Origin of the sequence: Paraburkholderia terricola, from assembly GCF_900142195.1 — a bacterium.
Lineage (GTDB): Bacteria > Pseudomonadota > Gammaproteobacteria > Burkholderiales > Burkholderiaceae > Paraburkholderia > Paraburkholderia terricola.
In genome coordinates this window covers 55,498-167,084 of record NZ_FRAB01000014.1, presented here as the reverse complement: position 1 = coordinate 167,084, position 111,587 = coordinate 55,498, and the positions used below count along the sequence as shown (strand labels likewise).

Here is a 111,587-nt window from a genome sequence, read left to right as displayed (position 1 = left end):
AGGCGCACCACCTCCTGCTCCATCTCAACCGTGGTCTTCGAGGGACTGCTGGCAGGGCGCCGCGACTGATCCGCCAGCGCGTCCTCGCCACGTCTGAGCCATTTGTAGCCGGTCTGCCGGCTGATGTTAAAGCGCTCGCACAGTTCGGTGACCGTGAGCGTGCGCTGACTGGCCAGATGAACAAATTCCTGTCTGAGGCTCATGGTGTCTCTTGCGTTCCAGGGCATGGTCGGGACCGGGCGTTTTCGTACCCGGAAGTGTCAACCATGTCCTCGCACACCTGTCAGCTATGTCTCCGGTCTGTACACCGGCCGCAAAGAGAAGTAGGCAAGAGAAAGCGGCTCAAACCGCTAATTCTTTAGCGGGTCTCCTGGCTTGGAGGGGCTAGTGGTCCATCTGGAATCCGTGTCCTCGCGCACTCCGCGCTCGTGACAAGGCAGTCATTCTTCCGGCGGCGCTGCGCGCGCCGTCGCGGTACTTCATCGAACCGCAGGGCGCTTCTGCGGAATCCGTGTTCTCGCGCATTCCGCGTTCGTGACAAGGCAGTCATTCTTCCGGTAGCGCTGCACGCGCCGTCGCGGTACTTCATCGAACCGCAGGGCGCTTCTGCGTCAGCAGTAGTTCTCCAAACTGCAAGCCACTTCTGCGGTCAGCAGGGGACTTGAAACCGGTAGTGCTGCGTGCGCCAAGCGACTGCACCGAATGCTGACGACTCGCCAGGCGCATCGGTGCGCGGCCAGACTATCCGCGCCTACGTCCAAGGGCCAGGGGTCAGCCGCATGTCTGAAATACCCGCCTGATTTCGGCGCCTCGCCGAGGCGAAGCCGATGGCCCCCGCCGCGCCCAAGCGAAGCCGCTGGTGTGCCGACGGCCCCTTCCGGCGAGCACGCAGTGCGAGGCGGGAAGTATGACTGCCTTGTCACGGGCGCGGAGTGCGCGAGGACACCGATTCCAGATGCACCACTACGCCCTCCAAGCCAGGAGACCCACTTCAAGGCTGACGGTTTGAGCCGCTTTCTTTGCCTACTTTCTTTGCGGCGGCAAAGAAAGTAGGTGCCGCCCCGCACAGGGGCAACACTAATAGACCACTAAGACCACAAGAAAAGGCCAACAAACCAGGCCCACAACCCAAACCGCCGCAGGCAAAAAAAACCCCCAAAAAAACCTAACCCGCGACAAACTCCCCCACAGCCCCCTCAACCGCCCTCTGCCGCCCGGCAAAAGCAGCCGAAGCACCACCCCCAGCACCACGACCGCCCCCCGTCTGAAACACGGCCACGGCAGCCGTCAACCGCCTCGCCTGCTCTTCCAGCGAACTGGCCGCCGCCGCAGCCTGCTCGACCAGCGCGGCATTCTGCTGAGTCACCTCGTCCATCTGAGCGACAGCGAGATTGACCTGATCGATACCGGTACTCTGCTCGATCGCGGCCGCCGCGATCTCGCCCATGATCGAACTGACGCGCGAAATCGCGTTGACGATCTCCGTCATCGTCGAGCCCGATCGCTCGACCAGTTCCGAGCCGGCCTCCACCCGCGCCGTGGACGCGTCGATCAAACCCTTGATCTCCTTCGCCGCCGCCGCGCTTCGTTGCGCCAACGACCGCACCTCGCTCGCCACCACCGCAAAGCCGCGTCCCTGCTCGCCCGCGCGCGCCGCTTCCACGGCGGCGTTCAGCGCGAGGATATTGGTCTGAAAAGCAATCCCTTCGATCACGCCGACAATGTCGGCAATCCGCCGCGAGTCGTCGACGATGCCATGCATCGTGCCCACCACCTGCTCGGTGAGGTTGCCGCCCTGCGCGGCCAGCGTCGACGCGCCCTGGGCCAGCGAACTCGCCTGCTTCGCGTTGTCCGCGGTCTGCTTGACCGTCGAGGTGAGCTGTTCGATGCTCGCCGCCGTTTCCTCGAGCGACGCGGCCTGCTCCTCGGTGCGCTGCGACAGATCGGTATTGCCCGCGGCGATCTCGCTCACGCCGGTGTCGATCGATTCGGTGCCCTGGCGCACCGAGTTCACCGTCGCGATCAGCGAGTCCTGCATCTTGCGCAACGCGGCGGCGAGGCGGCCCATTTCGTTGTCGCTGCTCACGACGATCTGGCCGGTCAAGTCGCCGCCGGCGATGCGCTGGAATTGCGCGATGGTGGCATCGACCGGACTGACGATTGCGCGCACCAGCACCGCGCGGCCGATCCACGAGGCCAGCAGCGACGCCGCCATGCCGATCGCCACCGCAATGCAGATCGCGTAGAACAGGTCCTGCGCATCCTGATAGCGCTGCGCGGCGCGATCGAGTTGCAATTTTTCGAGCGCGAGCATCGCCTTTTCGTACGCGCTGTAGAGCGACGGCAGCTTGCGCGCCTGCAATTGCTGGAATGCCGTCTTGTCGCCCGATTTAAGCGCGGCCATTGACGGATCGACGCCCTCGCGCAGGAAAATGTCGCGCTTGTCCTGCATCTCCTTGATCAGGCGCTGTTCGTCGGCATCCGTGCTCGCGCGGCTCAGATAGTGGGCAAGACGCTCGTTGGATACTTTCTGGTATTGATCGAACCGCTTCAGCACGGCATCCGCGCCGTCCTGATCGTTCAGATCGACGAGCGATGCGTACGTCGCGAGCGCCAGGCGTAAACGCAGCAACTGGCCGGCGCTGCCTTCGAGGTCGGCGACCGCGGGCGTATCCACCGTGTACATCTGCTGCAGCGACGCATTGCTCGCGCGCAGCGACAGCAGACCGGCGGCGGCGCCGAGCAGCAGCACCACGCCGAAGAACGCGATCATCAGGGTAAGACAGGTGCGAATCGACAGATTTTTCAGCATTGGCTCTCTCCAAAGGGGGCTGCCTGACCGAATTGTTCAGTGATTAGCCTCGGCCACGCCTGCTGCGCCTAAGCCCCTTCGGCCAGGTCCGCAACTTTTTATTCGAATTCGTGCGACTGCGACACATAAAGGGACTACGGCTGAATCGCGCAAAACTTTATGGCTGGTAGCGCGTGGGCTTGCGATCCATCAAGATACGAGCGAAAGCGGGAAGCCGTTGCCCGGAGACCCTTTTGCGGGACTATCCGGGTTTCCGGTCGGCGGCGGTTGATGGAAAGTGACGAGGCACGCGTCTTCGGAGCATTTCTATGTCGGAAATAGCCACGGCTCTGCTGGTCTTCGTTTTGTTGCTCGCCGCAACCGGACTCGGCGTGTGGGTGCGCCCGCTTTTGCCCGAGGAGCACAAGGCGCACGAAACGGTGCAACTCGTCCAGTTGGTGATCGGCATGCTGGTGACGTTTGCCGCGCTGGTGCTGGGCTTGATGACGGCGTCGGCGAAATCCAGCTTCGATACGGCGTCGAATGATTTGCGCACCTTTGCCGCCGATCTGATCGAATTCGATACGACGCTGCGGCAATACGGCGACGAAACCGCCGAGCCGCGCCGCCTGTTGCGGGCTTATACCGCGGCGGCGATTGCGTCGACGTGGCCCGGCGAGGCCGCGCCCGCCGGTGATTATCCGAAGAACATCGGCACGCGACCCGGCTCGACGAAGCTGGAAAACGTGCGCCTCGGCGAATTGTTGAACACGGTGGGCCAGCGGCTGCGGCAATTGCAAGCGCGCGACGCCTTGCAGCAGCGCGCGCTCGATGATGGTTTGACGCAGTTCCGGCGCGTCGTGGATGCGCGGTGGAAACTCATCGAGGAGGCGCACAGCTCGATCTCGCAGCCTTTCTTCAAGACGCTGACTTTCTGGTTGTGCGTGATTTTTCTCAGCTTCGGGTTGATCGCGCCTCGCAACGCGCTGGCGCTCGTCACGATTTCGCTGGGGGCTGTTTCGATCGCTTCCGCTATCTATGTCATCGTGGATCTGGATTCGCCGTTTTCAGGGCCGATCGTTATTTCCAGTTCGCCGATGAGAGATGCGTTGGAGCATCTGCTCGCGGCGCCCCCTGTCTTGCCGGGCGATGCGTGACACCGCGGCGCCGTCCTTAATGCTCCGTCTCAACGAGCGACCGAAAGGTAATCCGCCAGGCGAGCCAGCATGGCGTCGCAAGCGCGCAATTGCTCGACGGTGACGAATTCATCGGGCTTGTGTCCCTGGTCCATGCTGCCGGGTCCGCAGACCACCGTGGGAATGCCCGCCTGCTCGAAGAGCCCGCCCTCCGTGCCGAACGCCACCGTGCCGAACTCCTCGGAGCCGCTGAGCAACGCCAAAAGACGCGCCGCTTCGCTATCGGGCGACGTCGCCAATGCCGGATAAGCGGAGAGCGACTGAAAGCGGATGTCGGCTTCGGACTTCACCGCGCGCATTTTCGGCAGCAACTCGGCTTCGGCGTAGGTCTGCAATGCGTCGGCGACACGATGCGCCTCGAAACCCGGCAGCGCGCGCACTTCGAAGTCGAATTCACATTCCGCCGGCACGATGTTCAGCGCACGGCCGCCTTTGATCACGCCCGTCTGCACGGTCGAGAACGGCGGATCGAAACGCTCGTCGTGATGTTCCGGCTGGGCCAGTTGCTCGCCGATCTGTTCGAGACGGCCGATCATCCGCGCCGCGTACTGAATGGCGTTGACGCCATACGGCGCATAGGCCGAATGGCAAGGCGCGCCTTTCACGTGACAGCGCATCGCCAGCTTGCCCTTGTGCCCCAGCACCGGCTTGAGTTCAGTCGGTTCGCCGATCAGACACAGAACCGGCTTATGCGCGCGCCGCTCCAGTTCCGCCAGCATCGGCCGCACGCCGAGGCAGCCGACTTCCTCGTCGTAGGAAAAGGCGAGATGCACCGGCAGCTTCAACGCCCGCTCGACAAAGCCGGGCACCGCCGCCAGCACCGATGCGATGAAACCCTTCATGTCGGCCGTGCCGCGGCCATACAGCCGCCCATCGCGTTCCGTGAGACGGAATGCATCGACGGTCCACGCCTGGCCTTCGACCGGCACCACGTCGGTATGGCCGGACAGCACGATGCCGCCGCGCTCGCGCGGACCGATGGTCGCAAACAGATTCGCCTTGGTGCGTTCGGCGTTGTAGAACAGTTCGCTCTCGACACCGAGTTCGTCGAGGTAGCGCCGAATGAACGCGATCATGTCCAGATTCGAATCGCGGCTGACCGTCGGAAAGCCGATCAGGCTTGCGAGCAGCGCGCGGCTGGATCTGTCATTCATTGCCCGGCACTCCGTAGCTGGGCGCGGCGGTCGGATTCAACGCGCGGGTCAGGTAGTCCTGCATCTGCGGCCGATACGCGTGCCACAAACCGTCGAGTTGACCGATGGGATCGTCGTCCGCCCAATCGACCCGCAAATCGACCATCGGCCAGCTCACGTCGCCGACGATCTTGAGCGCCGCCGAATGCACCGGCCCCGCCTCGCCGCCCGCGGCCATCGCCGCATGCATCGCCGCGAGCAGCCGATCCGCCAGCGCGCCGGATGCCTGCTCGAACGCCGCAGCCATCGCCTCGATCACTTCGATGCCCGCGAGCATGTTGCCCGCGGCCACGCATTGCTTGCCGGCGACGGCGTGATAGGTGCCCAACGCTTCCTTGCCGCTGAAGAACGCCGTGCGGCCCAGGCTATCGACCACCGTCACCTGCCGATATTCGCTCCACTCGCTTGCGCCGAGCGCGCGGTCCAATGCCGCGGCAGGATCGATTTTCCCGCTCTCCAGAAGGTCAAGAACTCGCGGGCCCAGCGCGGGCAGCGTGACGTTCTGGGTCGCCACCGCGCCGACGCCTGTCCGCACCCACGGGCAGCGAGCGCCGACCGCGATGCTGGAAGAACTGATCGCGATACCGAGTTGCCCCGATCGCGCACAACGTCCGACGATAGAGAATGTCATGTCGTGCTCCTCAGGCTGTCGGCCGCGTCCAGCCATCGGGAATCACGGCGATGACGTCGATCTCCATCAGCCATTGCGGCTGACCCAACGCGACCACCACCAGGCCGGTGGAAATCGGAAATACGCCTTTCAACCACTTTCCGACTTCCTGATAGACCGGCTCGCGATAACGGATATCGGTGAGGTAGGTCGTCGTCTTGACGACGTGAGACAAATCGCTGCCGGCCTCCTCCAGCAACTGCTTGAGGTTTTTCATCGCCTGCTCGGCCTGGGCGCGCGGATCACCGAGGCCGACCAGACGGCCTTCGAAATCCGTCCCCACCTGGCCGCGTACATAGACCGTGTTGCCGGCGCGCACGGCCTGACAAAGATCGTTGTCGAGCGTCTGGTTCGGATACGTATCCTTCGTGTTGAACATGCGGATACGGGTATGCGTGGGTTGGCTCATCGATGCACCTCAATGCGGGGAAGAAATAGATCGCGGATCAAAGCGGCGTGGCGTTCAATTCACGCCCATTTCGCTAACTTTGTGGACGCGTGAACCGGCGGACGCACCCTCGGCGCTTTCCGCGCTTTCCTCGTTGCGGCCTCGCGCATGGCGCTGCGATTCGTCGTAATACGCCAGATATTTGCGCTGCGTGACGATGTGATCGGCGATGTGCTTCGCGTCGTGCCACACGCCCCAGATGAATGCCGAACCGCGACGCGACAACCACGGCAAGCCGAGAAAATAGATGCCCGGCTCCTTCGACACACCGCGCTGATGCACCGGCTTACCCTTTTCATCGAAGGCGTCGACCTTCAGCCAGTTGAAATCGACCGCGTAGCCGGTCGCCCAGACAATCGACGTCACGCCGGCTGTCGCCAGATCGAGATCGCGCAACGGATGCGTGACGCACTCGGGGTCGGCGGGAATGACACGCGCTTCGGGCTCTGGCGGAAGATCGAGGCCGTTGCGCTCGGCATACGCGTCGGCCGCGTCCAGCAGCGACAGATAGTTTTCGTCACCGCGCGCGAGGTTCGTCGCGAGATCGGCTTCGAAGGTTGCCACGCCCTTATCGAAAGACTTCGTGAGACCGACGAGCGTCACGCCCTGCTGCGCGAGACGCCGGAAGTCCACCGTATGACCGCCGCGCGAGCCGCTCACGGCAATCGTGACGTGCTCCCTGCCGGGCTTCATGACCTCCGCGTCCCATTCGCCGAGCACGCCCAGCCACCAGCAGAAATCGCGGCCGCGATAGGCGCGCGGCGGACGATCATGCGCGCCGATCGACAGATAGACGCGCTTGCCCGCACGTTGCAGCTCGTCCGCGATCTGCACGCCGGACGATCCCGCGCCGACCACGAGCACGCCCCCTTCGGGCAATTGCCCCGGATTGCGATAGTCGGCGGAATGAATTTGCGTGAGAGTCGAATCTCGCGGCGCGATCGGCGGAATCACGGGGCGCTGGAAAGGCCCGGTCGCGACGACCACGCGATTGGCCTCCACCACGCCCTCCGACGTTTCGATGGTGAAGCCCGGCCGCCCGGCATTGCGCACGACCTGCCGAACTTCCACGCCGGTGCGGATCGGCGCCTCGAACTTCCTTGCATACGCGACGAAATAATCCGCCACCTGCTCTTTTGAAGCGAAGGCGTCCGGGTCGACATCCGCGAACTCGAGATTGGGGAAACGATCGTGCCACGCGGGACCGTTGGCCACCAGCGAATCCCAGCGTGCCGTGCGCCAGCGCTCGGCGATACGGGCGCGCTCCAGCACGAGATGCGGCACGCCGAGCTTGCTCAGATGTTCACTCATGGCGACGCCGGCCTGACCGGCGCCGACCACCAGCGTATCGATTGACGTTCTTTCCACTGTCATGACTGTGTCCTTCCGAAGAGGCGGTGGTTTGCGATGGCGTGTGCCGCCTGGGCCATTCGTCTGCGTGAAAATCTACCCGCCCGTTCCGAATCCGAAAAACACATTTAAAAAATGCATAGCATTGGGTTTACCTATGCAGCGCTTTTTGACCGCTTCACAATGCGGCGCATTGAAGACCTTGAAGAGGGAGCGTCGTCGATGGAAAGCCACCCGTTGCGCTACTCGTTGCGCCAGTTGCGCTATTTCGTGGTCACCGCCGAAGCGTTGTCGTTCACCGCCGCCGCGAAGCGTCTGCACATCTCGCAACCGTCCATCTCGACGGCGCTCGCGGATCTGGAAGTGTCGTTCGGCGTGCAACTCTTCATACGGCATCACGCGAGCGGTCTGTCGCTCACGCAAGCGGGACGCGATCTGCTCGGGCAAGCGCGCAATCTCCTGAAGATCGCGGAGGAATTGCAGACCACCGCCAAGGAAATGGACGGCGGCATGACGGGCGCCATCGCGCTCGGCTGTCTCGTCTCGCTTGCGCCGCCGCTCATGCCGGGGCTGATCAGCCGTTTCACGGGCGAGCACGCGGGCATTTCGTTTCGCACCGTCGAGGCGCATCAGGATGGCCTCTTGCGAGGCCTGCACGACGGCTCGCTCGATCTCGCCCTCACCTACAGTCTCGACCTGACGGAAGACATCGCCTTCACGCCGCTGCTCTCGCTGCCGCCTTACGTGATCCTGCCGAAGACGCATCGCCTCGCACGCGCGCGCAAGGTGTCGCTCGCGGACCTCTTGCACGAGCCCTATGTGATGCTCGATCTGCCGCACAGCCGCGAGTATTTCGCGGCGCTCTTCGACGCGGTGGGCAGCCGCCCGGTGCCTGCGTTCCGTTCATCGCAGCCGGAGGTCGTGCGCGGCATGGTGGCCAACGGTCTCGGCTATAGCCTGCTCAACTTTCCGCTCAAGTCGAATCGCACCGTGGACGGCGAAGAGTTCGCGATCAAGCGCTTCAAGGACAACGTCAACGCAACGATGCTCGGCATCGCGCAATCACGCACGATGAAGCCCCGCCAGGTCGTGCAGCGCTTCGCGTCGTTCTGCGAGCACTATATTCGGCGACTGCATATCGACGCATGACGCGCAGCGCTCAATCGGCTGCTTCGCGCGTTCGCGCGCTGCATAGGCAAAAGCTCTGCTTTGTATCTGAAAACAATATTTTGCCTTGCAAATTGGCTTGATAGATTGATGTCCATGTTGAGCGCCGCCACGCAAAGCCTCGCGACTGCGCGCTCTTAACGTGACGACTCGAGGGGGACATCATGACCAGCCCGGCAAGGACGATCGCAGTGCAAGCGCTTGTCGACGACCTGCGCACGGGTTGCGAACGGCCCTTCAGCGACGCGCATGCGATGCCGCCCGGCGTGTACACGTCGCCCGAATTTCTCTCGCTGGAAGAGCACGCGATCTTCGAGCGGGAATGGCAATGCGTCGGCCGCGCCAGCGCGCTCAAGGCGCCGGGCGATTACATGACCGCGCGCATCGGAGCGCAACCGGTGGTCGTCTTGCGCGACGAACAGATGCAGTTCAAGGCGATGTCGAACGTGTGCCTGCATCGCATGTCGGTGCTGCTCGAAGGACGCGGCAATGTACGTCGCATCGTCTGCCCCTATCACGCGTGGAACTATTCGCTGGACGGCGCGCTGCAAGGCGCGCCGCTCATGGATCGGCAGGCGGGCTTCTGCAAGGAAAGCTACAGGCTGCCCGCCGTGCGTTGCGAGGAATGGCAAGGCTGGCTCTACGTCACGCTCGACGAAAACGCGCCGCCCGTGCATACGCAGCTTGCCGGTTTGAGCGAACTCATCGGCGCATACGGCATGTCGGACTACATCGAGACCTTCCATGAAGAGCACGTGTGGGACACGAACTGGAAGATCCTCGCGGAAAACTTCATGGAGAGCTATCACCTGCCGATGCTGCATCGCGCAACGGTAGGACCGCATTCGCGGCTCGATGAAATGGAATGCCCGCCGGGCTATCCCGCGTTCAACTATCACTGGATCACGAAGGAAGCGTCCTTGCCCATCGGCAACGCGCATCCGGACAACACGCGTCTCACGGGACACTGGCGCAAGACTACCGCGCTGCTCGCCATCTACCCGACGCATCTCGTCACGCTCACGCCGGGCTACTTCTGGTATCTCGTGCTGCAACCTCAAGGCGTGGAGCGCGTGCATATCCGTTTCGGCGGCGGGCTTGCGCCGGAGTTCATCGCGGACCCCGAGGCCGGCGCGCACATGGCCACGTTGAAGAAACTGCTCGACGAGGTGAATGCGGAAGACCGGCGCGGCGTGGAAGCGGTGTTTCGCGGCGTGCACGCGCCGCTCGCGAAGCCCGGCCATCTGAGCCATCTCGAACGCCCCAACCATGACTTCGCGCGCTACGTCGCCGGCAAGATCGCCGCGACGAAGCCCGGCACGCACTGATTACGACGCACCATCGAGAGGAACGCGATCACATGTCGAACCCTGCCTTCATTTCGCTCTCGCGCGTGAGCAAATCGTATGACGGCGCCCAGTACGTCGTCGATGATCTGAATCTCGACGTGAGCAAGGGAGAATTCCTGTCGCTGCTCGGCCCCTCGGGCTCGGGCAAGACGACCACGCTGATGATGCTCGCGGGTTTCGAAACGCCCACTCACGGCGAGATTCGCCTCGACGGCCGGCGGCTCGACGACAAGCCGCCGCATCAACGCGACATCGGCATGGTGTTTCAGAACTACGCGCTGTTTCCGCATCTGACGATCGCGGAGAACGTTGCGTTTCCGCTCTCCGTGCGGCACGTGAGCCGCGCCGAACAGAAGGCGCGTGTGAAGCGCGCGCTCGATATGATCGAGCTGCCGCATCTGGCGAACCGGCGTCCCGCGCAGTTATCCGGCGGACAGCAGCAGCGCGTGGCGCTCGCACGCGCGCTCGTGTTCGAGCCGAGCGTCGTGCTGATGGATGAGCCGCTCGGCGCGCTCGACAAGCGCCTGCGCGAAACGATGCAATACGAAATCATGCGCCTGCATCGCGAGTTGTCGCTCACGATCGTCTATGTGACGCACGACCAGGCCGAAGCGCTGACGATGTCCGACCGCGTCGCCGTGTTCTCCGACGGCCGTATCCAGCAGGCCGCCACACCGAGCGAACTGTACGAGAACGCGCAGAACGCGTTCGTCGCTAATTTCGTCGGCGAGAACAACGGGTTGACCGGGCGCGTCGTCACCGCGGGCGAAGGCTGGGCGACGCTGGCGCTCTCGGACGGCAGCGTGATTCGCGGCCGTTGCGAACACGGCCTGCGGGCAGGCGACGACGCGATGCTCGCGTTGCGCCCCGAACGCGCGCATATCCCGAGCGCGGAAGGCACGCAGGCAAGCACGCGCGCCGACGAACACAACAACGTGGTGCGCGCTCGCGTCGAGGAACGGGTGTATTGCGGCGATCATCATCGCGTGCACCTGAAGCTCGGCTCGCGCGATTCGATCGTCGTGAAAGTGCCGAATACGCAGCGCCACGCGCTGCCTTCGCCCGGCAGCACGATCGAGATCGCGTGGCGCCACGACGACTGCAAGATTCTCGCGATGACCGCGCCGCGAAGCGCGCCCGCGATGCCCGTATCCGCACCGCCTTCACCTTCCATCATCACGACCGCACCAGCAGGAGCCAACTGACATGCGCACCCTCATCCAAGCACAATGCGCCGCACTCGCCGTACTCGCATTCGCCACCGTGGCCGCCCAGGCGGCGGAGACGCTCTCCGTCGTGACCTTCGGCGGCGCATACGAAGCAGCGGCCAAAAAAGCGTATTTCGAGCCGTTCACGCAAGCCACGGGAATCGGCTTCTCCACCGAATCGTATGACGGCGGCCTCGCGAAGCTCTCCGCGATGGAGCAGGCGAAGAACACCACGTGGGACCTGATCGACCTCGAAACCAACGATGCGATCACCGCTTGCGACGAAGGCCTCCTGCAGAAGTTCGACAGGAAGACGATCGGCAAGACGAGCGACTTCATCCCCGGCTCGATCAGCGATTGCGCGGTCGCCAGCATGGTCTGGTCCACCGTCTACGCGTACGACGCGAGCAAACTCAAGACCGCCCCGACCACCGTCAACGACTTCTTCGACCTGCAGAAATTCCCGGGCAAGCGCGGCTTGCGCAAGTCGCCGAAGGTATCGATGGAATGGGCGTTGATTGCGGACGGCGTCGACCCGAAGGATGTCTACAAGGTGCTCGCCACGCCCGCCGGCGTGGATCGCGCGTTCAGGAAGCTCGACACGATCAAGAAGAGCATCGTGTGGTGGGAGTCGGGAGCGCAGGCGCCGCAGTTGCTGGCGGACGGCGCGGTCGTGATGACACAGGCCTACAACGGCCGCATTTCCGATGCCGCGAAGAAGGACAACAAGCCGTTCAAGGCCGTCTGGGACGCGCAAGTCTACGACTTCGACTGGTGGGGTGTGCCGACGGGCGCGAAACACGCCGACGCTGCCGCGAAGTTCATCGTCACCGCTTCGCAGCCGAAGGCCTATGCGGAGTTGTCGAAGTACATCGCCTACGCGCCGCCGCGCAAGGACGCGATCGCGCTGGTCGACAAGCAGCGCCTCGCCGATCTGCCGACCGCACCCGAGAACTTCAAGCGCGCGCTGCAGATCAACGCGAACTTCTGGGCCGACAACGCGGACCAGATCAACAAGCGGTTCCAGGTGTGGCTGACGCAGTAACACCATCGTCCGACGAGAGCCCAACTTGACTACCAGCATGCCCGCTTCCGCCCAAGGCCCGGTGCCGGGCTCACCGACGAGAGCCGACGGCCGCGCGTCGTTTCAAAAGACGCGCCGCCGCGCATCGATGCAAGCGCTGTTGCTCGCGCTGCCGTTGCTCGTGTTTCTGCTGTCGACCTTCATTGCGCCGATCATGCTGTTGCTCGCGCGCAGCGTGCAGAACCGCGAAGTGCCCGACAGCATGCCCGCGCTCGCGCGCGCGCTCGATGCGTGGGACGGTGGCGGCGTGCCGGACGAACACACGTTCGCCCTGCTCGCGGCGGGGCTCAAGGAGGCGCAGCAGAGCGGGCAGCTCGGCACCGTGGCGCGACGGCTGAACTTCGCAGAGCCCGAGTTTCGCAGCCTGTTGATGCGCACCGCGCGCCAACTGCCCGCCGATGCGCCGCCCGCGTGGAAAACGACGCTCGCCGGACTCGACGACCGCTGGAACTCGCCGGAGACCTGGCGGTTGCTCAAGCGCGCCGCCGCGTCGCCGACGCCGGACTATCTGCTCGCCGCGGTCGATGCGCAAGTCACGCCGCAGGGCGCGGTCGGGTTCGTCCCGGACAACGCTTCCGTCTATCGGCAGGCGTTCGCGCGCACGATCTCGATCAGCGCCGCCGTCACGCTGCTGTGCCTCGTACTCGGTTATCCCGTCGCCTGGCTGCTCGCGAACTTGCCCGCGAAAAGCGGCAACCGGCTGATGCTTCTCGTGATCGTGCCGTTCTGGACCTCGCTGCTCGTGCGCACGACCGCGTGGTACGTGCTGCTGCAACCGGGCGGCGTCATCAATAGCCTGCTGATGGGTCTCGGTCTCGCCACGCATCCGCTGCCGCTGATCTTCAACCGCGCGGGCGTGCTGATCGGCATGACGCACGTGCTCCTGCCTTACATGATTCTCGCGATCTATTCGGTGATGAAGAGCGTGTCGCCCGTTTACATGCGCGCCGCGCAATCGCTCGGCGCGCATCCGTTCACCGCGTTCGTGCGGATCTACGTGCCGCAGACGCTGCCGGGCGTGGGCGCCGGCTGCTTCCTGGTATTCGTGCTCGCGCTCGGCTACTACATCACGCCTGCGCTGCTCGGCGGCGCCGGCGACGAGATGATCAGCCAGCTCATCGCGATGCAAACCAACACGCAGCTCAACTGGGGCCTCGCCGGCGCGCTGTCGGCCTATCTCGTGATTTTCACGGCGATCTTTTATTTCCTGTTCAACCGCATTGTCGGCATCGACCGCTTGCGTTTCGGTTGAACCGGGTCGAAACACGCACACGACGAAGGAACGACATGCAGGATCAACGCAACAAGGTGCTGACGGAGCGCATCGCCGCCCGCGGGGTGCGGCTGCATAGCGCGCTCGTGCTGTTCTTTCTGATTGCGCCGATTCTCGCGATCATCCCGCTCTCGTTCAATGCCGGCTCGTACTTCTCGTATCCGATGCAGGGCTTTTCGCTGCGCTGGTACGAGCAGGCGCTCACGAGCGCGGACTGGCAACGCGCGCTGCCGAACAGCGTCGGCATCGGCGCGGCTTCGACGCTGATCGCCACCTGTCTCGGCACGCTCGCCGCGCTGGGCCTCTCGCGCGCGCAGTTTCCGCTGCGCGGTCTGATCATGCCGCTCATCATCTCGCCGATGATCGTGCCGATCGTCGTCGTTGCCGCGGGCTTCTACTTGATCTTCGCGCCGCTCGGCCTCGTGAACTCGTATCCCGGCGTCGTGCTGGCGCACGCGGCGCTCGGCACGCCGTTCGTCGTGATCACCGTGACGGCGTCATTGCTTTCCTTCGATCACAGTCTGTTGCGGGCCGCTTCCGGACTCGGCGCGCCGCCTTGGGTCGCATTCAGGCGCGTGACGTTGCCGCTCATCACGCCGGCGGTGGCGACCGGCAGCGTGTTCGCTTTCGCGACCTCGTTCGACGAAGTGATCGTCATTCTGTTCATCGGCGGGCCGGATCAAACCACCGTGCCGCGGCAGATGTGGAGCGGTATTCGCGATTCGATCGACCCGTCGATCCTCGCCGTGGCCACGATGTTGATCGTGTTTGCGGTGCTGCTGTTCGCGAGCATCAACTGGCTGCGCGGACGGGCGGCTGCAGCCAGCAACGCTGTTATCTGACGCACCGGGGCGCGTCGCTTCGTGGTCGCGCTGAAGCAGGGATTCGCCGGCTCAACAGCGGGCCATGAATAGGCGGGCAAACAAAAAGCCCGTCTCCACAAAGAGGACGGGCTTGTACCTGCAAAACTGTTTTAGTCGGGTTTAGAACGGAATGTCGTCGTCCATTTCATCGAAGCCGCCGCCGGCCGGGGCGCTCGGACGGCTAGAACCGCCGCTGGCGCCGCCACCCGCGCCGCCGCCGCTGCCGCCACGCGAACCGCCGCCCGACATCGCACGGCCACCACCGCCACCGCCGCTGCGCTCCGACGGCTCACCGCGGCTATAACCGCCTTCGTCGCCACCGCCACCCATCGAGCCGCCGCGGCCGCCCAGCATTTGCATCTGCTCGGCGACGATTTCGGTCGAGTAACGGTCGGTGCCGTCTTGCGCCTGCCATTTACGGGTGCGAATGCGCCCTTCCAGGTACACCGACGAGCCTTTCTTCAGATATTCCGACACGATTTCAGCGAGCCGGCCGAAGAACGACACACGGTGCCATTCGGTGGCTTCCTTGAATTCGCCGGACGCCTTGTCCTTGTACCGATCCGTCGTTGCAAGGCGGATGTTCGCCACTGCGTCGCCGCTCGGAAGATAACGGACTTCCGGATCGGCTCCGAGATTGCCGACGAGAATGACCTTGTTCACGGATGCCATGAGTTTCTCCTGTTGATTCCATTTCGGGCGGCGCGGCGGTGCACGGTTCGCGTCTCATGGGCCGGCGGGCCCGAGACCGGAAGTGCGCCTCATCCCGCCGCCGGGTGAGTTCTGGTGTTTTTGGGGCGAATCCCCGAGTGCGGTCTTCGGGATGCGCCCTTCGGGGTCGCCGTATTACGCCTTGCGCGGCGGCTGTTTCATCTTTGCGGCGATTATAAGCCAGCAAAACACGAGGCCAGAGCACGCGAAGAAAACGGCGCTCTGACCGTCCACCTTCAGCAGCCAGCCACCCATCATCCCGCCCAGCGCAAGACCGATCGACTGCGTGGTGTTGTACACGCCGGCAGCCGCGCCCTTGCGGGTGCCCGGCGCCAGTTTCGACACCAGCGACGGCTGCGAGGCCTCCAGAATATTGAAGCCCAGAAAGTACACAAAAAGGATCGCCGCCACACTCAGAATCGTATGCGGAGCGACGCCCAATAACAACTGTCCGATCAGGATAAGACCGATCGCCGACAACAGCACGGTTTTCATTTGCCCGCGTTTTTCAGCGGCGATGATCGCCGGCACCATCATCACGAACGAGAGGCCCATCACCGGCAAATAGATTTTCCAGTGCGAGGCGACCGGCAAGCCGCCCGCTTCGAGAATGCGCGGCACGACGAGGAACAGCGCGGTTTGCGTCGCGTGCAGCACCAGCACGCCGAAATTCAGGCGCAGCAGTTCGACGTTATGCAGCACTTCGGCGAACGGCGCGCGCACGTGCACCGGCTTGGGCGCGTCGGGCACGACCCACAGCACCACGCCCACCGCGAGAATCGAGAAAATGCCGACCAGCGTGAACAATCCGCTCATGCCGACCCAGTGGAACACGATCGGCGCGCCGACGATCGCCACCGCGAAGGAGACGCCGATACTGCCGCCCACCATCGCCATCGCCTTGGTGCGATGCTCCTCGGCGGTGAGGTCGGCGATAAACGCGATCACCGCGGACGACACCGCGCCCATGCCCTGGATCACCCGGCCGACGATGATCCACGTCATGTCGTGCGCGCCCGCCGCGACGAAGCTGCCGAGCGCGAAAATCAGCAGGCCGGTGGCGATCACGGGCTTGCGTCCGACCTTGTCGGAGACCCAGCCGTAGAAGATGTACAGCATCGACTGCGTCACGCCGTATGCGCCGAGCGCGATGCCCACCAGCAGCACGTTGTCGCCGCCGGGGATGGTTTTCGCATAGATCGAGAACACCGGCATGATCATGAAGAGACCGAGCATGCGCAGCGCGAAGATGGCGGCGAGCGACACGGTCGCGCGCAGTTCGGGCGCGCTCATGCGTGAGGGTGTGGCGGACGGATTGGACATCGGGAGCGTTCTTCGAATGAGCTGGGCGGCGCACCGCGGGCGGCCGGCCCAGACGGGGCGGCCACGACCAGCCGGCTTACCACGGGACTGCGGGACACAGACAGTATGCGGCGCGGCATTCGAGCCGGCGGCTTCGCGCACTCCCCGCTCGCGCCGCCCCGCTGTTGCCTCGCGGCTAGCTTGTACTCGCGGAAAACGGCCCCAGTTAAGCCTGTTCCCGCGACGCTGGACCGCTGCCTTACAGCTTGCCCTGGCGCCCGTTCGGGCGGTCAGGAAGCCGTAACGGCGGTCTTGAAAAGTCGTTATAGTAGCAGGTTTAGCCTCTTCCTCTTTCCGCAGTTCATGGAATAAATCCGTGGAACAAATCCGTATTCGTGGGGCTCGCACCCACAACTTGAAGAACGTCAATCTCGACCTTCCACGTCACAAGCTCGTCGTTATCACGGGCCTTTCCGGCTCAGGCAAATCGTCGCTCGCGTTCGACACGCTCTATGCGGAAGGACAGCGGCGCTACGTCGAAAGTCTCTCCGCCTACGCGCGCCAGTTCCTGCAATTGATGGAGAAACCGGACGTCGATCTGATCGAGGGCCTCTCGCCGGCGATCTCTATCGAACAGAAGGCGACGTCGCACAATCCGCGCTCCACGGTCGGCACCGTCACCGAAATTCACGACTATTTGCGGCTGCTGTTCGCGCGGGTCGGCACGCCTTACTGCCCGGATCACGAGATTCCGCTGCAAGCGCAAAGCGTCTCGCAGATGGTCGACGCGGCGCTCGCGTTGCCGGAAGAGACCAAGCTGATGATCCTCGCGCCCGTGGTGGCGAACCGCAAAGGCGAGCATGTCGAACTGTTCGAGGAAATGCAGGCGCAGGGCTTTATCCGCTTCCGGGTGCGCTCGGGCGGCGGCACCGCGAATGAAGGCGTCGCGAGGATTTATGAGGTGGACTCGCTGCCCAAGCTGAAAAAGAACGACAAGCACACGATCGACGTGGTGGTGGACCGTCTGAAAGTGCGCGGCGATATGAAGCAGCGCCTCGCCGAATCGTTCGAAACGGCGCTGCGTCTTGCCGACGGCCGCGCGATCGCGCTCGAAATGGATACGGATAAAGAGCATCTGTTCAGCTCCAAGTTCGCCTGCCCGATCTGTTCGTATTCGCTGCAGGAACTGGAGCCGCGCCTCTTCTCGTTCAACAATCCGATGGGCGCGTGCCCGGAATGCGACGGCCTCGGCCAGATCACCTTCTTCGATCCGAAGCGGGTGGTCGCGCATCCGTCGCTCTCGCTCGCGGCGGGCGCGGTGAAGGGCTGGGACCGGCGCAACCAGTTTTACTTCCAGATGCTGCAAAGCCTCGCGGCGTTCTACGAATTCGACATCGACACCGCCGTCGAGGATCTGCCGGAAAAAGTTCGCAAGATTCTGCTGTACGGTTCGGGCAAGCAGGAGATTCCGTTCTCGTACATCAACGAGCGGGGCCGCACGTCGGTTCGCGAGCATGTGTTCGAAGGGATCATCCCGAACCTGGAGCGGCGTTATCGCGAGACCGACTCGGCCGCCGTGCGCGAGGAACTCGCCAAGTACCAGAACAATCAGCCGTGCCCCGCTTGCGCCGGCACGCGGCTGCGCCGCGAAGCGCGCTTCGTGCGGATCGGCGCGGACGGCGACGCCCGCGGCATCTTCGAAATCAGCGGCTGGCCGTTGCGCGATGCGCTCGGCTATTTCCAGACGCTGCGGCTGGAAGGCTCGAAACGCGAGATCGCCGACAAGGTCGTCAAGGAAATCGTCGCGCGGCTCATGTTTTTGAATAACGTCGGGCTCGACTATCTGTCGCTCGAACGCAGCGCGGAAACGCTCTCGGGCGGCGAGGCGCAGCGCATTCGCCTCGCCTCGCAAATCGGCTCGGGTCTGACCGGCGTGATGTATGTGCTGGACGAGCCGTCGATCGGCCTGCATCAGCGCGACAACGACCGATTGATCGCCACGCTCAAGCATCTGCGCGATCTCGGCAATTCGGTGATCGTCGTGGAGCACGACGAGGACATGATCCGCATGGCCGACTACGTGGTCGACATGGGCCCCGGCGCGGGCGAGCACGGCGGCATGGTGATCGCCGAAGGCACGCCCAGGCAAGTGCAGGCCAACGCGGCTTCGATGACCGGTCAGTACATGTCCGGCGCGCGCAACATCGAATTTCCCGACGAGCGAAAAGATCCGGACGAGCGCCGCCTCCGCATCGTGGAGGCGCACGGCAACAATCTGAAGCACGTCACGCTCGATCTGCCGGTGGGCCTGCTGACCTGCGTGACCGGCGTATCGGGTTCAGGCAAGTCGACGCTGATCAACGACACGCTGTATCACGCGGTGGCGCATCACCTGTACGGCTCGGCCACGGAGCCCGCGCCGTACGAATCGATCGAGGGTCTCGAGCACTTCGACAAGGTCATCAACGTCGACCAGTCGCCGATCGGCCGCACGCCGCGCTCGAATCCGGCCACCTACACGGGCCTCTTCACGCCGATCCGCGAACTGTTCGCGGGCGTGCCGGCGGCCAAGGAACGCGGCTACGATCCGGGCCGTTTCTCGTTCAACGTGAAGGGCGGCCGCTGCGAATCCTGCCAGGGCGACGGCGTGCTGAAGGTGGAAATGCACTTTCTGCCCGACGTCTATGTGCCTTGCGATGTCTGCCACGGCAAGCGCTACAACCGCGAAACGCTCGACGTGCAGTACAAAGGCAAGAACATCAGCGAAGTGCTCGACATGACGGTGGAAAACGCCTACGAGTTCTTCAAGCCGGTGCCGGTCGTCGCGCGTAAGCTGAAGACCTTGCTGGACGTCGGCCTGGGCTATATCCGGCTGGGTCAGTCGGCCACTACCTTGTCGGGCGGCGAGGCGCAGCGCGTCAAGCTATCGTTGGAACTGAGCAAGCGCGACACGGGTCGCACGCTATACATTCTCGACGAGCCGACCACCGGTTTGCACTTCCACGACATTGCCCTTCTGCTGGAAGTTATTCATCGATTGCGAGATCAGGGTAATACCGTCGTTATCATCGAGCATAATCTCGATGTGATAAAAACTGCCGACTGGGTGATCGATCTCGGTCCGGAAGGCGGCGCGGGCGGCGGGCAGATCATCGCCCAAGGCACGCCGGAGCAGGTTGCGAAGTCGAAGGCAAGTTTTACCGGCAGGTATCTGGCGCCGTTGCTGAAACGCGCCGCCAGCAGAAAGTAACGGTGCACAACACGGGTGGAACGGGAAAAGCCATGGCCAAGCGGAATCAGGCACGCGACGACGGGCAAGTGCAGGACCTACGCCCACGCCCGGTCAGGCTGACTAGCGACATGAGCCTGCCGAAGCTGTCGGCGGTCGAAATCGGCAGTTACGTGGTGATGTTGATCGGCATGTGGGCGGTCATTCAACTCAGGCTGCTCGGCGCGCTGCTGGCCGGGATGCTCGTGTTCCAACTGGTTCACACCATCGCGCCGCGCATCGAGCGTCATATGTCGAGCCAGCGCGCGCGCTGGCTCGCGGTGGTGCTGCTCTCGGTGGTGATCGTGGGTTCGCTCACCGGCATCACGCTCGGCCTCATCGAGCATTTCGAGAACGACGTGCCGAGCGTGCAGAAGCTGCTCGATCAGGCGATGCAGTTGATCGATCAGGCGCGGGGGCGGATTCCGCAATTCATTGCCAGTTATCTGCCGGTCGACACCGAGCAGATGAAAGCCAAGGCCGCCGAACTGATGCAGACGCACGCCAACATGCTGCAGCAAAGCGGCAAGACGGCGGCGCGCGCTTTCACTCACATTCTGATCGGCATGATCATCGGCGCGATCATCGCGGTGGGCGCGCAGAAGCATATGCATCGGCTGCCGCTTTCCACGGCCTTCGTCACGCGCGTGACACGTTTCTCCGAAGCGTTCCGCCGCATCGTGTTCGCGCAGGTGAAGATTTCCGCGATCAATGCGGTGTTCACCGGCATCTTCCTGCTGGTCGTACTGCCGATGTTCCACGATCAGTTGCCGCTCTCCAAGACGCTGGTCATGGTGACGTTCATCGTCGGCTTGCTGCCGGTGATCGGCAATCTGATCTCGAACACGATCATCGTCGCAGTGGCGCTCTCGGTGAGCTTCCCGGCTGCGGTCATGTCGCTCGCGTTCCTGATCCTGATTCACAAGCTCGAATACTTCCTGAACGCGCGCATCGTCGGCGGGCAGATCGAGGCGCGCGCCTGGGAACTGCTGGTCGCGATGCTCGTGATGGAAGCCGCGTTCGGCCTGCCGGGCGTGGTCGCGGCGCCGATCTTCTATGCGTATATCAAGCGCGAACTGATTTATCTGCGGCTGGTTTGAACTGCCGCGCGCGGCGGCGCGCACAACGGCAAGGCGAAAAAAAAAACGGCACCGCGGTGCCGTTTTTTTATGCATGCATCAGAAGTCGATGCGCGCATTCAGCGACAAGGTGCGCGGATCGCCCGGCGTCACGTAATCCGCGTACTGATACTCCCAGTAGCGGCGATTGAGCAGGTTGTCGATGGCCGCGCGAAACGTCACGTCATAGCCGCCGATGCGCGTGGCATAGCTCGCGCCCAGATTGACCAGCATATAGCCCGGCGCGTTCAGATTGCCGGCCGGCCGCACGTTCGTATTGCCCGTGAACTTGGCGTCGGCGCCGATGCGCAGACCCGGCACGTAGGGCACCGAGTACGTCGCATGACCCGCCACCACGAACTGAGGCGCGCCGGCCACGCGGTTGCCGTTGTTGGCCGCGCCCTTTTCATACTTCGTGTTGATCCACATGAGATCGCCGCCGACATTCCAGCTCGAACCCAGACGCACGTCGCCACCAAACTCCACGCCCTGGAAGATCGACTCGCCGTCCTGCGTATAGACGTTCGCGCTGTTCGCGTAAGCCGCGCCGCGCTCGATGCGGAACAGCGCGGCCGTCGCGCTCCAGCGCGCATGCTCGGTCTTGATGCCCACTTCATACTGCTTGCTGCGCAACGACTTGAGCAATTCGCCCCGGTTCGCGTAGGTGTCGCCCACCACGGTGCCCGCTTCCAGCGACTCGACGTAGCTCGTGTAAAGCGTCGTGGTCGGCGCCAGCTTGAACATCAGCGCGACGGTCGGCGTGACGACGCCGTTCTGGCTGTAGGTCGACGTGGTCGCGCCGGTGGTCGAGTAGCCGTGCTGCTCGTAGTTGGTGTAACGCACGCCGCCGAGCACCGACCAGCGCTGGGTCAACTGGATCGTATCGCTCGCGAACAGCGCTTTTTGCGTGATGTCGCTGTCGCGATAGGTGTAGTAGTTCGACGCGCCGCCGAAGGTGTTGGTGTTCGGCTGGTAGAGGTTGCCGGTGCCGATCTGGCCGAAGAAACTGTTCGCGCCGTAATCGTTCGTTTGACGCTGATACGCCGCGCCGATCACGAGCTGGTGCTGCAACGGTCCGGTCTTCACGCTGCCTTCCGCCGACACTTGCCACAAACTCAGCTGATGCCCTTCCTTGCCGGCGAAACGGCTGTCCGTGTAATCGCCCGCGCCATTGAGCAGGTAGTATGTGCTCTCGTTGCGGTCGCGCGAGCTTTTGCTATAGCTGTAGCTCGCATTGAGCGTCCAGTCCGGGCTCAGGTTGTATTGAACGCCCGCGGTGTAAAGCTGCAGGTTCGTGTTCAGGTGCTGATCGGGACCAGAGAGGTCGCCCGTGCCGCCGCTCATCGTGTGCGGCAGGCCCGTGCCGGAAAACAGCGCCGTCGAAATCGCGCCCGTGATGCCGGTCGAATGACGCTCCTGGTAGAGCGCGCCGAAGGTCGCCTTCAGGTCGCGGTTAATGCGCGCGTCGAGCGCGACGGAAACTGAATCGCGCCGCACGTTGCCGTTGTTGTAGGTCTTGCCTTCTTCATGCGTCGCGTTCAGGCGATAGCCGAACATGCCGTCAGGGCCGACGCGGCCGCCGAGATCGGCGTGCTCGGTCCACACGCCGTCGGTGTAATAGCCGATGTCGATGCTGCGCACCGGCGTGCCGGACAGCGGCGGCTTCTTCGTCACGTAGTTCACGACGCCGCCCGGCGCGCCGAAGCCGTACATGAAACCGGTCAGCCCCTTGAGCAATTCCACTTTTTCGAGCTGCTCGTACGGCATCGTGATGCCGTAGCTGTTGAACGGCATGCCGTCGATTTTGAAGCCGCTCTGCCAGTCCAGTTGCATGCCGCGCACCGTCAGATACGTGGCCCATGCGTTGTAGGCGTTGCCGTTGTCGGAGACGGAGGCGTCGGTGGCGAACACGTCGCCGAGTTTGGACGGCTGGCGGTCCTGCAATTGTTCGCTCGTGACGACGGTGGTCGAGAACGGCGTGTCGAGTTGTGAACGCGTGCCGAGCGCGCCACTGCTCAGTTCTTCCTTCAGATGCTGCTCGGTGTCTTGCGCCGCTGTGATCTTGACTGCTGGCAACGCTGTTTCGCCCGCTTCGGGCGTCTCCGATGCCGGCGCCTGCTGCGCGAAGGCAGCGTGGCTCGCCGCAAACGCTAGGCAGGCGGCCCAATGCAGCGGCCGCATCGTTAGCCGTTTATGCGGCAGCGGTTCTATTCCGTTTCTTACCCCGTCTCTTACGCTCATCGCTGACCCTGTTTTTCTGGATATCCCGAACAAATGAGAATCATTCCCAATTCGTACAGGCCGCGATGATGCCGAAAAAGCTATGCGAATTGTAAGCTTCGAGATGCGGCATTTTGCCGCATGCGCATAACCGATGCGAGCTGGAGGCCATGCCAGATGGGGCGTCGCGCAATGCTCGAACGTCACTCCGTCGGCTCAACCGTGTTGCGCTTACGGAAAACTTGCAACCGATGGCACGATTCCCTAAGATGCGAACAATTCCCATTTACGCAGAACCGGTGCCGTGACAGCTCATCCGAACTTCCGCTTTACCCCTCCGGCTCGCGTATGAGGCAGCAACTCATCCGTCTGCACCGCTGGTTCGGTGTCGCCACGGCGCTGTTTCTGTTCGTCGCGGGCCTCACCGGCGCGATCATCGCGTGGGATCATGAACTCGATGCGGCGCTGAACCCATCGTTCTTCAAGGCCCGTACCGCTGGCCCCGCGCTCTCCGGACTTGAACTGGCACGTCGCGTGGAAGCCGCCGATCCGCGTCTCCAGGTGACGTATCTGCCGCTTGCCGCCGAACCCGGCCGCACGTTGCAGATGATGGTGCTGCCGCGCACCAATCCCGCGACCAAACAGCCTTACACACTCGACTTCAACCAGATCGCGGTCGATCCCGCCACCGGCGAGATTCAGGGACGTCGCGAATGGGGTGCGGTATCGCTCGCGCGGCTCAATCTGATTCCCTTCATCTACAAACTGCATTACACGCTGCACTTGCCGTTTACCGGCGGCGTCGATATCGGCGTCTGGCTGATGGGCATTGTCGGGATCGTGTGGCTGTTCGATAGCGTGATCGCGCTATGGCTGTCGTTCCCTAGTCTGAAGGCGTGGCGCAAGTCGTTCGCCTTTCGCTTCGGACGCGGCGGCTATGCGCTCACCTTCGATTTGCATCGCTCCGGCGGCGTCTGGATCTGGGGCTTGCTGGTGATCGTCGCGCTGACGTCGGTGTCGATGAATCTCGCGGCGCCTGTCGTGCGGCCAATCGTGTCGCTGTTCTCGACGCTGACGCCGGACCCGATCAACAATCCGGAAATCCTGCGCGCCCCGCAGCCTGGGGACCAAGTGCTGAGCCGCGAGCGCATCGTGCAACTGGCCGAGGCAGCCGGCAAGGCGCGTAATCTCAACGCACCGCCTGGCGGCCTCTACTACGCGGAGTTCCTCCACGCCTATGGCGTGGGCTTCTACGCGACCGGCAACGATCACGGCGATATCGGCCTGGGTAATCCCTGGATGTATTGGGACGCCGCCACCGGCAAGCCGCTCGGCGCGCAGATTCCCGGCAAGGGCACGGCCGGCGACATCTTCATGCAGGTGCAGTACCCGCTGCATTCGGGGCGCATTCTGGGTATCGGCGGGCGGATTCTGATTAGCGCGGTCGGCATCGCGGTCGCCGTGCTGAGCGCGACGGGACTGCTGATCTGGCTGAAGAAGCTGAACGCGCGCCGCCGTTCGGCGCAAAACGCAAGTCGCATGCGGGACGGCGGCAGGTCCGTGGCGTAGTTCTCGGGGAAAGGTCGCTTCCGGCGCACACGCTTGCAGCATTGGGGGAAAGTCGGGCCCCCGCCACCGCAAGCGCGTCGGCTGCTTTTAGCGGAACACCACCGTCTTGCTGCCGTTCAATACGACGCGATGCTCGACGTGCCACTTCACCGCACGTGCGAGCGTCACGCATTCGACGTCGCGGCCGATCGCCGTCAGTTGCTCCGGCGTCATGCTGTGATCGACCCGCTCCACTTCCTGCTCGATGATCGGACCTTCGTCGAGATCCGTCGTCACGTAGTGGGCCGTTGCGCCGATCAGCTTCACGCCGCGGTCGAATGCCTGGTAATACGGCTTCGCGCCCTTGAAGCTCGGCAGGAACGAATGGTGAATGTTGATCGCGCGGCCCGCGAGCGCTTCGCACAGTTTCGGCGACAGAATCTGCATATAGCGCGCGAGCACGACCAGATCGGCTTGGTGCTCGTCGATCACTTCGAGCACGCGCGCTTCCTGCGCGACCTTCGCCTCGGGCGTGCCGCCCAGCAGCGGGAAGTGATGGAACGGAATGTCGTAGCTGGCGGCGAGTTGATAGAACTCTTTGTGATTCGAGATGATCGCTGGAATCTCGATGCCGAGTTGACCGGTGCGATAGCGGAACAGCAAGTCGTTCAGGCAATGGCCGATTTTCGACACCATGATCACCACACGCGGCTTCACCGACGCATCGTGCAACTCCCAGCGCATGCCGAACTGTTCAGCGAGCGCGGCGAACGACGCGCGCAGCGCCTCCAGCCCCGGATCGCCGCCCACCTGCTGAAAATGAACGCGCATGAAGAATTCGCCGGTGCGGCTGTCGCCGAATTGCGCCGAGTCGAGAATATTGCTGCCACGCTCGAACAGAAAGCCGGAAACCGCGTGGACGATGCCGGGCCGGTCGGCGCACGACAGTTTGAGGATAAAGCTGTGATCGGTCGACATGACCTGGGTGACTCCCTTCTTCAATGCGTGGTTCGTTCGGTGTGTGCTGCCCGATAGCGCGATTCAGATCCAACGGTGCAGTGGTACTTCAGCGCGCGGGTCGCTCGCGCGGGCGCTTATGCGAACGTCGCGGTGCGAACAACGTGTCGATGCCCGGACACGCGTCTGCATCGATCCAACCGCGGCGCAGCAGACAATCCAGCGTGGCGAGACTCGCGTCCACCGTCATTGCGCCTTCCTCGATCCAGCGCGCCACTTCGTCGATGCGCGCGAGCCGGTGTTCGCCCACTTCGCCGTCCTGGTTGCGCGGTGCGAAATCGGCCGGCAGCGCGAGGTCGTAGATAAAGATCTGTTCGGCCTGCGTGCCTTCCGGCAACGATTGCAGTACATGAGCCGTGCGGCCCGCCACGGCGCGCACGGCGATCTCTTCCGGGATGCCGGCTTCTTCCCAGCATTCCTTGACGATCGTCGCCTCGATGCCGAAGCCCCAGCCGATCCCGCCGGCCACCACATTGTCGAGCATGCCCGGATCGGTCGCCTTGGTGTCGCTGCGGCGCGCGATCCACAGTTGCGGCGCGCCATCCGCGTATTCTACGACGCCGTTCAGATGAACCGCGTACGTCATCGTGCCGAAGAAGCGCGACGCGGCCCGCTCGATATACGCGAGCGGCTTCGCATCGAACCCATTGCGGATCGCGTAAGTCTCGTTGCGCCAGCCAGGAATGCGGCCTTCGGCGGCGAGTGCGCCGATCACGGAGCCGAGCGCCGCACTGCGCAGATCGATCGTGTTGAAGATTGGCGTCAGGGTCACGCGGGCGCTGTCGATGTCGAACACATCGGGCCAGCGCGCGAGCAGCGGCACATCGGTCGAGCGAATCCAGCCGACCTGCTCCGCGTCGATCCAGAACGGCAGATGTGCGTGAACGTCGAAGCGGCGCGCGGCGGTGATGCAAGGCAAGGTCATGTGAAGCTCCAACTGTTTTCAGCGGTGTCCGCGACGCTCAATCGCGCAAAGCCACGCGAATCCCGATCGCGATGAACGTCGCACCGGCCAGGCGGTCGAGCCACACGCCGACGCGCGGCCGCCGTTTCAACCAGCCGCCGATGATCCCCGCGCACACGCCGAACAGCGAAAACACCACCACGGTCTGCAACATGAACAGCGCGCCGAGTTCGAGCATCTGCACAGTGACGCTTTGCGTGCCGTGCGGCTGCACGAACTGCGGCAGAAACACGACGAAGAACAGCGTCACCTTCGGATTCAGCAGATTGCCGAGCACGCTCTGGCGAAACACGGCCATCAGCGGTTGCGGCGCACGCTCATGCGCGGTGGCGAGGCCCTGGCTGCGCAGCGCCTTCACGCCGATCCAGATCAGATACGCGGCGCCCGCCAGCTTGATCGCCTCGAAGGCAAGCGGCGAGGAGCGCAGCAACGCAGCGACGCCGAGCGCTGCAAGCGTGGTGTGAAACGTGATGCCGGCCGCGAAACCGAGCGCCGCGACCAGCCCCGCCGCGCGGCCCTGCGAGATGCCGCGGGCGAGCACTTGCAGATTATCCGGACCAGGCGCCATGGTGATGGCGACCGACGTGGCGAGAAACAACAGAAAGTTGGGCATCGTTGTTACCTTCCTTGTGTGCAGCGTGCGCGAAAGAGGGTTCGCGGCGAACGGTCAATGACCGTCGAATGCGGTCACCGTGTAGAGCGGCAGGCCGCCGTCGCGCAGTAGCTTCGAGCCGCCCAGTTCCGGTAGATCGATAATCGCCGCGCCTTCCACCACGACCGCGCCGAGCCCCTCGAGCAGAATCTTGCCGGCCATCATCGTGCCGCCGGTGGCGATCAGATCGTCGATGATCACGACGCGGTCGCCCGCCTTGCAGGCGTCCTCGTGAATCTCGACGGTCGCCACGCCGTATTCGAGCGCGTACGACTGCGAGACGCGCTTATACGGCAGCTTGCCCTGCTTGCGGATCGGGATGAAACCGAGATTCAGCTCGTACGCGAGAATCGGCCCGATGATGAAACCGCGCGCGTCGAGCCCGGCAATGTAGTCGAGCTTCGCGTCGATATAGCGCTGCACGAACAGGTCGATCAGCACGCGCAGCGACTTCGGCTCCTGCAGAAGCGGCGTGATGTCGCGAAACTGCACGCCCGGCTGCGGCCAGTCAGGCACCGTGCGAATGTGGCTTTTGATGTAGTCGGCCGCATCGAGCGGCGCGCTCGCGAGCGCGTTGGGCATGTTGTCTCCGGATGGACCTCGCGGGTCCGGTGAAAGGCAAGTCAGGCTGCGGCGGCGCCCGCGCGCCGGTGCTTCGACAGCAGCTCCTCGGCTTGCGCCAACTGTTCAGGCAGACCGCGCAAGACCACGATATCGCTCGCGCGCAGCTTGGTGGACGGGTCCGGCTCGACGCCGCGAATGCCATGCCGGCGAATCGCCGTCACTTCGACGCCCAGATCGAACAGGCCCAATTCCGCGAGCGTGCGGCCCACCGCGTCCGCGTGTTCGTCGACCGGAACCGATTGTAGCCGCACCTGTTCGTGGCCGTCGTCGTCGTCCATGTCGTCGGCGCCGTGGAAATAGCCGCGCAACAACGCATAGCGCTCGTCGCGCATTTCCTCGACCCGCCGCACCACGCGCCGCATCGGCACGCCCATCACGACGAGCGTGTGCGACGCCAGCATCAGGCTGCCCTCGACGATTTCCGGAATCACCTCGGTCGCGCCCGCGGCCAGCAGCTTTTCCAGATCGGCGTCGTCGACGGTACGAACGATGACGGGCAGCGTCGGTTCCATCTCGTGGATGTTGTGCAGCACGCGCAATGCCGACGGCGTGTTGGCGTAGGTGATCGCGATCGCCGCCGCGCGATGGATACCCGCGGCGAGCAGCGATTCGCGCCGCCCGGCATCGCCGAACACGACCGATTCGCCGGCTGCCGCCGCGGCTTGTACGCGGTCAGGGTCGAGATCCAGTGCGACGTACGACAAACCTTCATGCTCCAGCATGCGCGCGAGATTCTGGCCGGCGCGGCCATAGCCGCAAATAATCACGTGGCCGCTTTGCTTCAGGCTCTGCGTGGCGATGCGCGTCATCTGCAACGACTGCATCATCCATTCAGTCGACGACAGCCGCAGCACGATACGGTCAGCATTCTGAATCAGGAACGGCGCGGCCAGCATGGAGAGCAGCATCGCCGCGAGAATCGCCTGCAACAGCGTGGCGTCGACGAGATGCTTGTCGAGGATCAGGTTCAGCAGCACGAAGCCGAACTCGCCCGCTTGCGCGAGGCCGATGCCGGTGCGCATCGCCACGCCCGGCGACGCGCCGAACAGGCGCGACAGCCCCATCACCATCACCGCCTTGAGCAGAAGCGGGCCGACCAGGAAACCGAGCACGATGAACGGATGCTCCCAGATCACGCGCGGATTCAGCAGCATGCCGGTGGTGACGAAGAAAAGACCGAGCAGCACATCGCGAAACGGCTTGATGTCCTCTTCCACCTGATGCCGGTACGGTGTTTCGGCGATCAACATGCCGGCGATGAACGCGCCGAGCGCGAGCGACAGGCCGAACTTGTCGGTGATGAACGCCGCGCCGAGCGTCACCAGCAACAGATTGAGAATGAACAGTTCCTGCGAGCGGCGCCGCGCGACCACGTTGAACCAGCGCGTCATGAAGCGCTGCCCGACTATCAGCAGGAGCGCCAACGCCACGACGATCTTGATCGCCGCGAGCCCGAGCGCGCTCATGAGATCCTCGGAATTGCCGCCCAGCGCCGCGATCACGATCAATAGGGGCACCACGGCCAGATCCTGGAACAGCAACACGCCGAAGATATTGCGGCCATGCTCTGTTTCGATCTCGAGCCGCTCCGCGAGCATCTTGCTGACGATCGCCGTGGACGACATCGCCAGCGCGCCGCCCAGCGCCACGCTCGCCTGCCACCTGATATGCACCCAGCGCTCGAGCACGAAGCCGAGCGTGACCGCAACGGCAATGGTGCCGAGCACCTGCAATAGACCGAGACCGAAGACAAGCCGGCGCATCGAGCGCAGCTTCGCGAGCGAAAACTCCAGCCCGATCGAAAACATCAGGAACACGACGCCGAATTCCGCGAGGTTCTGCGCACCCGCCGAGTCGGGAATCAGACCTAGCGCGTGCGGCCCCACGACGATGCCGACCGTCAGATAGCCGAGCATCGGCGGAAGATTCAGAAAGCGAAAAAGCACCACGCCCGCGACTGAAGCCAGCAGCAGGAACAGCGTCATTTCGAGCGGGGAAATCATCGGCAAAAGCGCATGGGTGAAGCGTCCTCGTTCGTCAGCGGAACCGCGCACGCGACACGCCGTGCGACAAGGTTGAGGGGCCGTCAAAGGTAGCGGCTTTGCACAGCAGGCCCGGCGCGGCGAACAAGCGCCTTTGCTATACTCCGCGAATGATAGCGAAAATCAATGGCGACCGGGCACTCGCGCTCGCTCGCGACGTGCTCGACATCGAAGCGGACGCGGTGCGCGCGCTTCGCGATCAACTCGACGATGGCTTCGTCGGGGCGGTCGATTTCATCCTGGGTTGCCGTGGGCGCGTGGTGGTTTCCGGCATCGGCAAATCCGGCCACGTGGCGCGCAAGCTCGCGGCCACGCTCGCCAGCACCGGCACCCCCGCTTTCTTCGTGCATCCCGCTGAAGCAAGCCACGGCGACCTCGGCATGGTCACCGCCGACGACGTGTTTCTCGCGCTCTCCAACTCCGGTGAAACCGAGGAACTCGTGACAATCCTGCCGCTCATCAAGCGGCTCGGCGCGAAGCTGATTGCGATGACCGGACGCCCGTCGTCGAGTCTTGCGCAACTGGCCGACGTGCACCTGAATTCCGCCGTGGCGAAAGAAGCTTGTCCCATGAATCTCGCGCCCACCGCCAGCACGACCGCAGCGCTCGCGCTCGGCGACGCGCTCGCGGTCGCGGTGCTCGACGCGCGCGGTTTCGGCCGCGACGATTTCGCCCGCTCGCATCCGGGCGGCGCGCTCGGCCGGCGTCTGCTCACCTATGTGCGCGACGTGATGCGCACCGGCGACCAGGTGCCGAAGGTCACGCCCGAGGCCACCGTGCGCGACGCGCTGTTCCAGTTGACCGCCAAGCGCATGGGCATGACGGCGATCGTCGATCAGGACGACCGCGTGGCCGGCATCTTCACCGACGGCGACTTGCGCCGCGTGCTCGAACGTGACGGCGACTTCCGCAATCTGCCGATCTCCTCGGTGATGACCGCGGGGCCGCGCACCATCGGCCCGGACCACCTCGCCGTCGAAGCCGTTGAACTGATGGAACGCTTCCGCATCAATCAGATGCTGGTCGTCGACGAAGCACACAAGCTGATCGGCGCGCTCAACATGCACGATCTGTTCTCGAAGAAGGTGATCTGATGGCCGTCGCCCCGCCTACCGCTACCGAACGCGCGAGCCGCGTGAAGCTGATGATTTTCGACGTCGACGGCGTGCTGACCGACGGCGGTCTGCTGTTCACGGCGGAAGGCGACACGATGAAGGCGTTCAACTCGATGGACGGCCACGGCATGAAGCTGCTGCGCCAGGCCGGCATCGAAACGGCGATCATCACAGGGCGCCAGTCGGGCATCGTCGCGGCGCGCGCGAAAGAGATGAACATCGCCCATGTCTATCAGGGCGTGCAAGACAAACCCCAGGCATTCGCGGACCTGTTGAAGCAAACCGGCATGAGCCCGGAAGAATGCGGCTACATGGGCGACGACTGGGTCGACCTGGGCGTGATGCTCAGGGTCGGCTTCGCGGCGGCGCCGGCCAATTCGCATCCTGAAGTGATCGCGCGCGCTCATTGGGTGAGCGAAGCGCGCGGCGGTCACGGCGCGGCGCGCGAAGTCTGCGACACACTGCTGCGCGCGCAGCACAAATACGAGGCACTGCTCGCGGCGGCCTGTAGCGGCGAACAGCGGGGTCTCGTCGGATGAATCAGTTTCGCCTGACGTCGCTGATTCCGCTCGTCGCGATGGCCGCGCTCGCCGGCATTACGTGGTGGCTGCTGCAAGCCACGCTGCCGCGCCAGAACGAAGGCGTGGTGCGTCCCAAGGAACACACGCCGGATTACTTTGCCGAGAACTTCTCGGTTTCCGAACTCGATCAGTCCGGCTCCACGCAATACCGCCTGACGGCCCAGTCACTGATCCATTACGAAGACGACGAACTGAGCGACCTGGTGAAACCCGCCATGCGCGCGTTCCAGCCCGGCAAGCCGATCGTCACCGCAACCGGCGACATCGGCAAGGTGAACGGCGACGCGTCGATCGTCGATCTATACGACAACGCACGCATCCTGCGGGCGCCCGGCAACGGCGATCCGCAGATGCAGGCGGATTCGCAGCATTTTAGGGTGCTGGTCAACGACGATGTGATCGAGACCGAAAAGCCGGTTAAACTTCAGCGCGGCATGTCCGTGATGACGGCCAGCGGCATGAACTACAACAACGTCACCCGGGTGATGAAGCTGTTCGGCAACGTGAAAGGCGCGATCGCCGCGTCCGAAGCCGGCGGCAACTCGCCCAAGCAACCCGGGTAAATCCATTCCAGGCGTGACTGCATGAACGAATCGTTCCCCCGTTTTGACACCGGCCGCTCGCGTACCCTGTCCGCGTGCCGCGCCGGACTCGCCGCGCTCATCGTCGCGTTGCCGCTCGCCGGCTTCGCGCCGCTTGCGCACGCCGACCGCGCCGACAAGGACAAGCCGCTGAACGTCGAAGCGGACAACATGACTTACGACGATCTCAAGCAGGTCAACGTCTTCACCGGCCACGTGGTCGCCACCAAAGGCACCATCGTGATCAAGGCCGATCGCGTGGAAGTGACGCAAGACCCGCAGGGCTATCAGTACGCCACCGGCACCTCGAGCGGCGGCAATCTGTCGTATTTCCGCCAGAAACGCGAGGGGCTCGACGAATACATCGAAGGCACGGCTATCCGCATCGACTACGACGGCAAGCAGGATCTCACCACGCTCACCACCAACGCCACGGTCAAGCGCCTGCAGGGCCTCTCGACGGTGATGGACCAGGTGCGCGGCAGCGTCATCACGTATGACGGCCAGAAAGACTTCTACACCGCCAAGGCGGGCAAGGACGTCGCCGGCCCGGGCAACCCGAGCGGCCGCGTGCGCGCGATGCTGGCGCCGCGCAACGGCGGCGCGGCTGCGCTGAACGGCGCGTCGGCCACGCTCGCGCCGTCCACCACGATCCAGGGAGCGCCGAACCAGTGAGCTCTTCCGCGTCCCTCCCCAATCGTAAGCCGGCCGGCACCAGCAGTTCGCTGGTGGTGCGCAGCCTGAAGAAGCGTTACGGCTCGCGCACGGTCGTCAAAGACGTGTCGCTCGACGTGAAAAGCGGCGAAGTGGTCGGCCTGCTCGGCCCGAATGGCGCGGGCAAGACCACATCGTTCTATATGATCGTCGGCCTCGTGCCGCTCGACGCGGGTGAAATCGACCTGGACGGCAAGTCGATCAGCTTGCTGCCGATCCACAAGCGCGCGTCGCTGGGCTTGTCGTATCTGCCGCAGGAAGCCTCGGTGTTCCGCAAGCTGACCGTCGAGGAAAATATTCGCGCCGTGCTGGAGTTGCAGCACGAAGACAACGGCAAGCGGCTCACGAAAGAGGCCATCACGAACCGCACGGAAGCCTTGCTGGATGAGTTGCAGATTGCTCATTTGCGCGAGAATCCGGCGCTGTCCCTGTCGGGCGGCGAGCGTCGCCGGGTCGAAATCGCACGGGCGCTGGCCACCAACCCCAGCTTCATCCTGCTCGACGAGCCGTTCGCGGGCGTCGATCCGATCGCGGTGCTGGAAATCCAGAAAATCGTCAAGTTTCTGAAGCAGCGCAATATCGGCGTGCTGATCACCGACCACAACGTGCGCGAAACGCTCGGCATCTGCGACCACGCCTACATCATCAGCGACGGCAGCGTGCTGGCCGCCGGTGCGCCGAGCGAAATCATCGAAAACGAAAGCGTGCGGCGCGTCTACCTGGGCGAGCACTTCCGCATGTAAGCGACGACGGGATTGCCGGCGGTGCCAACGCGCCACCCGCCGGTCCCTTTGCACGCACCCCGCAGCACTTTTGATCTGGGCCGTTTCGCGCCCAGCACCGCCGAAAACGCGGTGCACGCGTAATTGCGAATGTCGCAAGGTATCGCGGTCGTGGCAAACTCTCTACAATGAATCTCAAATTGCCATGAAAGCCAGCCTCCAACTCCGCCTATCGCAGCATCTTGCGCTGACCCCGCAACTGCAGCAGTCCATCCGGCTGCTTCAGCTGTCTACGCTCGAACTGCAGCAGGAAGTCGCCATGGCGATCTCGCAGAATCCGCTCCTCGAAAACGAGGACGACTGGATCGCGAGCCCCCTGCGCGTGGCGGCCGACGGCTCGCTGATTGCCCAGTCGCCCAACTCCTCACCGCCGCCCGATCAGATGGGCGGCAATGCGTCGTCATCGTCCAGCAGCAGCGAGCGCGCGGAGAACGGCGAGCCGCAGGGCGTCGACGAATACAACGGTCTCGCGAGCGACAGCAACGGCGACGCGTCGCAATGGAATCTGGACGACTACGGCCGCTCCGGCAATGCGTCCGACGACGACGATTTGCCCCCGCTGCAGATCCACGAATCGAGCACCTCGCTGCGCGACCACCTGATGGCGCAATTGCGCGTCACTCAGGCGGGCCAACGCGACCGGGCGCTGATCACCTTCCTGATCGAATCGCTCGACGACGACGGCTACCTCGCCGCCACGCTCGAAGAAGTGCTGGCCGACCTGCCGGAAGAACTCGAAGTCGACCTGGATGAACTGAACGCGGCCCTCGCGCTGCTGCATAGCTTCGACCCGGCGGGAGTTGGCGCGCGTTCGGCGTCGGAGTGTCTGAAGCTGCAATTGCTGCGGCTCGAACCGTCTCCTACCCGCACGCTCGCGCTCGAGATCGTCGCGCATCATCTGGAACTGCTCGCGGCCCGTGATTTCACGCGTCTGCGCAAACATCTGAAGGCAAGCGACGACGACCTGCGCGATGCCCACCTGCTGATCCGCTCGCTCGAACCGTTCCCCGGCGCCGCCTACGGCAAGGCCGAAGCGGACTACGTGGTGCCGGACATCATGGTGCGCAAGACGGCTCAGGGGTGGCAGGCCGAACTGAATCCGGAAGTGGTGCCGAAGCTGCGCATCAACCACCTGTACGCGAATATTTTGCGCAATAACCGCGGCGATCCCGGCAGCGGATCGTTGCGCCAGCAACTGCAGGAAGCGCGCTGGCTGATCAAAAATATCCAGCAACGTTTCGAAACGATCCTCCGGGTCGCGCAAGCCATTGTCGAGCGTCAAAAGAGCTTTTTTGTGCACGGCGAAATTGCCATGCGCCCCTTGGTTTTGCGGGAAATTGCTGATACGCTGGGTCTACACGAGTCAACTGTCTCGCGTGTGACAACCGGTAAATACATGCTGACCCCATTCGGGACGCTTGAATTTAAGTACTTCTTTGGATCACACGTTTCGACAGACACGGGCGGCGCGGCTTCTTCCACGGCCATTCGCGCGCTCATCAAACAACTGATAGGAGCGGAAAACTCGAAATCGCCTCTCTCAGACAGCCGCATAGCCGAACTGCTGGCGGAACAGGGCTTCGTGGTCGCACGGCGTACCGTTGCGAAGTACCGCGAAGCGCTCAAGATTCCGGCAGTCAACCTGCGCAAGTCTCTGTAGCCCGTCGCCTTCCGTGGCGGGCATTTACCGGCCGCTCCGCAGTTTGGCGGACAGGCCGGCCGATGCGACCTGCCAGAAGTCAGTCACCGGGGGGCGACTCAGGCAAGCCGACAGATCGACCGGACCTACGTCATCGTGTGGACCAAGCGGCCATTAGCTTGGAGAAGCACTATGAATCTGCAGATCAGTGGACACCACCTCGAAGTAACGCCTGCGTTGCGCGAATACGTGATCACCAAACTGGATAGGGTGCTAAGACATTTCGATCAGGTCATCGACGGCAGTGTGGTCCTCTCGGTCGACAACCATAAGGAAAAGGAAAAGCGTCAAAAGGTTGAAATCAACCTTCATCTCAAGGGCAAGGACATTTTTGTCGAGAGCTGTGACAGCGATCTTTACGCTGCGATCGATCTGATGATCGACAAGCTTGACCGACAAGTGATACGCCACAAAGATCGTCTGCAGGGCCATGCGCATGAGGCGATCAAGTACCAACCGGCGCCGCTGCTAGACGTGCCGCCGCAATAGGAAAATTAGAAGGTTTTCTTCATTTTCCTCGCTTCCGTTTTCACCAGCCAAACCGCCCAAGACCGGGCGGTTTTTCGTTTCCAGGCGCCTTTCTGGTGCGGCGGCGCGGCACGAGTTGTTCTTCGAATAAACCTATCGGGCATCGATGGCGCGCCGCACCATCGGCGGCTACCCTGTTCTATAATGTTCCGGTTACCATCGGGGTCTAGTTAGTTCACATGGAGGTCGTCGGCCGGAGTCCTGCGCTTTCGGGCTCCACGTACGTCGCCGTGAGCATCAAACGAATGGAACACCACTCAAATGCCCCAGCGAGGAGAACCCAGGCCACGTTTTCGCCTGTCAACATGAATCGTTTAGCCAAATTTCTTCCCCTCGAGAACGTCGTCGTCGGACTATCGGTCACCAGCAAGAAGCGCGTGTTCGAGCAAGCGGGCCTGATCTTCGAGAACCAGAACGGCATCGCCCGCAGCACAGTCACTGACAATCTGTTTGCGCGCGAGCGCCTCGGATCGACGGGGCTCGGCGAGGGCGTCGCGATTCCGCATGGCCGAATCAAAGGCTTGAAGCAGCCGCTCGCCGCGTTCGTGCGTCTTGCCGAACCCATTCCCTTCGAATCGCCTGACGGTCAGCCGGTCTCGCTGCTGATCTTCCTGCTGGTACCGGAACAGGCCACCCAGCAGCACCTCGAAATCCTTTCGGAAATCGCCCAGTTGTTGTCCGACCGCGAGGCCCGCGAGCGCCTGCACACGGAAGCAGACCGCGAATCGTTGCATCGCCTGCTCACTCAGTGGCAACCTTGATGCATCGGCGGTTCTCCGCACGCCGGTCACCCGCCAGCACGCGGGTTCAGCCTGGGAAGGTGCACGGCCCGCGTTAGCGCGGCCGCCCCCTTGCCCGGCACGCGGCCCACACTGGAGTCACTGACTCATGGATACGTCCAGCATCAACGCCCAAAGCATTTTCGACGACAACGCCGCCACGCTGAAGCTGAGCTGGCTGACGGGGCATGAAGGCTGGGAACGCGGCTTTTCTTCGGAATCGGTCGCCAATGCCACGTCGAGCGCAGACCTCGTCGGCCACTTGAACCTGATCCACCCGAACCGGATCCAGGTGCTCGGCGACGCCGAAATCGACTATTACACACGCCAAACCGACGAAGACCGCTCGCGCCACATGGCCGAGCTGATCGCGTTGGAACCGCCGTTTCTGGTGGTAGCGGGCGGGGTCGCCGCACCGCCGGAACTCGTGCTGCGCTGCACGCGCTCGTCCACGCCGCTTTTCACTACGCCAATGTCGGCCGCCGCGGTGATCGACAGCCTGCGCCTCTACATGTCGCGCATCCTCGCGCCGCGCGCCACCCTGCACGGCGTGTTTCTCGACATCCTCGGCATGGGCGTGCTGCTCACCGGCGACTCGGGCCTCGGCAAGAGCGAGCTCGGGTTGGAACTGATCAGCCGAGGCCACGGCCTCGTCGCGGACGACGCGGTGGACTTCGTGCGGCTCGGCCCGGATTTCGTCGAAGGGCGCTGCCCGCCGCTCTTGCAAAACCTGCTCGAGGTGCGCGGCCTCGGCCTGCTCGACATCAAGACGATCTTCGGTGAAACCGCGGTCCGCCGCAAAATGAAGCTCAAGCTGATCGTGCAACTGGTACGCCGTCCCGACGGCGAATTTCAGCGGCTGCCGCTGGAGAGTCAAACCGTCGACGTACTCGGCCTGCCGATCAGCAAAGTGACGATTCAGGTGGCCGCCGGCCGCAACCTCGCGGTGCTGGTGGAAGCTGCCGTGCGCAACACCATCCTGCAACTGCGCGGCATCGACACGTTGCGTGACTTCATGGATCGCCAGCGTCTGGCGATGCAAGACCCCGATAGCCAGTTCCCCGGCAAATTGATCTAGGCTGGCTGCACCACGTCGCGCCCGCGGCCACCGGCAGCCGCGGGTACGCGCACGGGGGACCAGATGCTATGATGAAATGTACGGATCCCACGACTCCATGCGCATAATCCTGATCACCGGTATATCCGGCTCCGGCAAGTCAGTTGCCCTGAACGCGCTTGAAGACGCAGGCTATTACTGCGTCGACAATTTGCCGCCGCGTTTTCTGCCGCAACTCGCCAATTACCTCGCCGTGGACGGGCAAGACCGCCTCGCCGTCGCCATCGACGCGCGCTCGAGCGCTTCGCTCGACGAAATGCCCGCCATGATCCGCGACCTGTCGCGCGCTCACGACGTGCGCGTATTGTTTCTGAACGCGAGCACGCAGTCGCTGATTCAGCGCTTCTCCGAAACGCGTCGGCGCCATCCGCTATCCGGTTCCACCGCGCACGATGCGGATGTGGGCCTGCTCACCTCGCTCGCGGAAGCGATCGAACGCGAACGCGAACTCGTGGCGGGCCTCGCCGAATTCGGGCATCAGATCGACACCAGCAATCTGCGCGCGAACGTGCTGCGCGCGTGGGTCAAACGCTTCATCGAGCAGAAAGACGCGGGACTCGTGCTGATGTTCGAGTCATTCGGCTTCAAACGCGGCGTGCCGCTCGACGCCGATTTCGTTTTCGACGTGCGCACGCTGCCGAACCCGTACTACGATCATGAATTGCGGCCCCTCACGGGCCTCGACAAACCGGTGATCGATTTTCTCGACGCAGTGCCGCTCGTGCATGAAATGATCGACGACATCGAGAAATTCCTCGCCAAATGGCTGCCGCATTTCCGTGACGACAACCGCAGTTATCTGACGGTCGCTATCGGTTGCACGGGCGGCCAGCACCGCTCGGTGTTCATTGCGGAGACGCTCGCCGCGCGTCTCGCGCCTTCGGCGAATGTGATTGTGCGGCACAGGGATGCGCCGGTAGATGCCGGTCAGTCATCGAGATTAGTGGCTTAACTGGCCGCATCGCGCGGCCTCAACTCGAAGCGTTGCGCCATGTCTTCTTCTACTGTGCTTGCCGATTTGCCGCTGTTTCCGCTGCATACGGTGCTGTTTCCCGACGGACTGCTGCCGCTCAAGATTTTCGAAGCGCGCTACCTCGACATGGCGCGCGACTGCCTGCGCGAAAAGACGCCATTCGGCGTCTGTCTGCTGAAAAGCGGTGCCGAGGTGGCGCGTGAAGAAGAGCCGTCGGTACCCGAAGCAATCGGCTGTCTTGCCGAAATCGAGGAATGCGACGTCGAAGCGTTCGGCATGCTGCTGATCCGCGCACGCGGCACGCGGCGCTTCCGTCTGCTGTCGCATCGCGTGGAGTCGAGCGGCTTGCTGGTCGGCATGGCGGAGCCGCTCGGCGACGACATGCCGCTCGAGGGCAACGACCAGTTGGCCAAATTCGGCGCGTGCGCCGAAGTGCTCGAGCGGATCATCGCAACGATCCGTGAACGGGACCCCGACAGCCTGCCGTTCGCGGAGCCGTTCAGGCTCGAGGACCCTTCATGGGTGTCGAACCGTCTCGCGGAAGTGCTGCCGATCGCGCTGCGCGCGCGCCAGAAATTGATGGAAGTGCAGGACGCCGGCGCGCGCATCGACGTGGTTCATCACTATATGCAGCAGCATCAACTGCTTTGAAGCGCTGGCGCTTGTTGTTTTGCCGGATTCGTTCAGATCAGCGAACCCTGCAAACCGTCCAGCAGTTTGCGCACCGGCGCTGGCACACCGAACGAGTCGAGATCGCTTAGCGCGACCCACGCGGTGTCGGAATCGGCTAGCGCGGCCAACGCGCCCGCCCCACGATCCAGTTCGGCGATTCGCGGCTCTATATTCAGCTTGAAATGCGTGAATACGTGCGTGAGCGGCGCAAGCGGCGAAACCGTTCCATCGCCGCCGAAGGCACGCGCACGCTCGACGAGCGCGTCTTCGCCGGCGGCTTCGGGCAGGCTCCACAAGCCGCCCCAGATGCCTGACGGCGGGCGCTTTTCCAGCATCACCGCGTTGCCGTCGCGCAGCACGAGCATCCATGTGCGGCGCGTCGGCACGGTTTTCTTCGGCCGCGCGGTGGGCAATTCGCGCTGACGTCCGGTCAGATTGGCCACGCAGTCGGCGGCGAATGGGCAACGCAGGCAGTCCGGCTTGCCGCGCACGCAGAGCGTCGCGCCGAGGTCCATCAGACCTTGCGTGTAGGCGCTCACGTCGTCGTCCGATGCATTCGACGGAAGCAGCGACTCCGCCAGCGTCCACATCGCGTTCTCGACTTTCTTTTCGCCTGGAAAACCTTCCACGCCGAATACGCGCGCCAGCACGCGTTTCACATTGCCGTCGAGAATCGTCGCGCGCGCGCCGAAGGCGAACGACGCGATCGCCGCCGCCGTCGAGCGGCCGATGCCCGGCAACTCCGCAAGCTCATCCACCGATGCCGGAAACGCGCCGCCATGCTGCTCGACCACGGCCTGCGCGCAACGATGCAGATTGCGCGCACGCGTGTAGTAGCCAAGGCCGGCCCACAGCGCCATCACATCGTCCACGGGCGCAGCGGCCAGCGCCGCAACATCGGGAAAACGCGCCAGAAACTTCGCGTAGTACGGAATCACCGTCGACACCTGGGTCTGCTGCAGCATGATTTCAGACAGCCAGATGCGATACGGGTCACGGGTGTTCTGCCACGGCAAACCGTGACGGCCATGCTGGCGCTGCCACGCAATCAGCCGCGCGGAAAAATCGGACATCGCGGCAAACGCGGGGGCTTGGCGTGCGGCCGATGGGGACGAACGCGGAGATAAGCGAGAGGGCATTGAAATTAGCGCTGACAGGTGGGACAGAAATACGTGGAGCGCTGCCCCTGCACGATTTGTTTGATCGGCGTTCCACACACGCGGCATGGCAGCCCCGCGCGATCATAGACGAAATAATCGAGCTGGAAGTAACCGCTTTCGCCATTGCTCCCGACGAAATCGCGCAATGTGCTGCCGCCCTTCTCGATCGCGGCGGCGAGCGTCACGCGCACGGCGTCGGCCAGCAGATCGTAACGGACGAGCGAGACGCGGCCCGCCGCGGTGGTCGGTCGGATGCCCGAACGAAACAGACTCTCCGATGCGTAGATATTACCCACGCCCACGACGATTTCACCGGCCAGCAACGCCTGCTTCACCGAGACCTTGCGCCCGCGCGTGAGCCGATGCATCAGCGCGCCGGAAAACGCCGGCGAAAACGGCTCGACGCCGAGGCTCGCGAGCAGTGGATGCTCGAGCACGTCGCCGGCTTCGCGAGGATGCCATAGCACCGCGCCGAAGCGCCGGGGATCGCGATAGCGCAAAATGAATTCGTCGAAGATCCAGTCGATGTGATCGTGTTTCGCGGCAGCAGGCGGATGCGGCACGTGACGCAGCACGCGCAACGTGCCGGTCATGCCAAGATGCACGATGAACCAGCCGGCGTCGATCTCGAACAGCAGATACTTGCCGCGCCGCTCGACCTTGCGCACCACGTGGCCACGCAAGGTTTTCGCAAGGTCGGCGGGAATCGGCCAACGCAGCGCGGGCGTACGCACGTCGACGCGTTCAACCTTGCGGCCGGACACATACGGTTCGATTCCCCGTCGGGTAACCTCAACTTCTGGCAACTCTGGCATGTCTGACTGGTCTGCAACTTGCGTGAGTGGTGTGCGCGTATTGTAGCGAGCGCGTTACAATCGTCCGAAACATTGAACGGATTTCCATGAACTTGTCCTTCGTGAAGCTGTTTTCGAAGCGCCCGGCTAGCGCATCCCGCGTGCCGCACGCCGTGTCCGCCCGGCGGGTGCTCGGCGCGGCCGCGCTCGCGGTCTGGGCGTTGTCCGCGGTGCCCGCATACGCGCAGGACCCTTCACCCGGCTCGGACGACACCTCCGTCGCACTGGCGGACCCGCTCGGTCCGCCCTCGGCGGACGAGCAGAAGTCGCTGCCCAGGCTGGCGCTGTCGAGCCAGATCGTATTCCAGGTGCTCGCCGCCGAAGTCGCGCTGCAACGCGATCAGCCCGCGCCCGCCTACCAGACTTATCTCGCGCTCGCGCGCGACACGCACGATCCGCGCATGGCGCAACGCGCCACCGAAATCGCGCTGGCCGCGCAGAGTCCGTCCGATGCGCTGGCCGCCGCGCAATTGTGGCAGCAATATGCGCCGGATTCGGAACGCGCCGCACAACTCGACGCGTCGCTGCTCGTGCTGTCCGGCAAGCCCGACGAAGCTTCGCCGCTCCTCGCCCGCGAACTCGCGAAAGTGCCTGCGGAGAATCGCGGCAGCGCGATGCTGGCGCTGCAACTGCTGATCTCGCGCGGCCCCAACCGCATCGGCGGACTGCATGTGCTGCAGGATTTGCTGAAGAACGACATGAACCGGCCGGAAGCGCAGTTGGCCGTCGCGCGCCAGCAGCTCGTGTCGGACGACGCGCCGGGCGCGCGCAAGTCGCTCGAACAGGCGCTCACGCTCAAGCCCGACTATTTGCCGGCCGCGCTGATGCTGTCGCAAATGGGTCCCGAGGAGCGCAAGGAAGGCATCGCGTCGCTCGAAAAGTACGTGCAGCAGAATCCGAAATCGCACGACGCGCGTCTCGCGCTCGCGCAGATGTACCTCGCGAGCGACCGTCTTGATGACGCGCAGAAGCAGTTCGAGGTCATGCACAAGAACAATGCGAACGACCTCACGCCGCTGATGGCGCTCGCGCTGATCAAGATCCAGCAAAAGAATTTCAACGAAGCGCAAACGTATCTGACTCAATACGCGCAACAAGCCGAGAAAACGCCGGGCGCCGATCCGGGCCAGGCGTATATCTATCTGGCGCAACTGGCGCTCGAACAGAAAAACGAAACGGCGGCGGGCGACTGGCTAAACAAGATTTCGCCGTCGAGCCAGCAATACATGCCCGCCCAGGTCACGCGCGCGCAATTGCTCGCCAAGCAGGGCAAGACCGACGACGCCCGCAAGCTGCTGGCGAGTCTTCAGTCGCCCGATCCGCGCGACCAGGCGCTGCTTGCGCGCACCGACGCGGCGATCCTGTTCGACGCAAAGCGCTATCCGGAAGCGGAAAAGCGCCTGCAACAAGTCACCGCGGCCTTTCCCGACGATCCCGACCTCACCTACGACTACGCGATGGCCGCCGAAAAGAACGGCCACTTCGATGTCATGGAAGCGCAATTGCGCAAGCTGATCCAGAGTCAGCCCGACAATCCCCAGGCCTATAACGCGCTCGGCTATTCACTGGCCGATCGCAATCAGCGCCTCGCGGAAGCGGACAAGCTGGTCGAGAAGGCATCGTCGCTGGCACCGAACGACGCATTCATCATGGACAGCGTCGGCTGGGTCAAATACCGGATGGGCAATACGTCGGACGCGATCAAGGTGCTGCGCAAAGCCTACGACATCCAGCCGAACGCCGAAATCGGCGCGCATCTCGGCGAAGTGTTGTGGAAAACCGGCGCGCAGGACCAAGCTCGCGCCGCTTTCCGCGATGCGCGCAAGCTCGAACCGGATAACGACACGCTTGTTAAAACGCTGCAACGTCTTCAGGTAAACGATCTTTGATGCGTCTTTCCCGTTTGATTTCCCGTTCCCGGGCGCCGCGCGGCGCGGCGCTCGGACTCGTGGCCGCAGCGGTTGTCGCGCTGGCCGGTTGTGCGTCGGTGAAACCGCAAGGGCCGTCCACGTCGAATGCCGCGACTGCCGTCACCGCTCAGACGAGCCGTGCCTACCTGGGCCGTTTCGCGATCCAGTACAACGATCAGAACGGCCAGCAGCGCAACGCTTACGGCAACTTCTCCTGGCAGGAAACGGGCGACACCGTCTCCCTGCAATTGCGCAATCCGCTCGGCCAGACTCTCGCGATCGTGACTTCTTCGCCTGGTTCGGCCACGCTCGAGTTGCCGAACCGCCAGCCGCTCACCGCCGATAACGTATCCACGCTCATGCAGAACGCGCTCGGCTTCTCGCTGCCGGTCGAAGGCTTGCGTTACTGGCTGCAGCCGTCGCCGGCGCCCACCTCGCGCGCCAGGACGGAGAAAGATCCGGAGCAACCGTCGCATCTGAAACAGATCACACAGGACGGCTGGACAATCGATTATCTGGCCTACGCCGACGCGCCGGCCACCGGCGTGAAGCGCGTGAACCTGAGCCGTGCCGAGCCGCCGCTCGACATCAAGCTCGTGCTGGATCAGTAACCCGCGCCGCGTCGCGCGACCCTGCCGCTTCGTCGGCGCCACTTTGGCGCATGTAGCCCAGACTCATGATCGAAACGACCGACTCGCTGCGCGATTGCCTCGCGCCAGCGAAACTCAACCTCTTCCTGCACATCACCGGCCGCCGGCCGGACGGATATCACACGCTGCAAACGGTCTTCCAGTTGCTCGACTGGGGCGACACGCTGCACTTCAGGCGGCGCGACGACGGCTTGATCACGCGCAGCACCGAAATCGCCGACGTGCCGCCCGAACACGACCTCACCGTGCGCGCCGCAACGCTGCTCAAGGCGCATACGGGCTCACCGGAAGGCGTCGACATCGAAATCGAGAAACGTCTGCCAATGGGCGCGGGTCTCGGCGGCGGCAGCTCCGACGCGGCCACCACGCTGCTTGCGCTAAACCGTTTGTGGAAACTCGACTTGCCGCGGCCGGAATTGCAGGCGCTGGCGTTAAGACTCGGCGCGGACGTGCCGTTTTTTATTTTTGGGAAAAATGCATTCGCGCAGGGTGTCGGAGAAACATTAGACGTTGTACAATTGCCGCCGCGTCATTTCCTGGTAGTGACGCCGAGGGTTCATGTTCCGACTGCAGCGATTTTCTCTGAAAAAACGTTGACAAGAGATTCAAAACCCCTCAGAATTACGGACTTTCCTGCAGAACTTAGCTGCAATACTGAATGGCCAGAGAGTTTTGGCCGGAATGACATGCAGCAGGTTGTCGTAGGAAAATACGCGGAAGTAGCGCAAGTGCTGCGATGGTTTGAAAACGTCGCGCCAGCGCGGATGTCTGGATCAGGTGCAAGTGTTTTTGCAGCGTTCCGTAGTAAAGCCGAGGCAGAAGCGGTGCAAGCCACACTGCCAGGCGAATGGAACAGCGCAGTGGCCGCCAGTCTCGATCAGCATCCACTCTTTGCTTTCGCGTCATAAGTTTTGCATCGTCGAACGAAACTCCACGTTCGGCGGAGCTCAAAGTTAGTGTAGGGGAGTCGCCAAGCTGGTTAAGGCACCGGATTTTGATTCCGGCATGCAAAGGTTCGAATCCTTTCTCCCCTGCCAAAAATTCTCGCATTTCCCCTCGCCCCCAGCCTGAAGCAGGTGCACGATGAGCAGCCATGACGGCCTGATGGTTTTTACTGGCAACGCAAATCCCGCGCTTGCACAGGAAGTCGTCAAAATCCTCGGTATTCCCCTCGGCAAAGCCATGGTTAGCCGTTTCTCGGACGGTGAAATCCAGGTCGAGATTCAGGAAAACGTGCGTGGCAAGGATGTCTTCGTTCTGCAGTCCACCTGCGCGCCGGCGAACGACAACCTGATGGAACTGATGATCATGGTCGATGCGCTCAAGCGCGCATCCGCTGGCCGGATCACTGCCGCCATCCCCTATTTCGGCTATGCCCGTCAAGATCGACGCCCGCGTTCGGCGCGCGTCGCCATCTCGGCGAAGATCGTGGCGAACATGCTGGAAATCGCCGGCGTCGAGCGGATCATTACGATGGATCTGCACGCCGACCAGATTCAAGGCTTCTTCGACATCCCGGTCGACAACATTTACGCCACGCCCGTGCTGCTCGGCGATCTGCGCAAGCAGAACTACGAGGACCTGCTGGTTGTCTCGCCGGACGTCGGCGGGGTGGTGCGTGCCCGGGCCCTGGCGAAGCAACTGAATTGTGATCTGGCGATCATCGACAAGCGTCGCCCGAAGGCGAACGTTGCCGAAGTGATGAACATCATCGGTGAAGTCGAAGGCCGTACCTGCGTGATCATGGACGATATGGTCGACACCGCCGGCACCCTCTGCAAGGCGGCTCAGGTTTTGAAGGAACGTGGCGCGAAGCAGGTGTTCGCGTACGCTACCCACCCGGTTCTGTCGGGCGGTGCTGGCGAGCGCATCGCGGCTTCCGCACTCGACGAACTCGTTGTCACCGACACGATCCCGCTCGGCGACGAAGCCCGCTCCTGCGCGAAGATCCGTTCGTTGACCAGCGCTGGCCTGCTGGCCGAAACGTTCTCGCGGATTCGCCGCGGCGATTCGGTGATGTCGCTGTTCGCTGAAAGTTAAGTATTTGCGAAGGCGCGGCGCGCATTGCACTAATGCACGCCGCGCTTTTGCACAATCGGCGCGAACGAACGAAGGTTCGTGCCGCAGTTCGGGGGCCTCAGCCATAACGGCTTGGAGGCCCCGTTTTTACTGCCTGGTCGCGGGCAGTGCATTGGAGATTCAACATGAAAGTAGTCGCTTTCGAGCGTAATTTGCAAGGTACGGGTGCGAGCCGCCGCCTGCGTAACTCGGGCAAGACCCCGGGCATCGTATATGGCGCTGGTGCTGAAACGCAATTGGTCGAACTGGACCACAACGCGCTGTGGCACGCGCTGAAGAAAGAAGTTTTCCACTCGTCGATTCTCGAACTGGAAGTGGGCGGCAAGTCGCAACAGGTTCTGCTGCGCGACGTGCAATACCATCCGTTCCGTCAGCTCGTGCTGCACGTGGACTTCCAACGTGTCGACGCGAAGAAGAAGCTGCACACCAAGGTGCCGCTGCACTTCCTGAACCAGGAAACCAACCCGGCAGTGAAGCTGTCGAGCGCGGTGATTTCGCACGTCATCAATGAAATCGAAATCGAGTGCCTGCCGTCGGCACTGCCGGAATTCATCGAAGTCGACCTGGCAACGATCGAAGCGGGTCAATCGGTGCACGCAAAAGACCTGAAGCTGCCGGAAGGCGTGGCGCTGGTCGCTCACCTCGAAGCGGAAAACCCGGTGGTCGCTGCTGCAACGATCCCGGCTGGCGCAATCGCTGAAGGCGAGGCTGCTGCGGAAGGCCAAGGCGAAACGCCGGCTGCCTAAGCTGCACTGAGCGAGCAAATCCTCTCGAGCCGTTTCCATGAAACGGTCGATGTGACCCGCCGAGGTTCGCCCCGGCGGGTTTTTTTTCGGTTTTTTTCGGCTCGGCCGCGTTCAACGCCTGAGTCAGACGGACCTACGCAATCATGATCAAGCTGATCGTCGGGCTCGGCAATCCGGGCGCCGAATATACCGCGACTCGCCACAACGCCGGCTTCTGGCTGGTCGATCAATTGGCGCGCGAAGCGGGCGCGACGTTGCGCGATGAACGGCGCTTCCACGGTTTCTACGCGAAGGCACGGCTTCACGGCGCGGAAGTGCATCTGCTGGAACCGCAGACGTATATGAACCGCTCGGGTCAGTCGGTCGTCGCCGTTGCGCAGTTCTTCAAGATTCTCCCCGACGAGATTCTGGTCGTTCACGACGAACTCGACATGCCGCCAGGCAGCGTCAAGCTGAAGCTCGGCGGCGGCAGCGGCGGCCATAACGGGTTGAAGGACATTACCGCGCATCTGTCGTCGCAGCAATATTGGCGGCTGCGGATCGGCATCGGCCATCCGCGTGACCTGATTCCCGAAAGCGCGCGCGCCGGCGCCAAGCCGGATGTCGCCAATTACGTGCTGAAGCCGCCGCGGCGGGAAGAGCAGGACGCGATCGACGCGTCGGTCGAACGCGCGCTCGCCGTGATGCCGCAGATCATCAAGGGCGAGCTCGAACGGGCGATGATGCAGTTGCATCGCAATTCGTAGTCGCTCCCTGCCCCGCCCCTATCCGATCGACAGGAGAATCGCTTGAGCCGCTATTGGAGTGACATCGTTCGCCGGCTGACGCCCTATGTGCCGGGCGAGCAGCCCATCGCTGCACGCCCCGTGAAGCTGAACACCAACGAGAATCCCTATCCGCCGTCGCCGCGCGTGCTGGATGCGATCCGCCGGGAACTGGGCGACATCGGCGAATCGTTGCGGCGCTATCCGGACCCGACCTCGCTTAAGCTGCGCGAAACGGTCGCGGCGCATCACGGCATTCGCCCCGAGCAGGTGTTCGCGGGCAACGGCTCGGACGAGGTACTCGCGCTCACCTTCCAGGCATTGCTGAAGCACGATAAACCCTTGCTGTTCCCCGATATCACATACAGCTTCTATCCGACCTACGCGCGGCTCTTCGAAATCGATTACCGGACGGTCGCTCTCGACGACAGCTTCGCGATCAACGTGGACGATTACGCAGCGCCCAACGGCGGCGTGTTATTCCCCAATCCCAACGCGCCGACCGGACGCCCGCTGCCGCTCGCCGACATCGAGCGTGTGGTGGCGAAAAACACCGATTCTGTCGTCGTGATCGACGAGGCATATGTGGATTTTGGCGCTGAGTCGGCCATCAAACTGATCGACCGCTACCCGAATCTGCTGGTCATTCAGACAGTGTCGAAGTCGCGCTCGCTGGCCGGCATGCGGGTCGGCTTCGCGTTCGGCAATCGGGAATTGATCGACGCGCTGAACCGCGTGAAGGACAGTTTCAACTCCTACCCGCTCGACCGGCTGGCGCAGGTCGCGGCGATCGCCGCTTATGAGGACGATGCGTGGTCCCGAGACAATTGCGCGAAAGTGATCGCGGGCCGCGAGCGCCTGGCCGCTGGCCTGACGGCGCTGGGCTTCGAAGTCGTGCCGTCGGCGGCGAATCTGCTGTTCGCGCGCCATGAAGGCTACGACGCGGCAACGCTTCTTTTGCGGCTCAGGGAAAGGGAGATTTTCGTGCGCCACTTCAATGCGCCACGAATCGCTCAGCATCTGCGAATCTCGGTCGGCACCGATGCCGAATGCGACATTCTGCTGGACGCGTTGCGCGATATCTTCAACGCCTACGTGGGATAAACCGGCGGCGCGCGCAGCGGAAAACGTTGCCGCAAAAGGGAAAACGGCGAGGCTGGCACCTGGCCGTTCATTCAACTCTCACGCGGCCTTGTCGGCCTGCAGCGCGTGGTACTTCGCCATCAACCCTTCCGGCGTTTCCAGATGTTCGGGATCGCGCGGAATGCACTCGACCGGGCACACCTGAATGCATTGCGGCTCGTCGAAATGGCCGACGCATTCGGTGCATTTTTTTGGGTCGATCACGTAGATTTCCGGGCCCATCGAAATTGCGTCGTTCGGGCACTCAGGCTCGCATACGTCGCAATTGATGCACTCGTCGGTAATCATCAAGGCCATGCTTCTCTCACTTCACGCCGGCTGAAACCGGCTTAATCCGTCAAGCCGACAGTTTACGCCGGTTACGGTTGCGCCGCCGAAGTGCCGCCGTCCGGGTCCAGCGCGGCAACCTTCTCCGTCAGCCATTTTTCGACCGAGGGAAACACAAACTTGCTGACGTCGCCGCCCAATTGCGCGATTTCACGCACGATGGTGCCGGAGATGAACTGATACTGATCCGACGGCGTCATGAACATGGTTTCGACGTCGGGCAGCAGATAGCGATTCATGCCGGCCATCTGGAACTCGTATTCGAAGTCCGACACGGCGCGCAGGCCCCGCACGATCACACGTGCGTTGTTGCTGCGAACGAAGTCTTTCAGCAAGCCCTTAAAGCTCATTACCTGGACGTTCGGGTAGTGCCCGAGCACTTCGTGCGCGATGTCGAGGCGCTCCTCGAGCGTGAAAAAAGGCTTCTTGTTGCGGCTGTCTGCAACGCCCACCACCAGCGTGTCGAAAATGCTCGACGCGCGCCGAACGAGGTCTTCGTGACCGCGCGTCAGCGGGTCAAACGTGCCCGGGTACACGGCGACTACCATGAGACTTCTCCTCTCTTCAGACAAATGGGCACGTCAAAGCGTCCACGCGACGCATTTGGCACCGGCCGCGCGCGTGACGATAAACCGCCCGGCGCTTGTTATCGAACGCGCATTATTCCTTATTTTCGCGCTGCAGCAAATGAAAGTGGACAGCACCCGCCTTGCCGTGCCGAATGATGTCCCAACCTGCAAGCGTCTCGTTTCCAGCCAGTTCGAGGGCGGCACCCGCTTCCACATACAGAAAGCCTTCGGCGCTCACCAGCGGTACGGCCAGCGCGAGCGCCTTGTCGAGCAGATCGTCGCCGAATGGCGGATCGAGAAACACCACGTCGAACGATCCGGGCGCGAGACTCGCGGCAAGGCGCAAGCCGTCCGCCTCGGCGATTTCGATTGTGCGCGCCGCGAGCCGTTCCTGGTTGGCGCGCAACTGACCGGCGGCTCGCGCGTTACGCTCCACCATCAGCACGCGCGCAGCGCCGCGCGAAGCCGCCTCGAAGCCCAGCGCGCCGCTGCCGGCGAACAGATCGAGGCAACGCTGACCGTCCAGACGCTGGCCGAGCCAGTTGAACAGCGTCTCGCGCACACGGTCGGGCGTGGGGCGCAGCCCGTCGAGGTCGAGCACGGGCAGCGGCGTGCGTTTCCAGTCGCCGCCGATGATGCGAATGGCGTGCGGCTTGCCGCCTTTGGATGAAGCGCCGTGGGCGCGTGAAGGTGCGGAACGAGGCATGCAGGTTTCGATTGCGTAATGAAAGCGCCCGACGTCGAGGCGCACGGGCTGGAGCGGCAACGTTACCACAGGGGCTATCGGCGTCCACCCTGGCCGTTCGGCCGATACGACGGCGGGCGGCGCGCCTGATAAAATGTGCGGCTTCCAGCGCCTTGCATCCCGCATCGCAACGCTGCCTGCCGCTTGCCGGTCATTGCCGGCTGCGCGCATCGGCGCGCGCTCTCACCACGCCAGATCATGTTCAGCTTTTTCAAACGATTCAAGGGTTCGAAAGAGTCCGATAACACGCCGGCAGAATCGCAAACGGCGCCGGAGACCTTGGCGCCCGAACACGCCGAGGAGCCCCCGGTGGCCCCCGCTACGCCGCGTCCGGCAGCGCCGGTCAGCGTCGATATTCAGTCACCGGGCGCTTCGTCCATAAACGAACCGGAACCCGAGCCGGAAGAGCCCGAACTGGAAACCGTCGAGATCGTCCCGCCGCCGGTGCAGGATGCGGGCGCGAGGCGCTCGTGGCTCAACCGCCTGAAGACAGGCTTGTCGAAGACCAGTTCGAACCTGACCGGCATCTTCGTCGGCACCAGGATCGACGAGGATTTGTACGAGGAGCTCGAAACCGCGCTGCTGATGTCGGACGCGGGCGTCGAGGCCACCGAATTCCTGCTCGAGGCGCTGCGCGAGAAAGTCCGCACCGAACGTCTCTCCGATCCTCAGCAGGTGAAAACGGCGCTGCGCACGCTGCTCGTCGACCTGCTCAAGCCGCTGGAAAAATCGTTGATGCTAGGCCGAGCGCAGCCGCTCGTCATGATGATCGCCGGCGTCAACGGGGCGGGCAAGACCACCAGCATCGGCAAGCTCGCGAAGCATCTGCAGAGCTTCGACCAATCGGTGCTGCTGGCCGCGGGCGACACGTTCCGCGCCGCGGCGCGCGAGCAGTTGGCCATCTGGGGCCAGCGCAACAACGTCACGGTGATGTCGCAGGAAAGCGGCGACCCGGCGGCGGTGATCTTCGACGCGGTCGGCGCCGCACGCGCGCGCAAGATCGACGTGATGATGGCGGACACGGCCGGCCGTCTGCCGACCCAGTTGCATCTGATGGAAGAACTGCGCAAGGTGAAGCGCGTGATCGGCAAGGCGCAAGACGGCGCGCCGCACGAGGTGCTGCTGGTGATCGACGCGAACACCGGCCAGAACGCGCTCGCGCAAGTCAAAGCCTTCGACGACGCGCTCGGCCTCACGGGCCTGATCGTCACCAAGCTCGACGGCACCGCGAAGGGCGGCATTCTCGCGGCGATCGCGCGGCAGCGTCCGATTCCGGTGTACTTCATCGGCGTCGGCGAGAAGGTGGAGGATCTGCAGCCGTTCAACGCGGAAGAGTTTTCGGACGCGTTGCTGGGCGGTTGAATACGGCCACCCGGCATTCGCGGCTGAACAAGCAGAAAGGGCGCTCCGTCAACTGACGAGCGCCCTTCCTCATTCAGCCGCGAATCCGATCACTCAGCGTCAGGCTGGGCGCCTGGCGCCGCGCGAGCAAACGCGTCGAGTTGCATCGCGTGATCGTAGATGCGTTGGATCGTCGGAAACTTGCCCGTGTCGACCTTGAAGCGCTGCGCGTTGAATACCTGGGGAATCAGACAGGCGTCGGCGAGCGTGGGCGTATCGCCGAAACACAGTTTTCCGGTGCGTGAACTGCCGGCCAGATGCGTTTCCAGCGTCGCAAAGCCCGCTTCCACCCAATGCCGGTACCACGCGTCCTTCGCGTCGTCGTCGACACACAACGTGTGCTTCAGATACTTCAGCACCCGCAGATTGTTCAGCGGATGAATCTCGCACGCAACCTGCAACGCCACCGAACGCACATACGCGCGATCGGCCGGCGTCCTGGGCAGCAGCGGCGGCTCGGGATGCGTTTCCTCCAGATACTCGATGATCGCGAGCGACTGCGGCATCACCTCGTTGCCGTCGACGAACGTGGGCACGATGCCGTCGACATTCAACTTGCGGTAGTCGGGTTTCAACTGTTCGCCGCCGTCGCGCACGAGGTGCACCGGCACGTAGTCGTACGGCAGGTTCTTCACGTTCAGCGCGATGCGCACGCGATACGACGCCGAGCTGCGGAAATAGCTGTAGAGCTTCATGTTGTTGTCTCCTCCTCCAACCGGCTGTCAGACCACGCGCACGCTGAACTCTCCCAGCCCGTCCACGCCGCCCTTCATCAGATCGCCCGGCACCACCGCGCCGACGCCTTCCGGCGTGCCCGTGAAAATCAGATCGCCGGGTTGCAACTCGAACAGCATCGACAGATAAGCGATCGTCTCGCCCACCGACCAGATCAGTTGCGACACGTCCGAGCGCTGTTTTTCCTCGCCGTTCACCGACAACCAGATCGCGCCCGTGCCGAAATGGCCGACCGTCGCCGCCGGATGAATCGGCCCGAGCGGCGCCGAATGATCGAAGCCCTTCGCGGTGTCCCACGGACGGCCGAGCTTCTTCGCTTCCGCCTGCAGATCGCGGCGCGTCATGTCGAGACCGAGCGCGTAACCGTAGACGTGATCGAGCGCGCTTTCAGCCGGAATGTTCTTGCCGCCCTTGCCGATCGCCGCGACCAGTTCCATCTCGAAGTGGACGTTTTTCGATTGCGACGGGTAAGGAAATTCGCCGGTGGCACCGGGCGCGACGTACAGCACAGCGTCGGCGGGCTTGGCGAAGAAGAACGGCGGCTCGCGGTCGGGATCGTGTCCCATCTCGCGCGCATGCGCCTCGTAGTTGCGGCCCACGCAGTAGATGCGACGCACCGCGAACTGCTCGCCGGACCCGACAACTGGCACCGCGACCACCGGTGCGGGTGCGAATACGTAACTCATCCCGTTCTCCGTTTCTTCGATTGTGCCGCCAGCGCGGCGAGAAAAACATCGAGTGTAACGCGCGGCAAAGTGCGGCGCGCGGCGGATGGACAGGGCGCGCCAGGCGAATCGTCTCGCCGGTTTGCCATAGATGCGATACTCACACCCAATAGCGTCCCTTGAATACCGTGGCCACCGCTTCAGGGCGGCACCGCCACACCGTTCCACTGTCCCGATGACTGATTCCGCCGACACTGCCAATCCCTTCCCTTGCGCCCGCTTCATCAAGGAAATCGGCCGCGGCCCGAACGGCGCCCGCGCGCTCACCGCCGAAGACACGCGCGCGCTCTACACCGCCATGCTCGACGGCCGCGTCGCCGAGCTCGAACTCGGCGCGGTGCTGCTCGCCTATCGCGTGAAGGGTGAAACCGCCGACGAACTCGCCGCGATGCTGGCCGGCGCCCATGCGTCGTTCGAACCGGTTCATGTGCCGCACGGCGCCTTCCGGCCCGTCTCGATCCCCACGTACAACGGCGCGCGCAAACAGCCGAACCTCGTGCCGCTGCTCGCCCTGCTGCTCGCGCGTGAAGGCGTGCCGGTGCTGGTGCACGGCGTGACCGAAGATCCGGGGCGCGTGACGAGCGCTGAAATCTTCACGCATTTGCAGATTCCGCACGCGCGCTCGCACGCCGAGATCGAAGACGGTCTCGCCGAGCGCCGTCTAGCGTTCGCGCCGATCGACGTGCTCGCGCCGAAACTCGCGCGCCTGCTCGCGCTACGCCGGCGCATGGGCGTGCGTAATTCGACGCATACGCTCGTGAAGATTCTCCAGCCGTTTGCGCCGGCCGGCCTGCGGCTCGTGAACTACACGCATCCGCCGTATCGGGACAGTCTCACGCAGTTGTTCAACACGCATGCGGACGCGGCGGCCGGCGGCGCCTTGCTGGCGCGCGGCACCGAGGGCGAAGCGGTAGCCGACACGCGGCGCCAGGTGCAGGTCGACTGGCTGCACGACGGCATCTGCGAAACGCGCGTGCCGCATGAGCGCTCGTCGCCGGACGCGCCGGAAGTGGCGTTGCCCGAAGCGCGCGACGCACCCACCACGGCGGCGTGGATCGGCGCCGTGCTGCGCGGCGAGGCGCCCGTGCCGAGCGCGATCGAGCGACAGGTCGAACTGATCGTGGACGTCGCGAAGACGCAGGCGTGAAGGACGCTGCGCGAGCGCGGTGATTGCGCTTGCTGCAAGGGATGGACCGCAATCTCGCCTGACGCGACAGCATCGGGCTGTCGCTGCATCGCCATGCGAGTGATAGGGCAATCTGGCTGCGGCGTGGACGACCGGCGCATGACGGCTCGACGCCGCTCAAGCGCCAACCGGCAGGCTCACTCGATCGCGCAACGGGTGGCTTGCCACGCAATCAGCCGCCATTGCCCGGCTTCGTGCGTATGAATCGCGGTGTACGCGATGGGGAACAGGAGTGCGCCGTTATTCGCCTCCATCTCGATCAGCGCGCGCCCCGTGACGACGCAGGTCTCGCGTCCCACCGGCAACACGTCTTGCGACTGCACCTCGATCTGCCGATAACGGCGGCGGCCGCCGGTAATCCCGTCGATGAACTGCCGCTTCGTCTCGCGTTTGCCGTTGGTATGGACATAGCTCACGTTGTCCGCGAGCAGTGTGTCGAGCGATTGCCCGTCGCCGTCGACCATCGCACGAAAGCGCTCTCGCTCGAGCCCGCGAATCGCTTCGATTATCTTTGCCGCCATTGCTCAGCCCTCGCACCGGTGAGCCGAACATGGCCACGGTCGTCAGAAGTTATATTGCAAATATAGCTGGCTGAAATTTATACCAGGATTCGGCTCTTTGATACCGCCGTTGGAAATATGCTGGAAGCGGTAGCCCGCCTGATACTGCTGGCGATGGCCGAACTGCACGCCCACGCCCGCGACGTCGGCGAACTGGAACGCCGAGCCGAGCGTGAAGTCGGAGGAAATTCGCGGACTCGACAGGAGCCGCACGCCGGCGCCCACTTCGATGAAAGGACGGATCGACCCGGATGCCTTGATGAAGCGAATCATCGGCGTCACGCCGATCTCGCCGATGTTGTCGTGCACGTTGCCTTCGTTGGTGTGCCACCAAGCCATGTGCGCCTCGCCGATCAGCGTGAAATGCCAGTCACCGATTTGCCACCAGGTGAGGTTCGGATCCCAGACCACGCCGAGGTCGAGCTTTTTCACATGATGATCGCCCACGCCGCCGGCGACCTGCAAACCGAACTGATCGGCCGCGGCCAGTCCGGATGCACCCAGCAGTACCGCTGCCGACGCGCTTTTCAGCGCCAGAACACGCCAAGCCTTCTTTTTGTTGTTCATCTAACACCCGAGCTCGCCGAACGTTGAACAATCTGTAACAGATTTGCCTATTCTAAATTCAATCACGATCAGGCGGATCGTATGAAGAAATCTTATTTTTCGCAATTAGTCACTTCTAAAACGGCAAATATCGTTCATTTATGATCGCGGAATAGGATGGCCCGGTAAGTTCTACGGCCCACACAGGGCAAGCGGAAGCGGCGTATGATGGCTATCAGGAAGTGAACTTCAATAGAAAATGACGGAACTTGGATGCCCCTACCGCTTCTAAGTATTAGCACTCAGGAAATCAGAGTGCTAACATCCAACGCTGGAGTCGTCACCTGAATACGCTGTTACCTGATTCCAAAGGAGTTTTTTACGTGAGCCATGCAATGACCCTTCCGAGTACTCTGAGCCCGTCGTCGGCTAAGGCCGCTTCGGCAGGTGCACTGGCGCTCTCGCATTCCTCGCTGCTGCCCGGTCAACTGGGCAACATCGACGCCTACATCCAGGCCGTCAATCGCATTCCGATGCTGACGCCTGCGGAAGAACGCCAGTTCGCCACCGAATTTCGCGAGCAGGGCAACCTCGAGTCCGCACGCCGTCTCGTCCTGTCGCATCTGCGGCTGGTCGTGTCGATCGCGCGCAACTATCTCGGTTATGGCCTGCCGCATGCCGACCTGATCCAGGAAGGCAACATCGGCCTGATGAAGGCCGTGAAACGCTTCGATCCCGAGCAGAACGTGCGCCTCGTGTCGTACGCGATGCACTGGATCAAGGCCGAAATCCACGAATACATCCTGCGCAACTGGCGCATGGTGAAGGTCGCCACCACCAAGGCGCAGCGCAAGCTGTTCTTCAACCTGCGCAGCCATAAGCAGGGCTTGGGCGCGTTCACGCCCGACGAGATCGAAGGTCTCGCCAAGGAGTTGAACGTGAAGCGCGAGGAAGTGGCCGAGATGGAAACGCGCCTCTCGGGCGGCGACATCGCGCTGGAAGGCCAGGTCGAAGACGGCGAAGAGTCGTACGCGCCGATCGCCTACCTTGCCGACTCGCATAACGAGCCGACCGCCGTGCTGGCTTCGCGTCAGCGCGACAAGCTGCAAACCGACGGTATCGCGAGCGCGCTGGATGCACTGGACGCCCGCAGCCGCCGCATCATCGAGGCGCGCTGGCTGAAGGTGGAGGACGACGGCTCGGGCGGCTCGACGCTGCACGAGTTGGCCGACGAATTCGGCGTCTCGGCCGAACGGATTCGCCAGATCGAAGCAAGCGCAATGAAGAAGATGCGCGGCGCACTGACCGAGTATGCGTAAGGTCTGAAAAACTCAGCAAACCGGTTCGCGCGACGCACGCTGACCAGCCGGCCGCAAAGCCCCGCCCTCGCAAGACGGCGGGGCTTTTTTCCGTCCAGGCGTCGAAGCGTCGAAGCCCCGCCTCCTTCGCCGTGCGCGCATTGACTCAGGGCCACGGCCGGCCGGCCGGCGTTCCTTGACCTACCTCAACCCCCCTGGCAATACTGCATCAACCGTGTGGCGCCAGCGACCCGATGCCGCAGCGCGGAACCCACGCGCGCAAGGTCCCGCTCCTAAAATCGGGATGCACTCGCCGGATCGCTCGTGCGATCTGGATCCAGCCGGACCAACCGGCGTGAAGTCGCCATCGACCGCCCATGACCCTAGCCCTCAATCGCAATAACCGCCCTCGCCCGAGCCTGCGTCAACGGCTCGCCGGGTGGGTGCGCGGTCCGACGCTGGCGCGGGATATCGCCATCGTCCTCGCCATCAAATTCACGCTGTTGATGGTGCTCAAGTACACGTTCTTCAATCATCCCCAGGCGGAGCACATGTGGCTGCCGCCTGAGCAGGTTTCGCAGGCGCTGCTGTCAACGCCTGCCCCGCATCCGTCCCAAGGTGATCAACATGCCCGTTAGCGAAGTCGTAGAACTGTCGCGCCTCCAGTTCGCCATCACGGCGCTTTATCACTTTCTGTTCGTGCCGCTCACGCTGGGCCTGTCGTGGCTGCTCGTCATCATGGAATCCGTCTATGTGATGACCGGCAAGCAGATCTACAAGGACATGACCCAGTTCTGGGGCAAGCTGTTCGGCATCAACTTCGCGATGGGCGTCACGACCGGTCTCACGCTGGAATTCCAGTTCGGCACCAACTGGTCGTACTACTCGCACTATGTCGGCGACATCTTCGGCGTGCCGCTGGCGGTTGAAGGTCTGATGGCGTTCTTCCTGGAGTCGACCTTCGTCGGCCTGTTCTTCTTCGGCTGGACGCGGCTTTCGAAAGTGCAGCACGTCACCGTCACGTTCCTCGTCGCGCTCGGCTCGAACCTGTCGGCCCTCTGGATTCTGGTGGCCAACGGCTGGATGAACAATCCGGTCGGCGCCACCTTCAATTACCAGACCATGCGCATGGAACTCGACAGCATCTTCTCCGTGCTGTTCAATCCGGTCGCGCAAGTGAAGTTCGTGCACACGGTCTCGGCCGGTTACGTGACGGCGTCGATGTTCGTGCTGGGCGTGTCGTCGTGGTATCTGTTGAAGCGCCGCGACACCGAATTCGCGCTGCGTTCGTTCGCCATCGCCGCCGGTTTCGGCCTTGCGTCGACGTTGTGCGTGATCGTGCTCGGCGACGAATCCGGCTACCGTACCGGCGAAGTCCAGCAGGTGAAGCTGGCCGCGATCGAGTCCGAATGGGAAACCGCGCCCGCGCCGGCGCCGTTCACGCTCATCGGTCTTCCGAACCAGAAGGAAGAGCGCACCGACTACGCCATCCGGATTCCGTACGCGCTCGGCCTCATCGCCACGCGCTCCATCGACGAACCGGTGGTCGGCCTGAAAGACCTGATGGCGCAGAACGAAGTGCGCATCAAGAACGGCATGCTCGCCTACGCCGCGCTGCAGAAGCTCAAGCTGGGCGACGCCACCGACGAAGCCAAGGCCGAGTTCGACGCGCACAAGAAAGACCTCGGCTACGGTCTGATGCTCAAGCAGTTCACCGCGAACGTGACCGACGCCACGCCGGAGCAGATCGCCCAGGCCGCAAAAAAGACGATACCGCCCGTCGCGCCCGTGTTCTTCTCGTTCCGCTTGATGGTCGGCCTCGGCATCCTGTTCCTCGCCACTTTCGTGCTGGCGTTCTGGTTCTGCGCGCAGCGCTCGCTGCTGCTGCAAAAGCGCCGCTGGTTCCTGCGCTGGGCCGTCTGGGCGATTCCGCTGCCGTGGCTCGCGGCTGAATTCGGCTGGATCGTCGCCGAAGTGGGCCGTCAACCGTGGACCATCGCCGGCATTCTGCCGACCCACCTGTCCGCCTCGAGCCTGACGCCGGGCGACCTGTATCTGAGCATCGCCGGCTTCGTGGTGTTCTACACCGTGCTGTTCATCATCGAAATCATGCTGATGTTCAAGTACGCGCGGCTCGGACCGTCGTCGCTGCACACCGGGCGCTATCACCACGAACTGCAACAGCCGCGGCATCAGCCGGTGAATCAGCCGCTGCCGACCAACACGGCCGCATGATTCGCCGCCACTCTGCTTCAAGGGAAACCTCATCATGGATTACGCAACCCTCAAACTGATCTGGTGGGTGCTGATCGGCGTCCTGCTGATCGGCTTCGCGCTCACCGACGGCTTCGACATGGGCGCCGCGATTCTGCTGCCGTTCATCGGCAAGACCGACGCCGAGCGGCGCATCGTCGTGAACACGGTCGGCGCGACGTGGGAAGGCAATCAGGTATGGCTCATCACGGCGGGCGGCGCGATGTTCGCCGCGTGGCCGCTGGTGTACGCGGCGTCGTTCTCGGGCTTCTACTTCGCGATGCTGCTGGTGCTGTTCGCGCTGTTCTTCCGGCCGGTCGGCTTCGACTACCGCAGCAAACGCGAGGACCCGCGCTGGCGCAGCGCGTGGGACTGGGCGCTGTTCGTCGGCGGCTTCGTGCCGGCGCTGGTGTTCGGCGTCGCGTTCGGCAACCTGCTGCAGGGCGTGCCGTTTTCGTTCGACACCGACCTGCGCGTCACCTATCACGGCGGCTTCTTCGCCTTGCTCAACCCGTTCGCGGTGTTGTGCGGGCTCGTGAGCGTGTCGATGCTGGCCGCGCACGGCGCAGCCTTCGTGAAGATGAAATCGGACGGCATCGTCGCCGAACGCGCTTCGCTCGCACTGCGCATCGCGTCGCTGGCCGGCGTCGTGCTGTTCCTGATCGCGGGCGCGCTGATCGCGGTGGTGATCGGCGGCTATCAGATCGTCGACGCCGCGCCGCTCGATGCGGTCGCCAATCCGCTGATGAAGAGCGTGATCGGCGCGCCGGGTCTGTGGCTCACCAATTACGCAACCTATCCGTGGATGACGGCCGCGCCGATAGCGGGTCTCGTCGGCGGCGTGCTCGCCGCGTTGCTCGCGCGCTCGCGCTTCGAAAAGAGCGCGTTCCTGGCGACCTCGTCGACGATCATCGGCGTGATTCTGACGGCGGGCTTCTCGATGTTCCCGTTCATCATGCCTTCGTCGCTCGACGGCCGCAGCAGCCTCACCGTGTGGGATTCGACCTCGAGCCGCATGACGCTGCAGATCATGCTGGTGGCGGTGGTGGTTTTCCTGCCGCTCATCCTGATCTACACGAGCTGGGTCTATCGCGTGATGCGAGGCAAGGTAACCGCGGCGGCGCTCGAAGAAAATCATCATTCGATGTATTGACCGGCAATACGATTAACAGGAGTTTGCGATGTGGTACTTCAGTTGGATTCTCGGCATTGGCGTGGCGTTGGCGTTCGGCATCATCAACGTCATGTGGCTGGAATCGCGCCGGCCGGCGGAAGTGGGAAAGCAGAAAGCGCGTTGATCGAGCCGTGGCCGGCGATGCCGGTTAGCGCAAGCGGGTAAACGCAAAAGCGGCACCTTGAATTGAAGGTGCCGCTTTTTTATTGTCGCGTTGTCTTGTCAGAAGAGACGCGCGGTAAGCGGCGCGGAGGCCGCGGCATCACACGGCATCAAGCCGGCAAAGGCGTCGCGCCGCCGCTCGTGGGCGACAGACGCGTCGCCAGTTGCGCGGCATAGCGCTGCGCCGCCTCGCCGACCACGATATGAAACGTGTCCGCCGACACCCACGCCGTATCGAGCGTGGCGAGGCGCTGACGATCCACCGCCGACGGATCGCGCACGACGATACGCAGACGCGTCGCCGCGACGGCATCCAGCGACACCACGTTGCCCGCGCCGCCGAATACGGCGAGCCAACGCTGCGGGTCAGGATCGAGCGGACCGCCTTGAGCGCTCGCGGCGGCAGTCGCGGAAGCCGCGGCAGGCGCAGCAGCGGACACAGTAACCGCCTTCGCTTCGCCGCCGCCCTGCGCGATTACCGTGCGGATCTCGTCCGCAATAATGTCCGCTTCCGGTCCGATGATCACTTGCACGTTGGTCGCGCCGCGCTTGAGCACGCCGCGCGCGCCGATCGTCTTCAGTTCGTTTTCCGAGACCTTGTCCGAGTCGACCACCGACAGACGCAGACGCGTCGTGCAGGCATCCACCACCGACAGATTCGCCGCGCCGCCCAGCGCCGCGATATAACGCTGCGCGCGCGGCACGGCTGCGCCGGCTACCGGCGAAACGAAGCCGCCGGCGGCAAACGATTCGACCTGTTCATCGGCGGCAGCGGGTTCGCGGCCCGGCGTCGCCATGTTGAATTTGCGGATGAAGAAACGGAACAGCCCGTAGTACAACACCGAGTACACGAGACCGATCGGAATCGCCCACCAGCCCCTCGTCGAGAGGCCGTAGTTCAGCACGTAGTCGATCGCGCCGGCGGAAAACGTGAAGCCGAGGTGAATGCCGAGCGCCGAGCAAACAGCAAGCGCGACGCCGGTCAACAGCGCGTGGATCGCATACAGCACCGGTGCGAGGAACATGAAGCTGAACTCGATCGGCTCGGTCACGCCCGTCAGGAACGAGGTGAGCGCCATCGAGAACAGCAGCCCGCCGACCACCGCGCGGCGCTCCTTCGGCGCTTCATGGAACATCGCGAGGCACGCGGCCGGCAGACCGAACATCATGACCGGGAAGAAGCCCGTCATGAACGTGCCCGCGCTCGGGTCGCCCGCGAAGAAGCGATGCAGGTCGCCCGTCACCGCGGCGCCGCCGGGCGGCGTGAAGGTGCCGAACACGAACCACGTGAGCGAATTCAGAATGTGATGCAAGCCCGTGACCAGCAGCAGGCGGTTCAGCACGCCGAACACGAACGCGCCGAACGCGCCCGCGGTGGTCAGCCAGTGGCCGGCCGTGTCGATCACGGCTTGCACCGGCTGCCACACATAGCCGAACACAATGCCGAGCGCGAGACAGGCCACCCCCGTGACAATCGGCACGAAGCGTTTCCCTCCGAAGAACGCGAGGTAGTCGGGCAGCTTGATGTCCTTGTATTTGTTGTACAGCAAGCCCGCGACGATACCCGCCACGATCCCGGACAACACGCCCATGTTGAGCTTGTCGTTGATGTCCTTCATCACCGCGACTTCGATCAGATAACCGATCGCGCCCGCGAGACCCGCCACGCCGTTGTTGTCTTTCGCGAAACCGACCGCCACGCCGATCGCGAACAGCAGCGGCAGGTTGTCGAAGATCGCGCCGCCGGCGTCGGCGATCATCTTGATGTTGAACACATCGGGCTGGCCCAGGCGCAGCAGCAGGCCGGCAACCGGCAGCACCGCGATCGGCAGCATCAGCGCGCGTCCCAGGCGCTGAATCTTCAGAAACGGATTCCCATCCATTGATATCTCCAATCCTTGTCTCGTTGTGGACTGTCGTTGTCGACTGTCGTCGTTGAGTTTCGTCGCTATACGTGGTTGATCGAGCGAAGCCGGCCGCGGACTGCGTGGGTTCAGTCCAAAGGCCAGGTTTCGCGACTTGCTGCCCTTACCGCCTGGGCCGATTCGAGCGCGAGTGCATCCTGCGCGCGCTGACGGCACAGTTGATAATCGAGGTTGCGCACGCGCGCCTTGATGCCCGGCACCGACACCGGATCCACCGAAAGCTCGGTCACGCCGAGACCGACGAGCAGCGGCATCGCCAGCGGATCGCCCGCCAGTGCGCCGCATACGCCGACCCATTTGCCATGCTTGCTCGCGCCTTGCACGGTCGCCGAAATCAGGCGCAACACCGCCGGATGCAGGCCGTCGGCCTGGGCGGCGAGATCGGCCTGACAGCGGTCCATCGCCAGCGTGTATTGCGTCAGATCGTTGGTGCCGATCGACAGAAAATCCGCGTGCCGCGCAAGCTGATCGGCAAGCAAAGCCGCCGACGGCACTTCGATCATCACGCCGACTTCGATCGGCTCCGTGCGGCCCGACTCGCGGGCGAACTCATCGATGCGTTTGCGGATGCGGATCAACTCGCCGACGTCGGTCACCATCGGCAGCAGAATGCGCACCGCGCCGAGCGGCTGCACCGCCAGCAGACCGCGCAACTGATCGTCGAGCAGATCGGGGCGCACTTGCGCGAGGCGGATACCGCGCAGGCCGAGTGCCGGATTCGGTTCGGGCGGCAGCGTCAGGTAATCGACTTCCTTGTCCGCGCCCACGTCCAGCGTGCGGATGATCGCGGTGCGGCCGTTCAAGGCGTCGACGATGGCCTGGTAGCTTTGGCGATGCTCATCCGTGGTCGGCGCCGCCGAGCGATGGATGAACAGCAATTCGGTGCGCAGCAGGCCGACGGAATCGGCGCCGTTGTCGACGGCGGTTTTGGCGTCGTCGAGCGTGGCGATGTTCGCGGCCACTTCGATCGCGCGGCCATCGGACGTCACCGCGGCCTGCTGCGAAGTGCGGCGGTTCGCTTCGCGCACGCCGGCCAGACGCGTGCGCTCCAGCCGCGCGCGTTCCACGTCGAGTTCGGTCGGCGCGAATTCGAGCCGGCCGGTGCTGGCGTCCACCACCACTTGCGTGCCCTCGGGAATCGCGTGCAGCGCGTCGCCAACGGCCACCAGTGCGGGAATGCCCGCCTGGCGCGCGAGAATCGCCGCATGCGAGGTCGCGCCGCCGCGCGCCATCACGAGCGCGGTGACACGCGAGCGATCCAGCGAAGACAAATCGGACGGCGTGAATTCCTCGGCCGCCAGCACGGCTTCGTCGGGCAACGTGCGCGCTGCGGCGTTCGTATAACCCAGCGCGCGCAGCACGCGCTTTTCGATGTCGCGCAGATCGGCGGCACGTTCCGCGAGCAACGTGTCCTCGATGTTCGTCAGGATGCGGATCTGCGCGCGGATCGCCTCGCGCCACGCGAAACCCGCGCTCTTGCCGAGGCTGATCAGATCGCGCGCCGCGTCGAGCAGCGTCGGGTCTTCGAGCAGCACACGGTGCACCGCGAAAATGCCCGCTTCGCCATGCGCGCCGCGTTGCGAGGCGTCGCGCACGGTGGTGCCGAGATCGGCATCGACGGTGGCAATCGCCTTGTCCAGCAGACGGCTCTCCGCGGCGGACGTGCCGGTCGCCGTCTCCGGCGGATCGATGTCCGCATCGTCCCAGCGCACCAGCTTGCCGACCGCGACGCCCGGCGCCGCGCACACGCCCGCGAGCGTATTCGGCGCAAGCACTTCGTCCGCCGCGCGCGCCATCGCTTGCGGCGCCGGCGAGCTGGCGCGCGCCGGTTTTTCCTCCACTTCGCCGTGCGCTTCGCGCGTCAATTCGCGGGCGATTGCATCGACCGCGGCCAGGGCTTGCGGACCGACGCCCAGCAACTCGACCGTCGCGCCTTCACCCGCGCCCAGCCCAAGCAGGCCGACCACGCTTTCGATCGACGCCTTGCGCCCCTCGTAACGCACTTCGACGCGCGCGTCGAAACCGCGCGCCGCTTCACGGGCACGCGCGGCGGGCCGCGCATGCAGGCCGCCGGCGTGTGCCAGCGTGACCTGCTGACGCGCTTCCTCGGTGACGTTCGTCGCACTTGCCTCGCGCGACGCATGGGCCGCCGCGCCGCCGCGTGCGCGCAGCACCAGCAGCGGCGTTTCGCCGGCTTTCAGCATGCCGCCTTGCACACGCTCGACGATCTCGAACGCGTCGGAATTGGCAATCGCGATCACCGACACGAGGCTCGGCGCATTCAGCGCGACCTGGTCCTGATCGAACTCGATCAGCACGTCGCCGGTGCGCACGTGCGCGCCTTGCTCGACCATCGGCGTAAAGCCCTTGCCGCTCAGCTCGACCGTGTCGATACCGATGTGCAGCAGAATTTCCGCGCCTTCCGCGGTGGCCAGCGTCAACGCGTGACCGGTGCGCGCAAGGTGGGTGACGATGCCGTCGCACGGCGCGACGAGTCGGCCCTCGAGCGGATCGACACCGATGCCGTCGCCGAACATGCCGCCCGAAAACACAGGGTCGGGCACGTTCGCGAGCGGCACGACCGGACCGGTCATCGGCGCGAGCAAAACAATATGGCCTTCAGAATGGCTCTTCAAGCGGGACTCCTCGACACGTCGCATCTGATTTTCTCGTCAGTGAGTTTCGGTGACTTTGTTGAGATGGCGCGGCGCGTCAGGATTGCGCCCGCGCGCGGCGGCAAGGCCGGCGGCCATCACATAAAAGGAAAGGATCGCGGCGATCGGATCGAGCGCCGCATGCGCGGTGGCGGCGAGCGGCAAGCTCGCTTCCGGCACGTCGGCCGGCGCGGCGAGCAGCACGCGCGCGCCGCGCGCCTGCATGTCGCGCGCGAGTTGCAGAAGGCCGGCCTGTTCGGGTCCACGCGGTGCGAACACCAGCAGCGGGTAATCGCGGTCGATCAGTTCCATCGGACCGTGGCGCACTTCCGCGCTCGAAAACGCTTCGGCCTGAATGCCGGAGGTTTCCTTCAACTTCAGCGCGGCTTCCTGCGCGATCGCGAGACCGAGACCCCGGCCGATCACGATCATGCGCTCGATGCCGCGCAATTCGTCCACGGCTTTCGACCAGTCGAGCTTGCCGGCCGCTTGCAGCGCATCGGGCAGCGTGTTCAACGCGCCGAGCAGCGCCGCGTCTTTCTGCCAATGCGCGACCAGTTGCGCGGAAATCGACAGCATCGCGATGTAGCTCTTGGTGGCCGCGACGCTCAATTCCGGGCCGGCCAGCAGAGGCAAGTGGAATTCGCACGCGTCGGCCAGCGGCGAACCCGGCGCGTTCACCGCGGCCACCGTCAACGCGCCGGCGCGGCGCAATGCTTGCATGGTGCCGATCAGATCGGGGCTCTTGCCCGATTGCGAGAACGCGAGCGCAAGCTGGTCGCGCACCTGTAGCGGCGCCTGTTGCAACGTGGCGACCGACATCGGCAGCGAGGCGACCGGCACGCCGAGGCGGCTCATCGTCAGGCTGGCGAAGTAGCTCGCGGCATGATCCGAGCTGCCGCGTGCGACCGTCAGCGCGACATGGCGCGGCTGCTGCGCGAGCTTCGCCGCCAACACCGCCACGCGCGCGGTGTCCGTGAGTTGCGCGGCGACCGTTTCAGCGGACGCCAGCGCCTCTTTAAGCATATTCGACAATTGCTTCTCCTTCGACGTAAGTCGCGGTCAACGCCAGTTCACGATCGAACACGACCAGGTCGGCCCACGCGCCGCGCACGATGCGGCCGCGGTCTTCGATGCCGAGATAGTCGGCGGCGTAGCGCGACAAACGGTTTGATACATCGGCGATCGGCAAGCCGATCGAGACGAGATTGCGCAGCGCCTGATCCATCGTCAGCGTGCTGCCGGCGAGCGTGCCGTCGGCGAGACGCACGCCGCCGAGGCACTTCGTTACGTGCTGGCTGCCGAGGCGGTATTCGCCGTCGGGCATGCCGGTGGCCGAGGTGCTGTCCGTCACCACGTAGAGACGCGGAATCGCGCGCAACGCGGCGCGGATCGCGCCCGGATGAACGTGCAGCAAGTCGGGAATGATTTCGGCGAATTCGGCGTGCGCGAGCGCCGCGCCGACGATGCCGGGATTGCGGTGATGCAGCGGCGACATGGCGTTGAACAGATGCGTGAAGCCGCACGCGCCGTGCTTGAGCGCGGCGACGGCGTCGTCGTAGGTGCCGAGCGAATGGCCGAGCTGCACGCGCACGCCGCGCGCCGCCATCTCCGAGATGATTTCCATGTGGCCGGCGATCTCCGGCGCCAGCGTCACGACGCGAATCGGCGCGATCGACAGATACTTCAGCACCTCGTCCATCACCGCCGAAACGGCGGCGTCGGGCTGCGCGCCGAGCTTGCCGGGGTTGATGTACGGCCCCTCCAGATGCACGCCGAGCACCCGCGAGCCACCCGGCGTGCGTATCTTTGCGTTGTCGCCCAAGCCCGCGACGACGCTCATCAGTTCGTCGCGCGGCGCGGTCATCGTGGTGGCGAGCAGGCTCGTCGTGCCATGGCGCGCATGCGTGCGCGCGATCGTTTCGATCGCGTCGCCGGCTTCCATCACGTCGGCGCCGCCGCCGCCATGCACGTGCAGATCGATGAAGCCGGGCAGGATGTAGGGCGCGTCGTTTGTCGACGGATCGACACGCTCGCCCGTCAGCGCCGTGATGCGGCCGTTTTCGTATTCGAGCGTGCCGTGAATCCACCCATCGGTGGTGAGTATGTTTCCGGTCAGCATGAGTCTCTCTGGTGAGGCGCGATACAGGTGCGACTGAATGGCGTTCGCCTGCGTTGTCGACGGCGGCAGGCCGCCATGCGTCAAAGCGACTTTTCAGGTGCGCAATTCAGCGACGAAATCGTAGTAATCGTCGCGGCAATAGGTGTCGGTCAGTTCGATCGCGCGCTGGTCCGCGCTATATCCGACACGCGTAATGACCAGCAGCGCCGAGCGCGGTTCGATGTCCATTAACGATGCGATCTCGCTCGATGCGTTGACCGCGCGAAAGTGCTGCAAGGCGCGCACGACGGCAGCGCCCCGTTGTTCCAGATAGCTGTAAAGCGACACGCCGATCGCGTGCGGGTCGGGCACGACAGCGGCCGGCAGCGCAGAATGCTCGACCGCCATGACGATGCCGTCCGCGCGCCGCAGCCGCCGCAAGCTCGCCACGGCGGCGCCCGGCGAGAGCCCGAGGTGCACCAGTTCGTCGCGATTGGCGGCGCGGATATCGCGCTCGAGCCACACCGAATCCGGGCGGAAACCGCGCTGCTGCATCTTCTTCGTGAAGCCGGTGAGCCGCGACAGCGGATCTTCGACGCGCGGCGTGATGAAGCTGCCCGCGCCCCGCGCGCGCCGGATCAAACCCTGCTCGACCAGCAACTCGATCGCCTTGCGCGCGGTGATGCGCGACACGCCGATCGCGTCGGAGAGGGTGCGCTCCGACGGCAGCGCCTCGCCCGCCGACCACACGCCGCAATGAATCGCCGTCGCAAGATTGCGCGCCAGCTGCAAATAGAGCGGCGTGACGTTGCGGGCGTCAGGCATGAGTGCGGACCAGCGAGTTTCCATGGGGCTCCGGCGGTGTGCGTGGAAGAGTCCGGCCTACGAAAAAGAGAGCCCATTATATAACCAACATAATACCAGTCAATCGACTGGTTCCATGCTGCCACGGCCTGTGTCAAAGCCTTGCCGGATAAGCGTCAGCCGGGCATTACAGCGCCTTTGACGATGCTTTTCCGGCACCAGGATTTACCCGCACGCGGGAGGTGAAACCCGAAAAACGCGATCCATACTGGGCTCCTACAAGCCGGGCGAGATGACCATGATCCATACCTTTTTGATACCACTTGCCGCGCCGCCGCCCAAGCGACTTTTTTAATGGAATGCCTTCAAATATAGTGTTGTGTACCCAGCCCATAAAAAATCCCCCCGGGAGCAGCATTGACAGATTCCGAGGCGCTGCGACGCGCTCAGGCCGTCCGCCATTTCAACCGCTTCTATACCCAGCACATCGGCGCATTGCATGAGCATCTGGCAAGAAGCGCCTTCTCGCTTACGGAAGTGCGAGTCCTGCACGAACTCTCCCGCGGACATGCGCAGACAGCGTCGGCGCTCGGCCGCGCGCTCGGGCTCGACAGCGGTTATCTGAGCCGTCTGCTGACCAGCTTCGAGCGACGCAATCTGATCACGCGGCGCCCGTCCGACTCGGATGCGCGGCAGTCGCTGATCGCGCTCACCGACAACGGCCAAGCGGCTTATGCGCCGCTCGATGCGGCGGCGATCGAAGAAGTGTCCGGGGTACTGGGCGGCCTCGCGCCGCGCGCCCAGCAAGATCTCATCGCTGCGATGAAGCTGATCGAGCGGCTGCTCCGCGGCAAGCAACTCGCTGGACCGGTCGAGCTTCGGCAGCCGCGCGTCGGCGAATGCGGCTGGCTCGTGCATCGGCAAGCGCAATGGTTCGCCGCGCAATACGGCTGGGACCAATCGTTCGAAGGACTGCTCGCACGCGTCGTCGCCGATTACACGCAACGCAACGATCCGGTGCGCGAGATGTGCTGGGTCGCCGATCAGGAGGGCATCGTGGTCGGCTCGGTGTGCATCGTCGGCGTCTCGACGACGGTGGCGGGCGTGCGGCTGTTGTGGGTGGAGCCGGACGCGCGGCGTCTCGGCATCGGCACGCAGTTGCTCAGCGAATGCCTGCGCTTCGCCGGGCGCGCGGGTTACACGAAGCTCACGCTGACCACCGCGAGCACGCTTGCGGACCCGCGCCGGCTATGCGAGCGCGCCGGCTTCACGCTCGCGGGCACGGCGGCGGAGCGGCGCTTCGGGAAGGACCTGACGGTTGAGCGGTGGGAGCGCGAGTTGTAGGAGCGGGGCGGGGCTGGCCTGCATGCGAGTGAAGGAGCTGCCGGTTGCCCCTTTCACTCGCACTCGCTTGAACGCAGCCGCTTAGAACGACGGCACCACCGAACCCTTGAACTGCGTCTTGATGAACTGGCGCACGTCTTCCGACTGGTAAGCCGCGACCAGCTTCCTGACCCACGGCTTGTCCTTGTCCTGTGCGCGCACGGCGATCAGATTCGCATACGGGCTGTGAATGTCCTCGAGCGCGATGGCGTCCCTGGTCGGCTGCAATCCGGCGGCCAGCGCGAAGTTGGTGTTGATCGCGGCGGCGTCGACATCCGACAGCGAGCGCGGCAGTTGCGCGGCGTCGAGTTCGACGAGCTTGATCTTCTTCGGATTGTCGGCGACGTCGAGCGCGGTCGCGTTATTGCCGTTCGCGCCCGCGCCGGCCTTGAGCTTGATCACGCCTTGCGCCTGCAACAACAGCAGCGCGCGGTTCTCGTTCGACGGATCGTTAGGCACCGCGATCTTCGCGCCTTGCGGCAGATCCTTCAGCGACTTCAGCTTCTTCGAGTAGATGCCGAGTGGCGAGATATACGTCAGGCCGACGTTGACGATCTTGTAGCCGCGCTGCTTGATCTGGCTATCGAGGTAGGGCTGGTGCTGGAAACTGTTCGCGTCGAGGTCGCCCGCGTCGAGCGCGGCGTTCGGCTGCACGTAATCGTTGAATTCGACGACCTTCACGTTCAGCCCTTCGCGCTTCGCCACCTTCGTGACGACTTCCCAGATTTGCGCATCCGAGCCGCCGATGGTGCCGACCTTGATGGCTTTGTCGTCGGCGTGCGCGCCGAAGCTGGTGACGATCGCCGCGCCGGCGACGACTGCCGAGAGGGCCTTGAGTATGTTTCTGCGCTGCATGTAGTTCTCGCTTTTTCTGATCGATGTCAGATTCGGGTGGAAGCGGGCGGCGTTGCTCAGCGATGCTTCGCGTTGCTCTGCGTGACTGATTGCAGCGCCGCCAACTGGACCGTAAATGCTCTCATAGGCCCGGCGAGATGGGAAATATCACGATCGCATATAGGTATGCGCGTTCGCGCGCAAGACAGGAACGTGCGCGGCTTTGCTTGCGGGCGACGGCGCGACAAGCGGTCGAGCCTCCGTGGCCGGCTACGGGCCTGGTGAGCGCACGAGAGGTTCGCGCGCTCACATGCCTGCAATGCGGCGAGGCTGGCTAGAACGCGGTCCAGTCGTCGTCCGAGGCGGCCGGCTTCGCGTCCGCGGCGGCCGGGCGCGTGAGCGCCGGCTTCGTGCTTGCAGCAGACGTGGCCGATGCGACAGGCGCGGAAAGCTTCAGCCGAACCGACTGCGGCTCGGCACGCGCGGCCGACTGCATCCGCCCCGTTGCGCCCGCTTCGCGCTTCGGGCCCGCCTGCACCGCCGCCGTCACTCTGCGCGCCGCCAGGGCAGCCGGTCGCTCGGCCACGGCATCCGCGCCGTTCACGCGAAACGCACTCACGGTGTCGCGCAGACGCCTCGCCTGATCCTGCAACGAAGCCGCCGCAGCCGCGGCCTGCTCGACCAGCGCCGCATTCTGCTGCGTCACTTCGTCCATTTGCGTGACGGCGCGGCCGACCTGCGAAATGCCGCCGCTCTGCTCCTCGGACGCCGCCGCGATCTCGCCCATGATGTCGGTCACACGTTGCACCGCTTGCAGGATTTCGCCCATCGTCGCGCCGGCTTGCTGCACGAGCGTCGAGCCGTTGTGCACGCGTTCGACCGACGCGCCGATCAACTGCTTGATCTCCTTGGCCGCCGTCCCCGAGCGCTGCGCGAGGCTGCGCACCTCGCCCGCGACGACCGCGAAGCCGCGGCCCTGCTCGCCCGCGCGCGCGGCTTCCACCGCCGCGTTCAACGCCAGAATGTTGGTCTGAAAAGCAATGCCCTCGATCACGCCGATGATGTCGGCGATCTGCCGCGAGCTCTCGTTGATCTCGCCCATCGTGTCGATCACGCGGCTCACCACGTCGTTGCCGCGCGTCGCGATCTCGGACGCGTTATGCGCGAGGCCGCTCGCCTGGCGCGCGTTGTCGGCGTTCTGCTTGACCGTCGCGGTCAACTCTTCCATGCTCGCGGCGGTTTCCTGCAACGAGGCCGCCTGCTGCTCGGTGCGCTGGGACAGATCGCCGTTGCCGGCTGCAATCTGCTGCGTCGCCGAGGCGATCGATTCCGCCGAACTGCGAATCTCGCCGATGGTCCGCTGCAATCGGCTCTGCATTTCATGCATCGCGGCCATCATGCTGGTCTTGTCATGCGGACGGACCGCGACGGCTTGCGTCAGATCGCCCTGCGCGATATGCGCCGCGAGCCGCGCCGCCTGTTCCGGTTCGCCGCCGAGACTGGCGCGCACGTTGCGGATGATGAGCACCATCGCCAGCGAGATGAGCGCGCCGATCACGAGCACGACGGCGAGGTGTCCCAGCAGCGTCTGATAGTAGACGGTGTCGATGTCCTTGATGAACACGCCGCTCGTGATGTTCCAGTCCCACGGCGCGAAACGCACCACATAGCTGACTTTCGGCACCGCCGTTTCACTGTGCGGCAGACGTCCGCGATATTGCGCGAAGCCGCGGCCGCTGGCCTTGGCGGCATCGACGATCGCCACGTACAACAACTTGCCGTCCGGGTCCTTGAAGTCGCCCACTGGCTTGCCGGTCATTTGCGGCAGCGTCGGATGCATCAGCACGACCGGTTTCGAATCCATCACGAACAGATAGCCGGACTCGCCGTAGCGCATCGTCGCAAGACGGGCGAGCGCCTCGCGCTGGGCATCGGCCTCGCTCATCTTGCCGTTCTGCGAAAGCGCGTAGTAGCCGTTCACGACGCCCTGCGCCGCCTCGACGAGGTTCGCCATGCCCGCCTTGCGCTCGGCCAGCATCGTGCCGCGCGTTTCGATCGCGCTCCACAAGCCGACGCCGAGCAGCCCCAGCCATACGAGCGCGAGCGACAGCCATAGTTTGCGATTCAAACTCATCCTGCTCATTGAGGTCTCTCTCGTGTGATTTCGTTTTGAGTGCCGCGCACGCCAATACCGGCGGCAAACGATTGCCACGGTTATATCGGCATGGCGGACGCTCAACTTGAGAAAACCGTAAGGGGCCCGATGGCTGGAAGAAAGGCCGCGAGGCGAGTCGGCCGTACGCAAGAAACCCGCGGCTGACCGATAATCGAGGGCCAGGTGGCCGCGAATCCGAGCGGTCCATTCGATTCATTCAATTGCCTGCGAGAACACTTATGTACGTCATCAATCTCATCTACACCGCACCGCTCGAACGTATCGACGACGCGCTCGAAGCGCACCGCGCGTTTCTGACGAAGCACTTCGATGCAGGCGTATTCGTGGCCGCCGGGCCGAAGATGCCGCGCGACGGCGGCATCATTCTGGCGGTGCGCATCGAGCGCGATAAGCTGGACGAGATTCTCGCGAGCGACCCGTTCGCGCAGCAAAATCTCGCGCGTTATGAAGTGACGGAGTTCAAGACGACGCGCCTCGCGGCGGGGTTGAATTTGCCGGTTCCGGCTTGAAAACGGCAGCGAGGAAGGGATTTGAGAACGGGGCGCGCGGCTGATAGGCGCGCCCCCATGTATCGAAGCGTCAGTCGAGCAGCAGCTTGATGTCGTGCACCCAGGGCGCCGCGCCCTGGCCGTCGCGCGCGAACAGACGCAGTTTGCCGTTCGTGTCGAGTACATAGCTCGCCGCCGTGTGATCCATCGTGTAGCTGTCCGGCGTCTTGCCCGGCACTTTCGCATAGTAGATGCGGAAGTCTTTCGTGACCTTGGTGAGTTGCGCCTGATCGGCCGGACGCAAGCCGACGAACGTCGGGTTGAACGCCGGCACGTATTGCGCGAGCAAGGCGGGCGTGTCGCGCTCGGGATCGACGGTGACGAAAAGCACCTGCACGCGCTTCGCGTCTTCCGGGCCGAGTTGCTGTAGCGCTTGCGAGAGTTCGGCCATCGTCGTCGGGCAGACATCCGGGCAATGCGTGTAGCCGAAGAACAGCACCACGACCTTGCCCTTGTAATCCGCCATTGTGCGGATCTTGCCAGACGTGTCGGGCAGCGCGAAGTCGCTCCCGAATTGAGTATTGCCGGTGATGTCGAGATTCTGGAACGCCGGCGGCTGCTTGCCGCAGCTTGCCAGCAGCGCGGCGCCGCCAAGCGCGCAAGCGATCACGGCGGTCCGCACGGCAGCACGCGCCGTGCGCGCGAAGCGGTTTTTGATCATGGGATTAAACGCCGATCAGGACGCGTGCGTAATGGTCGATCAGCAGCGCGGCGAACAGCAGCGACAGATAGACGATCGAATAACGGAAGGTTCTGCGCGCCAGATCGTCCGAATACTCCCGATAGATCTTCCACGCATACGCGAGGAACACGGCGCCGAGCAGCGCCGCCGCCGCGAGGTACACCACGCCGCTCATGCCGGAGATGAACGGCATCATCGTGACCGCGAACAGGATCACCGTGTAGAGCAGGATATGCAGACGCGTGTACTTCTCGCCGTGCGTGTTCGGCAACATCGGCAAGCCGGCGTTTTCGTAGTCTTTGCGGCGATAGAGCGCGAGCGCCCAGAAATGCGGCGGCGTCCACACGAAGATGATCAGCACGAGAATCCATGCGTCCCCAGGCACGTGGCCGGTGACCGCGGCCCAGCCGAGCGCCGGCGGCATTGCGCCCGAGGCGCCGCCGATCACGATGTTCTGGGGCGTGGCGGGCTTGAGCAGCAGCGTATAGATGACCGCATAGCCGACGAAGGTGGCCAGCGTCAGCCACATGGTCAGCGCATTGGCGAACGTGTAAAGCGTCCACATGCCGAGGCCGCCGAGCACGGCCGAAAACGACAGGATCTGCACGGTGGTGATTTCGCCGCGCGCGGACGGCCGCCATGAGGTGCGGCGCATCTTCGCGTCGATTTTCTGTTCGACGAGGCAGTTGATCGCGAACGCCGCGCCGGCCAGCAGCCAGATGCCGACGGTGCCGCCGATCAGCACGGTCCACGGCACCATGCCGGGCGTCGACAGAAACATGCCGATGACCGCGCAGAACACCGCAAGCTGCGTGACGCGCGGCTTGGTCAGGGCGATGTACTGGGAGACCCGGCTGCCGGGCGTTTGGGAGAGAGTTGTGCTGTCCATGTGGGTCACGCTGGCGCGGCATCGCGCGCGGGCAACGCGGCGCGGCCGGGACGGCTAGAAGCGATTCGAAAGTTTAGCATAACGAGTAGCAGCAGCAGGATCGCCGCGCCGCCGTTATGGGCGACCGCAATGGGTAGCGGCCATTGCAAAACGATGTTCGACAGGCCGGTGATGAACTGGATCAGCACGATCAGCAGCACGCCGTCCGCCGGACGGCGCAGCGACTCGAAGCGGCGCAGTTTCAGCGCGAACCATACCAGATAGGCGACCACCACGATCGCGAACGTGCGGTGCGTCCAGTGAATCGCGACCAGCGCATCCTGCGTGATCATGTCGCCGTCGCGGGTCATCCCGAGTGCGCGCCACAGGTGGAAGCCGTGCTCGAAGTCCATTGACGGGACCCATTGGCCGTTGCAGGTCGGGAAGTCCGTGCAGGCGAGCACGGCGTAGTTCGTGCTGACCCATCCGCCCAACGCGATCTGCACGATCAGCAGCACGAGGCCGGCGATGGCCGCCGCGCGCCAGCGCGCGGCTTCGGGTTCGTAAGCGGGCAACGGCGTCTGCCGGGCGGCCAGCCAGCCGAGCGTGCCGAGCAGCGCGAGGCCGAGCAGCAAGTGAATCGTCACGATCACCGGTTGCAGTTTCATCGTCACGGTCCATGCCCCGAATGCGCCCTGCACCAGAATCAGCAGCAACAGCGAGGTCGGCCACCACGGCGACACATGCAGCGGGCGGCGCTTGATGCGCGCCGTCCACGCAATCACCGTCTGCGCGATGATCAGCACGCCGATCGCCATGGCGAAGTAGCGGTGGATCATTTCAATCCATGCCTTCGTCATGCTGACCGGGCCGGTGGGCATCGCCTGATGCGCGGCAGTGATCGCCGCGTGCGCGATGAACGGCGACGACGTGCCGTAGCAGCCCGGCCAGTCGGGACAGCCGAGGCCGGAATCGGTGAGGCGCGTGAAGCCGCCGAACATCACCAGGTCCAGCGTCAGGAAAGTGGTGAGCCAGACCAGCTTGCGGAATTTGTTGTCGTCGGCCTTGACCCACACGTAGGACAGCGGCAACAACGCGATACACAAGCCGATCAAGGCCAGTTGCAGGACGAACATCTTCTCTCTTACCCTGGTTGCGGCGTCAGCCGATGCTCGACCATTTGAGCAGCCTGGTCACGTCGCCCTTGATCTTGCTGGGGTTCGGATCTTTCGGGAAACGCATCATCAGATTGCCGTTCGGATCGACCATGTAAATGTGATCGGTGAGTTGGGTGCCGGTATCGGCCGGCAGCCACGCGGCCACTTGCGCCGGGTCGGCGACCAGCATGTTGGTGTCGGGATACGCTTTTTGTATCACGTCCGCGACGTTGCCTGCGTCGGTGCGCAGCCATACTTCGACGACGCGCTCGCGCTCCGGTCCCTGCGCCGCGCGGATTTGCCGCATGAAGTAGAGCTTGGTGACGCAGGCTTTGTCGCACGCGCTGCTGTCGACCGAAATCAGCAGCCAGCGGCCGCGCAGCGAAGCGAACTTGAGCGGCTTGCCGTCCTCGCCCGTGACCATGAGCGAGTCGGGGATCGGCCGCTGCGGTTCGACCAGCTTGCCGTAACTCGTGCTGCCGCCGGTCGGCTTGATCACGTAGTACGTGACATACGACACGACGATCGGCGCCGCGCAGACGATCGCCAGCAACAACAGGATCCAGCGGCCACGCTCCCATGAGCCCTTGCCGTTGGGTTGGCCGGGCATCGCTTGCTTCGGAGCTTCGGATTTGCCGGCTTGCGGCGAACGGGGAGATTGCGTCGACACTACAGAACCTCTTTCAATGATTGCGCGGTCGCCGGCCCGTGCGTGGCCGACGAAACCGCATGCGCTGCGTTACACGCCCGGCGCGTGCTCTTTTTTTGCCGCGCGGCGCGCGGCGTACACGCCGAAGACGAGCGCCGCGGCCGCCATGCCCCACCACTGGAACATATAGCCGTAATTGCGCTCGACGCCGCTCGTCGGCGCAGGCCAATCGCGCACCAGTTTGTCGCCGTCGTCGTTCAATTGCTGGATCACGAACGATTGCAACGGCAGGCCGGTTTCCGCGGCGTAAGCGGCAATATCCAGATTCTGCCGGATCAACTGATGCGCGGCAGAACCGCCCTGCCCCAACTCGAAAGCGCGCGAAGCATCGGCGCGCGCGATACCCTCGATTTCGATCTCGCCTTGCGGCGTGGCATACGGCGCGATGGTCTCGCGATTGCTCATGTTGCGCGGCAACCAGCCGCGATTGACCAGCACATAACCACCGTCGGCCAGTTTAAAAGGCATCACGACGTAAAAGCCGGGCTGATCGTTATACGGACGATTATCGAGGTACACGACCTTGTCCGCGACGAAACTGCCGCGCGCCTTCACGCGATGGAATTCGATGTCCTTCAATTCGACCGCCTGGCTGCTCACCGGCTGCGCCGGCGCATGCTCGAACTGCGTGATGTGCGCTTCGAGCGCTTCCTTTTGATGCGCGCGCTCGCGCTGCCAGAAACCGAGCCGCACGGTCACCACGATCACCAGCAGAATCAGCAGTGCGGGAATGAGGCGAATTTTCATCGAACGCGCTCCGGCATCGCGCGCCGCACCACCGGGAAGGTACGGCAGACGCTAGCGCGCGGTGAGATAATGATCGTCTCGCCTATGCGCTTTCCGCTTTCAGTTGGTTCCATGCACATTCTCGTTCCCGTCGCCTTCGTCCTGATCATCGCCAGCATGGTGTCGGCGCTGTACTTCATGATGCATGACAAGGGCAAAACCAAGCGGATGGTCTGGTCGCTCGCCACGCGGGTGGGCCTGTCGATCTCGCTGTTCCTGTTCATCCTGTTCGCACACTGGATGGGCTGGATTCAGTCGACCGGTATTCCTTACGGGCGTTGAGCCCGGCGGAAAGTCCCCTACTCCGCTAAACAAAACGCCGCCCTGACAGGGTCGAGGGCGGCGCTGATCCGTTCCTTATGCGCCGCGTCCTTCACAGACGTTGCGCGACCGGCTTCTCATGCGATTCCGGCGAACCGGCGGACGCAAGCCGGACTGCGTTACAGCCAGTACACCACGACGTACAGCCCCAGCCACACCACGTCGACAAAGTGCCAGTACCAGGCGGCGCCTTCGAACGCGAAGTGATGCTCCGCCGTGAAGTGGCCGCGAATCATGCGCGCCAGCACCACCGCCAGCATCGTGCCGCCGAGGAACACGTGGAAACCGTGGAAGCCCGTCAGCAGGAAGAACGTTGAACCGTACACGCCCGAGGCCAGCGTCAGGTTCAGTTCGTGGTAAGCGTGAAAATACTCGTAGCCCTGAAAGAACAGAAAGACGACGCCGAGCACGAGCGTAGCCGCCAGCCAGATCATCGCCTTCTTGCGATGATCTTCGCGCAGCGCGTGGTGCGAAACGGTCAGCGTGGCGCCCGAGGACAGCAGCAGCGCCGTGTTGATGGTCGGGATCGGCCACGGCTGCATCGACTTGAAGGTCGAGACCAGCGCTGCCGGACCATTGTTCGGCCACACCGCGGAGAAGTCCGGCCAGATCAGCTTGTAATCGAGGCTGCCGAGTTGATGCAGCGCGATTTCGCGCGCGTAGAACAGCGCGCCGAAGAACGCGCCGAAGAACATCACTTCGGAGAAGATGAACCAGCTCATGCTCCAGCGGTACGACTTGTCGACATTCTTGCCGTACATGCCGCCTTCCGACTCGGCGATCGCGTCGCCGAACCAGTGCCACAAGGTAAAGAGCAGCCACAACAAACCGACGACAACGCCAATCGGCGCCCAGTCATGCGCATTGATCCAGGCCGCCAGCGATCCGAGCATGACCAGCAACCCAACCGCGGCGCTAATCGGATGCCGCGACGGATGCGGTACGAAATAGTACGGGCTCTCGTTTTGACCGCTCATTCTTGATTCTCCACTTCAGTCCAGTTGTTCCGGAATCTCCGGCTGTATCTTCGGCGGCGCGTCGATACCGCACCGCTTCACTCTAATTCGTGGGCTTTGCTTCGCCCTGTATCCTGCACGCGCCTACCGCTTCAACCCACCACGGTCCGCACGACCAGGATCAGCACGCCGATGAAAACGGCCGCGCAGATCAACGCCGCCGCAATCACATGCAGCGGGTTCAACTGCGTGGCGTCCGCTTCCAGATCGCGGCGCTTGCGCACGCCGAAAAACGACCAGAGCACGGCTCGCATCGACTGGCCAAAACTGCTCTTGCGCGGACTGCCGCCGTTATTGCTCATCTCGTCTTCCTTCGCCAGCGGCTCATGCCGTCAAGCGGGGTTGGCGGCGGTTGCCGCCGTATTGGCCGGGAGCGCCGCGCTTCCGGTCTTCGCCGCGGCCGGCGTGCTCAATTCAAAGAACGTGTACGACAACGTGATCGTTTTCACATCCTTCGGCAACTTCGGATCGACCACGAACACCACCGGCATCCGCTTGGTCTGATTCGCGGTCAACGTCTGCTGCGTAAAGCAAAAACACTCGATCTTCTTGAAGTACTCGGTGGCCTGTTTCGGCGCGTAGCTCGGAATGGCTTGCGCCTGAATCGTGCGCGCCTGCTCGTTGCTGACCTCGTACATCACCGTCGTCACTTCGCCCGGGTGCACGTCGAGGCTGCGCTGCTCCGGCTTGAAACCCAACGGGCCGCGCGCGTTCGCGTCGAATTCGATCGAAATCGTGCGGCTCATGTCGACCTGCGTATTCTTCGCCTCGCGCGCCGTGGCATCACGCTGCACGAGGTTGTTGATGCCGGTGATCTCGCAGATCGCGCGGTACATCGGCACCAGCGCAAAACCGAAACCGAACATCATCAACGCGACCACGAACAGCTTGATCAGCATCGAACGGTTAAAAGAGCGGTCGGCCTGAGCCGGCGGTTGCGTCGACATCTCAATCCTCAACAAACCTGCAAACGGACTTCAACCGCCGCGTCAGGAGAACCACGCCTGATTGATGATGACGCTCGCAAAAAATATCGCTGCGATGGCGAACATCACAAGTCCAATCCGCCTGTTGCTTGCGCGAATCTGTTCCGGCGTACGTCTTTCCTGTGGATTGCGCGTCATGCTCAAGCTTCTGAATACCTTTGTGACACGGCGGAAACCGCCGCTACGGCTGCCGGCCCGGAGGGCGACGCGCTATCCGCGCCGCCGCCGCAACCGGCTATCTTGCTGGCTGACGATTACTCGACCGTCGGCGGGTTTTCGAACGTGTGGAACGGAGCCGGACTCGGCACGGTCCACTCGAGGCCCGTTGCGCCGTCCCACGGCTTGTCGCCGGCCTTTTCATGGTCGCCGCCGCCACGGTAGGCCGGCAATGCAACAGCGAACAGGAAGTACACCTGCGCCAGACCAAAACCGAAAGCGCCGATCGAGATGACCTGGTTCCAGTCGGTGAACTGGGCCGGATAGTCAGCATAGCGACGCGGCATGCCTGCGAGACCGACGAAGTGCATCGGCAGGAACGCGAGGTTGAAGAAGAACATCGACGCCCAGAAGTGGATCTTGCCGCGCGTTTCGTTGTACATCCAGCCGGTCCACTTCGGCGCCCAGTAGTACCAGCCGGAGAAGAGCGCGAAGAGCGACCCCGCCACCAGCACGTAGTGGAAGTGCGCCACCACGAAGTAGGTGCCGTGATACTGAATGTCGAGCGGCGCCATCGCGAGCATCAGGCCCGACAGACCGCCGAACGTGAACACCAGCAGGAAGCCGACCGCGAACAGCATAGGCGTTTCGAAGCTCAGCGAACCGCGCCACATCGTCGCGACCCAGTTGAACACCTTCACGCCTGTCGGCACCGCGATCAGCATCGTGGCGTACATGAAGAACAGTTGGCCCGTCACCGGCATGCCGGTTGCGAACATGTGGTGCGCCCAGACCATGAACGACAGAATCGCGATCGACGAGGTTGCGTACACCATCGAGCTATAGCCGAACAGCGGCTTGCGCGAGAACGCCGGAATCACCTGCGACACGATCCCGAACGCCGGCAAGATCATGATGTACACCTCGGGGTGCCCGAAGAACCAGAAGATATGCTGGTACATGACCGGGTCGCCGCCGCCGGCCGCGTTGAAGAACGACGTGCCGAAGTGACGGTCGAACAGCACCATGGTGATCGCGCCTGCGAGAACCGGCATCACGGCAATCAGCAGGTATGCGGTGATCAGCCATGTCCAGACGAACATCGGCATTTTCATCAGCGTGAGGCCGGGCGCGCGCATGTTCAGGATCGTCACGACGATGTTGATCCCGCCCATGATCGACGAAGCGCCCATCAGGTGAACCGCGAAAATCGCGAAGTCCATGCCGGGGCCCATCTGCGTGGACAACGGCGCGTAGAGCGTCCAGCCGGCGGCGGTCGCGCCGCCCGGCGAGAAGAACGAACCGACCAACAGGACAGCCGCCACCGGCAGCAGCCAGAAGCTGAAGTTGTTCATCCGCGCGAAAGCCATGTCCGATGCGCCGATCTGCAGCGGCACCATCCAGTTCGCGAAGCCGACGAACGCCGGCATGATCGCGCCGAACACCATGATCAGGCCGTGCATGGTGGTCAACTGGTTGAAGAACTCGGGGCGCATGATCTGCAAACCCGGCTCGAACAGTTCGGCACGGATCATCAGCGCCATCACGCCCCCGGAGAGGAACATGACGAACGAGAAGATCAGGTACAGCGTACCGATGTCCTTGTGATTGGTTGCGAACAGCCAACGGCGCCAGCCATGCGGCGTTTCGTGGGCATGGTCGCCGTGCACGTGCTCGTGGCCCGCGACTACATCGTGTCCGATGCTAGACATGACAATCTCCTAAAGCAAATACTGCGATGCTGACCATGAACACGTCAGGCAGCCGGGCTGATCTGAACACGCCGGGCTTCTTTCGCGTCGCTGCCGCCCGTGATCGTTTCCGGCTTCTTCAAAATAATGTGGTCTTCGGCGATGCCGGCTGCCTTCAACGCGTCGCGCACGGCTTCGGCGCGGCTCTTCGCGAGCTTGGCGTTGGTGTCGGCGGAACCGGTTGCGTCGGTGAAACCGGACAGCGTGAACTTCGCGTCCGGATGCGCCTTCGCGTAAGCCGCGGCCGCCTCGACCGCCGCTTTCGCGTCGGCCGGCAGCGTGCTCTTGCCCGTATCGAAGTAGACGCTTGCCGGCAATGCCGCTTGCGGTGCGGCCGCGCTGTCCGAAGCGCCCGCGGCTGCTTCCGCACCCGAGGCACCCGAAGCTGCCGCCGCACCCGAAGCCGCTTCGGCACCGCTCGCCGCGGCGCCTGCGTCGGCCAGATGGTTGCCGCCTTCGGGCAGCTTGCCGTTACGCGCGTCCGCCACCTGCTTCGGCTGGAGAATGTCGCCCGTGTGGTTGCTCCACGCGTTACGTTCGTATGTGATGACCGAGGCGATCTCGACGTCGTTCAGCGTCGGCGCCCACGCAGGCATCGCGTTCTTGCCCTTCAGTACGAGGCTTACGTGCTCGGCCAGCGGGCCGTGCGCGACCTTGCTGCCGTCGATTGCCGGGAATGCGCCCGCGCCCTTGCCGGTCGGCTGATGGCAGACCGCGCAATTCGCCGCGTACACCTTGCCGCCGCGCTCCATCAACTCGGCCAACGTGTAGGTCTTGTTCGGGTCGTCCTTGCCGGCCGCCATTTTCTTCTTCTGCGTGTCGACCCACTTCGCGTAGTCGTCGGCGGACAGTACGTCGACCACCACCGGCATGAACGCGTGTTCCTTGCCGCACAGTTCGGTACAGAAGCCGCGGAACGTGCCGACCTTTTCCGCCTTGAACCACGTGTCGCGCACGAAACCCGGAATCGCGTCCTGCTTCACGCCGAAAGCCGGCACGTACCAGGAGTGGACCACGTCGTTCGCGGTCGTGATGATGCGGATCTTGCTATTGACTGGAACGACGAGCGGATTGTCGACTTCCTGCAGATAGGTAGTGGAAATCGGCTGACGACCGTCGGTTTCCGCACGCGGCGTGGAGAGCGTGGACAGGAAACTGATGCCCTCGCCCGGACCCTTCACGTAGTCGTAGCCCCACTTCCACTGGTAGCCGGTGACCTTGATGGTGACGTCGGCGTTCGTGGTGTCCTTCATCGCGACGACGGTCTTGGTGGCGGGCAGCGCCATCAGCACGACGATGACGAACGGCACGATCGTCCAGATGATTTCGACGGTGGTGCTTTCGTGGAAATTCGAAGCCTTGTGGCCTTTCGATTTGCGGTGAGCAAAGATCGAATAGAACATCACAGCGAACACGCCGATGAAGATCACCGTGCAAAGAATCAGCATGAACGTGTGAAGGCTGTAGAGCTCCTCAGCGATTTTCGTCACAGGCGGCTGGAGATTGATCTCGTTGACGGCAGGGCCGCCCGGAACATCGCCCACTGCCAGGGCGGCACCGGCGAAAAGCAGTCCGCTCGTCGCCAGCACGCCCATGAGGGCTCGCTTGATTGTTTTCATAGCTTCCTTACCCAAAATTTCCATTCAAACCCTCGACCCCGCCGGCAGGCTGCCCCGCGCTCCCCGTGAACGCCGCGCGCTCGACACGTCTAGCAACGTGTGAGCCACATGCGCAGTTCGCCTGCGAACTGCGCGCGCCGATACTGCGCGAGATGTTGCCCGATCATGACCGTCTGCCCGCGCGAGATCAGTTTGATCTGCTCGCGCGGCGTTGCGCCCGCCTCGATCCGCACCCAGCGCGGATTGAATTCAAATTGCGTGAGCCGCTCGCCGCTGACCTGCTCGATCACGAGCCGGTTCTGAAACAGCCGGATGCGCTCGTAATCAACAGCATGACGCGCATAGATGGCAAACGCGACGCCCACCGCCAGCAATTCGATACCGGTGAACGGCAACACCAGCCAGGCGCCGACCAGAACCAGCATGAAAGCAATTGCCAACGAGAACAACGCAAGCGACACGTAGAGACATACGAACTGCCGTGGAGACATCGAACAGTTGCGCTTCATGATCCAGTCTTTGAGGACCGGTTCCGAATCCGCCAGCAGATCTGATGCTTCCATCGCAGCCTCCTGCGAATCCCCGGCTGCTGACAGTGCTCGCGACCACCATGCGGCCGCTCGCTACACCGCCGCGCCACTTCATTTTGCAGCCCTGCGTCTCGGGCCTGCCGCCCCAAATGTGGGAACTCCGGGCGACAAACTGACGCATTATAGGCGCGATCCATAGCATCCACAAGCAAGCCTCGGCTGGCTCACAAGCCAGGCGTGACAAGCCTCCGCGCCGTTTTGACGCACCTTTTGCGCGTCCTTCGAAGCGGTAATTTCGGGCATAACAGATGCCCGCTTTACCGCCTCGTTGATTCCTCAACGGTTCCTCGAGGAACCTCGTCCGATATCCTCGATCCGCACGATGCCATGACCTTCGGCCGTGGTGCGCGGCACGGCTTTCCATGCGTGTCCGTAGATCACCTCGAAGGTCAGCGCGATGGTGCCGTCCGCGCGCCGACGGGCTTCGAGCGCCCCGAGCAGTGCCTTGTGCAGCCTGCGTGCGGCGGCACTCGACGACGCTTCGCGCTCAAACGGATAGGCGCCCCAGCGGCGCACGTCCGCGAGCAGCGACTCGGGGGACTTGTAGGTGATCGTGAGCGTTTCCTGGTCCATCACTGGAATCTCGAAGCCGCTCTCGACCAGCATGTCGCCCAGATCATGCATATCGACAAAGTCGATCACGTGCTTGCGCATGACGACGCCGTGCGCGGCCTCGACTTCCGCATAGGCGCCGCGCAACTCCTTGAGCGAATCAGGGCCGAGCGTGCTGAACATCAGGAGCCCGTTGACCTTCAGCACCCGCTGCCATTCTGGAAAGACGAGATCGGGACGCGAATGCCAGTGCAGCGCGAGGTTTGACCAGATGAATTCGAAGGCGCCGGCCGCGAACGGCAGCGCCGAGAAGTCGGCCTGCGCGAATCGTGGGCCGCGGGCGCCGAGCGCCTTGCCGAGCGTTGCCGGCAGAAATCGCCGCCAACTCGTGTCGCCGGAATCGTGGCGCAGCGCGCGGCTGAGCATGCCATGCGAGAGATCGGAGCCGAACACCGGCGCCTCGGGAAAGCGCTCACGCAGCGCGGGAATGTCTTCGCCCGCCCCGCAGCCGGCATCGAGGACGCTCGCCGGCGTCACCTTGATGTAATCGAGACGCTCGCGCATGCGCTGGGCGATTTCGCGCGGCAGGAAGGCGACCTCGTCGAAGGTCGCGGCACGGCGGTCGAAAATCCGCCGCAGACGCCGGGAATCATAGGCCGGACGGCCGGATTGAGCGGAAGTTGGGGACATGAGTGTCGTACTGGCGTGGAGCCCGAAGTATACTCGTTCGCTTCCCTTCATTCAGTGCGAAAGGCCTTCGGGCGGTCGAATCATGCCATTCCGTCTGTTTTCTTCATTCCCCGGCGGTTCGACCACGCGCTTCGTTCGTTTTGCACACGGCTTGCGTTCGGCATGGCCGCATGTGACCCAAGCCGTGCTGCCGAATCTGTGCGCGTTATGCGGCGATTTGTCGCATAAGACACTGTGCGCCGGTTGCGACGAAGCGTATTGGAATGAAAGCCGATTGCGGTGCACGGTATGCGCCGAGCCCTTGTCCGAGATGCGAGCGGCGAGCCGTGCCTACTATCGCTGCGCGGAATGCATCGGTGAGCCGCCCTCGTTCGACGCGACCCTCGCGTTGGCGGATTACCGTCCACCGCTCGACGCGTTGGCGCTCGGCCTGAAATTTCGCGCCCGGTTGATGCTGGCGCGCGAGTTCGCGCTACGCCTCGCTCGGCTCGCGCAAGACTCGTGGCAGGACAGATCGGCGCGGCCCGATGTGATCGCGCCCGTGCCGCTCGCCCGCCAACGTCTCACCGAGCGCGGCTACAACCAGGCATGGCAAATCGCGAGGCCGTTGGCCCGCGCGCTGACTGTGCGCGGCAACGCCACCTTGCTGCATCGCGTGATCCATACCGCGCCGCAATCGCGGCTCGACCTGGAGGCGCGCCGGCTGAACGTGGGCCGCGCCTTCAAGGTGGCCGAACCGGTGCAAGGCCTGCATGTCGGCATCGTCGACGATGTGATGACGACCGGCGCCACGCTCGAGGCGCTGGCAAGCACGCTCAAAGCCGCCGGTGCGCGGCGGGTCACCAACTTCGTCGCGCTGCGCACACCGAAAAACTAGTCTCCACCTGGTCTCATCATGTTCAACGTCGTTCTCGTAGAACCGGAAATTCCGCCGAACACCGGCAACGTCATCCGTCTGTGCGCCAACACCGGCGCGCGGCTGCATCTGATCGAGCCGCTCGGCTTTCCGCTCGACGACGCCAGGATGCGCCGCGCGGGTCTCGACTATCACGAGTATGCGCAAATGAACGTGCATGCCGATTGGTCGGCGTTCGTCGCCAAGGAATCACCGGACCCGGCGCGTATGTTCGCCTTCACCACACGCGGCTCGGGTCGCTTTCACGAGCATGCGTTTCAATCCGGCGACTGGTTCGTGTTCGGCGCCGAAACGCGCGGCCTGCCCGACTCGGTGCTCGACCAGTTCGCCAACGAGCAGCGCGTGCGTCTGCCGATGCGCCCCGGCAATCGCAGCCTGAATCTGTCGAATACGGTGGCGGTGGTGGTGTTCGAGGCCTGGCGTCAGACCGGCTTCGAGGGCGGCGCGTGACGGCGCTTCAATTCGGCTTCGTAGCGCGCAAGCATTGCATCGTCGAAACAGGCGAATATCACCCGCTCGATCCGCGGCGCGCGCGGCAAGTTTTCGAGTACGGTGCCGACCGCAATCCGCACCGCTTCGTCGGCGGGGAAACGGTAGATGCCGCAGCTGATCGCGGGAAACGCGATGCTCTTGCAATCCGCCTCGCGCGCCACTTCGAGCGAACGCTGATAGCAGGACGCGAGCAGGTCGGCTTCGCCGTGCGCCCCGCCTCGCCAGACCGGGCCGACCGCATGGACCACATGTTTGGCAGGCAGGCGGTAGCCGCCGGTGAGCTTCGCGTCGCCGGTCGCGCAGCCGCCGAGCTGCTCGCATTCATGCAGCAACTCCTTGCCGGCCGCGCGATGAATCGCGCCATCCACGCCGCCTCCGCCTAACAACGACGTATTCGCCGCGTTGACGATCGCATCCACGCCGAGCGTCGTGATGTCGACCACGCGTGCTTCGAGCGTGCAACGATTGAAGGTGAACATGGGAACCTCGCTGGTCCGAAGCGTCGATAAAACGTGGACAGCGAGATGGGGCAACCGTTCAGCACTTTTGCGCGCTGAACGGTTGAAGACTCGAACTGTAAGGTGGCGCCTATTCGGCTTTGGAATCGCGCCGCAGCAGGGCGCTGACGGCGTCGCGAGGCGCTATGCCGTCGAACAGCACGGCGCACACCGCTTGCGTGATGGGCATCTCGATCGCGTGAGCGCGCGCGATCGCCAGCACGGCCTGCGCGCAACGCACGCCTTCGGCCACGTGACCGAGGCCGCCGAGAATGTCGTCGAGCGTACGACCCGCGGCGAGTTGCATGCCGACCGTGCGATTGCGCGACAGGTCCCCCGTTGCGGTGAGAATCAGATCGCCGAGGCCGGTCAAGCCGGTGAACGTTTCGGCCCGTCCGCCGAGCGTCACGCCCAGCCGTGACATTTCCGCGAGACCGCGCGTGATCAGCGCCGCGCGTGCGTTGAGACCGAGACCGAGGCCGTCGGCGATGCCCGTTGCGATCGCCAGCACGTTCTTCACCGCGCCGCCCACCTCCACCCCGACGACGTCGTCGCCGGTATAGATGCGCATGGCGCCGTGATGGAACGCGGCGACCGTGCGCTCGCGACATGCTGCCGACACACTCGCGATCGTCAGCGCAACCGGCAAGCCCTGGCCGACTTCGCGCGCGAAACTCGGACCCGAGAGTACGCCGTTGCTGCCATGCCCCGGCAGTTCGGCTGCGACCACCTGATGCGGCAACAACTGCGAGTCGGCTTCAAAACCCTTGCACAGCCAGATTACGTGCGCCGGCACCTTGCCCGCATCCCGCATCGCCTGAAAGAGACCGCGCAGTCCGGCCACGGGCGTTGCGACGACGCATAACGCGTCGTCGGCGAGCGCGTGATCGAGTGCCGCGCCCAGGTCAGCTTCATAGCGAAGTGCCGGCGGCAAGGCAACGCCCGCCAGGTAGCGGGCGTTTTCGCGCGAAGCGCGGAGCTCGGCGACGAGCGCTGGCTCGCGCGCCCACAACACCGTGTCATGCCGCGCGGCCAGATGGCCGGCGAGGGCCGTGCCCCATGCACCGGCGCCGAGTACGGCAACCTTCATAGCCGGCACCGCCCGTGGCGCGTTAATGCGTGACGCCGTTTTGCGCCGCGCCGTCCTGGCCGCCCATTTGCGCGAGACGTTGCTCGTACAGCGCCTGGAAGTTGATCTCGGCCAGATGGATCGGCGGGAAACCGGCGCGGGTAATTGCGTCGGCGATGTTCGAGCGCAGATACGGGAAAAGGATCGTCGGGCAGGCAATGCCGACCAGCGGATCGATCTGTTCGGCCGGAATGTTGCGGATGTCGAAAATGCCGGCTTGCTTGGCTTCGATGAGGAACGCGACCTTCTCCGACACCTTGGCCGTGACCGTGCCCGTGACGAGAATTTCGAACACGGTGTCGGCGAGGCGTTCGGCCTTCACGTCGACTTCGACTTCGACCGAGGGCATTTCCTGCTCGAGGAAGATGCCCGGCGAATTCGGCTGCTCGAGCGACATGTCCTTCAGGTAGATGCGCTGGATGTTGAAGAACGGCTGGTTATTCTCGTCGGACATGATTGAATGGTTCCCTGATGGATGTGCATAGCGGCGGCCCATGGCTTCAAGGGCCGCCAGATCGTTGCGGCGCATCGCCCGCCCTGTAAAGGCCGGGATGCGCCGGCTTGTATTTCACCCGCCCTGCTCATGCGGCGCGCGGGCGCCGCGAATTCAGGCGGCTTCTTCGAGCAGAGGCATCAAACCGCCCGCGCGATCGAGCGCGGAAAGGTCATCGTACCCGCCGACATGCGTCTCGCCGATGAACACCTGCGGCACCGTGCGGCGGCCGGTCCGCGTCATCATTTCCTCGCGGCGGGCCGGGTCCTTGTCGATCAGTACCTTCTCAACGTGCTCGACGCCGCGCGACTTTAAAAGACGTTCGGCCATCTGGCAATACGGGCACACCTGCGTGCTGTACATGATGACTTTATTCACTTGGCTACTCCTTGTTTCACCACCGGCATGCCGGCTTTCTGCCAGGCGTCGACGCCGCCTTCCAGAACGTGGACTTCGGCGTACCCTGCATCCTGAACGATACGCGCCGCCTTGTTCGACTGCTGGCCGTTCTGGCAGACCAGCAGCACCGGGTTGCTCTTGTTCTTCACAAGCTGCGCGACTTTCGCCTGCAGCTCCGCGAATTCAAGGTGCCGCGCCGCGGGCAAATGACCCTTGGCGAACTCGGCGGACGGCCGCAGATCGATGACCGCCGCGTTGCGCCGGTTGATCAGTTGCGTGGCTTCAGCGGCCGACAGGCCACCGCGGCCGCGCCGGCTGATCGTCGGCCACAGCAGCAACCCACCGGAGATGAGGACGATCGCGATCAGTACAAGGTTTGTGTAATCAGTGAAAAACTTCACGGAAAATCCGCCGAAAAAGAGAGAAATCGAAAAGGGCAATCCGGCCATTATAAAATAACCGTCTGACGCGATGGCGACGCTCCTCGCGAGCAAGCTCGCCGCGCTTTACCGCTTCCTTACTACCGACCGGCAATCTCATGTACAAACTCGTTCTCATCCGCCACGGCGAATCGACGTGGAACAAGGAAAACCGCTTCACGGGCTGGGTCGACGTCGACCTCACCGAGCAGGGTAATCGTGAGGCGCAGCAAGCGGGCGTGCTGCTGAAGGAATCGGACTACACGTTCGACATCGCCTACACATCGGTGCTCAAGCGCGCGATCCGCACCTTGTGGCACGTACAGGATCAGATGGATCTGATGTACCTGCCGGTGGTGCATTCGTGGCGTCTGAACGAGCGTCATTATGGCGCGCTGTCGGGTCTGAACAAGGCCGAAACCGCCGCCAAGTTTGGAGACGAACAGGTGCTGGTCTGGCGCCGCAGCTACGACACGCCGCCGCCGGCGCTCGAGCCGTCGGACGAACGCGCGCCCTACGACGATCCGCGCTATGCCAAGGTGCCGCGCGAGCAACTGCCGCTCACCGAGTGCCTGAAAGACACCGTGGCGCGAGTGCTGCCGCTGTGGAACGAGTCGATCGCGCCGGCCATCAAGTCGGGCCGCAAGGTGGTGATCGCGGCGCACGGCAACTCGATCCGCGCGCTGGTGAAGTACCTGGACGATATTTCGGACGCGGACATCGTCGGGCTGAACATTCCGAACGGCGTGCCGCTCGTCTATGAACTCGACGAGAACCTGAAGCCAATCAAGCACTATTATCTGGGCGATCAGGAAGCGATCGCGAAGGCGCAAGCCGCGGTCGCCAAGCAAGGCAAGGCGGGCTGATCGCGTCGTCCGGCCGCCGCCCTCCGATGAAAAATACGGCTGGGCGCGGCAAACGGCGCAGCCCCGCGCCGAACGGCAGAAACGCGGCTAGCATCGCCCAGGCGCGCTCGTGGCCGGCATCCGCCGCTTGCGGTGCATGCCTTCGGCGATGGAGCACATTCCGTCGAACCAGGCCCGGCATGTGCTGTCGAATCACGATTGCCCGCACCGCGCCCTGAGTGCGCGGGTGTGCAGTTATACTTGTCCGTCCCCATCTCTATCGACGCTGCCACGCGCTTCCGACCGCAACAGACTCTATGCGAAAGAACCTGAAAACTATCGGCCTGATTGCCGCGGGCCTTGCTACTGGCGCATTTGCCACCCTGCAACTCTCGGCCTCGGCCCAGCAACCCGCCAGCGCCACGGCAACCCCGCTGCCGCTGGACCAGCTCAGGCTCTTTGCCGAAGTGTTCGGGCAGATCAAGCATGAGTACGTCGAACCGGTCGACGACAAAAAGCTCCTCACCGCCGCGATCAAGGGCATGGTGTCGAGCCTCGACCCGCACTCGTCGTACCTCGACAAGACCGATTACGAAGAACTGCAGGAGCAGACCAAGGGTCGCTTCGCGGGGCTCGGCATCGAAATCTCGTCGGAAGACGGCCTGATCAAGGTGATCTCGCCGATCGAAGACACGCCGGCGTTCCGCGCTGGCATTCGCCCGGGCGACCTGATCACGCGTATCAACGACAAGCCCGTGCGCGGAATGACGCTCGACCAGGCGGTCAAGCAGATGCGCGGCGAGCCGGGCACCAAGGTCACGCTCACCATTTTCCGCAAGACCGACGACCGCACGTTCCCGCTCACGGTCACGCGCGCGATCATCAAGGTCCAGTCGGTCAAGATGAAGATCCTCGCGCCGGGCTATGCGTACGTCCGCATCACCAGCTTCCAGGAACGCACCACGCCTGACCTCGCCGCGAGGCTGCAGGACATCGCGCGTCAGCAGCCGAACCTGAAGGGTCTCGTGCTCGACCTGCGCAACAACGGCGGCGGTCTGCTGCAAAGCGCGGTCGGCGTCGCGGGCGCATTCCTGCCGCCGAATTCGGTGGTGGTGTCCACCAACGGGCAGATTCCGGATTCGAAACAGGTCTATCGCGACACCTACGACAACTACCGCTTGCAATCCTTCGACAGCGATCCGCTGAAGGACGAAGCGCCGATCTTCAAGACCGTGCCGATGGTCGTGCTGACCAACGCCTACTCGGCGTCGGCTTCGGAAATCGTCGCGGGCGCGCTGCAGGATCAGCACCGCGCGCTGATCGTCGGCAAGACCACCTTCGGCAAGGGCTCGGTGCAAACCGTCCGGCCCATGACGGCCGAAACCGCGCTGCGCCTGACCACGGCGTACTACTACACGCCGAGCGGCCGTTCGATTCAGAACAAGGGCATCCGTCCTGACATCGCGGTGGATCAATACGCCGAAGGCGATCCGGACGACGCGCTGGTCACTCGCGAAGTCGACTACTCGAATCACCTGGCGAACACCCAGGATCCGAACGAGAAGAAGGAAGCGGAACGGCGCGAACAGGAACGCATGGATCAGTTGCGCCAGCTCGAGGAGCAGAACGACAAGAAGACGCCTGAACAGCGTCAGAAGGATCGTGAGCGTAAGCCGGTGGAGTTCGGTTCGGGCGACGACTTCATGCTGCAACAGGCTTTGAACAAGCTGCAAGGCAAGACCGTGCAGGAATCGAAGTCGCTGACCGAGCGGCGTCTGGCACAGAACAAGCCGGCCACATCGGCCTCCGCGCCGGTGGCGGTGAAGCCGACTCAACCGGTTCCGGGCGCATCGGGTCCGGCTTCGGCGGCCGCACCGGCCTCGGCTCCGGCTCCGGCCAAGTAAGCAGCACCCGACGTGTCTTCGCAGCGAAACTTGCTGCGAAGACACGCCTCGGAACACGAAAAAACGCTCCAGCAAAACCCGCAGCAAGCCGCACCCTTCGCGCGATTAAAATAACAGCAACGAAAACGCGCGCCGCAAACCGCCGGTTGCGTCCCATTGCGCGACACTCACGCGCCCCGCCATGAACGACGACCAACTCCTCCGCTATTCCCGCCATATCCTCGTCGATGAAATCGGCATCGAGGCGCAGCAGCGCTTTATCGACGCGCACGCGATCGTCGTCGGCGCGGGCGGGCTCGGTTCGCCCGCTGCGATGTATCTCGCGGCGGCAGGTGTCGGCCATTTGACGCTGGTCGATGCGGATACGGTCGATCTCACCAATCTGCAACGGCAGATCCTGCACGTGACGGCATCGGTTGGCAGAAAAAAAGTGGAATCCGGGCGCGACGCGATCGCGCGGATCAATCCCGAGGTCGCGGTGAACGCGGTGGCGGAACGCGTCGACGACGTGTGGCTCGACCGCGAAGTGCCGCACGCGACTGTCGTGCTCGATTGCACCGATAACTTCGCGACGCGCCACGCGATCAATCGCGCCTGCGTGCGGCACGGCGTGCCGCTGGTGTCGGGCGCGGCACTGCGCTTCGACGGCCAGATCAGCACCTTCGATTTTCGTGACGAAGCGTCACCCTGCTACGCGTGTGTGTTTCCGGAAGACCAGCCGTTCGAGGAAGTCGCCTGCTCGACGATGGGCGTATTCGCGCCGACGGTCGGCATCATCGGTTCGATGCAGGCTGCGGAGGCGCTCAAAGTGATCGGGAAAATCGGCACGCCGCTGACGGGCCGCCTGACGATGCTCGATTCGCTGCGGATGGAATGGAACACGATGCGCATTGCGCGCCAGCCGGATTGCCCGGTGTGTGGTGAACAGCATCGGGACTGAGCATGCAAGACGCTGAATGAACAAACGCCGCAGATGTGCGGCGTTTGTTCATTCGAAGCCGATCCGGCAAACCTCGCTAAGCCAACGCCACGCGCTTGAGCGCGGCCTGCACTTCTTCGGGTTCGAACGAAGCCAGCACATCGGCCACCGGCTTTTCCAGCGTCTTCAGATGCGAGCGCAAAATTTCCTGCTTGACCACCAGCAGTTGACTCGGATGCATCGAGAACTCGGTGAGGCCCATGCCGAGCAGCAGGCGCGTCAACGCCGGATCGCCCGCCATCTCGCCGCATACCGACACCGGCACCCCCGCCCGCTTCGCCTCGCGCAGCGTGAACGCGATCAGATGCAGCACCGCCGGATGCAGCGGGTCGTACAGATGCGCGACCGAGTTGTCCGCGCGATCGATCGCCAGCGTGTACTGAATCAGATCGTTCGTGCCGATCGACAGGAAATCCAGTCGCTTCAAAAACAGCGGCAACGCGATCGCCGCAGCCGGAATCTCGATCATTGCGCCGACCTGCACGTTCGGATCGTAGGCCATGCCGGCATCGTCCAGTTGACGCTTGGCTTCGCGAATCAGATCGAGCGTCTGGTCGATTTCCTGCGCGTGCGCGAGCATCGGAATCAGGATCTTCACTGTGCCGAACGCCGACGCGCGCAAAATCGCGCGCAGTTGCGTGAGGAACATCTGCGGCTCCGAGAGGCTCCAGCGAATCGCTCGCAGCCCGAGAGCCGGATTCGCGGCGGTTTCGTAGCCATCGCCGCCGCCCATCGAGTCGAGCGGCTTGTCGGCGCCCACGTCGATCGTGCGGATCGTGACCGGCAAGCCGTTCATCAACTCGACCGCGCGACGGTACGCGCCGAACTGCTCCTCCTCCTCGGGCAAGCGGTCCTTGTGGTTCATGAACAGGAATTCGGTGCGAAACAGTCCGACACCCGTTGCGCCCGCATCGAGCGCCGCGCGCGCGTCGTCCGGCAGTTCGATGTTCGCGCACAGTTCGATACGCGTGCCGCACAGGGTTTGCGTCGGCGAGAATTTCAGGCGCTGCAGCTTGCGCTGTTCGAGCGCCTTTTCGCTTTGACGATACGAATACTCTTCCAGCACGATCGGCGCCGGATCGACGATCACGATGCCATGATCGCCGTCGACGATGATCAGGTCGTCCTGACGGATCAGCGCACTCGCGTGCTGCACGCCGACCGCGGCCGGAATGCCGAGACTGCGCGCGACGATCGCCGTATGCGAGGTGCGGCCGCCGAGGTCCGTGACGAAACCCTGAAACGTTTGCGTTTTGAATTGCATCATGTCGGCCGGCGCGATGTCGTGCGCAACCACGATCATTTCGTCGCACGCGCCGTGCACACCGTCCACCAGCGCCACCGACGCACCCGCGAGCGCCTTCAACACGCGCTCCACCACCTGCTCGATGTCGGCTTTGCGCTCACGCAGGTATTCGTCCTCGATGTCGTCGAAATGGCGCGACAGGCGCTCGAGTTGTTCGGTCAGCGCCCATTCCACGTTATAGCGGCGCGTGCGGATCAGGTCGATGGTTTCCTGCACGAGCATCGCATCGTTCAGGATCATTGAATGAACGTTGATGAACGCGCCCATTTCGCTGGGCGCGTCCGCGGCGAGGTCGGCACGCAGCGTGTCGAGTTCGCCATGAACGAACTGCTGGGCCGCACGGAAACGCTCGACCTCGCTCTCGATCTGAGCGGGTTCGATCAGGTAATGGTCTACGTCGAGTGCAGCCGGGGCGATCAGGTAAGCCCGCCCAATGGCGATACCGCGTGACACGGGAATTCCATGCAGCGTGAAGGACACGCGCACCTCCTCTAGTTGTGTGATGCCGCGGCAAACCGCTGCAGTGCTCTCAGACTCTCGTCGCCATTATAAATTCCACGCCCCTCGCGCGGGCGCCGGGGCTGTGTGCAGCGCAGCACGAATTGTCGCAGCCGCAACGATCGTCGTCGGTTTCATGGACGCCGAATCACCCATTGTCATGCGCTAAAAAAAACGCCGCGGACAGCCGCGGCGTGGTGGATGCTCTTCGCAACGTGGACGCGCAAGCTCACTGGCCCTCGCCGAATTTATCGGCGATCAGTTTCAACAGTGCGTCCATCGCTTCCTTTTCGTCGGTGCCTTCCGTTTCGATCAGCACGGTGCTTCCAATGCCTGCTGCCAGCATCATCACGCCCATGATGCTTTTGGCGTTGATACGGCGGCCGTTGCGGCTCATCCAGATTTCCGCCTGGTAGTTGCCGGCGAGTTGCGTCAACTTGGCCGACGCACGCGCGTGCAGCCCCAGCTTGTTCACGATGGTCGTTTCCTGTTGCAGCATGTGATGGTCCGAAGCGCGGGTAAGTGTTGTTGTGAAGGATGAAACTGCAAACCGGTTGCAATGCGTTTTGAAATCGCTTGACGCCCTTTGAACGCCGTTCGATCCGGTTACAAGCCCGTGGAGTCGGTTTTCTGGGTCAAATCGGCCTCGGGGGGCAAGGCGGGCAAACAGTCGCCAGCAGCGGCATCGGCGGGCAACGCGGGCGAACACGGTTCGCAAGCCGCGGCGGGCTGTGGGGTGGCCGGGCCGATTGCATGCACGCCCTTGGTGGCGCCGGCGAGCGCCTTGTCGACCAGCGTGTCGAGCGGCGTGGCGCGATAACAGACGGCACGCACCAGCATCGGCAGGTTCACGCCGCACAGCACGCGCACATTCGGCACCGACGCGAGCCGCCCGGCGATATTCGCCGGCGTGGCGCCGAACATGTCGGTGAGCACGAGCGCGCCGTTCTCTTCCTTGAGCCGCTCGATTTCCGAATTGGCGAACGAGACCATTTGTGCGGGATCGCAATCCGGCGATACGTCGATCACGCCGATGCGAGCCGGCAAGCCACCATAGATATGCGAAATGCAATCGCGCAACGCGGTGGCGAACGGAGCGTGCGCAATGATCAGAATGCCTGCCATGTCAGCCTTACTGCAAAAGAACGGCCCCAAACCGTGGACCGGGACGAGGCCCGGATCCCAAGCGCCCTCGACCGGCCGTGGGCCATGAGGGCCGGAACGCATCGTTTTGACGAGCGGCCCGCGACGCCCGGTCCAACCGGGACGCATGCGGAAAGCTGCTCGCTCACAGTCCGCAATCCATGCCCGTGACGTCCGGCTGACGCCACCGAGTCGGCTTGGCGCGGCGGAGCGGGCATTGTAGCAGGCTCATTTTCGCGCCAAAGCGGGCGTTTCGCCCCGCGCGGAGTTACTACATAGTTTGGGGGCCATGGCGTCCAATCAAGGGCAGTGCCTCAGCCGACCGCCCGCTCCAGCGCGTCGATGAACATGGCCGCGACGTCGAAGCCGGTCTGATCCATGATCTCGCGAAAACACGTCGGGCTCGTCACGTTGACTTCGGTCAGCCAGTCGCCGATCGCGTCCAGCCCGACTAGCAGCAAACCGCGCGCCGCCAGCACGGGCGCAAGCGTGCCGGCGATCTTGCGATCGTGATCGGTGAGCGGGCGCGCCACGCCCAGCCCGCCCGCGGCCAGATTGCCGCGCACCTCGTTGCCCTGGGGAATGCGCGCGAGCGAAAACGGCACCGCTTCGCCGCCGATCAGCAGAATGCGCTTGTCGCCTTCCTTGATCTCCGGAATGAATTTTTGCGCCATCACCGAGCGTGCGCCGTCGTGGCTCAGCATTTCGATGATCGAGCCGAGATTCATGCCGTCGGCCTTCACACGGAACACGCCCATGCCGCCCATGCCGTCGAGCGGCTTCAGGATCACATCACCGTGCTCTTCGTGGAAAGCGCGCAAGCGAGCCGCGTCGCGCGTGACCAAGGTCGGTGCGACGAACTCCGCGAACTCGCCGATCGCGAGCTTTTCCGAGTGATCGCGAATCGCCTGCGGCTTGTTGAAGATTCGCGCGCCGCCGCGTTCCGCCATTTCCAGCAGCCACGTCGACGTGACGTATTCCATGTCGAACGGCGGGTCCTTGCGCATCACCACCGCGCTGAAGCTTTTCAGCGAGCGTGGCGCGGCGGCCTCGGCAGCGTACCAGGTGTCGCGATGCAGATCGGTCACGTCGCCCGCGATCGCGAAGCGCCGCACGTTCGCCTCGACGTCGCCGCCCGTCCACGCCAGATGTTTCGGCTCGCACGTGTGAAGCGTGTGGCCGCGGCGCGCGGCCTCCGCCATCATCGCGTAGGTCGAGTCTTTATAGATCTTGAATTGCGTGAGCGGATCGGCGATGAAGAGAATGTCCATGAAGGTCCCGGTGCGCCCTGACGGGCTTGGCATTGAACGTCAATATACTCGTTGAAAATGACGATGGCGGCACGCATGCCGCCATCGGCCACCCAAGGTGGTTAGACCTGAATCGCTTCGGGATCGGTCTTTTCCAGTTCGACCGATGCGGCCAGCAACCCGAGCCGCGCCACCACCCCATACATGTAGAAGCGGTTCGGCGGCGCCGCGCCGGGCTTCGCGTGCGCATCCGGCAGCGCGGTATGCTCGAAGCCGAGCGGCACGAAGTGCATGCCCGGCGCGTTCAGATTCTGATCGCGCTCGCGGCTGCCGTGCACGCGGTAGAAGCCGCCCACCACATAGCGGTCGATCATGTACACGACCGGCTCGGCGACCTCTTCGCCGATCCGCTCGAAGGTGTACACGCCTTCCTGCACGATCACGTCGTGCACTTCGAGGCCGTCTTTCGTGGCCGCCATCTTGGCGCGTTCGCGCTTGGTGAGCGCGGCCACTTCCGACGCGTCGTGCACGGTCATCACGCTCATGCCGTAGGTGCCCGCGTCAGACTTGATGACGACATACGGTTTTTCGGAGATGCCGTACTCGCGATACTTCTTGGCGATCTTTTTCAGAACGCCGTCGATCGCATCGGCCAGCGCTTCCTCACCGGTACGCTCCTGGAAATCGACGCCTTCGACGTGCGCGAAGTACGGATTGATCATCCACGGATCGATCTCGACCATCTTGGCGAATTTCTTCGCAACGTCGTCATAGCAGGAGAAATGCGTGGATTTGCGCCGAACCGCCCAACCGGCATGCAACGGCGGCAGCAGATACTGCTCGTGCAGATTTTCCAGCACGGGCGGAATGCCGGCGGAGAGATCGTTGTTCAGAAGAATCGAGCACGGATCGAAGTTCTTCAGGCCGAGCCGCCGCGGCGTGCGCTCGAGCGGTTCGAGCACGAGCTTCTGCCCGTCGGAGAGTGCGATCGTGACCGGCCCGACGATGCTTTCGTCGAGCGTGCCGAAACGCACGTTCAGGCCGGCCTGGCGCATGATCGCGGCCAACCGGGCGACGTTCTCGAGATAAAACGCGTTGCGGGTGTGGCGCTCGGGAATCACGAGCAGGTTTTTCGCGTCCGGGCAGATCTTCTCGATCGACGCCATCGCGGCCTGCACGGCGAGCGGCAACACTTCCTGCGGCAGATTGTTGAATGCGCCGGGGAACAGATTGGTGTCGACCGGAGCCAGCTTGAAACCCGCATTACGCAGATCGACCGAACAGTAGAAAGGCGGCGTGTGCTCCTGCCATTCGAGCCGGAACCAGCGTTCGATAGCGGGCGTAGCGTCGAGGATCTTCCGCTCGAGGTCGAGCAGCGGGCCGTTTAACGCCGTAACTAGGTGCGGAACCATTGATCACTCGCAGACTGGAGAAAAAAGATTGTAGAGCAAATGCTTTGCCCATTTGGGGACGGTTTCTCCATTCGCAAGCCGATACGAATGCATTCTCACTATCGTCATGATAGGTGGGGAAAACTGTTGCTCACAAGACGGAACAACTCTTTCAGCAAGAAAAAAGCCCGCCATGAAGGCGGGCCAAAGTCGCTGTGCTTGATTCTGATTGTTCAAGCCCTGAAGCCGGGCTTGCGCATGTTTTCTTATTCGACGTGTTCGCCGTGCAGGGTCACGTCCAGACCTTCGCGTTCCTGTTCTTCCGTCACGCGGATGCCCATCACCATGTCGATGACCTTCAGCAGGATGAAGCTCACGACGCCGCTGTAGACCAGCGTCGTCACCACGCCCTTGGCTTGCAGAAGGACGCTGCCGTCGAAGCCGCCGATGTCCTTGACCGCGAACACGCCGGTCAGGAGCGCACCCACGATACCGCCGATGCAGTGCACGCCGAACGCGTCGAGCGAATCGTCGTAGCCGAGCTTGTGCTTGAGCCACGTTGCCGACCAGAAGCAGACCACGCCGGCCACGATGCCGATCACCAGCGAACCCGTCATGCCGACGAAGCCCGAAGCCGGCGTAATCGCCACCAGACCCGCCACCGCGCCCGACACGATACCGAGCACCGACGGCTTACCCTTGGCCGCCCATTCGGCGAACATCCATGCCAGCGCTGCCGCCGCCGTTGCGATTTGCGTCGCGAACATCGCGAAACCGGCACGGCCGTCAGCCGCCACCGCGGAACCCGCGTTGAAGCCGAACCAGCCCACCCACAGCATGGACGCGCCGATCAGCGTGAGCGTCAGGTTGTGCGGGGCCATCACTTCCTTGCCGTAGCCGACGCGCTTACCGAGGACGAGGCAGCAGACCAGACCCGCGACACCCGCGTTGATGTGCACCACCGTGCCGCCCGCGAAGTCGAGGATGCCGGCGCTAGCCAGCCAGCCGGTCGGTTCCCAGACCATGTGCGCGATCGGCGAGTAGACGATGATCGACCACAGCGTCATGAACACCAGCATCGCCGAGAATTTCATCCGGTCGGCAAACGCGCCGGTGATCAGCGCCGGCGTGATGATCGCGAACGTCATCTGGTAGACGAAGTAGACCGTTTCCGGGATCGTCTGGGCCAGATGGCTGACGGTCAGCGTCGTGGCCTTGTCGCCCTTGATGTAGTTCATGCCGGACATGAATACGCGCGAGAAGCCGCCGATGAACGAGCCGCCCGGCGTGAACGCGAGGCTGTAGCCCACCACGCCCCAGATGATCGTCACGAGGCAGGTGATCGCGAAGCTTTGCATCAGCGTGGCGAGCACGTTCTTCTTGCGGACCATGCCGCCGTAGAACAGCGCGAGACCGGGGATCGTCATGAACAGAACGAGCGCGGTGGAGGTCAGCATCCAGGCGGTATCGCCCGAATTGATCTTCGACGAATCGACCGAGAACGGCGCGGTCGGCGCGGCCGGTGCGGCGTCCGATGCCGCGGGTGCGGCTGCGGCGCTGGCGGCCGGGGCGGCGGAAGCGTCCGCTGCCGGCGCCGAGGCCGCGGCCGGAGCCGATGCGTCCGCTGCCGGCGCGCTGGCGGCCGTATCGGAAGCAGCGGCCGAGGCGGCTGCCGGGGCGGAAGCGTCGTCCGCGAGGGCGGCGCCGATACCGCCCGCGAGCAGCGAACCGGCCATCAGCAAGGACATCAATAATTTGCGCATCTTTCGTTTCCTCTTATCGCTATCTGTGTCGCTATCTTTTAGTGTTACAGGGCGTCCGCGCCGGTCTCCCCGGTGCGGATTCGAATCACCTGTTCGATCGGCGTGACGAAAATCTTGCCGTCGCCGATTTTGCCGGTGCGTGCCGCGCGCTCGAGTGCCTCGATCGCCTGGTCGACGATGTCGTCCGAGACGGCTGCCTCGATCTTCACCTTCGGCAGGAAATCGACGACGTATTCAGCGCCCCGATACAGTTCCGTATGGCCCTTCTGACGGCCGAACCCTTTCACTTCCGTCACCGTGATGCCCGAGACGCCGATGGCCGACAAGGCTTCGCGCGCCTCATCGAGCTTGAACGGCTTGATGATTGCGGTAATGAGCTTCATGAAATCCTCGCTAAGTTGCGTAACCCGTTCGTAACCTGTTTGCGTACCCGTAACCCCTTCGCGTGGTCTCGTTCCGCTGTCGGCAAAACGCTACCGGCAGTGCGCGCGGGGCAGTAACAGCAACTCGCATGCCATGTTGTGTCAGACTTCGCGTGGGGCACGCTGCGCAAGGGCTCAAGCGTGCCTGGCCGGACGGCCAACGTTGTCGGCGCACGCTGGCGCGGCTTATTGATCGTTGCTAGAGTGTTCTGACGGCGTGGAACAGCCCGATGCGCACCAAAGCCGCCCATGAGGACACCTCATACCACCGGTCATGCACCAAGGTTGAGCATTTCGCGCAGCAAGGCACAGCCGCAATGAAACATGCACACTTTCCGTGCAGAAAAGGGAACACCATGAAACAACCGAACGATGTCTTCAACGACTTTCAGGCCCGCATGAGCGAGCTGTTCAAGAACTCACCGGCCAAGGACGTCGAACGCAATTTGAAAGCCATGCTGTCGCAAGGCTTCTCGAAACTCGACCTGGTCACGCGCGAGGAATTCGATACGCAGACTCAGGTGCTGGTGCGCACGCGCGCTCGCCTGGAGGAACTGGAGCGCCGCGTCGCCGAACTCGAGCAGAAGCTGCCGGTCACGCAAACGCCGTAAGGCTTTGCTCGCCGCGCATTAGCTGCGCAGTGCTGCACATCACTGGCAAGCGAGCCGTGACGTCATCAGCGTTTTAGGGGACTTGCGCGCACCCCGGCGCGCTGTCCGACGGGAGAAAACATGTCGCTTGCCGTGGTGCGCAGTCGCGCGCCGGCCTCTGGCCGCGCGCCCGAAGTTACCGTCGAGGTTCACCTCGCCAACGGATTACCCTCTTTCTCGATCGTCGGCCTGCCCGATCTGGAAGTGCGCGAAAGCCGCGAGCGCGTACGCGCGGCGCTGCAGAACTGCGGCTTCGACTTTCCTGTGCGGCGTATTACCGTCAACCTCGCTCCCGCCGATTTGCCAAAGGAGTCCGGCCGCTTCGATCTGCCGATCGCCTTGGGCATTCTCGCGGCGAGTGGCCAGATTCCGGCTGAATCCCTGCTGCAGCGTGAATTCGCCGGCGAACTGTCGTTGACCGGCGCGCTACGGCCGATGCGCGGCGCTTTTGCGATGGCGTGCGGCACGGCGCGCGGCGGCGTCGCGCATGGCAGCGGCGCCGCACTTTCCGTCACACCGGGCGAGTTCGCGGCAGCCGGTTTGCCGGCACCGCACACGCCGCAACTCTATCTGCCGGTCGCAAGCGCCGCGGAAGCGGCGCTGGTGCCCGGCGTCGACGTCTATGGCGCCGCCGATCTGCCATCGTTATGCGCGCATCTGGCGGGCGCGCCCGACGCGCGGCTCGACCCTGTCGCCGCACCCGACCTCGGCGAAACGGCGCCAGTCGCCGCACCTGACATGAGCGACGTGATCGGCCAGCGCGGCGCGCGCCGCGCGCTGGAAGTCGCGGCGGCGGGCGGACATCATGTCCTGCTGATCGGGCCGCCCGGCGCCGGCAAGTCGATGCTCGCCGCCCGTTTGCCGAGCCTGCTGCCGCCCATGACCGACGACGAAGCGCTCAGCTCCGCCGCGCTGCTATCCGCGAGCCGGGCCGGTTTTACTCCCTCGCAATGGCGGCAACGGCCGTTTCGCGCGCCGCATCATTCATCGAGTGCCGCGGCGTTGGTCGGCGGCCGCAACCCACCGCAACCGGGCGAGATCACGTTGGCGCATTTGGGCGTGTTGTTTCTCGACGAATTGCCCGAATTCGATCGCCACGTGCTGGAAACGCTGCGTGAACCGCTGGAAGCGGGTCGCATCACGATCTCACGCGCCGCCTTGCAGGCGGATTTTCCGGCGGCTTGCCAATTGATCGCCGCGATGAATCCCTGCCCGTGCGGATGGCGCGGCGACCCCAACGGCCGCTGTCGCTGCACGCCGGAGATCGCCGCGCGCTATCTGCGCAAACTGTCGGGGCCGTTGCTGGACCGCATCGATATCCAGCTCGAAATTCCGGCGCTCACGCCGGCTGAGTTATCGGCCCGATCGACTGCGACGGGCGAGACGAGCGCCACGATCGCAGAGCGGGTGAACGCCGCGCGCGAACGGCAACTGAGCCGGCAGGGCAAAACCAACCGCGAACTGAGCGGGCGCGAGGTGGACGAAGTCTGCCGGCCGGACGCAACGGGCGAAGCGCTGCTGCGCGAGGCAGGCGAGCGCTTCGGCTGGTCCGCGCGGGCTTATTACCGCGTGCTGAAGGTGGCCCGGAGCATCGCCGATCTCGCGGGCGCCGCCATGCCGAGCGCCGCGCAAATCGGTGAAGCCGTCCAATATCGCCGGGCGTTGAGCCCGATATAAAGCGAAAAACATGCTGTCAAGACTTGACTTATGCACATTCGCGCGTTCCTGCAAACTTTTGAAACATGTGAAAGGTGCGGCGCGCGATTCAACGAAAGACCGTTGATTCGATTGCGTTTTTTCAACCGGCGCGGGCGAAGTGAAACTGACGGAGTGCCCACCGGATGGGCATTTGCGGCAATTAAAGCGGAGTTCTCAACAGAGTTATCCACAGGGCGTCTGCGCAACGGGAAAACTTCAACGTAAACCGGCAATTAGCGCACGATGCTGCGAAGGAACTTTCACTGTGCATGAAGAACCGGCGCGACGCCTCGTCGGCCAAAACTACCGTTTTTAATACAGATGGAACGACGAAAAGAATTGATCGATCTGCTCCTGTTGCAATGGTTTCGACGTAATGATTGCGGCTTGATAAACGTGCCGCCCGCGTGCTGCCAGCCGTGCATAGACGGTGCGCGATTCATGCTGGGAACCGGCCTCGCCGCTCACTTTCATTTCCAGCCCCAGCACCTGGCCGCCTGCGGCAAGCGGGATTTGCACCGCATGGGTGACGGGCGCGGCGCCCACGTTATGGGCAAGACCGGTGCGCAGGAATTCGAGCACGGCGCGCTGCGTCGTCTCGTCGTCGTTCGGCAGCATCACGGTGCCCACCGCGAATACGGCGTCGCCTGCTTCGGCGGTCTGCATCGCCATCTGCATCGGCGTGCCGTCGATCTGCACCGTTCGCTGATCGTTGCCCGGCTTGGCAGGCAGGTCGATGGTGTAGCCGTTGTCGCTGTTCGCCACGGTGCGCCAGTCGAAAGCGGGCGAACATGCCGACAAAGCCGCGCCGAGTGCCAGCATGCAGGCCGCCGTGCCGATCACCGTCCGGGCCCGCCGGGAGCGCAAAGTGCCGTCGGCGGAACGACAGTCAGTCGAAAAACGGTCTTGCGAGCGGCGAACGAACGGGCGGACAGAAGAAATTCGAGCGAACAGATGGAAAACGCGATGAAAAACGAGCGAAACGGTTCGGAACATGGGGCGGAAGATCGGACTGACGGAAGCGGAAAACCCTATTATCCGCTCCCGGCCCGCGTCCTGCCGCGCCGACGGATTGGGGCTACAATGGCGGCAGTCATGCTGCGCCGGGCTGAAAAGCCCGAACCGGCGCACTGTTCCGCGCGTTCCGCGCGACTCTCGAGGTTCCGTTCATGAGTTCCACCCCAATGAGCACCACCCCGTCCACCGCCGCCCGGCGCGCGAGTCCGGTTCGCTACGTCATCATCGCCGCCGTGGCCGTCGCAATCGCGATCGCCGGCTATTTCGCGTTTGCGGGCCAGCAGCGCGTACCCGACGCCACCTTCACGCTGCTCTCCGGCCAAAAAATCTCGACCGCCGACCTGAAAGGCAAGGTTTATCTGGTCAACTTCTGGGCGACGAGCTGCGACACCTGCATGAAGGAAATGCCGCAGATGGTCCAGACGTACAACCGCTTCAAGGGCCAAGGGCTTGAATTCGTCGCCGTCGCGATGAGTTACGACGCGCCGATGTACGTGACCAACTACACGCAAACCCGTCAGTTGCCGTTCAAGGTGGCCATGGACGACGGCTCGGCCGCGAAGCAGTTCGGTAACGTCCAGCTCACGCCCACCACGTTCCTGGTCGACAAGGACGGCAAGATTCTGAAGCGCTACGTCGGCGAGCCGCAATTCGCGGAACTCGACAAGCTGCTGGAAAAAGCGCTGAACGCCGCCTGAACGCAGGCGAAGTTCCTACGCTCCAACCTGACTCAAACGCGCCGGCCTGGCATCTCCTTGGCCGGCGCTTCAAATCCTCACCGCTCCCCTTCCCCCTTGGCCGCGAGGCCATACCGCTTGATCTTCTCGTAGAGCGTCGCCTTGCCGAGCTGCAGCTTGTCCGCCGCGACCGCGACTACACCGCCCGTCTGCTCCAACGCCTCGGCGATCACCGCGCGCTCGAACTGCTCGACGCGTTCCTTCAGCGGCTGAGTGGGCGCGCCGTCATCGGCGAAGGACATCACCGGATCTTCGGCGACGCCGAGCACGAAACGGTCGGCGGCATTGCGCAACTCACGCACGTTGCCCGGCCAGTCGCGCTGCATCAGGCTCGCGCGCTGACGATCGGTGAGGATCGGCGCCGGGCGTTGATAGCGCACGGCCGCGTCGAGTAGAAAGTGCTCGAAGAGCGGCACGATGTCCTCGCGCCGCTCGCCCAACGGCGGCAACGCGATCGTCACCACATTCAGCCGGTACAGCAGATCGCGGCGGAACGAGCCGTCCGCGACATGCTCGGCCATGTCGCCTTTCGCCGCGGCAACCACGCGGCAATTCACGCGGATCGGCTGATTCGAGCCGAGCCGTTCCAGCACGCCGTCCTGCAGCACGCGCAGCAGCTTGACCTGCAACGCGAGCGGCATGCTTTCGATTTCGTCGAGAAACAGCGTGCCGCCCGACGCATGTTCGAGCTTGCCGATGCGGCGCTTCGCCGCGCCGGTGAAGGCGCCCGGTTCGTAGCCGAACATTTCCGACTCGAACATCGGCTCCGGCAGCGCGCCGCAATTCACCGCGATAAACGGCTTGTCACGCCGCGGCGACAACTCGTGCAGACTGCGCGCGATCAATTCCTTGCCCGCGCCGGTGTCGCCGTTGATGAGCACCGATGCATCGGTCGGCGCAACGTTCGCGATCAGCCGCCGCACCTGCTCGATCGCCGGGCTGCGGCCGATGATGCGCGGCGCCACCGAATTCTGTTCCGCCAACTCGCGCCGCAGCGCGAGGTTTTCGAGCACCAGCTTGCGGCGCTCCAGCGCGCGCCGCACGGTTTCGATCAGACGTTCGGACGCAAACGGCTTTTCGATGAAGTCATACGCGCCGTCGCGCATCGCCTGCACGGCCATCGAAATATCGCCGTGACCGGTGACCAGAATCACCGGCACGTCGGGCGCACGCTCGTGGCATTGCGCGAGCAGATCGAGACCGCTCGCGCCGGGCAAGCGAATATCGCTGACGATCACGCCGGAGAAATCCGCGCTGATCGTCTTCGCCGCGGATTCCACCGACGCATGGCCGATCACGTCGAAGCCGGCGAGTTGCAAACTCTGCACGCTGGCGCGCCGCACGAGTTCGTCGTCTTCGATATACAGCACTTGCAAGCCGTGGTTCACCATTGTCGTTTTCCGTCTGATTCAGGAACCCGTCGTCAGCGGGTCTGATGTATGGCTCGTTTGCACGCCAGCGCGGCGCAGCGTCAACACGAATAATGCGCCGCCGTGCGCCGCGTTGCGCGCCACCAGCGTCCCTCCGCAATCGCGGGCGATCGACGACGAAATCGCGAGGCCGAGGCCAAGCCCTTGCCCCATTTCCTTGGTGGTGAAGAACGGTTCGAACAGGCGCGGCAGCACGTCTTCGGGAATGCCCGGACCATTGTCGCTCACGGCGAACGACAAGCTCGCCTCCGCGACTTCGATCTCGATCGAAATGCGCGGCGGACTCATGCCAGCGGTTGCATCCAGCGCATTGCCGAGCAGATTGATCAGCACCTGTTCGAGCCGCAAGTCGTCGCAATGGGCGATCAGTTCGGGATGGTCGTCGGAGAGGTTCAAGGGCGCGCGCGCGCCGCTGTCGGCGTCGAGCAAGGCGAACTCCATTTCCACGCCTTGCAAGCGCTTTTGCAGCAAACCGATCACGTTGCGCAGCGCCCGCACGACCGGCGCGCGCGCATTGCGCGGCCGCGCTCGTCCGACGAACAGCTTCAACTGATTGGTGATCTTGCCCATGCGCTCGGTGAGCGAGGCGATTGCTTCGAGGTTGTCGCGCGCCGACGCGTGGTCGCCGCGATCGAGCAGCACACGCGTGTTGTCCGAGAATCCACGCAATGCCGCGAGCGGCTGATTCAATTCGTGCGTGATGCCGGCCGCCATCTGGCCGAGCGCGGCGAGCTTGCTCGCCTGGATCAGCTCGTCGTGCGCGGCGCGCAGTTCCTGTTCGGCGCGCGTGCGTTCGGCGACTTCCTTCTGCAATTGCTCGTTCGCCTGCGAAAGATCCGCGGTGCGCTCGGCGACCCGCCGATTCAATTCGGCGTAGGCCTTTTGCAGCAGCGCGCGGCTTCTCATCACCTCGCGCACGCGAGCGCGGCGCATTCTCCAGTAGAACGCGAGCAGCACGAGCGATAGGTAGCCGAAGCCCGTGACGATGGTCGCGTTGCGCGCGTCGGCGTCGACCGGATCGACGGGCGACATCGTGATCAGATGCCAGTCCGGTTCGCCCATGCCGCGCCGCGACGCGAGGTAGCGCGGCGCATAGCGGCCGCCGCCGATGCGCACGATCTGCGCGTTGCCTTCGAGCGTGCGCTCGATCGTCACCGGCAGCGGCGCGATCGGCTGCTGCGCGTACTGACGCGCCTGGTAGATCGAATCGGCGACCTGGCCCGACAGCGGCCGTATCGTGTGATATTTCCACGCGGGCACGGCGGACAGAAAGATCACGCCATGATCGTCGGTGACGACGAGCGGCTCGGACGCATCCGCGCTCTGAAACCATTCGAGATCGAGTTTGACGACCGCCACGCCGACGATCTTGCCCGCGCGCCGCACCGGCTGCGAAATGTAGTAGCCCGGCGCCTGCGAGATCGTGCCGATGCCGAAGAAGCGGCCCACGCCGCCTTTGACCGCATCGAGAAAATACGGCCGGAAGTGATAGCCCGCGCCGATGAAACTGCCCGGCCCGCGCCAGTTGCTCGCGGCCACGCAGTACCCGTTGAGCGGAATGATGTAGGTGACCGTCGCGCGCGCGTGACGGTTGAGGTCTTCGAGATAGTGATTGGCGCGCTCGACGTTGGCCGGAGTCGGATCGACCAGCACGTCTTGCACGCTGGGATGTTCGGCCAGCAGATAGGGCAGCGATTCGTAGCGCTCCAGCGTGCTCTTCAGCGCGCTGGTGGTGCGGTCGACGCGCACTGCGGCGTTGCGCCGCAAGTCGTCGATCCCGCTTTGCCACGCGACGCTGTAAGTGAGCCCGCACGCCGCCACGAGCCCGGCGACGAGCGCGAAGAGGATCAGCAGGCGGCGCGTCACGTTGGCAATATCCGATCGGTGAGGATCAGTTATTGTGGCATAAGGCGACACGCCGTCGGCGCGAGCTTCGTCGGCCGACGGCGTGGGGTTGCGGCTCGCGGCCACCGGTTTCATGCGAGGTGTCCGCGGCCGTGAGCGTCGTGGTTCTGGCAGCCGGTACGCGGCTTAAACGCCGGCCGGCTCTTTGAGCGGCACATCGCCGCGCAATGCCGCGTTCAGCTTGTTGCGGTCCAGTTCCTTTTCCCATGCCGACACCACCACCGTCGCCACGCCGTTGCCGACGATGTTGGTCAGCGCACGGCATTCGCTCATGAAGCGGTCGATGCCGAGAATCAGCACCATGCCCGACAGCGGAATGGTCGGCACCACGGCGAGCGTCGCGGCCAGCGTGATGAAGCCCGCGCCGGTCACACCGCTCGCGCCCTTCGAGGTGAGCATCGTCACCGCCAGCAGCGTGAGCTGTTGCGTCCACGTGAGGTCGATGTTGGTCGCCTGGGCGATGAACAGCACGGCCATCGTCATGTAGATGTTGGTGCCGTCGAGGTTGAACGAATAACCGGTCGGCACCACCAGACCCACCACCGAACGCGAGCAGCCGAGCCGCTCGAGCTTGAGCATCAGTTGCGGCAGCGCGGCTTCCGACGAGCTCGTGCCGAGCACGATCAGCATCTCTTCCTTGATGTAGCCGATGAAGCGCAGGATGTTGAAGCCCACCGCGCGCGCGATGATGCCGAGCACCACCACCACGAACACGATCGAGGTCAGATAGAACGTGCCGATCAGCTTGAGCATCGGCAGCAGCGAGCCGATGCCGTACTTGCCGATCGTGAACGCCATCGCGCCGAACGCGCCGATCGGCGCCAGCTTCGTGATGATGCGCACGATGCCGAACAGCACATGCGAGATCCCGTCGATGAAGTTCGTCACGACCTTGCCCTTCTCGCCGGCCGTCGCGAGCACCGCGCCGAACAGCAGCGCGATCAGCAGGATCTGCAGGATTTCACCCTGGGCGAACGCGGACACGAGCGTGTCCGGGATCAGGTGCATCAGGAAGTCGACGGTGGTCTGGCCGTGCGCCTTCGCGGCATACGAGGCGACAGCCTTGCCGTCGAGCGTGGCCGGATCGATGTTGAAGCCGACGCCCGGTTTCAGCAGATGCGTCGCCATCAGGCCGAGGATCAGCGCGAAAGTGGAGACGACCTCGAAGTACAGCAGCGCCTTGCCGCCGACGCGCCCGACCTTCTTCATGTCCTCCATGCCGGCGATACCGGTCACGACCGTACAGAAGATGATCGGCCCGATCACCATCTTGATCAGCTTGATGAAGCCGTCGCCGAGCGGTTTCATGTCGACCGCGAGCGTCGGATAGTAATGGCCGAGCGCGATGCCGATGATGATCGCCGCGATCACCTGGACGTACAGCACTTTGTAGAAAGGTTTCTTCACGATATTACCTGCGATGTGGGTGAGCCCATGGCCTGCCACGCTGCGCATCATGCGAACGGAACCCGTCACGCCTGTGCACGGCATTAGGCCGCGACAAGACGACGAATTCAGAAATACCGGGAAGGGAAATCAGACATCGTTGTCTCCTTGCTTTAGTTGTCGGACCGTTGCGGCCGCGTTATCTATTTCGCAAGGTCGATGCCAGCTCGAATCAAAACGCAACGGCTTGATTTTTATCGGTTTTTCGTCGCGCGGCGGAATGCGGCGTCCGGGATTCCGGAAATCGGGACAAGGGGCGTCGGGTAATCCGGAATCCATCGGGGCGGCGGCCTCGGGAAAACCCGGACGCCTTTTCAACGGCGCGGTTCGGCCGCCGCGCGCGCTGCGTCAATCAAGGTCAAGCACCGCCTTCTTCCAGCACCAGCAAGTTTTCGTGAGAAAAACCGAGCGACACCGGCTGCCCCCGTTCGGGCAAGCCGCGATTCGGATCGTTGAACACGTCGAGCGAAATCACGGCGTCTTTCACGCGCGTTCTGATGCGCACCACCGCGCCGAGGAAATTCACTTCCTCGACGGTGGCGTTCAGCGTGTTGCGGCCCGGCGCCGCCGGCTCCAGCACGATCGCTTCAGGGCGCAACGCGAGCAGACGCTTCTTGCCGGCATCGTCCGGCGGCAGTTCCTGGGTGGTGGTGAGCTCCTGACCGTCCACGGCCATCTTGCCGGTCGCCGGATCGACCACATGCCCGGCCAGAATATTCAGCGTGCCGACGAACGACGCGACAAAGCGCGTGCGCGGATAGTTGTAGATTTCCGAAGGCGAGCCGATCTGTTCGACGCGACCCTCGTTCATCACGACGATGCGGTCGGAAATCGACAGCGCCTCTTCCTGGTCGTGCGTGACGAAAATCGACGTGATGCCGAGCTCGCGCTGCAACGCGCGAATGTCCTGCCGAAGCGAAATACGAATCTTGGCGTCGAGCGCGGAAAGCGGCTCGTCGAGCAACAGCACTTGCGGCTTGCCGGCCAGCGCGCGCGCCAACGCCACGCGCTGCTGCTGCCCGCCCGACAACTGCCACGGATAACGCCCGCCCAGATGCGGCAGCTTGATCAGATGCAGCATCTCCTCGACGCGGCTGTTGATCTCCGCCTGCGGCCGATGCGTGATCTTCAGGCCGAAGCCGATATTCTCGGCCACCGTCATGTTGGGAAACAGCGCATACGACTGGAACACCATGCCGACCTTGCGCTGCCGCGTGCGAAGGTGCGTGACGTCCTTGTTGTCGAGCCGGATGACGCCGCGCGTCGGCGTTTCGAAGCCGGCGATCATCCGCAGCACGGTAGTCTTGCCGCAGCCGGACGGCCCGAGAAAGGTGATGAATTCGCCGCGCTCGATCTTCATGTCGAAGTGATGCAGCGCCGTGTTCGTCCCGAAGGACTTATGCAGATTTTCGATCTCAAGGAATGCCATGATTCGCTGCCTCAGTCCGTCAAGTTTTTTGGCCGCCGGTCGCGCGGGCCGAGCCGAATACCTGAATCAATCCCATCGACGCCCACGTGATCACGAACGCGATGATCGCAAGCGCCGACGGCTCATAAGCGCGGTTCGCGCCGATCAATTGCAGATACGGACCGAACGCGGGCCGATCGAGCAGACTCGCCAGCGTGAACTCGCCGATCACCACTGCGAAGGTGAGAAACGCGCCGGAGAGAATCCCCGAGCGGATGTTCGGAAAGATCACCTTGAAGAGAATCGTCGGCCAGTTCGCGCCGAGACATTCGGCGGCCTCGGTCAGCGAACGCACGTCGACGGCGCGTAGGCCCGCGTCCACCGCGCGGTACATGTACGGCAGCGCGAGCGTCACGTAACCGAACACCAGCAGCAAATCCGTTGCGCGCTCGTTGCCGGTGAGCGGCAGGATCGAACTGCTGTTATAGATGCGCAGATAGCCGAACACGATCACGATCGCGGGCACCACCAGCGGCAGCAGCGTGATGAATTCGAC

The 111,587-nt window shown here is 63.7% G+C and carries 108 protein-coding genes and 1 tRNA gene (1 of these 109 running past the window's edge); 47 read left to right on the top strand and 62 right to left on the bottom strand.

What is annotated here, in order from left to right:
• On the bottom strand, nt 1–203 hold a 203-nt coding region (locus tag BUE39_RS14960; protein WP_159442569.1), incomplete at its 3' end, for a helix-turn-helix domain-containing protein.
• Between the two features lie 962 nt (nt 204–1,165).
• A complete protein-coding gene (locus BUE39_RS14955) occupies nt 1,166–2,812 on the bottom strand; it encodes a methyl-accepting chemotaxis protein (RefSeq protein WP_073429445.1) in 1,647 nt (548 codons plus the stop codon).
• Nucleotides 2,813–3,120: 308 nt separating this feature from the next.
• Between BUE39_RS14955 and BUE39_RS14950 the strand changes: the two genes are divergently transcribed.
• The gene (locus BUE39_RS14950; protein ID WP_073429444.1) at nt 3,121–3,948 is read left to right on the top strand and encodes a bestrophin-like domain; all 828 of its coding nucleotides are present in this window, start codon (nt 3,121–3,123) and stop codon (nt 3,946–3,948) included.
• A gap of 29 nt (nt 3,949–3,977) precedes the next feature.
• On the opposite strand, the gene argE is transcribed toward BUE39_RS14950, so the two are convergent.
• Genes argE through BUE39_RS14930 form a run of 4 tightly spaced genes read right to left on the bottom strand, consistent with a single transcriptional unit; the run spans nt 3,978 to nt 7,672 of the window.
• Nucleotides 3,978–5,141, bottom strand: coding sequence for an acetylornithine deacetylase (gene argE / locus BUE39_RS14945; protein ID WP_073429443.1), 1,164 nt, complete (start codon nt 5,139–5,141; stop codon nt 3,978–3,980).
• The gene (locus BUE39_RS14940) at nt 5,134–5,811 is read right to left on the bottom strand and encodes a DUF1028 domain-containing protein (RefSeq protein ID WP_073429442.1); all 678 of its coding nucleotides are present in this window, start codon (nt 5,809–5,811) and stop codon (nt 5,134–5,136) included. The genes argE and BUE39_RS14940 overlap by 8 nt, the downstream gene beginning before the upstream one ends.
• Nucleotides 5,812–5,821: 10 nt before the next feature.
• A complete protein-coding gene (locus tag BUE39_RS14935) occupies nt 5,822–6,259 on the bottom strand; it encodes a RidA family protein (protein WP_073429441.1) in 438 nt (145 codons plus the stop codon).
• 54 nt (nt 6,260–6,313) lie between these two features.
• Nucleotides 6,314–7,672, bottom strand: a complete 1,359-nt coding sequence (locus BUE39_RS14930; protein WP_073429440.1) for a flavin-containing monooxygenase — start codon at nt 7,670–7,672, stop codon at nt 6,314–6,316.
• 198 nt (nt 7,673–7,870) lie between these two features.
• On the opposite strand from BUE39_RS14930, the gene BUE39_RS14925 reads away from it, so the two are divergent.
• The 6 genes from BUE39_RS14925 (at nt 7,871) to BUE39_RS14900 (ending at nt 14,571) form a co-directional block, all read left to right on the top strand.
• Complete coding sequence (locus BUE39_RS14925; protein WP_073429439.1) at nt 7,871–8,797, top strand: LysR family transcriptional regulator; 927 nt, start codon at nt 7,871–7,873, stop codon at nt 8,795–8,797.
• Between the two features lie 182 nt (nt 8,798–8,979).
• Nucleotides 8,980–10,143, top strand: coding sequence for an SRPBCC family protein (locus BUE39_RS14920; RefSeq protein ID WP_073429438.1), 1,164 nt, complete (start codon nt 8,980–8,982; stop codon nt 10,141–10,143).
• Between the two features lie 32 nt (nt 10,144–10,175).
• The gene (locus BUE39_RS14915) at nt 10,176–11,369 is read left to right on the top strand and encodes an ABC transporter ATP-binding protein (RefSeq protein ID WP_073429437.1); all 1,194 of its coding nucleotides are present in this window, start codon (nt 10,176–10,178) and stop codon (nt 11,367–11,369) included.
• Nucleotide 11,370: 1 nt separating this feature from the next.
• The gene (locus tag BUE39_RS14910) at nt 11,371–12,417 is read left to right on the top strand and encodes an ABC transporter substrate-binding protein (RefSeq protein WP_073429436.1); all 1,047 of its coding nucleotides are present in this window, start codon (nt 11,371–11,373) and stop codon (nt 12,415–12,417) included.
• A 37-nt stretch (nt 12,418–12,454) separates the two neighbouring features.
• Entirely contained in the window at nt 12,455–13,708 is a 1,254-nt protein-coding gene (locus tag BUE39_RS14905; RefSeq protein WP_073429435.1) for an ABC transporter permease, read from the top strand.
• A gap of 35 nt (nt 13,709–13,743) precedes the next feature.
• A complete protein-coding gene (locus BUE39_RS14900; RefSeq protein WP_073429434.1) occupies nt 13,744–14,571 on the top strand; it encodes an ABC transporter permease in 828 nt (275 codons plus the stop codon).
• A gap of 141 nt (nt 14,572–14,712) precedes the next feature.
• On the opposite strand, the gene BUE39_RS14895 is transcribed toward BUE39_RS14900, so the two are convergent.
• The gene (locus tag BUE39_RS14895) at nt 14,713–15,264 is read right to left on the bottom strand and encodes a single-stranded DNA-binding protein (RefSeq protein WP_073429433.1); all 552 of its coding nucleotides are present in this window, start codon (nt 15,262–15,264) and stop codon (nt 14,713–14,715) included.
• A gap of 174 nt (nt 15,265–15,438) precedes the next feature.
• Nucleotides 15,439–16,626 (bottom strand): MFS transporter, encoded by a 1,188-nt coding sequence (locus BUE39_RS14890; RefSeq protein WP_073429432.1) that lies wholly within the window; start codon nt 16,624–16,626, stop codon nt 15,439–15,441.
• Between the two features lie 355 nt (nt 16,627–16,981).
• On the opposite strand from BUE39_RS14890, the gene uvrA reads away from it, so the two are divergent.
• Both uvrA and BUE39_RS14880 read left to right on the top strand, forming a co-directional pair.
• Nucleotides 16,982–19,855, top strand: a complete 2,874-nt coding sequence (gene uvrA, locus BUE39_RS14885; RefSeq protein WP_073429431.1) for an excinuclease ABC subunit UvrA — start codon at nt 16,982–16,984, stop codon at nt 19,853–19,855.
• A 32-nt stretch (nt 19,856–19,887) separates the two neighbouring features.
• Nucleotides 19,888–20,973: an AI-2E family transporter gene (locus BUE39_RS14880; protein WP_073429430.1), complete on the top strand. Its 1,086-nt coding sequence runs from the start codon at nt 19,888–19,890 to the stop codon at nt 20,971–20,973.
• A 78-nt stretch (nt 20,974–21,051) separates the two neighbouring features.
• On the opposite strand, the gene BUE39_RS14875 is transcribed toward BUE39_RS14880, so the two are convergent.
• Nucleotides 21,052–23,172, bottom strand: a complete 2,121-nt coding sequence (locus BUE39_RS14875; RefSeq protein WP_090518768.1) for a TonB-dependent siderophore receptor — start codon at nt 23,170–23,172, stop codon at nt 21,052–21,054.
• 387 nt (nt 23,173–23,559) lie between these two features.
• On the opposite strand from BUE39_RS14875, the gene BUE39_RS14870 reads away from it, so the two are divergent.
• A complete protein-coding gene (locus tag BUE39_RS14870; RefSeq protein ID WP_073429428.1) occupies nt 23,560–24,780 on the top strand; it encodes a PepSY-associated TM helix domain-containing protein in 1,221 nt (406 codons plus the stop codon).
• Nucleotides 24,781–24,867: 87 nt separating this feature from the next.
• On the opposite strand, the gene purU is transcribed toward BUE39_RS14870, so the two are convergent.
• The 5 genes from purU to BUE39_RS14845 all read right to left on the bottom strand — a co-directional run bounded on the left by purU (nt 24,868) and on the right by BUE39_RS14845 (nt 30,019).
• Nucleotides 24,868–25,737 carry a formyltetrahydrofolate deformylase gene (purU, locus tag BUE39_RS14865; protein ID WP_073429427.1) on the bottom strand — a complete coding sequence of 290 codons (870 nt, stop codon included), beginning with the start codon at nt 25,735–25,737 and terminating at the stop codon, nt 24,868–24,870.
• Between the two features lie 88 nt (nt 25,738–25,825).
• On the bottom strand, nt 25,826–26,701 hold the full coding sequence (locus BUE39_RS14860) for an NUDIX hydrolase (RefSeq protein WP_073429426.1): 876 nt from the start codon (nt 26,699–26,701) through the stop codon (nt 25,826–25,828).
• A 37-nt stretch (nt 26,702–26,738) separates the two neighbouring features.
• Nucleotides 26,739–27,353 carry a LysE family translocator gene (locus tag BUE39_RS14855; protein ID WP_073429425.1) on the bottom strand — a complete coding sequence of 205 codons (615 nt, stop codon included), beginning with the start codon at nt 27,351–27,353 and terminating at the stop codon, nt 26,739–26,741.
• A 54-nt stretch (nt 27,354–27,407) separates the two neighbouring features.
• Nucleotides 27,408–27,974: an adenine phosphoribosyltransferase gene (locus tag BUE39_RS14850; RefSeq protein WP_073429424.1), complete on the bottom strand. Its 567-nt coding sequence runs from the start codon at nt 27,972–27,974 to the stop codon at nt 27,408–27,410.
• Between the two features lie 41 nt (nt 27,975–28,015).
• On the bottom strand, nt 28,016–30,019 hold the full coding sequence (locus BUE39_RS14845; protein WP_073429423.1) for a monovalent cation:proton antiporter family protein: 2,004 nt from the start codon (nt 30,017–30,019) through the stop codon (nt 28,016–28,018).
• A 149-nt stretch (nt 30,020–30,168) separates the two neighbouring features.
• Between BUE39_RS14845 and kdsD the strand changes: the two genes are divergently transcribed.
• The 11 genes from kdsD to BUE39_RS14790 all read left to right on the top strand — a co-directional run bounded on the left by kdsD (nt 30,169) and on the right by BUE39_RS14790 (nt 39,578).
• A complete protein-coding gene (kdsD, locus tag BUE39_RS14840) occupies nt 30,169–31,152 on the top strand; it encodes an arabinose 5-phosphate isomerase KdsD (RefSeq protein WP_073429422.1) in 984 nt (327 codons plus the stop codon).
• Nucleotides 31,152–31,712 carry a KdsC family phosphatase gene (locus BUE39_RS14835; protein ID WP_073429421.1) on the top strand — a complete coding sequence of 187 codons (561 nt, stop codon included), beginning with the start codon at nt 31,152–31,154 and terminating at the stop codon, nt 31,710–31,712. Before kdsD ends, BUE39_RS14835 begins: the two co-directional genes overlap by 1 nt.
• A complete protein-coding gene (lptC, locus tag BUE39_RS14830; protein WP_073429420.1) occupies nt 31,709–32,317 on the top strand; it encodes an LPS export ABC transporter periplasmic protein LptC in 609 nt (202 codons plus the stop codon). The genes BUE39_RS14835 and lptC overlap by 4 nt, the downstream gene beginning before the upstream one ends.
• Before the next feature lie 21 nt (nt 32,318–32,338).
• A complete protein-coding gene (gene lptA / locus BUE39_RS14825) occupies nt 32,339–33,010 on the top strand; it encodes a lipopolysaccharide transport periplasmic protein LptA (protein WP_073429419.1) in 672 nt (223 codons plus the stop codon).
• A complete protein-coding gene (gene lptB, locus BUE39_RS14820; protein WP_073429418.1) occupies nt 33,007–33,792 on the top strand; it encodes an LPS export ABC transporter ATP-binding protein in 786 nt (261 codons plus the stop codon). The genes lptA and lptB overlap by 4 nt, the downstream gene beginning before the upstream one ends.
• 184 nt (nt 33,793–33,976) lie before the next feature.
• Entirely contained in the window at nt 33,977–35,491 is a 1,515-nt protein-coding gene (locus tag BUE39_RS14815) for an RNA polymerase factor sigma-54 (RefSeq protein ID WP_073429417.1), read from the top strand.
• A gap of 171 nt (nt 35,492–35,662) precedes the next feature.
• Complete coding sequence (hpf, locus tag BUE39_RS14810) at nt 35,663–36,019, top strand: ribosome hibernation-promoting factor, HPF/YfiA family (protein ID WP_073429416.1); 357 nt, start codon at nt 35,663–35,665, stop codon at nt 36,017–36,019.
• A gap of 284 nt (nt 36,020–36,303) precedes the next feature.
• The gene (locus BUE39_RS14805) at nt 36,304–36,819 is read left to right on the top strand and encodes a PTS sugar transporter subunit IIA (RefSeq protein WP_073429415.1); all 516 of its coding nucleotides are present in this window, start codon (nt 36,304–36,306) and stop codon (nt 36,817–36,819) included.
• Between the two features lie 127 nt (nt 36,820–36,946).
• Nucleotides 36,947–37,915, top strand: coding sequence for an HPr(Ser) kinase/phosphatase (gene hprK / locus BUE39_RS14800; RefSeq protein WP_073429414.1), 969 nt, complete (start codon nt 36,947–36,949; stop codon nt 37,913–37,915).
• 97 nt (nt 37,916–38,012) lie between these two features.
• Nucleotides 38,013–38,906, top strand: a complete 894-nt coding sequence (rapZ, locus tag BUE39_RS14795; protein WP_073429413.1) for an RNase adapter RapZ — start codon at nt 38,013–38,015, stop codon at nt 38,904–38,906.
• Between the two features lie 39 nt (nt 38,907–38,945).
• Nucleotides 38,946–39,578: an LON peptidase substrate-binding domain-containing protein gene (locus BUE39_RS14790; protein WP_073429412.1), complete on the top strand. Its 633-nt coding sequence runs from the start codon at nt 38,946–38,948 to the stop codon at nt 39,576–39,578.
• A 32-nt stretch (nt 39,579–39,610) separates the two neighbouring features.
• Here BUE39_RS14790 and mutY read toward each other — a convergent pair whose 3' ends face one another.
• A complete protein-coding gene (gene mutY, locus BUE39_RS14785; RefSeq protein ID WP_176035779.1) occupies nt 39,611–40,738 on the bottom strand; it encodes an A/G-specific adenine glycosylase in 1,128 nt (375 codons plus the stop codon).
• A 5-nt stretch (nt 40,739–40,743) separates the two neighbouring features.
• Entirely contained in the window at nt 40,744–41,574 is an 831-nt protein-coding gene (gene mutM, locus BUE39_RS14780) for a bifunctional DNA-formamidopyrimidine glycosylase/DNA-(apurinic or apyrimidinic site) lyase (protein WP_073429410.1), read from the bottom strand.
• A gap of 86 nt (nt 41,575–41,660) precedes the next feature.
• Between mutM and BUE39_RS14775 the strand changes: the two genes are divergently transcribed.
• The 8 genes from BUE39_RS14775 (at nt 41,661) to hisC (ending at nt 48,866) form a co-directional block, all read left to right on the top strand.
• A complete protein-coding gene (locus tag BUE39_RS14775) occupies nt 41,661–43,502 on the top strand; it encodes a tetratricopeptide repeat protein (protein WP_073429409.1) in 1,842 nt (613 codons plus the stop codon).
• Nucleotides 43,502–44,134 carry a lipoprotein insertase outer membrane protein LolB gene (lolB, locus tag BUE39_RS14770; RefSeq protein WP_073429408.1) on the top strand — a complete coding sequence of 211 codons (633 nt, stop codon included), beginning with the start codon at nt 43,502–43,504 and terminating at the stop codon, nt 44,132–44,134. The genes BUE39_RS14775 and lolB overlap by 1 nt, the downstream gene beginning before the upstream one ends.
• Nucleotides 44,135–44,199: 65 nt before the next feature.
• Nucleotides 44,200–45,081: a 4-(cytidine 5'-diphospho)-2-C-methyl-D-erythritol kinase gene (ispE, locus tag BUE39_RS14765; protein WP_073429407.1), complete on the top strand. Its 882-nt coding sequence runs from the start codon at nt 44,200–44,202 to the stop codon at nt 45,079–45,081.
• 52 nt (nt 45,082–45,133) lie between these two features.
• A tRNA-Gln gene (locus BUE39_RS14760) sits at nt 45,134–45,210 on the top strand.
• A 46-nt stretch (nt 45,211–45,256) separates the two neighbouring features.
• Nucleotides 45,257–46,213, top strand: coding sequence for a ribose-phosphate pyrophosphokinase (locus tag BUE39_RS14755; RefSeq protein WP_073429406.1), 957 nt, complete (start codon nt 45,257–45,259; stop codon nt 46,211–46,213).
• 164 nt (nt 46,214–46,377) lie between these two features.
• A complete protein-coding gene (locus BUE39_RS14750) occupies nt 46,378–46,998 on the top strand; it encodes a 50S ribosomal protein L25/general stress protein Ctc (protein ID WP_073429405.1) in 621 nt (206 codons plus the stop codon).
• 143 nt (nt 46,999–47,141) lie between these two features.
• Entirely contained in the window at nt 47,142–47,744 is a 603-nt protein-coding gene (pth, locus tag BUE39_RS14745) for an aminoacyl-tRNA hydrolase (protein WP_073429404.1), read from the top strand.
• 42 nt (nt 47,745–47,786) lie between these two features.
• Nucleotides 47,787–48,866, top strand: coding sequence for a histidinol-phosphate transaminase (hisC, locus tag BUE39_RS14740; protein ID WP_073429403.1), 1,080 nt, complete (start codon nt 47,787–47,789; stop codon nt 48,864–48,866).
• A gap of 78 nt (nt 48,867–48,944) precedes the next feature.
• Here hisC and BUE39_RS14735 read toward each other — a convergent pair whose 3' ends face one another.
• The 3 genes from BUE39_RS14735 to rsmD all read right to left on the bottom strand — a co-directional run bounded on the left by BUE39_RS14735 (nt 48,945) and on the right by rsmD (nt 50,507).
• Complete coding sequence (locus tag BUE39_RS14735) at nt 48,945–49,202, bottom strand: YfhL family 4Fe-4S dicluster ferredoxin (protein ID WP_073429402.1); 258 nt, start codon at nt 49,200–49,202, stop codon at nt 48,945–48,947.
• Between the two features lie 62 nt (nt 49,203–49,264).
• Complete coding sequence (coaD, locus tag BUE39_RS14730) at nt 49,265–49,780, bottom strand: pantetheine-phosphate adenylyltransferase (protein WP_073429401.1); 516 nt, start codon at nt 49,778–49,780, stop codon at nt 49,265–49,267.
• A 112-nt stretch (nt 49,781–49,892) separates the two neighbouring features.
• Nucleotides 49,893–50,507: a 16S rRNA (guanine(966)-N(2))-methyltransferase RsmD gene (gene rsmD, locus BUE39_RS14725; RefSeq protein WP_073429453.1), complete on the bottom strand. Its 615-nt coding sequence runs from the start codon at nt 50,505–50,507 to the stop codon at nt 49,893–49,895.
• A gap of 237 nt (nt 50,508–50,744) precedes the next feature.
• Between rsmD and ftsY the strand changes: the two genes are divergently transcribed.
• Nucleotides 50,745–51,908, top strand: coding sequence for a signal recognition particle-docking protein FtsY (gene ftsY / locus BUE39_RS14720; RefSeq protein ID WP_073429452.1), 1,164 nt, complete (start codon nt 50,745–50,747; stop codon nt 51,906–51,908).
• 89 nt (nt 51,909–51,997) lie between these two features.
• On the opposite strand, the gene maiA is transcribed toward ftsY, so the two are convergent.
• Together maiA and BUE39_RS14710 are read right to left on the bottom strand one after the other, a co-directional pair.
• Nucleotides 51,998–52,642 carry a maleylacetoacetate isomerase gene (gene maiA / locus BUE39_RS14715; protein ID WP_073429400.1) on the bottom strand — a complete coding sequence of 215 codons (645 nt, stop codon included), beginning with the start codon at nt 52,640–52,642 and terminating at the stop codon, nt 51,998–52,000.
• Between the two features lie 27 nt (nt 52,643–52,669).
• Nucleotides 52,670–53,368, bottom strand: coding sequence for a fumarylacetoacetate hydrolase family protein (locus BUE39_RS14710; protein ID WP_073429399.1), 699 nt, complete (start codon nt 53,366–53,368; stop codon nt 52,670–52,672).
• A gap of 214 nt (nt 53,369–53,582) precedes the next feature.
• Between BUE39_RS14710 and ybiB the strand changes: the two genes are divergently transcribed.
• Nucleotides 53,583–54,554, top strand: coding sequence for a DNA-binding protein YbiB (gene ybiB / locus BUE39_RS14705; RefSeq protein WP_073429398.1), 972 nt, complete (start codon nt 53,583–53,585; stop codon nt 54,552–54,554).
• Between the two features lie 176 nt (nt 54,555–54,730).
• On the opposite strand, the gene BUE39_RS14700 is transcribed toward ybiB, so the two are convergent.
• Nucleotides 54,731–55,114 (bottom strand): nuclear transport factor 2 family protein, encoded by a 384-nt coding sequence (locus tag BUE39_RS14700; protein ID WP_073429397.1) that lies wholly within the window; start codon nt 55,112–55,114, stop codon nt 54,731–54,733.
• A gap of 42 nt (nt 55,115–55,156) precedes the next feature.
• Entirely contained in the window at nt 55,157–55,720 is a 564-nt protein-coding gene (locus BUE39_RS14695) for an acyloxyacyl hydrolase (protein WP_073429396.1), read from the bottom strand.
• Between the two features lie 362 nt (nt 55,721–56,082).
• Between BUE39_RS14695 and rpoH the strand changes: the two genes are divergently transcribed.
• From rpoH to cydX, 5 genes are all read left to right on the top strand, one after another.
• Nucleotides 56,083–57,018, top strand: coding sequence for an RNA polymerase sigma factor RpoH (gene rpoH, locus BUE39_RS14690; protein WP_073429395.1), 936 nt, complete (start codon nt 56,083–56,085; stop codon nt 57,016–57,018).
• A gap of 356 nt (nt 57,019–57,374) precedes the next feature.
• Nucleotides 57,375–57,635 (top strand): cytochrome oxidase putative small subunit CydP, encoded by a 261-nt coding sequence (gene cydP / locus BUE39_RS14685; protein WP_073429394.1) that lies wholly within the window; start codon nt 57,375–57,377, stop codon nt 57,633–57,635.
• Nucleotides 57,625–59,232, top strand: a complete 1,608-nt coding sequence (locus BUE39_RS14680; protein ID WP_073429393.1) for a cytochrome ubiquinol oxidase subunit I — start codon at nt 57,625–57,627, stop codon at nt 59,230–59,232. Before cydP ends, BUE39_RS14680 begins: the two co-directional genes overlap by 11 nt.
• Nucleotides 59,233–59,266: 34 nt before the next feature.
• Complete coding sequence (gene cydB / locus BUE39_RS14675; RefSeq protein WP_073429392.1) at nt 59,267–60,403, top strand: cytochrome d ubiquinol oxidase subunit II; 1,137 nt, start codon at nt 59,267–59,269, stop codon at nt 60,401–60,403.
• A 28-nt stretch (nt 60,404–60,431) separates the two neighbouring features.
• Nucleotides 60,432–60,548: a cytochrome bd-I oxidase subunit CydX gene (cydX, locus tag BUE39_RS14670; RefSeq protein WP_073429391.1), complete on the top strand. Its 117-nt coding sequence runs from the start codon at nt 60,432–60,434 to the stop codon at nt 60,546–60,548.
• A 148-nt stretch (nt 60,549–60,696) separates the two neighbouring features.
• Here the strand turns inward: cydX and nagE are convergent, their stop codons facing one another.
• The 6 genes from nagE to BUE39_RS34205 form a co-directional block, all read right to left on the bottom strand.
• On the bottom strand, nt 60,697–62,469 hold the full coding sequence (gene nagE / locus BUE39_RS14665; protein WP_073429390.1) for an N-acetylglucosamine-specific PTS transporter subunit IIBC: 1,773 nt from the start codon (nt 62,467–62,469) through the stop codon (nt 60,697–60,699).
• Nucleotides 62,470–62,579: 110 nt separating this feature from the next.
• Nucleotides 62,580–65,171 (bottom strand): phosphoenolpyruvate--protein phosphotransferase, encoded by a 2,592-nt coding sequence (gene ptsP / locus BUE39_RS14660; RefSeq protein WP_073429389.1) that lies wholly within the window; start codon nt 65,169–65,171, stop codon nt 62,580–62,582.
• Between the two features lie 12 nt (nt 65,172–65,183).
• Nucleotides 65,184–66,191: an SIS domain-containing protein gene (locus BUE39_RS14655; protein WP_073429388.1), complete on the bottom strand. Its 1,008-nt coding sequence runs from the start codon at nt 66,189–66,191 to the stop codon at nt 65,184–65,186.
• Nucleotides 66,184–67,287 carry an N-acetylglucosamine-6-phosphate deacetylase gene (gene nagA, locus BUE39_RS14650; RefSeq protein WP_073429451.1) on the bottom strand — a complete coding sequence of 368 codons (1,104 nt, stop codon included), beginning with the start codon at nt 67,285–67,287 and terminating at the stop codon, nt 66,184–66,186. The genes BUE39_RS14655 and nagA overlap by 8 nt, the downstream gene beginning before the upstream one ends.
• A gap of 93 nt (nt 67,288–67,380) precedes the next feature.
• The gene (locus BUE39_RS14645; RefSeq protein ID WP_073429387.1) at nt 67,381–68,115 is read right to left on the bottom strand and encodes a GntR family transcriptional regulator; all 735 of its coding nucleotides are present in this window, start codon (nt 68,113–68,115) and stop codon (nt 67,381–67,383) included.
• Nucleotides 68,116–68,257: 142 nt separating this feature from the next.
• A complete protein-coding gene (locus BUE39_RS34205; protein ID WP_143031935.1) occupies nt 68,258–68,488 on the bottom strand; it encodes a hypothetical protein in 231 nt (76 codons plus the stop codon).
• Here BUE39_RS34205 and BUE39_RS14640 point away from each other — a divergent pair.
• Nucleotides 68,488–69,414 (top strand): bifunctional helix-turn-helix transcriptional regulator/GNAT family N-acetyltransferase, encoded by a 927-nt coding sequence (locus tag BUE39_RS14640; protein ID WP_073429386.1) that lies wholly within the window; start codon nt 68,488–68,490, stop codon nt 69,412–69,414. The two genes, BUE39_RS34205 and BUE39_RS14640, sit on opposite strands and share 1 nt — an antisense overlap.
• Nucleotides 69,415–69,495: 81 nt before the next feature.
• Here the strand turns inward: BUE39_RS14640 and BUE39_RS14635 are convergent, their stop codons facing one another.
• Together BUE39_RS14635 and BUE39_RS14630 are read right to left on the bottom strand one after the other, a co-directional pair.
• Nucleotides 69,496–70,308 carry a MetQ/NlpA family ABC transporter substrate-binding protein gene (locus tag BUE39_RS14635; protein WP_073429385.1) on the bottom strand — a complete coding sequence of 271 codons (813 nt, stop codon included), beginning with the start codon at nt 70,306–70,308 and terminating at the stop codon, nt 69,496–69,498.
• 313 nt (nt 70,309–70,621) lie between these two features.
• Nucleotides 70,622–72,430, bottom strand: coding sequence for a methyl-accepting chemotaxis protein (locus BUE39_RS14630; protein WP_073429384.1), 1,809 nt, complete (start codon nt 72,428–72,430; stop codon nt 70,622–70,624).
• A gap of 251 nt (nt 72,431–72,681) precedes the next feature.
• On the opposite strand from BUE39_RS14630, the gene BUE39_RS14625 reads away from it, so the two are divergent.
• Nucleotides 72,682–72,972, top strand: a complete 291-nt coding sequence (locus BUE39_RS14625) for a YciI family protein (protein WP_073429383.1) — start codon at nt 72,682–72,684, stop codon at nt 72,970–72,972.
• Nucleotides 72,973–73,042: 70 nt separating this feature from the next.
• Here BUE39_RS14625 and BUE39_RS14620 read toward each other — a convergent pair whose 3' ends face one another.
• The 5 genes from BUE39_RS14620 to BUE39_RS14600 form a co-directional block, all read right to left on the bottom strand.
• The gene (locus tag BUE39_RS14620) at nt 73,043–73,672 is read right to left on the bottom strand and encodes an SCO family protein (protein ID WP_073429382.1); all 630 of its coding nucleotides are present in this window, start codon (nt 73,670–73,672) and stop codon (nt 73,043–73,045) included.
• A 4-nt stretch (nt 73,673–73,676) separates the two neighbouring features.
• Complete coding sequence (cyoE, locus tag BUE39_RS14615) at nt 73,677–74,582, bottom strand: heme o synthase (RefSeq protein ID WP_073429381.1); 906 nt, start codon at nt 74,580–74,582, stop codon at nt 73,677–73,679.
• 5 nt (nt 74,583–74,587) lie between these two features.
• Nucleotides 74,588–75,697, bottom strand: a complete 1,110-nt coding sequence (locus BUE39_RS14610) for a COX15/CtaA family protein (protein WP_073429380.1) — start codon at nt 75,695–75,697, stop codon at nt 74,588–74,590.
• Nucleotides 75,698–75,722: 25 nt separating this feature from the next.
• Entirely contained in the window at nt 75,723–76,388 is a 666-nt protein-coding gene (locus BUE39_RS14605) for an SCO family protein (protein ID WP_073429379.1), read from the bottom strand.
• 69 nt (nt 76,389–76,457) lie between these two features.
• Nucleotides 76,458–77,174, bottom strand: a complete 717-nt coding sequence (locus tag BUE39_RS14600; RefSeq protein WP_073429378.1) for an SURF1 family protein — start codon at nt 77,172–77,174, stop codon at nt 76,458–76,460.
• 111 nt (nt 77,175–77,285) lie between these two features.
• On the opposite strand from BUE39_RS14600, the gene BUE39_RS14595 reads away from it, so the two are divergent.
• A complete protein-coding gene (locus BUE39_RS14595; protein ID WP_073429377.1) occupies nt 77,286–77,495 on the top strand; it encodes a twin transmembrane helix small protein in 210 nt (69 codons plus the stop codon).
• A 158-nt stretch (nt 77,496–77,653) separates the two neighbouring features.
• Here BUE39_RS14595 and BUE39_RS14590 read toward each other — a convergent pair whose 3' ends face one another.
• The 8 genes from BUE39_RS14590 to BUE39_RS14560 form a co-directional block, all read right to left on the bottom strand.
• Nucleotides 77,654–78,511: a cytochrome c oxidase subunit 3 gene (locus BUE39_RS14590; protein WP_073429376.1), complete on the bottom strand. Its 858-nt coding sequence runs from the start codon at nt 78,509–78,511 to the stop codon at nt 77,654–77,656.
• 131 nt (nt 78,512–78,642) lie between these two features.
• A complete protein-coding gene (locus BUE39_RS14585) occupies nt 78,643–78,852 on the bottom strand; it encodes a DUF2970 domain-containing protein (RefSeq protein WP_073429375.1) in 210 nt (69 codons plus the stop codon).
• A gap of 30 nt (nt 78,853–78,882) precedes the next feature.
• Entirely contained in the window at nt 78,883–79,497 is a 615-nt protein-coding gene (locus BUE39_RS14580) for a cytochrome c oxidase assembly protein (protein WP_073429374.1), read from the bottom strand.
• Nucleotides 79,498–79,539: 42 nt separating this feature from the next.
• Nucleotides 79,540–79,674, bottom strand: a complete 135-nt coding sequence (locus BUE39_RS35465) for a cytochrome oxidase small assembly protein (protein ID WP_090518769.1) — start codon at nt 79,672–79,674, stop codon at nt 79,540–79,542.
• 116 nt (nt 79,675–79,790) lie between these two features.
• Nucleotides 79,791–81,404 carry a cytochrome c oxidase subunit I gene (gene ctaD, locus BUE39_RS14575; RefSeq protein WP_073429373.1) on the bottom strand — a complete coding sequence of 538 codons (1,614 nt, stop codon included), beginning with the start codon at nt 81,402–81,404 and terminating at the stop codon, nt 79,791–79,793.
• Between the two features lie 44 nt (nt 81,405–81,448).
• Nucleotides 81,449–83,086: a cytochrome c oxidase subunit II gene (coxB, locus tag BUE39_RS14570; RefSeq protein WP_073429372.1), complete on the bottom strand. Its 1,638-nt coding sequence runs from the start codon at nt 83,084–83,086 to the stop codon at nt 81,449–81,451.
• 65 nt (nt 83,087–83,151) lie between these two features.
• Entirely contained in the window at nt 83,152–83,625 is a 474-nt protein-coding gene (locus BUE39_RS14565) for a DUF2244 domain-containing protein (RefSeq protein ID WP_073429371.1), read from the bottom strand.
• A 303-nt stretch (nt 83,626–83,928) separates the two neighbouring features.
• Nucleotides 83,929–84,894 carry a methyltransferase domain-containing protein gene (locus tag BUE39_RS14560; protein WP_073429370.1) on the bottom strand — a complete coding sequence of 322 codons (966 nt, stop codon included), beginning with the start codon at nt 84,892–84,894 and terminating at the stop codon, nt 83,929–83,931.
• Between the two features lie 82 nt (nt 84,895–84,976).
• Between BUE39_RS14560 and BUE39_RS14555 the strand changes: the two genes are divergently transcribed.
• Both BUE39_RS14555 and trmL read left to right on the top strand, forming a co-directional pair.
• Nucleotides 84,977–85,771: a ComF family protein gene (locus tag BUE39_RS14555; RefSeq protein WP_073429369.1), complete on the top strand. Its 795-nt coding sequence runs from the start codon at nt 84,977–84,979 to the stop codon at nt 85,769–85,771.
• An 18-nt stretch (nt 85,772–85,789) separates the two neighbouring features.
• Nucleotides 85,790–86,260, top strand: coding sequence for a tRNA (uridine(34)/cytosine(34)/5-carboxymethylaminomethyluridine(34)-2'-O)-methyltransferase TrmL (gene trmL, locus BUE39_RS14550; protein WP_073429368.1), 471 nt, complete (start codon nt 85,790–85,792; stop codon nt 86,258–86,260).
• On the opposite strand, the gene BUE39_RS14545 is transcribed toward trmL, so the two are convergent.
• The 5 genes from BUE39_RS14545 to BUE39_RS14525 all read right to left on the bottom strand — a co-directional run bounded on the left by BUE39_RS14545 (nt 86,233) and on the right by BUE39_RS14525 (nt 89,221).
• Nucleotides 86,233–86,781, bottom strand: a complete 549-nt coding sequence (locus tag BUE39_RS14545) for an O-acetyl-ADP-ribose deacetylase (protein WP_073429367.1) — start codon at nt 86,779–86,781, stop codon at nt 86,233–86,235. The genes trmL and BUE39_RS14545 overlap by 28 nt on opposite strands.
• A gap of 109 nt (nt 86,782–86,890) precedes the next feature.
• Entirely contained in the window at nt 86,891–87,889 is a 999-nt protein-coding gene (locus tag BUE39_RS14540; protein ID WP_073429366.1) for an NAD(P)H-dependent glycerol-3-phosphate dehydrogenase, read from the bottom strand.
• 22 nt (nt 87,890–87,911) lie between these two features.
• The gene (gene secB, locus BUE39_RS14535; RefSeq protein WP_073429365.1) at nt 87,912–88,382 is read right to left on the bottom strand and encodes a protein-export chaperone SecB; all 471 of its coding nucleotides are present in this window, start codon (nt 88,380–88,382) and stop codon (nt 87,912–87,914) included.
• A 153-nt stretch (nt 88,383–88,535) separates the two neighbouring features.
• Nucleotides 88,536–88,799, bottom strand: a complete 264-nt coding sequence (gene grxC / locus BUE39_RS14530; RefSeq protein WP_073429364.1) for a glutaredoxin 3 — start codon at nt 88,797–88,799, stop codon at nt 88,536–88,538.
• On the bottom strand, nt 88,796–89,221 hold the full coding sequence (locus tag BUE39_RS14525) for a rhodanese-like domain-containing protein (protein ID WP_073429450.1): 426 nt from the start codon (nt 89,219–89,221) through the stop codon (nt 88,796–88,798). The genes grxC and BUE39_RS14525 overlap by 4 nt, the downstream gene beginning before the upstream one ends.
• A gap of 137 nt (nt 89,222–89,358) precedes the next feature.
• Between BUE39_RS14525 and gpmA the strand changes: the two genes are divergently transcribed.
• From gpmA to BUE39_RS14510, 3 genes are all read left to right on the top strand, one after another.
• Nucleotides 89,359–90,105, top strand: coding sequence for a 2,3-diphosphoglycerate-dependent phosphoglycerate mutase (gene gpmA, locus BUE39_RS14520; protein WP_073429363.1), 747 nt, complete (start codon nt 89,359–89,361; stop codon nt 90,103–90,105).
• 296 nt (nt 90,106–90,401) lie between these two features.
• A complete protein-coding gene (locus BUE39_RS14515; protein WP_073429362.1) occupies nt 90,402–91,988 on the top strand; it encodes a S41 family peptidase in 1,587 nt (528 codons plus the stop codon).
• Nucleotides 91,989–92,169: 181 nt separating this feature from the next.
• The gene (locus tag BUE39_RS14510; RefSeq protein WP_073429361.1) at nt 92,170–92,928 is read left to right on the top strand and encodes a HesA/MoeB/ThiF family protein; all 759 of its coding nucleotides are present in this window, start codon (nt 92,170–92,172) and stop codon (nt 92,926–92,928) included.
• A 76-nt stretch (nt 92,929–93,004) separates the two neighbouring features.
• Here BUE39_RS14510 and ptsP (BUE39_RS14505) read toward each other — a convergent pair whose 3' ends face one another.
• The 7 genes from ptsP (BUE39_RS14505) to BUE39_RS14475 form a co-directional block, all read right to left on the bottom strand.
• The gene (gene ptsP, locus BUE39_RS14505; protein WP_073429360.1) at nt 93,005–94,753 is read right to left on the bottom strand and encodes a phosphoenolpyruvate--protein phosphotransferase; all 1,749 of its coding nucleotides are present in this window, start codon (nt 94,751–94,753) and stop codon (nt 93,005–93,007) included.
• A gap of 247 nt (nt 94,754–95,000) precedes the next feature.
• The gene (locus BUE39_RS14500; protein WP_054035732.1) at nt 95,001–95,270 is read right to left on the bottom strand and encodes an HPr family phosphocarrier protein; all 270 of its coding nucleotides are present in this window, start codon (nt 95,268–95,270) and stop codon (nt 95,001–95,003) included.
• A 107-nt stretch (nt 95,271–95,377) separates the two neighbouring features.
• Entirely contained in the window at nt 95,378–95,896 is a 519-nt protein-coding gene (locus BUE39_RS14495) for a PTS sugar transporter subunit IIA (RefSeq protein ID WP_073429359.1), read from the bottom strand.
• 332 nt (nt 95,897–96,228) lie between these two features.
• Entirely contained in the window at nt 96,229–97,185 is a 957-nt protein-coding gene (gene gshB, locus BUE39_RS14490; protein ID WP_073429358.1) for a glutathione synthase, read from the bottom strand.
• 101 nt (nt 97,186–97,286) lie between these two features.
• Nucleotides 97,287–98,576 (bottom strand): glutamate--cysteine ligase, encoded by a 1,290-nt coding sequence (gene gshA, locus BUE39_RS14485; protein WP_073429357.1) that lies wholly within the window; start codon nt 98,574–98,576, stop codon nt 97,287–97,289.
• Nucleotides 98,577–98,821: 245 nt separating this feature from the next.
• A complete protein-coding gene (locus tag BUE39_RS14480) occupies nt 98,822–100,318 on the bottom strand; it encodes an ammonium transporter (protein ID WP_073429356.1) in 1,497 nt (498 codons plus the stop codon).
• 44 nt (nt 100,319–100,362) lie between these two features.
• Nucleotides 100,363–100,701 carry a P-II family nitrogen regulator gene (locus BUE39_RS14475; RefSeq protein WP_006048089.1) on the bottom strand — a complete coding sequence of 113 codons (339 nt, stop codon included), beginning with the start codon at nt 100,699–100,701 and terminating at the stop codon, nt 100,363–100,365.
• Between the two features lie 395 nt (nt 100,702–101,096).
• On the opposite strand from BUE39_RS14475, the gene BUE39_RS14470 reads away from it, so the two are divergent.
• Both BUE39_RS14470 and BUE39_RS14465 read left to right on the top strand, forming a co-directional pair.
• Nucleotides 101,097–101,351, top strand: coding sequence for an accessory factor UbiK family protein (locus BUE39_RS14470; protein WP_073429355.1), 255 nt, complete (start codon nt 101,097–101,099; stop codon nt 101,349–101,351).
• Nucleotides 101,352–101,471: 120 nt separating this feature from the next.
• A complete protein-coding gene (locus tag BUE39_RS14465; RefSeq protein ID WP_073429354.1) occupies nt 101,472–103,067 on the top strand; it encodes a YifB family Mg chelatase-like AAA ATPase in 1,596 nt (531 codons plus the stop codon).
• A gap of 333 nt (nt 103,068–103,400) precedes the next feature.
• On the opposite strand, the gene BUE39_RS14460 is transcribed toward BUE39_RS14465, so the two are convergent.
• Entirely contained in the window at nt 103,401–104,084 is a 684-nt protein-coding gene (locus BUE39_RS14460; protein ID WP_073429353.1) for a hypothetical protein, read from the bottom strand.
• Between the two features lie 188 nt (nt 104,085–104,272).
• On the opposite strand from BUE39_RS14460, the gene BUE39_RS14455 reads away from it, so the two are divergent.
• Nucleotides 104,273–104,803 carry a TlpA disulfide reductase family protein gene (locus BUE39_RS14455; protein ID WP_073429352.1) on the top strand — a complete coding sequence of 177 codons (531 nt, stop codon included), beginning with the start codon at nt 104,273–104,275 and terminating at the stop codon, nt 104,801–104,803.
• A gap of 77 nt (nt 104,804–104,880) precedes the next feature.
• Here BUE39_RS14455 and BUE39_RS14450 read toward each other — a convergent pair whose 3' ends face one another.
• From BUE39_RS14450 to BUE39_RS14430, 5 genes are all read right to left on the bottom strand, one after another.
• Entirely contained in the window at nt 104,881–106,233 is a 1,353-nt protein-coding gene (locus BUE39_RS14450; RefSeq protein WP_073429351.1) for a sigma-54-dependent transcriptional regulator, read from the bottom strand.
• Nucleotides 106,234–106,251: 18 nt separating this feature from the next.
• Nucleotides 106,252–108,252 carry a sensor histidine kinase gene (locus tag BUE39_RS14445; protein ID WP_073429350.1) on the bottom strand — a complete coding sequence of 667 codons (2,001 nt, stop codon included), beginning with the start codon at nt 108,250–108,252 and terminating at the stop codon, nt 106,252–106,254.
• A gap of 51 nt (nt 108,253–108,303) precedes the next feature.
• A complete protein-coding gene (locus BUE39_RS14440) occupies nt 108,304–109,584 on the bottom strand; it encodes a dicarboxylate/amino acid:cation symporter (protein ID WP_073429449.1) in 1,281 nt (426 codons plus the stop codon).
• 397 nt (nt 109,585–109,981) lie between these two features.
• The gene (locus BUE39_RS14435; RefSeq protein WP_073429349.1) at nt 109,982–111,052 is read right to left on the bottom strand and encodes an ABC transporter ATP-binding protein; all 1,071 of its coding nucleotides are present in this window, start codon (nt 111,050–111,052) and stop codon (nt 109,982–109,984) included.
• A 19-nt stretch (nt 111,053–111,071) separates the two neighbouring features.
• Nucleotides 111,072–111,587, bottom strand: the 3' portion of a protein-coding gene (locus BUE39_RS14430; protein WP_073429348.1) for an ABC transporter permease. The gene runs 276 nt beyond the window's last position; only the last 516 of its 792 coding nucleotides appear in the window; the start codon falls outside the window, past its right edge; it ends in the stop codon at nt 111,072–111,074.

What these genes read in the sequence shown, in the direction of transcription:
- BUE39_RS14910 (WP_073429436.1), top strand. Translation starts at nt 11,371, where the DNA reads ATGCGCACCCTCATCCAAGCACAATGCGCCGCACTCGCCGTACTCGCA.
- BUE39_RS14620 (WP_073429382.1), bottom strand. Translation starts at nt 73,672, where the DNA reads ATGATCAAAAACCGCTTCGCGCGCACGGCGCGTGCTGCCGTGCGGACC.
- gshB (WP_073429358.1), bottom strand. Translation starts at nt 97,185, where the DNA reads ATGGACATTCTCTTCATCGCCGATCCGCTCACGCAATTCAAGATCTAT.
- BUE39_RS14850 (WP_073429424.1), bottom strand. Translation starts at nt 27,974, where the DNA reads ATGCCCAACGCGCTCGCGAGCGCGCCGCTCGATGCGGCCGACTACATC.
- BUE39_RS14645 (WP_073429387.1), bottom strand. Translation starts at nt 68,115, where the DNA reads ATGGAAACTCGCTGGTCCGCACTCATGCCTGACGCCCGCAACGTCACG.
- hpf (WP_073429416.1), top strand. Translation starts at nt 35,663, where the DNA reads ATGAATCTGCAGATCAGTGGACACCACCTCGAAGTAACGCCTGCGTTG.
- BUE39_RS14595 (WP_073429377.1), top strand. Translation starts at nt 77,286, where the DNA reads ATGCACATTCTCGTTCCCGTCGCCTTCGTCCTGATCATCGCCAGCATG.
- BUE39_RS14475 (WP_006048089.1), bottom strand. Translation starts at nt 100,701, where the DNA reads ATGAAGCTCATTACCGCAATCATCAAGCCGTTCAAGCTCGATGAGGCG.
- BUE39_RS14565 (WP_073429371.1), bottom strand. Translation starts at nt 83,625, where the DNA reads ATGGAAGCATCAGATCTGCTGGCGGATTCGGAACCGGTCCTCAAAGAC.
- BUE39_RS14870 (WP_073429428.1), top strand. Translation starts at nt 23,560, where the DNA reads ATGAGGCAGCAACTCATCCGTCTGCACCGCTGGTTCGGTGTCGCCACG.
- trmL (WP_073429368.1), top strand. Translation starts at nt 85,790, where the DNA reads ATGTTCAACGTCGTTCTCGTAGAACCGGAAATTCCGCCGAACACCGGC.
- cyoE (WP_073429381.1), bottom strand. Translation starts at nt 74,582, where the DNA reads ATGGACAGCACAACTCTCTCCCAAACGCCCGGCAGCCGGGTCTCCCAG.
- BUE39_RS14655 (WP_073429388.1), bottom strand. Translation starts at nt 66,191, where the DNA reads ATGCTTAAAGAGGCGCTGGCGTCCGCTGAAACGGTCGCCGCGCAACTC.
- cydB (WP_073429392.1), top strand. Translation starts at nt 59,267, where the DNA reads ATGGATTACGCAACCCTCAAACTGATCTGGTGGGTGCTGATCGGCGTC.
- BUE39_RS14845 (WP_073429423.1), bottom strand. Translation starts at nt 30,019, where the DNA reads ATGATTTCCCCGCTCGAAATGACGCTGTTCCTGCTGCTGGCTTCAGTC.
- BUE39_RS14545 (WP_073429367.1), bottom strand. Translation starts at nt 86,781, where the DNA reads ATGTTCACCTTCAATCGTTGCACGCTCGAAGCACGCGTGGTCGACATC.
- BUE39_RS14855 (WP_073429425.1), bottom strand. Translation starts at nt 27,353, where the DNA reads ATGCCCAACTTTCTGTTGTTTCTCGCCACGTCGGTCGCCATCACCATG.
- BUE39_RS14580 (WP_073429374.1), bottom strand. Translation starts at nt 79,497, where the DNA reads ATGTCGACGCAACCGCCGGCTCAGGCCGACCGCTCTTTTAACCGTTCG.
- BUE39_RS14700 (WP_073429397.1), bottom strand. Translation starts at nt 55,114, where the DNA reads ATGGCGGCAAAGATAATCGAAGCGATTCGCGGGCTCGAGCGAGAGCGC.
- BUE39_RS14555 (WP_073429369.1), top strand. Translation starts at nt 84,977, where the DNA reads ATGCCATTCCGTCTGTTTTCTTCATTCCCCGGCGGTTCGACCACGCGC.
- BUE39_RS14625 (WP_073429383.1), top strand. Translation starts at nt 72,682, where the DNA reads ATGTACGTCATCAATCTCATCTACACCGCACCGCTCGAACGTATCGAC.
- ptsP (WP_073429389.1), bottom strand. Translation starts at nt 65,171, where the DNA reads ATGCGACGTGTCGAGGAGTCCCGCTTGAAGAGCCATTCTGAAGGCCAT.
- lptA (WP_073429419.1), top strand. Translation starts at nt 32,339, where the DNA reads ATGAACGAATCGTTCCCCCGTTTTGACACCGGCCGCTCGCGTACCCTG.
- BUE39_RS14480 (WP_073429356.1), bottom strand. Translation starts at nt 100,318, where the DNA reads ATGCGCAAATTATTGATGTCCTTGCTGATGGCCGGTTCGCTGCTCGCG.
- BUE39_RS14815 (WP_073429417.1), top strand. Translation starts at nt 33,977, where the DNA reads ATGAAAGCCAGCCTCCAACTCCGCCTATCGCAGCATCTTGCGCTGACC.
- BUE39_RS14465 (WP_073429354.1), top strand. Translation starts at nt 101,472, where the DNA reads ATGTCGCTTGCCGTGGTGCGCAGTCGCGCGCCGGCCTCTGGCCGCGCG.
- BUE39_RS14470 (WP_073429355.1), top strand. Translation starts at nt 101,097, where the DNA reads ATGAAACAACCGAACGATGTCTTCAACGACTTTCAGGCCCGCATGAGC.
- rapZ (WP_073429413.1), top strand. Translation starts at nt 38,013, where the DNA reads ATGCGCATAATCCTGATCACCGGTATATCCGGCTCCGGCAAGTCAGTT.
- mutM (WP_073429410.1), bottom strand. Translation starts at nt 41,574, where the DNA reads ATGCCAGAGTTGCCAGAAGTTGAGGTTACCCGACGGGGAATCGAACCG.
- BUE39_RS14515 (WP_073429362.1), top strand. Translation starts at nt 90,402, where the DNA reads ATGCGAAAGAACCTGAAAACTATCGGCCTGATTGCCGCGGGCCTTGCT.
- BUE39_RS14790 (WP_073429412.1), top strand. Translation starts at nt 38,946, where the DNA reads ATGTCTTCTTCTACTGTGCTTGCCGATTTGCCGCTGTTTCCGCTGCAT.
- secB (WP_073429365.1), bottom strand. Translation starts at nt 88,382, where the DNA reads ATGTCCGACGAGAATAACCAGCCGTTCTTCAACATCCAGCGCATCTAC.
- BUE39_RS14680 (WP_073429393.1), top strand. Translation starts at nt 57,625, where the DNA reads ATGCCCGTTAGCGAAGTCGTAGAACTGTCGCGCCTCCAGTTCGCCATC.
- BUE39_RS14915 (WP_073429437.1), top strand. Translation starts at nt 10,176, where the DNA reads ATGTCGAACCCTGCCTTCATTTCGCTCTCGCGCGTGAGCAAATCGTAT.
- BUE39_RS35465 (WP_090518769.1), bottom strand. Translation starts at nt 79,674, where the DNA reads ATGACGCGCAATCCACAGGAAAGACGTACGCCGGAACAGATTCGCGCA.
- BUE39_RS34205 (WP_143031935.1), bottom strand. Translation starts at nt 68,488, where the DNA reads ATGCTGCTCCCGGGGGGATTTTTTATGGGCTGGGTACACAACACTATA.
- BUE39_RS14450 (WP_073429351.1), bottom strand. Translation starts at nt 106,233, where the DNA reads ATGGTGAACCACGGCTTGCAAGTGCTGTATATCGAAGACGACGAACTC.
- gshA (WP_073429357.1), bottom strand. Translation starts at nt 98,576, where the DNA reads ATGGTTCCGCACCTAGTTACGGCGTTAAACGGCCCGCTGCTCGACCTC.
- BUE39_RS14635 (WP_073429385.1), bottom strand. Translation starts at nt 70,308, where the DNA reads ATGCAGCGCAGAAACATACTCAAGGCCCTCTCGGCAGTCGTCGCCGGC.
- BUE39_RS14435 (WP_073429349.1), bottom strand. Translation starts at nt 111,052, where the DNA reads ATGGCATTCCTTGAGATCGAAAATCTGCATAAGTCCTTCGGGACGAAC.
- gpmA (WP_073429363.1), top strand. Translation starts at nt 89,359, where the DNA reads ATGTACAAACTCGTTCTCATCCGCCACGGCGAATCGACGTGGAACAAG.
- BUE39_RS14455 (WP_073429352.1), top strand. Translation starts at nt 104,273, where the DNA reads ATGAGCACCACCCCGTCCACCGCCGCCCGGCGCGCGAGTCCGGTTCGC.
- BUE39_RS14710 (WP_073429399.1), bottom strand. Translation starts at nt 53,368, where the DNA reads ATGAGTTACGTATTCGCACCCGCACCGGTGGTCGCGGTGCCAGTTGTC.
- BUE39_RS14560 (WP_073429370.1), bottom strand. Translation starts at nt 84,894, where the DNA reads ATGTCCCCAACTTCCGCTCAATCCGGCCGTCCGGCCTATGATTCCCGG.
- BUE39_RS14750 (WP_073429405.1), top strand. Translation starts at nt 46,378, where the DNA reads ATGAAAGTAGTCGCTTTCGAGCGTAATTTGCAAGGTACGGGTGCGAGC.
- BUE39_RS14600 (WP_073429378.1), bottom strand. Translation starts at nt 77,174, where the DNA reads ATGAAAATTCGCCTCATTCCCGCACTGCTGATTCTGCTGGTGATCGTG.
- BUE39_RS14540 (WP_073429366.1), bottom strand. Translation starts at nt 87,889, where the DNA reads ATGAAGGTTGCCGTACTCGGCGCCGGTGCATGGGGCACGGCCCTCGCC.
- coaD (WP_073429401.1), bottom strand. Translation starts at nt 49,780, where the DNA reads ATGGTAGTCGCCGTGTACCCGGGCACGTTTGACCCGCTGACGCGCGGT.
- BUE39_RS14950 (WP_073429444.1), top strand. Translation starts at nt 3,121, where the DNA reads ATGTCGGAAATAGCCACGGCTCTGCTGGTCTTCGTTTTGTTGCTCGCC.
- BUE39_RS14630 (WP_073429384.1), bottom strand. Translation starts at nt 72,430, where the DNA reads ATGAGCAGGATGAGTTTGAATCGCAAACTATGGCTGTCGCTCGCGCTC.
- pth (WP_073429404.1), top strand. Translation starts at nt 47,142, where the DNA reads ATGATCAAGCTGATCGTCGGGCTCGGCAATCCGGGCGCCGAATATACC.
- BUE39_RS14930 (WP_073429440.1), bottom strand. Translation starts at nt 7,672, where the DNA reads ATGACAGTGGAAAGAACGTCAATCGATACGCTGGTGGTCGGCGCCGGT.
- ctaD (WP_073429373.1), bottom strand. Translation starts at nt 81,404, where the DNA reads ATGTCTAGCATCGGACACGATGTAGTCGCGGGCCACGAGCACGTGCAC.
- maiA (WP_073429400.1), bottom strand. Translation starts at nt 52,642, where the DNA reads ATGAAGCTCTACAGCTATTTCCGCAGCTCGGCGTCGTATCGCGTGCGC.
- cydX (WP_073429391.1), top strand. Translation starts at nt 60,432, where the DNA reads ATGTGGTACTTCAGTTGGATTCTCGGCATTGGCGTGGCGTTGGCGTTC.
- BUE39_RS14835 (WP_073429421.1), top strand. Translation starts at nt 31,152, where the DNA reads ATGGCCGTCGCCCCGCCTACCGCTACCGAACGCGCGAGCCGCGTGAAG.
- cydP (WP_073429394.1), top strand. Translation starts at nt 57,375, where the DNA reads ATGACCCTAGCCCTCAATCGCAATAACCGCCCTCGCCCGAGCCTGCGT.
- BUE39_RS14510 (WP_073429361.1), top strand. Translation starts at nt 92,170, where the DNA reads ATGAACGACGACCAACTCCTCCGCTATTCCCGCCATATCCTCGTCGAT.
- BUE39_RS14935 (WP_073429441.1), bottom strand. Translation starts at nt 6,259, where the DNA reads ATGAGCCAACCCACGCATACCCGTATCCGCATGTTCAACACGAAGGAT.
- coxB (WP_073429372.1), bottom strand. Translation starts at nt 83,086, where the DNA reads ATGGAAATTTTGGGTAAGGAAGCTATGAAAACAATCAAGCGAGCCCTC.
- mutY (WP_176035779.1), bottom strand. Translation starts at nt 40,738, where the DNA reads ATGCCCTCTCGCTTATCTCCGCGTTCGTCCCCATCGGCCGCACGCCAA.
- rsmD (WP_073429453.1), bottom strand. Translation starts at nt 50,507, where the DNA reads ATGCCTCGTTCCGCACCTTCACGCGCCCACGGCGCTTCATCCAAAGGC.
- BUE39_RS14460 (WP_073429353.1), bottom strand. Translation starts at nt 104,084, where the DNA reads ATGTTCCGAACCGTTTCGCTCGTTTTTCATCGCGTTTTCCATCTGTTC.
- lptC (WP_073429420.1), top strand. Translation starts at nt 31,709, where the DNA reads ATGAATCAGTTTCGCCTGACGTCGCTGATTCCGCTCGTCGCGATGGCC.
- BUE39_RS14940 (WP_073429442.1), bottom strand. Translation starts at nt 5,811, where the DNA reads ATGACATTCTCTATCGTCGGACGTTGTGCGCGATCGGGGCAACTCGGT.
- BUE39_RS14890 (WP_073429432.1), bottom strand. Translation starts at nt 16,626, where the DNA reads ATGTCCAATCCGTCCGCCACACCCTCACGCATGAGCGCGCCCGAACTG.
- lolB (WP_073429408.1), top strand. Translation starts at nt 43,502, where the DNA reads ATGCGTCTTTCCCGTTTGATTTCCCGTTCCCGGGCGCCGCGCGGCGCG.
- BUE39_RS14495 (WP_073429359.1), bottom strand. Translation starts at nt 95,896, where the DNA reads ATGGCAGGCATTCTGATCATTGCGCACGCTCCGTTCGCCACCGCGTTG.
- BUE39_RS14875 (WP_090518768.1), bottom strand. Translation starts at nt 23,172, where the DNA reads ATGCGGCCGCTGCATTGGGCCGCCTGCCTAGCGTTTGCGGCGAGCCAC.
- kdsD (WP_073429422.1), top strand. Translation starts at nt 30,169, where the DNA reads ATGATAGCGAAAATCAATGGCGACCGGGCACTCGCGCTCGCTCGCGAC.
- BUE39_RS14920 (WP_073429438.1), top strand. Translation starts at nt 8,980, where the DNA reads ATGACCAGCCCGGCAAGGACGATCGCAGTGCAAGCGCTTGTCGACGAC.
- BUE39_RS14735 (WP_073429402.1), bottom strand. Translation starts at nt 49,202, where the DNA reads ATGGCCTTGATGATTACCGACGAGTGCATCAATTGCGACGTATGCGAG.
- BUE39_RS14955 (WP_073429445.1), bottom strand. Translation starts at nt 2,812, where the DNA reads ATGCTGAAAAATCTGTCGATTCGCACCTGTCTTACCCTGATGATCGCG.
- BUE39_RS14755 (WP_073429406.1), top strand. Translation starts at nt 45,257, where the DNA reads ATGAGCAGCCATGACGGCCTGATGGTTTTTACTGGCAACGCAAATCCC.
- BUE39_RS14880 (WP_073429430.1), top strand. Translation starts at nt 19,888, where the DNA reads ATGGCCAAGCGGAATCAGGCACGCGACGACGGGCAAGTGCAGGACCTA.
- ftsY (WP_073429452.1), top strand. Translation starts at nt 50,745, where the DNA reads ATGTTCAGCTTTTTCAAACGATTCAAGGGTTCGAAAGAGTCCGATAAC.
- ispE (WP_073429407.1), top strand. Translation starts at nt 44,200, where the DNA reads ATGATCGAAACGACCGACTCGCTGCGCGATTGCCTCGCGCCAGCGAAA.
- BUE39_RS14590 (WP_073429376.1), bottom strand. Translation starts at nt 78,511, where the DNA reads ATGAGCGGTCAAAACGAGAGCCCGTACTATTTCGTACCGCATCCGTCG.
- BUE39_RS14585 (WP_073429375.1), bottom strand. Translation starts at nt 78,852, where the DNA reads ATGAGCAATAACGGCGGCAGTCCGCGCAAGAGCAGTTTTGGCCAGTCG.
- BUE39_RS14445 (WP_073429350.1), bottom strand. Translation starts at nt 108,252, where the DNA reads ATGAAACCGGTGGCCGCGAGCCGCAACCCCACGCCGTCGGCCGACGAA.
- BUE39_RS14500 (WP_054035732.1), bottom strand. Translation starts at nt 95,270, where the DNA reads ATGCTGCAACAGGAAACGACCATCGTGAACAAGCTGGGGCTGCACGCG.
- BUE39_RS14610 (WP_073429380.1), bottom strand. Translation starts at nt 75,697, where the DNA reads ATGTTCGTCCTGCAACTGGCCTTGATCGGCTTGTGTATCGCGTTGTTG.
- BUE39_RS14775 (WP_073429409.1), top strand. Translation starts at nt 41,661, where the DNA reads ATGAACTTGTCCTTCGTGAAGCTGTTTTCGAAGCGCCCGGCTAGCGCA.
- BUE39_RS14905 (WP_073429435.1), top strand. Translation starts at nt 12,455, where the DNA reads ATGCCCGCTTCCGCCCAAGGCCCGGTGCCGGGCTCACCGACGAGAGCC.
- BUE39_RS14900 (WP_073429434.1), top strand. Translation starts at nt 13,744, where the DNA reads ATGCAGGATCAACGCAACAAGGTGCTGACGGAGCGCATCGCCGCCCGC.
- BUE39_RS14695 (WP_073429396.1), bottom strand. Translation starts at nt 55,720, where the DNA reads ATGAACAACAAAAAGAAGGCTTGGCGTGTTCTGGCGCTGAAAAGCGCG.
- argE (WP_073429443.1), bottom strand. Translation starts at nt 5,141, where the DNA reads ATGAATGACAGATCCAGCCGCGCGCTGCTCGCAAGCCTGATCGGCTTT.
- hprK (WP_073429414.1), top strand. Translation starts at nt 36,947, where the DNA reads ATGGATACGTCCAGCATCAACGCCCAAAGCATTTTCGACGACAACGCC.
- ybiB (WP_073429398.1), top strand. Translation starts at nt 53,583, where the DNA reads ATGACTGATTCCGCCGACACTGCCAATCCCTTCCCTTGCGCCCGCTTC.
- BUE39_RS14925 (WP_073429439.1), top strand. Translation starts at nt 7,871, where the DNA reads ATGGAAAGCCACCCGTTGCGCTACTCGTTGCGCCAGTTGCGCTATTTC.
- BUE39_RS14805 (WP_073429415.1), top strand. Translation starts at nt 36,304, where the DNA reads ATGGAACACCACTCAAATGCCCCAGCGAGGAGAACCCAGGCCACGTTT.
- purU (WP_073429427.1), bottom strand. Translation starts at nt 25,737, where the DNA reads ATGTCGACCGATCACAGCTTTATCCTCAAACTGTCGTGCGCCGACCGG.
- nagE (WP_073429390.1), bottom strand. Translation starts at nt 62,469, where the DNA reads ATGGATGGGAATCCGTTTCTGAAGATTCAGCGCCTGGGACGCGCGCTG.
- BUE39_RS14860 (WP_073429426.1), bottom strand. Translation starts at nt 26,701, where the DNA reads ATGACCTTGCCTTGCATCACCGCCGCGCGCCGCTTCGACGTTCACGCA.
- BUE39_RS14895 (WP_073429433.1), bottom strand. Translation starts at nt 15,264, where the DNA reads ATGGCATCCGTGAACAAGGTCATTCTCGTCGGCAATCTCGGAGCCGAT.
- nagA (WP_073429451.1), bottom strand. Translation starts at nt 67,287, where the DNA reads ATGCTGACCGGAAACATACTCACCACCGATGGGTGGATTCACGGCACG.